The 115,343-nt window shown below is 39.1% G+C and carries 93 protein-coding genes, 2 rRNA genes and 4 pseudogenes (2 of these 99 cut by a window edge); 11 read left to right on the top strand and 88 right to left on the bottom strand.

The genetic code is table 11. The annotated features are described in order from the left end of the window. From AC0VX1_RS10655 to AC0VX1_RS10610, 10 genes are all read right to left on the bottom strand, one after another. Positions 1-841: the 5' portion of an ABC transporter permease gene (locus AC0VX1_RS10655; RefSeq protein ID WP_475471152.1), read on the bottom strand. Its footprint begins 134 nt before the window's first position; 841 of the gene's 975 nt are visible here — the first part of the coding sequence; its start codon is at positions 839-841; its stop codon lies beyond the left edge, outside the window. A gap of 15 nt (positions 842-856) precedes the next feature. Further along, positions 857-1,840, bottom strand: a complete 984-nt coding sequence (locus AC0VX1_RS10650) for an ABC transporter permease (RefSeq protein WP_475471150.1) — start codon at positions 1,838-1,840, stop codon at positions 857-859. Then, a complete protein-coding gene (locus AC0VX1_RS10645; protein WP_101221775.1) occupies positions 1,837-3,384 on the bottom strand; it encodes a sugar ABC transporter ATP-binding protein in 1,548 nt (515 codons plus the stop codon). Before AC0VX1_RS10645 ends, AC0VX1_RS10650 begins: the two co-directional genes overlap by 4 nt. A 23-nt stretch (positions 3,385-3,407) precedes the next feature. Next, positions 3,408-4,379 carry a ribokinase gene (gene rbsK / locus AC0VX1_RS10640; RefSeq protein WP_475471148.1) on the bottom strand — a complete coding sequence of 324 codons (972 nt, stop codon included), beginning with the start codon at positions 4,377-4,379 and terminating at the stop codon, positions 3,408-3,410. Continuing rightward, positions 4,376-5,065 (bottom strand): ribulose-phosphate 3-epimerase, encoded by a 690-nt coding sequence (gene rpe / locus AC0VX1_RS10635; protein ID WP_048677821.1) that lies wholly within the window; start codon positions 5,063-5,065, stop codon positions 4,376-4,378. The genes rbsK (AC0VX1_RS10640) and rpe overlap by 4 nt, the downstream gene beginning before the upstream one ends. 191 nt (positions 5,066-5,256) lie before the next feature. Further along, positions 5,257-6,870 carry a response regulator gene (locus AC0VX1_RS10630; RefSeq protein ID WP_475471146.1) on the bottom strand — a complete coding sequence of 538 codons (1,614 nt, stop codon included), beginning with the start codon at positions 6,868-6,870 and terminating at the stop codon, positions 5,257-5,259. Beyond that, a complete protein-coding gene (locus AC0VX1_RS10625; RefSeq protein WP_475471145.1) occupies positions 6,836-8,707 on the bottom strand; it encodes a cache domain-containing sensor histidine kinase in 1,872 nt (623 codons plus the stop codon). Before AC0VX1_RS10625 ends, AC0VX1_RS10630 begins: the two co-directional genes overlap by 35 nt. Beyond that, a complete protein-coding gene (locus AC0VX1_RS10620) occupies positions 8,697-9,734 on the bottom strand; it encodes an autoinducer 2 ABC transporter substrate-binding protein (protein WP_475471143.1) in 1,038 nt (345 codons plus the stop codon). Before AC0VX1_RS10620 ends, AC0VX1_RS10625 begins: the two co-directional genes overlap by 11 nt. 1,021 nt (positions 9,735-10,755) lie before the next feature. Next, complete coding sequence (rhaA, locus tag AC0VX1_RS10615) at positions 10,756-12,009, bottom strand: L-rhamnose isomerase (protein WP_475471141.1); 1,254 nt, start codon at positions 12,007-12,009, stop codon at positions 10,756-10,758. A 183-nt stretch (positions 12,010-12,192) separates the two neighbouring features. Next, on the bottom strand, positions 12,193-14,262 hold the full coding sequence (locus AC0VX1_RS10610) for a bifunctional aldolase/short-chain dehydrogenase (RefSeq protein WP_475471139.1): 2,070 nt from the start codon (positions 14,260-14,262) through the stop codon (positions 12,193-12,195). Between the two features lie 691 nt (positions 14,263-14,953). Here AC0VX1_RS10610 and AC0VX1_RS10605 point away from each other — a divergent pair. Both AC0VX1_RS10605 and AC0VX1_RS10600 read left to right on the top strand, forming a co-directional pair. Further along, positions 14,954-15,712, top strand: a complete 759-nt coding sequence (locus AC0VX1_RS10605; RefSeq protein ID WP_427525200.1) for a GTP cyclohydrolase II — start codon at positions 14,954-14,956, stop codon at positions 15,710-15,712. A 1,005-nt stretch (positions 15,713-16,717) separates the two neighbouring features. Continuing rightward, positions 16,718-16,984, top strand: coding sequence for a hypothetical protein (locus AC0VX1_RS10600; protein WP_475471136.1), 267 nt, complete (start codon positions 16,718-16,720; stop codon positions 16,982-16,984). A 217-nt stretch (positions 16,985-17,201) separates the two neighbouring features. On the opposite strand, the pseudogene AC0VX1_RS10595 reads toward AC0VX1_RS10600, so the two are convergent. The 7 genes and pseudogenes from AC0VX1_RS10595 to AC0VX1_RS10565 form a co-directional block, all read right to left on the bottom strand. Next, positions 17,202-18,649, bottom strand: a pseudogene (locus AC0VX1_RS10595) (6-phospho-beta-glucosidase). 98 nt (positions 18,650-18,747) lie between these two features. Further along, complete coding sequence (locus tag AC0VX1_RS10590) at positions 18,748-20,622, bottom strand: beta-glucoside-specific PTS transporter subunit IIABC (protein WP_475471135.1); 1,875 nt, start codon at positions 20,620-20,622, stop codon at positions 18,748-18,750. Positions 20,623-20,739: 117 nt separating this feature from the next. Continuing rightward, on the bottom strand, positions 20,740-21,582 hold the full coding sequence (licT, locus tag AC0VX1_RS10585) for a BglG family transcription antiterminator LicT (RefSeq protein ID WP_475471133.1): 843 nt from the start codon (positions 21,580-21,582) through the stop codon (positions 20,740-20,742). A 290-nt stretch (positions 21,583-21,872) separates the two neighbouring features. Further along, entirely contained in the window at positions 21,873-22,880 is a 1,008-nt protein-coding gene (locus tag AC0VX1_RS10580) for a zinc-dependent alcohol dehydrogenase (protein WP_475471131.1), read from the bottom strand. A gap of 20 nt (positions 22,881-22,900) precedes the next feature. Further along, positions 22,901-23,641: an SDR family NAD(P)-dependent oxidoreductase gene (locus AC0VX1_RS10575; RefSeq protein ID WP_475471129.1), complete on the bottom strand. Its 741-nt coding sequence runs from the start codon at positions 23,639-23,641 to the stop codon at positions 22,901-22,903. A 213-nt stretch (positions 23,642-23,854) separates the two neighbouring features. Next, the gene (locus AC0VX1_RS10570; protein ID WP_475471127.1) at positions 23,855-25,159 is read right to left on the bottom strand and encodes an MFS transporter; all 1,305 of its coding nucleotides are present in this window, start codon (positions 25,157-25,159) and stop codon (positions 23,855-23,857) included. 632 nt (positions 25,160-25,791) lie between these two features. Continuing rightward, positions 25,792-26,283 carry a 2,4'-dihydroxyacetophenone dioxygenase family protein gene (locus AC0VX1_RS10565; protein WP_340876089.1) on the bottom strand — a complete coding sequence of 164 codons (492 nt, stop codon included), beginning with the start codon at positions 26,281-26,283 and terminating at the stop codon, positions 25,792-25,794. A 130-nt stretch (positions 26,284-26,413) separates the two neighbouring features. Between AC0VX1_RS10565 and AC0VX1_RS10560 the strand changes: the two genes are divergently transcribed. After that, on the top strand, positions 26,414-27,325 hold the full coding sequence (locus AC0VX1_RS10560) for a LysR substrate-binding domain-containing protein (protein WP_475471124.1): 912 nt from the start codon (positions 26,414-26,416) through the stop codon (positions 27,323-27,325). 338 nt (positions 27,326-27,663) lie between these two features. On the opposite strand, the gene AC0VX1_RS10555 is transcribed toward AC0VX1_RS10560, so the two are convergent. From AC0VX1_RS10555 to AC0VX1_RS10545, 3 genes are read right to left on the bottom strand one after another with little or no spacing between them, the layout of a single operon-like run. Further along, positions 27,664-28,680, bottom strand: a complete 1,017-nt coding sequence (locus AC0VX1_RS10555; RefSeq protein WP_475471123.1) for a bifunctional metallophosphatase/5'-nucleotidase — start codon at positions 28,678-28,680, stop codon at positions 27,664-27,666. Between the two features lie 43 nt (positions 28,681-28,723). After that, a complete protein-coding gene (tatA, locus tag AC0VX1_RS10550) occupies positions 28,724-28,954 on the bottom strand; it encodes a twin-arginine translocase TatA/TatE family subunit (RefSeq protein WP_278089990.1) in 231 nt (76 codons plus the stop codon). Positions 28,955-29,011: 57 nt separating this feature from the next. Continuing rightward, positions 29,012-30,457, bottom strand: a complete 1,446-nt coding sequence (locus AC0VX1_RS10545; RefSeq protein ID WP_475471120.1) for an alkaline phosphatase PhoX — start codon at positions 30,455-30,457, stop codon at positions 29,012-29,014. An 836-nt stretch (positions 30,458-31,293) separates the two neighbouring features. Here AC0VX1_RS10545 and AC0VX1_RS10540 point away from each other — a divergent pair. Beyond that, positions 31,294-31,497: a hypothetical protein gene (locus tag AC0VX1_RS10540; protein WP_034312777.1), complete on the top strand. Its 204-nt coding sequence runs from the start codon at positions 31,294-31,296 to the stop codon at positions 31,495-31,497. A gap of 102 nt (positions 31,498-31,599) precedes the next feature. Here the strand turns inward: AC0VX1_RS10540 and AC0VX1_RS10535 are convergent, their stop codons facing one another. From AC0VX1_RS10535 to AC0VX1_RS10500, 8 genes and pseudogenes are all read right to left on the bottom strand, one after another. Then, entirely contained in the window at positions 31,600-31,854 is a 255-nt protein-coding gene (locus AC0VX1_RS10535) for a hypothetical protein (protein WP_475471118.1), read from the bottom strand. Then, on the bottom strand, positions 31,844-32,260 hold the full coding sequence (locus AC0VX1_RS10530) for a hypothetical protein (protein ID WP_413022857.1): 417 nt from the start codon (positions 32,258-32,260) through the stop codon (positions 31,844-31,846). The genes AC0VX1_RS10535 and AC0VX1_RS10530 overlap by 11 nt, the downstream gene beginning before the upstream one ends. A gap of 332 nt (positions 32,261-32,592) precedes the next feature. Beyond that, positions 32,593-33,321 carry an RNA polymerase sporulation sigma factor SigH gene (gene sigH, locus AC0VX1_RS10525; RefSeq protein ID WP_082854653.1) on the bottom strand — a complete coding sequence of 243 codons (729 nt, stop codon included), beginning with the start codon at positions 33,319-33,321 and terminating at the stop codon, positions 32,593-32,595. A 290-nt stretch (positions 33,322-33,611) separates the two neighbouring features. Further along, positions 33,612-33,815, bottom strand: a complete 204-nt coding sequence (locus AC0VX1_RS10520; protein ID WP_240660879.1) for a hypothetical protein — start codon at positions 33,813-33,815, stop codon at positions 33,612-33,614. Positions 33,816-34,572: 757 nt separating this feature from the next. Next, a complete protein-coding gene (locus AC0VX1_RS10515) occupies positions 34,573-35,820 on the bottom strand; it encodes a helix-turn-helix domain-containing protein (RefSeq protein ID WP_413011486.1) in 1,248 nt (415 codons plus the stop codon). Between the two features lie 284 nt (positions 35,821-36,104). Continuing rightward, positions 36,105-40,187: a S8 family serine peptidase gene (locus AC0VX1_RS10510; protein WP_475471114.1), complete on the bottom strand. Its 4,083-nt coding sequence runs from the start codon at positions 40,185-40,187 to the stop codon at positions 36,105-36,107. Positions 40,188-40,564: 377 nt separating this feature from the next. Beyond that, a pseudogene (locus AC0VX1_RS10505) lies at positions 40,565-40,852 on the bottom strand (DUF6584 family protein); the annotation flags it as partial. Between the two features lie 265 nt (positions 40,853-41,117). Continuing rightward, a pseudogene (locus AC0VX1_RS10500) lies at positions 41,118-41,948 on the bottom strand (transposase); the annotation flags it as partial. 432 nt (positions 41,949-42,380) lie between these two features. On the opposite strand from AC0VX1_RS10500, the gene AC0VX1_RS10495 reads away from it, so the two are divergent. Further along, entirely contained in the window at positions 42,381-42,863 is a 483-nt protein-coding gene (locus AC0VX1_RS10495; protein ID WP_063576594.1) for a DUF456 domain-containing protein, read from the top strand. A 176-nt stretch (positions 42,864-43,039) separates the two neighbouring features. On the opposite strand, the gene AC0VX1_RS10490 is transcribed toward AC0VX1_RS10495, so the two are convergent. The 11 genes from AC0VX1_RS10490 to AC0VX1_RS10440 all read right to left on the bottom strand — a co-directional run bounded on the left by AC0VX1_RS10490 (position 43,040) and on the right by AC0VX1_RS10440 (position 49,956). After that, a complete protein-coding gene (locus tag AC0VX1_RS10490) occupies positions 43,040-43,819 on the bottom strand; it encodes a sulfite exporter TauE/SafE family protein (protein ID WP_475471112.1) in 780 nt (259 codons plus the stop codon). Positions 43,820-43,870: 51 nt separating this feature from the next. Then, positions 43,871-44,098, bottom strand: a complete 228-nt coding sequence (locus AC0VX1_RS10485; RefSeq protein WP_430144251.1) for a sulfurtransferase TusA family protein — start codon at positions 44,096-44,098, stop codon at positions 43,871-43,873. A gap of 42 nt (positions 44,099-44,140) precedes the next feature. Next, positions 44,141-45,268, bottom strand: coding sequence for an MBL fold metallo-hydrolase (locus tag AC0VX1_RS10480; protein WP_475471110.1), 1,128 nt, complete (start codon positions 45,266-45,268; stop codon positions 44,141-44,143). 48 nt (positions 45,269-45,316) lie between these two features. Next, complete coding sequence (locus AC0VX1_RS10475; protein ID WP_475471108.1) at positions 45,317-45,712, bottom strand: DsrE/DsrF/DrsH-like family protein; 396 nt, start codon at positions 45,710-45,712, stop codon at positions 45,317-45,319. A gap of 25 nt (positions 45,713-45,737) precedes the next feature. Beyond that, a complete protein-coding gene (locus AC0VX1_RS10470; protein ID WP_413011308.1) occupies positions 45,738-46,310 on the bottom strand; it encodes a sulfurtransferase TusA family protein in 573 nt (190 codons plus the stop codon). 43 nt (positions 46,311-46,353) lie between these two features. Further along, complete coding sequence (locus tag AC0VX1_RS10465; RefSeq protein ID WP_475471105.1) at positions 46,354-46,656, bottom strand: rhodanese-like domain-containing protein; 303 nt, start codon at positions 46,654-46,656, stop codon at positions 46,354-46,356. Positions 46,657-46,674: 18 nt separating this feature from the next. Then, positions 46,675-47,043, bottom strand: a complete 369-nt coding sequence (locus AC0VX1_RS10460) for a rhodanese-like domain-containing protein (protein ID WP_475471104.1) — start codon at positions 47,041-47,043, stop codon at positions 46,675-46,677. A gap of 14 nt (positions 47,044-47,057) precedes the next feature. Then, positions 47,058-47,537, bottom strand: a complete 480-nt coding sequence (locus AC0VX1_RS10455) for a DsrE/DsrF/DrsH-like family protein (protein ID WP_475471102.1) — start codon at positions 47,535-47,537, stop codon at positions 47,058-47,060. 111 nt (positions 47,538-47,648) lie between these two features. Then, positions 47,649-47,954 (bottom strand): monooxygenase, encoded by a 306-nt coding sequence (locus tag AC0VX1_RS10450; protein ID WP_475471100.1) that lies wholly within the window; start codon positions 47,952-47,954, stop codon positions 47,649-47,651. A 38-nt stretch (positions 47,955-47,992) separates the two neighbouring features. Beyond that, entirely contained in the window at positions 47,993-48,253 is a 261-nt protein-coding gene (locus tag AC0VX1_RS10445) for a metal-sensitive transcriptional regulator (RefSeq protein WP_034312817.1), read from the bottom strand. A gap of 719 nt (positions 48,254-48,972) precedes the next feature. Next, on the bottom strand, positions 48,973-49,956 hold the full coding sequence (locus tag AC0VX1_RS10440; protein ID WP_106028673.1) for a tRNA dihydrouridine synthase: 984 nt from the start codon (positions 49,954-49,956) through the stop codon (positions 48,973-48,975). A 286-nt stretch (positions 49,957-50,242) separates the two neighbouring features. Here AC0VX1_RS10440 and AC0VX1_RS10435 point away from each other — a divergent pair, with 286 nt between their 5' ends. From AC0VX1_RS10435 to AC0VX1_RS10425, 3 genes and pseudogenes are all read left to right on the top strand, one after another. After that, positions 50,243-51,877, top strand: a complete 1,635-nt coding sequence (locus AC0VX1_RS10435; protein WP_475471098.1) for an acetolactate synthase large subunit — start codon at positions 50,243-50,245, stop codon at positions 51,875-51,877. Positions 51,878-51,904: 27 nt separating this feature from the next. Further along, the gene (locus tag AC0VX1_RS10430) at positions 51,905-53,338 is read left to right on the top strand and encodes an aldehyde dehydrogenase family protein (protein WP_413011296.1); all 1,434 of its coding nucleotides are present in this window, start codon (positions 51,905-51,907) and stop codon (positions 53,336-53,338) included. A gap of 262 nt (positions 53,339-53,600) precedes the next feature. Further along, a pseudogene (locus AC0VX1_RS10425) lies at positions 53,601-54,589 on the top strand (CobW family GTP-binding protein). A gap of 115 nt (positions 54,590-54,704) precedes the next feature. Here the strand turns inward: AC0VX1_RS10425 and AC0VX1_RS10420 are convergent. The 33 genes from AC0VX1_RS10420 to AC0VX1_RS10260 all read right to left on the bottom strand — a co-directional run bounded on the left by AC0VX1_RS10420 (position 54,705) and on the right by AC0VX1_RS10260 (position 92,468). Then, on the bottom strand, positions 54,705-55,499 hold the full coding sequence (locus AC0VX1_RS10420; RefSeq protein WP_475471096.1) for an amidohydrolase family protein: 795 nt from the start codon (positions 55,497-55,499) through the stop codon (positions 54,705-54,707). Positions 55,500-56,023: 524 nt separating this feature from the next. Then, positions 56,024-56,182, bottom strand: coding sequence for a hypothetical protein (locus AC0VX1_RS10415; RefSeq protein WP_156324934.1), 159 nt, complete (start codon positions 56,180-56,182; stop codon positions 56,024-56,026). 741 nt (positions 56,183-56,923) lie between these two features. Then, positions 56,924-58,243, bottom strand: a complete 1,320-nt coding sequence (locus AC0VX1_RS10410) for an MFS transporter (protein ID WP_413004173.1) — start codon at positions 58,241-58,243, stop codon at positions 56,924-56,926. A 663-nt stretch (positions 58,244-58,906) separates the two neighbouring features. Next, positions 58,907-59,713 (bottom strand): sugar phosphate isomerase/epimerase family protein, encoded by an 807-nt coding sequence (locus AC0VX1_RS10405; protein ID WP_413024118.1) that lies wholly within the window; start codon positions 59,711-59,713, stop codon positions 58,907-58,909. Between the two features lie 21 nt (positions 59,714-59,734). After that, positions 59,735-61,081 (bottom strand): MFS transporter, encoded by a 1,347-nt coding sequence (locus AC0VX1_RS10400; RefSeq protein ID WP_413024117.1) that lies wholly within the window; start codon positions 61,079-61,081, stop codon positions 59,735-59,737. Between the two features lie 209 nt (positions 61,082-61,290). Continuing rightward, the gene (locus tag AC0VX1_RS10395; protein ID WP_475471093.1) at positions 61,291-62,658 is read right to left on the bottom strand and encodes an MFS transporter; all 1,368 of its coding nucleotides are present in this window, start codon (positions 62,656-62,658) and stop codon (positions 61,291-61,293) included. Positions 62,659-62,887: 229 nt separating this feature from the next. Then, a complete protein-coding gene (locus AC0VX1_RS10390) occupies positions 62,888-63,700 on the bottom strand; it encodes a dioxygenase family protein (protein ID WP_048687696.1) in 813 nt (270 codons plus the stop codon). A gap of 28 nt (positions 63,701-63,728) precedes the next feature. Further along, entirely contained in the window at positions 63,729-64,922 is a 1,194-nt protein-coding gene (locus tag AC0VX1_RS10385) for a thiolase family protein (RefSeq protein WP_475471091.1), read from the bottom strand. Between the two features lie 4 nt (positions 64,923-64,926). Then, positions 64,927-65,265 (bottom strand): DUF3870 domain-containing protein, encoded by a 339-nt coding sequence (locus tag AC0VX1_RS10380; RefSeq protein WP_048687694.1) that lies wholly within the window; start codon positions 65,263-65,265, stop codon positions 64,927-64,929. A 75-nt stretch (positions 65,266-65,340) separates the two neighbouring features. Then, the gene (locus AC0VX1_RS10375; protein ID WP_377420765.1) at positions 65,341-66,456 is read right to left on the bottom strand and encodes a muconate cycloisomerase family protein; all 1,116 of its coding nucleotides are present in this window, start codon (positions 66,454-66,456) and stop codon (positions 65,341-65,343) included. Between the two features lie 20 nt (positions 66,457-66,476). Further along, a complete protein-coding gene (locus AC0VX1_RS10370; protein ID WP_098865449.1) occupies positions 66,477-67,109 on the bottom strand; it encodes a 3-oxoacid CoA-transferase subunit B in 633 nt (210 codons plus the stop codon). Then, complete coding sequence (locus tag AC0VX1_RS10365) at positions 67,102-67,791, bottom strand: CoA transferase subunit A (protein WP_413004140.1); 690 nt, start codon at positions 67,789-67,791, stop codon at positions 67,102-67,104. Before AC0VX1_RS10365 ends, AC0VX1_RS10370 begins: the two co-directional genes overlap by 8 nt. A 21-nt stretch (positions 67,792-67,812) precedes the next feature. Next, positions 67,813-68,532 carry a carboxymuconolactone decarboxylase family protein gene (locus AC0VX1_RS10360; protein ID WP_475471088.1) on the bottom strand — a complete coding sequence of 240 codons (720 nt, stop codon included), beginning with the start codon at positions 68,530-68,532 and terminating at the stop codon, positions 67,813-67,815. 14 nt (positions 68,533-68,546) lie between these two features. Further along, the gene (locus tag AC0VX1_RS10355) at positions 68,547-69,233 is read right to left on the bottom strand and encodes a cyclase family protein (protein ID WP_475471086.1); all 687 of its coding nucleotides are present in this window, start codon (positions 69,231-69,233) and stop codon (positions 68,547-68,549) included. Between the two features lie 241 nt (positions 69,234-69,474). Further along, the gene (locus AC0VX1_RS10350; protein ID WP_475471084.1) at positions 69,475-70,308 is read right to left on the bottom strand and encodes an alpha/beta fold hydrolase; all 834 of its coding nucleotides are present in this window, start codon (positions 70,306-70,308) and stop codon (positions 69,475-69,477) included. A 276-nt stretch (positions 70,309-70,584) separates the two neighbouring features. Further along, positions 70,585-71,046 (bottom strand): pyridoxamine 5'-phosphate oxidase family protein, encoded by a 462-nt coding sequence (locus tag AC0VX1_RS10345; RefSeq protein WP_098936086.1) that lies wholly within the window; start codon positions 71,044-71,046, stop codon positions 70,585-70,587. A 34-nt stretch (positions 71,047-71,080) separates the two neighbouring features. Further along, the gene (locus AC0VX1_RS10340; protein ID WP_230136163.1) at positions 71,081-71,656 is read right to left on the bottom strand and encodes a non-oxidative hydroxyarylic acid decarboxylases subunit B; all 576 of its coding nucleotides are present in this window, start codon (positions 71,654-71,656) and stop codon (positions 71,081-71,083) included. A 36-nt stretch (positions 71,657-71,692) separates the two neighbouring features. Further along, positions 71,693-73,180 (bottom strand): UbiD family decarboxylase domain-containing protein, encoded by a 1,488-nt coding sequence (locus tag AC0VX1_RS10335; RefSeq protein ID WP_475471082.1) that lies wholly within the window; start codon positions 73,178-73,180, stop codon positions 71,693-71,695. Between the two features lie 130 nt (positions 73,181-73,310). Beyond that, complete coding sequence (locus tag AC0VX1_RS10330) at positions 73,311-74,138, bottom strand: MerR family transcriptional regulator (protein ID WP_475471080.1); 828 nt, start codon at positions 74,136-74,138, stop codon at positions 73,311-73,313. Positions 74,139-74,619: 481 nt separating this feature from the next. Continuing rightward, positions 74,620-75,105, bottom strand: coding sequence for a peptidoglycan-binding domain-containing protein (locus AC0VX1_RS10325; protein WP_057277169.1), 486 nt, complete (start codon positions 75,103-75,105; stop codon positions 74,620-74,622). 366 nt (positions 75,106-75,471) lie between these two features. After that, positions 75,472-76,647: a M20 family metallopeptidase gene (locus AC0VX1_RS10320; protein WP_475471078.1), complete on the bottom strand. Its 1,176-nt coding sequence runs from the start codon at positions 76,645-76,647 to the stop codon at positions 75,472-75,474. Positions 76,648-76,649: 2 nt separating this feature from the next. Continuing rightward, positions 76,650-77,876, bottom strand: a complete 1,227-nt coding sequence (locus AC0VX1_RS10315) for an allantoate amidohydrolase (RefSeq protein WP_475471077.1) — start codon at positions 77,874-77,876, stop codon at positions 76,650-76,652. 17 nt (positions 77,877-77,893) lie between these two features. Next, entirely contained in the window at positions 77,894-79,081 is a 1,188-nt protein-coding gene (locus AC0VX1_RS10310) for a hypothetical protein (RefSeq protein ID WP_475471075.1), read from the bottom strand. A 592-nt stretch (positions 79,082-79,673) separates the two neighbouring features. Further along, positions 79,674-80,288: a HutD/Ves family protein gene (locus AC0VX1_RS10305; RefSeq protein ID WP_475471073.1), complete on the bottom strand. Its 615-nt coding sequence runs from the start codon at positions 80,286-80,288 to the stop codon at positions 79,674-79,676. Between the two features lie 305 nt (positions 80,289-80,593). Next, on the bottom strand, positions 80,594-81,787 hold the full coding sequence (gltS, locus tag AC0VX1_RS10300) for a sodium/glutamate symporter (protein ID WP_475471071.1): 1,194 nt from the start codon (positions 81,785-81,787) through the stop codon (positions 80,594-80,596). Positions 81,788-81,792: 5 nt separating this feature from the next. Then, positions 81,793-82,737, bottom strand: coding sequence for a formimidoylglutamase (hutG, locus tag AC0VX1_RS10295; RefSeq protein ID WP_475471069.1), 945 nt, complete (start codon positions 82,735-82,737; stop codon positions 81,793-81,795). 363 nt (positions 82,738-83,100) lie between these two features. Further along, complete coding sequence (locus tag AC0VX1_RS10290; RefSeq protein WP_475471067.1) at positions 83,101-84,456, bottom strand: sigma-54-dependent transcriptional regulator; 1,356 nt, start codon at positions 84,454-84,456, stop codon at positions 83,101-83,103. Positions 84,457-84,475: 19 nt separating this feature from the next. Beyond that, the gene (locus tag AC0VX1_RS10285; RefSeq protein ID WP_475471065.1) at positions 84,476-86,449 is read right to left on the bottom strand and encodes a transporter substrate-binding domain-containing protein; all 1,974 of its coding nucleotides are present in this window, start codon (positions 86,447-86,449) and stop codon (positions 84,476-84,478) included. A 260-nt stretch (positions 86,450-86,709) separates the two neighbouring features. Next, complete coding sequence (gene menC / locus AC0VX1_RS10280; protein WP_475471064.1) at positions 86,710-87,825, bottom strand: o-succinylbenzoate synthase; 1,116 nt, start codon at positions 87,823-87,825, stop codon at positions 86,710-86,712. 111 nt (positions 87,826-87,936) lie between these two features. Then, positions 87,937-88,767, bottom strand: a complete 831-nt coding sequence (locus AC0VX1_RS10275; RefSeq protein WP_475471062.1) for a GNAT family N-acetyltransferase — start codon at positions 88,765-88,767, stop codon at positions 87,937-87,939. Positions 88,768-88,912: 145 nt separating this feature from the next. After that, positions 88,913-90,397 (bottom strand): amino acid permease, encoded by a 1,485-nt coding sequence (locus tag AC0VX1_RS10270; RefSeq protein ID WP_475471060.1) that lies wholly within the window; start codon positions 90,395-90,397, stop codon positions 88,913-88,915. A gap of 36 nt (positions 90,398-90,433) precedes the next feature. Then, positions 90,434-91,564, bottom strand: coding sequence for an amidohydrolase (locus AC0VX1_RS10265; protein ID WP_475471057.1), 1,131 nt, complete (start codon positions 91,562-91,564; stop codon positions 90,434-90,436). 46 nt (positions 91,565-91,610) lie between these two features. Continuing rightward, positions 91,611-92,468, bottom strand: a complete 858-nt coding sequence (locus AC0VX1_RS10260) for a MurR/RpiR family transcriptional regulator (protein ID WP_413011248.1) — start codon at positions 92,466-92,468, stop codon at positions 91,611-91,613. Positions 92,469-93,730: 1,262 nt separating this feature from the next. On the opposite strand from AC0VX1_RS10260, the gene AC0VX1_RS10255 reads away from it, so the two are divergent. Next, the gene (locus tag AC0VX1_RS10255) at positions 93,731-94,147 is read left to right on the top strand and encodes a PaaI family thioesterase (RefSeq protein WP_034312878.1); all 417 of its coding nucleotides are present in this window, start codon (positions 93,731-93,733) and stop codon (positions 94,145-94,147) included. A 153-nt stretch (positions 94,148-94,300) separates the two neighbouring features. On the opposite strand, the gene AC0VX1_RS10250 is transcribed toward AC0VX1_RS10255, so the two are convergent. The 6 genes from AC0VX1_RS10250 to AC0VX1_RS10225 form a co-directional block, all read right to left on the bottom strand. Beyond that, positions 94,301-94,876 carry a hypothetical protein gene (locus AC0VX1_RS10250; RefSeq protein WP_475471054.1) on the bottom strand — a complete coding sequence of 192 codons (576 nt, stop codon included), beginning with the start codon at positions 94,874-94,876 and terminating at the stop codon, positions 94,301-94,303. Between the two features lie 561 nt (positions 94,877-95,437). Next, positions 95,438-96,352 carry a ribokinase gene (rbsK, locus tag AC0VX1_RS10245; protein ID WP_440438342.1) on the bottom strand — a complete coding sequence of 305 codons (915 nt, stop codon included), beginning with the start codon at positions 96,350-96,352 and terminating at the stop codon, positions 95,438-95,440. A gap of 13 nt (positions 96,353-96,365) precedes the next feature. Beyond that, positions 96,366-97,379, bottom strand: coding sequence for an aldose 1-epimerase family protein (locus AC0VX1_RS10240; protein WP_440438343.1), 1,014 nt, complete (start codon positions 97,377-97,379; stop codon positions 96,366-96,368). 78 nt (positions 97,380-97,457) lie between these two features. After that, positions 97,458-98,804: an L-fucose:H+ symporter permease gene (gene fucP, locus AC0VX1_RS10235; RefSeq protein WP_475471052.1), complete on the bottom strand. Its 1,347-nt coding sequence runs from the start codon at positions 98,802-98,804 to the stop codon at positions 97,458-97,460. Positions 98,805-98,864: 60 nt separating this feature from the next. Beyond that, a complete protein-coding gene (gene deoC / locus AC0VX1_RS10230; protein ID WP_475471051.1) occupies positions 98,865-99,530 on the bottom strand; it encodes a deoxyribose-phosphate aldolase in 666 nt (221 codons plus the stop codon). Positions 99,531-99,632: 102 nt separating this feature from the next. After that, positions 99,633-100,655, bottom strand: a complete 1,023-nt coding sequence (locus tag AC0VX1_RS10225) for a LacI family DNA-binding transcriptional regulator (RefSeq protein ID WP_475471050.1) — start codon at positions 100,653-100,655, stop codon at positions 99,633-99,635. A 422-nt stretch (positions 100,656-101,077) separates the two neighbouring features. Here AC0VX1_RS10225 and AC0VX1_RS10220 point away from each other — a divergent pair, with 422 nt between their 5' ends. Then, positions 101,078-101,842, top strand: a complete 765-nt coding sequence (locus AC0VX1_RS10220) for a hypothetical protein (RefSeq protein WP_475471048.1) — start codon at positions 101,078-101,080, stop codon at positions 101,840-101,842. A gap of 79 nt (positions 101,843-101,921) precedes the next feature. On the opposite strand, the gene AC0VX1_RS10215 is transcribed toward AC0VX1_RS10220, so the two are convergent. The 7 genes from AC0VX1_RS10215 to AC0VX1_RS10185 form a co-directional block, all read right to left on the bottom strand. After that, positions 101,922-103,526: a long-chain-fatty-acid--CoA ligase gene (locus AC0VX1_RS10215; RefSeq protein WP_475471046.1), complete on the bottom strand. Its 1,605-nt coding sequence runs from the start codon at positions 103,524-103,526 to the stop codon at positions 101,922-101,924. A 63-nt stretch (positions 103,527-103,589) separates the two neighbouring features. Next, positions 103,590-103,994, bottom strand: a complete 405-nt coding sequence (locus AC0VX1_RS10210) for a PaaI family thioesterase (protein ID WP_413011927.1) — start codon at positions 103,992-103,994, stop codon at positions 103,590-103,592. An 86-nt stretch (positions 103,995-104,080) separates the two neighbouring features. Next, the gene (locus AC0VX1_RS10205; RefSeq protein ID WP_413024085.1) at positions 104,081-105,265 is read right to left on the bottom strand and encodes a thiolase family protein; all 1,185 of its coding nucleotides are present in this window, start codon (positions 105,263-105,265) and stop codon (positions 104,081-104,083) included. A gap of 70 nt (positions 105,266-105,335) precedes the next feature. After that, entirely contained in the window at positions 105,336-106,484 is a 1,149-nt protein-coding gene (locus AC0VX1_RS10200; protein ID WP_063576639.1) for an acyl-CoA dehydrogenase family protein, read from the bottom strand. Positions 106,485-106,595: 111 nt separating this feature from the next. Next, entirely contained in the window at positions 106,596-107,771 is a 1,176-nt protein-coding gene (locus AC0VX1_RS10195) for a thiolase family protein (RefSeq protein ID WP_475471044.1), read from the bottom strand. 94 nt (positions 107,772-107,865) lie between these two features. Continuing rightward, entirely contained in the window at positions 107,866-109,134 is a 1,269-nt protein-coding gene (locus AC0VX1_RS10190) for an MFS transporter (protein ID WP_413011919.1), read from the bottom strand. A gap of 94 nt (positions 109,135-109,228) precedes the next feature. Further along, on the bottom strand, positions 109,229-110,827 hold the full coding sequence (locus AC0VX1_RS10185; protein ID WP_475471042.1) for a long-chain-fatty-acid--CoA ligase: 1,599 nt from the start codon (positions 110,825-110,827) through the stop codon (positions 109,229-109,231). A gap of 1,158 nt (positions 110,828-111,985) precedes the next feature. Here AC0VX1_RS10185 and AC0VX1_RS10180 point away from each other — a divergent pair. After that, a complete protein-coding gene (locus AC0VX1_RS10180; RefSeq protein ID WP_096338764.1) occupies positions 111,986-112,225 on the top strand; it encodes a hypothetical protein in 240 nt (79 codons plus the stop codon). A gap of 275 nt (positions 112,226-112,500) precedes the next feature. Here AC0VX1_RS10180 and AC0VX1_RS10175 read toward each other — a convergent pair whose 3' ends face one another. The 3 genes from AC0VX1_RS10175 to AC0VX1_RS10165 all read right to left on the bottom strand — a co-directional run. Beyond that, the gene (locus AC0VX1_RS10175) at positions 112,501-113,352 is read right to left on the bottom strand and encodes a tyrosine-type recombinase/integrase (protein ID WP_413011915.1); all 852 of its coding nucleotides are present in this window, start codon (positions 113,350-113,352) and stop codon (positions 112,501-112,503) included. A 161-nt stretch (positions 113,353-113,513) separates the two neighbouring features. Further along, positions 113,514-113,629 (bottom strand): 5S ribosomal RNA (gene rrf / locus AC0VX1_RS10170). A gap of 64 nt (positions 113,630-113,693) precedes the next feature. Next, positions 113,694-115,343 (bottom strand): 23S ribosomal RNA (locus tag AC0VX1_RS10165) (it continues 1,283 nt past the right edge of the window).

Raw genomic sequence — 115,343 nt, 5'->3', positions numbered from 1 at the left:
AGTTCAATCCACTTGATAACATTTGGAAAATGACCACTGCGTAAACAGTGCCGATAACTTTGCCATAACCACCTTGAATTTCAGTTCCGCCAAGTACGGCTGCCGCTACACTTTGTAATAAATAAGAAGATCCCAGATCCACTTTTGCAGTATTATAACGGGATGTCATAATAATGGAAGCAATTGTGGCAAGAAGTGCCGCATATAAGTAAACCCTCATTAATACCTTGCTATTATTTATACCTGAAAATAATGTGGCGATTGGATTGCTACCCACCATATAAACACTTCTGCCCCATTTGGTTTTTGACAGCAATATAGCTGTTATTATTGCAAATAATACAAAAATAATGATGGAAAGAGGAACGATCCCCATATAGTAGCCGTTTCCAATTAAGCTATAGCCCTCACTGAATCCTGAAATTGAATTTCCTTTCGTAATGCTTAAGATCAAACCTTCAAAAAGCACCATCGTTCCGAGTGTTACCAGTATTGGCGAAACACCGATTTTTGAGATGAGTACGCCGTTAATCAATCCGCAGCTCAGCCCGACTAAAACACCGATTAAGATTGCGCCTAGCATTGGATATCCGCTGCTTGCCATAAGTGCGATTGTCACGCCAGACAAGGCAGCTGTATACGTAATCGATAGGTCAATCCCTCCAGTTACAATCACCACCATCATTGCTAATGCGATTAAACCAAACTCCGGGAGCTGGAACATCATATTGGTTAAATTATTTGAAGAAAAGAATCCAGGTATTGAAAAACTCATTAACACAAACAAGCCTGCTGTAATTACACCTAAAGTATTTTCTTTTGATATTGAAAGCCGTTTCATTTTTTCACCTCTTTCTTACGCTTCCACTTCAATTTTCGCTAACTTATCTTTTGAGCGTTTATATTGAATGTGGTCGTATGACACAGCCAGTAATATAATCAATCCAGTGAATACTTTTTGCCAGAAGGTATCAATTTTTGCCAAGATAAGTCCATTTTGTACAATGCCTAGCAGAAGAACGCCCAAAACCGTTCCCAAAATGGTACCGCGCCCCCCCATGATGTTCGCACCGCCCAAAACAACGGCTGCTATGACCATCAGCTCCAGACCAAGCATTCCATTAGGATCCACAGCCTTTGTATATGCTGTTTGAGCAATGGCTGCTATCCCTGCAAGAAACCCCATATAGGAGAAAACAAATATTTGAACTTTGTCAAAATTTATCCCAACCCGAATGGCTGAATCTTTATTACCGCCAATCGCCAATACTTCGCGACCGATTAATGTGTATTTCAAAATATACCAAGTAAACAGTGCTACGGCGATAAAAATTAGAATGATGATAGATATACCAAACATCTCAAAACTGGCAAACTTGATGAATACGGTTGGAAAACTGCTGCTGTTCAAATACTGTCCATTCGTAATGTACAACACGAGCCCATTAATGATACTCATCATTCCAAGTGTCACGACAATAGCTGGAATTTGAACCTTTGCAACAAGCAGTCCATTCAGTGCACCTAAACAAACCCCAAGAAATGGCCCAATCAAAAAGAGTAATAGTATAGAGATGGGATGGTCAGGCATGAGCATCATTACTTTTCCAACGATGACACAGACAGCGCTTGTAACAGCGGCCACCGATACGTCAATCCCGCCAGTGATGATTACAAGTGTCATACCCACCGCCAGAATTCCAAGTACAGCATTCCCTTTTAGTACATCCAGCAAATTGTCTACAGTAAAAAAATACGGGCTTAAGAATGTCAATGTAATACATAGAAGCAAAACAATCATTGCGATGCTGATTTCCTTCGACTTCAAAATGGCGTTCATGCACGTACCTCCTCTTTTAGCGGAAGCCCTTTTTTGGAAGGAGATTGAGAACCAAGCAGAGCATAATTCATGATATTTTCCTGTGTCGCTTCTTCTATACCAAGCTCTCCGGCTATTCTTCCATGTCTCATGACCAAAATCCGATCACTGACAGCAAGTACTTCTGGAAGCTCTGAAGAAATCACAATAATGCCCATTCCTTCAGCAGCCAGTTCCCTCATTAACTTATGAATTTCTGACTTCGCCCCAATATCAATCCCATTCGTCGGTTCGTCAATAATTAGGATTTGTGGTTTAGTAGAAAGCCACTTGCCGATCACGACTTTCTGTTGATTTCCGCCTGATAGGTCACCAGCTGCCCTTTTAGGCAAAGCGGGTCTAACATCTAGCGTTTTCATATAATGATCAGCCAGCTTAACTTCTTCCTTTCGCTTAATCAATTTGAATTTATTTCTCAATTGTTTCAAAACAGGTAATGAAATATTATTTATTATGGACTGGCGAAGGATGAGTCCTTGCGTTTTTCTGCTTTCTGGAATATATGCAATCCCTTGCTTTACAGCATGTTCAGAAGAGTTGATTTTAGTAGAAACCCCATTTATTTTCATACTTCCATCGTAGGGCCTGTTGACCCCGAATATCGCTTGTGCAAGCTCTGTTCTTCCTGATCCGACAAGTCCTGTAATCCCAAGGACTTCTCCAGCTTTCAATTCAAAGGAAATATCTTTAAAGTTACCTTCTTTTGATAAACCATTCAGTTCCAAAAGAGTTTTTCCTGTTTTTCCTTTTACCATATTCTTGTTATATAAAATCTGACGTCCCACCATTAGTGTGATTAATTTATCTTCATCAAGTTCTTCAGTTTCATAAGTGCCTACATATTTCCCATCTCGCAATATTGTAAATCGATCGGAAACAGTAAATAACTCTTTTAACTTGTGGCTGACAAAGATTATGGAAATTCCGCGATCCTTTAATTTTTGTATAACTTTATAAAGCTTTTCAACTTCCCCTGCGGATAGGGATGAAGTCGGTTCGTCCATTACAATCAACTTGGAATCAAAAGCGAGGGCTCTGGCGATTTCAATCAGCTGCTGTTGAGCAATGCTTAATTTTTCAACGGGTGTATGAACATCAATCTCAAATTCTAGTTCTTTAAGTGCCCGTTTTGCTGTATCCTCCATCTCCTTCCATCTAATCTTTTTCCATGGTTTTTTGTCACTATCCCGGCCAATATAGATATTTTCAGCTACAGATAGGTTTGAAAATAAACTTAAATCCTGATAAATGATTGAAATGCCTTTTAGCGTAGCATCAATCGGTTTTTGAATTTCGGCTTCTTTTCCTTCAAAGTAAAACTTGGCGCCTGGGTCCGGTCGATAAATGCCAGCTAATATTTTAATGAGCGTTGATTTCCCGGCACCATTCTCACCTATTAACGCATGAACTTCTCCTTTTTTCACTTCAAGCTGAACGCTATCCAGTGCTTTTACACCTGGGAAGGTTTTACTGACATTCGTCATTTGCAATAAGAAATCAGACATGTTTCTCTCCTTTCCAACCTTAATCAGTCATAAATTTGATTCAACTTTTGTTTTTTACCATAATAATTAATGTTATTGGTTTCACAAAAATGTTCCACTTCTGCTAGCCTCGGCACACCATCTTGGGCCCCCATTTTCGTTACCTTCATCGCCGCTACAATTGAAGCAAACTCGGCTGCTGATTCGATCGTCTCCCCATCTGCAATGGCACAAGCAAGGGCTCCTGCGAACGAGTCTCCTGCCCCCACTGTATCAACAGCTTTTACAGCAATGGGCTCGATAAAGTTTGTTTCACCGTTTTGATAAACCAATGCTCCTTTATGGCCCAACTTAATAATGCTATTCGCCACGCCAAAATGATTCTCAAAGAAAACACCCGCTTTGCATGCACTTTCCTTCGAGTTGACGTCGATCCCAGTCAACACTTTTGTTTCCTGCCAATTCGGCGTAATCAAATTGGCATACGTCAGTGCTTCAGTCGTTACCCCTTCTGCCGGAGCAGGGTCCAGGATAATAAACATATTTTTTTCTTTAGCCCTTTTCATGGCTTGTAGAACAGCCTCATTAGGAATTTCCATCTGTACAAGTAAAACAGCATAGTCATCACTGATGGTAGAAAAACAAATGTCAATATCACTTCTTGTCAAATGTTCATTGGCCCCTTTAATGACAAGCATGGTGTTTTCTGCTGTAGCATCTACTGTAATGACTGCGCATCCAGTTGGATGTTCTGCAACATGTTTCAAGGAGGATATGTTCACGTTATTTTGAAGAAGAGAACGTTCTATTTCATGCCCGAATGCGTCGTCGCCAACCGCACCGATCAGTTTTACTGGTTTTCCAAGTTTAGCGCACGTCGTTGCTTGATTTGCGCCTTTTCCACCACTTAATAGTTTCATATTTTCTCCAAAAATCGTTTCCCCATGCGCTGGATACTGATTAGTGACTGCGACAATATCCATATTAATACTCCCTACCACTACAACCCCTTTCATGCACAACCCTCGTTTTTCATTTTCATTTGCTCTAAGAATGCCCGGAGTTGGCCAACGGCATCTTCCAGTAATACATCGTTTTTAAATAAACAGGACGTCCCGCAAACCAACATGTCGGCTCCATTTTTCAATACACCCGGAATGGTTTCGAACCCAATGTTTCCATCTACCTGAATATCAATTTGGTAGCCTTCCGATTGAATTAATTCTTTTATCTTTTTTATTTTCTTATACATAAGCGGTACAAAGGACTGTCCGGCAAAACCAGGATTTACCGTCATCACCGTTACATAATCGACTACATCCAATACATGTTCAAGCTCTGTGATGGGGGTTGATGGATTTAAGGCTACCCCTGCCTTAATCCCATCATTCTTCAGCTTTTGTAGTGATCTCTGTAAATGGGCAGTTGCCTCTGCATGAATGGAAATCATATCTGCCCCCGACTGAATGAAAAGATCTAAATGGTCTTCCGGTCTTTCAACCATTAAGTGAACATCAAATGGTTTATCCGAGAATTGCCTAATGCGTTTAATTAGATCCGGGCCCATTGTAAAATTAGGAACAAACGATCCATCCATTATATCTAGATGAAAGAAATCAACACCTGCACGGTCTAATCTCATTACTGATTCTTGTAAATTCCCCATATCTGCACACATAAGTGAGGGTCCAATTAAGGTCATATAAACACTCCCGTTCCATTTCGTCTTTTATCAAGAAAGCGTTTTCCTCATAAAGGAAGCGCTTTCTTTTCTGATACTTTCACTATAAAGGGAATTGGCATAAGCTGGTAGGTGATAAAATTCGGGTAGGGGGGATTTTCTTCGGGACATTTTCAATGTAGACATAAAAAAAAGCTCCGGAATGGAAGCTTCTACTTTTTCACAAAAAACTCATGAGTATCTCGATATTGAGACGGAAGTTGTCCTGTCCATTGCTTAAACAGCCGACTAAAATATTTGGTATCTTGATAGCCTACTTTTGAAGCGATATCGTAAATCTTTAAATCTGTATGACTTAATAATTCCTTCGCCACTTTTAACCGTTCATTAGTTACATAGTCAAGCACGGTTTCACCTGTCTGATTTTTAAAATACTCACAAAAATAGGTTGAATTTAAATGGACATGATTGGCGATTTTTTTTATTGTGATGTTATCGCCTATATGTTTTAGAATCCATTCTTTTGCCTGGCGTATGGGATCTGTTTGGTCATTTTGAAATGCTGCTTGCTTTTTTAACATATTCATGACCCAGCGCTCCGTCTCCTTTTTTAAATGATTAAAATGAGAAGAATCCTCGGCAATGCTAAATGCTTCCTCAAGTAAAAGCGGAAGGTCTTTAAAACCATCACTTTTAATCCATTTATTAATAATTCTAATAGACAAATAGCGAACCGATTCTTGTATTATGAAAGGGGAAGTGACATCTTTCAGTTCGTTAAAAAATTGCCTGAGAGAACGAATGGCAGTTTCTTCACCATGCTCCATCGCCTCCACTGTCTCTTCTGCCCATTTATAGATGGATGGCGGCACTTCAATCACTTTATTATATGATACATGTTTAAGCATTTCAGTTCTGAAAATTTTATTGCCTCCTTGTATCATTCGATATTGCAAGGTAGATCGTAATTCATCTTTAATATTTACTAAAAGGGTAAGGTCATTAAACTCATTCCCAAGGGCAATGGAAACCGTAAAAGGGGTTTGCCGTTGGACACTTGTTTTTAATGTTATACACAATTGCTCCAAAGCTGTAGGGGTAGTATCCTTAATCAATAACCAACTGGCATGTAGACTATCTTTCCACATCCAATGCGTTGAATGATCATCTAGTAAGTCTGTTATAAGTTTTTTTATTACATCATTCCATCCACCCCAATCTTCTGGTGAAAAACTTTGGGTTTTGGCAGATGTATGATCGATTCCAATATGGATCAGGGAATAGGTTCCTTCTGGAAATTGCCGCGTCCATTCAAGTAATGATAAGTCCATTGCATCTTTCCACGTAATTTCCATCAGCAATTGAAGCTGCTTTTCATGGGTTAATATCAAGGCTCTTTCTTCTATTTCTCCTATCTTTTCCCTTTCCTTTCGTGCCTCAATTACTTTTTCCTGCACAGTCTTCAGCTGCAGTTTAAACTTTTCTCGATCAATCGGTTTCAATATATAATCGACAGCTCCTTCCCTTAGGGCAGTCTGTACATAGAGAAAATCATCATACCCGCTTATAATGAATGGAAATAGCCTTGGTTTAGTTTTTTTCAAATGTTGAATTAACGTTAACCCGTCCATGACAGGCATTTGTACATCTGTTATTAATACATCAACTTCTTCTACTTGATTGATAATTGCATCGTATGCCTCTTGACCATCGGAGTAAACACCTACAACATGCCACTCTTCCCCACAAGATTGTACTAGTCTTTCTATGCCTCTTCTTATCCTTGGTTCATCATCTACAATGACCGTCCTGACCCTTTGTATCATCTCTGTTCTTCTCCTCTCCTTGAACATACATGCTTACTTGTTGGGCATTTATTTTGGGAAGTCGGATAATCACACTAGTTCCCTTTCCGTATTCGCTATTAATTTGAAGATTATATTGTTCCCCGAACATCATGCCAATTCTTGCATTTACATTGATAATCCCAAAGCCAGAGTCCCGTTTCATCATTGGATCCAAACGTAACTTTTCATTTAGTTCAATTAATTTGCTTTCTGTCATCCCTGGTCCGTTATCACTGACTATCAGTAAAAGATATTCCTCACCTGTCTGAGTTTCCTCTTCAGAAATATGTATTTGAATGTCTATTTCCTTTCTTTTTTCCAATCCATATTTAATGGAATTTTCAACGATTGGCTGTAAAACAAACTTGGGTATATAATAATTAACTACATCTGCTCCTTTTTCTATCATAAAATGCAAACGATCTTCAAAACGGAATTGTTGGATGCTTAAATAATCTTCAATGTGCTGAACCTCACTGTTTATAAGAACCAAGCTTTCTTTATTACTGATTGAAAAGCGCATCATTCTACCAAGCAGAGTCACCATCTTCACGACTTCATCGCTCTCTCCTTCTTCCACAGCCATGCCTATGGTTTCCAGCGTATTATACATAAAGTGAGGATTTATTTGAGATTGAAGGGCGTATAATTCAGCTGTTTTTTTTCGCAGTTCAATGTGGTAGTTTTTATGAATCAGCTCTCTTATCTCTGCAAGCATTGATCGAAAACTGTTCGCGAGCATCCCGACTTCATCCTCGGAATGTATAGGTATATCTACTAATAAATCACCTTTTTCCACCCGCTTCATTATATCTCCTAATTCGTTTAGTGGACGTGTAACAGTCCAGGCAAAAAAGATAGAGATCAATGTAGTAATGAGTGTAAAAAGGATAAAAACTAAAATTGTCACATTTCGGATAACATCCGTTTTTTCTGTCATGTTTTTGATAGGCATGCTATGAACGAGTACCCATGGCAGCTCATTTGATTCACTTATACTGATTAAATTCCGTTTTCCATCGATTTCTGTACGAAAACTACCATTCAGTAATGGGTAATCATGTATCCCTTTTTCCACTGTACCAATTTTCGAATGATCCTTATGATAAATTATCTTCCCCTGCTTATTCATGATCCACATCGTAACATTCTCTTCCTTTTGCAAATCCTGAAGTGATTGCTCAAAAAAGGCTACATCGATGGCTATATAGAGCGTTCCTAAATTTTTTCTATTATCGAAATCAGTAATTGTTTTGACCAGCATAAAATAGGAGGGATCCCCTTCAAACGTTAAATTAGTCTGATTAGGAAGGAGCAACTGCATCTCGCCTAGCAATCCTAGGTCATCTGCATATGGCAAGGAACCATCTTCAAAACCAAAACTGTCATAATGCAGACTTGTACTTGCAAATGTACGATTCTTGGAAACAAGAAACGCCCCCAAAATATGAGATGAATTGTTATTTAAATAGGTTCTTGTCAAATAACTCTTCATGATATACTCATCGTGTAGCAAAACCGATTTTTTTTTTGATTGGCTGTCTCTTAAAATAGCCATAACATCACCGGAATTATAAATTAAATCAGGTAAGGTCTCTAGTTTTTGAATGTCATTTTCAATGTTGCCATTAACCTGTTTGACAAGACGAGGAATATATTCGCCTACTTCTTCTTCTATTGATTTTGTGTATTGCCAGTATGCAATGAACCCAAGGAAGGCCATAGGTAGAACCGTTAATAATGTATAGGTTGTAACTAGTTTTGTCGTTAAACGCAGGTTTTTTATCTGGATAGGCTTTTTTCCTTTAAAAATCATACTGGTTCACATTTCCCTTTGTAAAATCGATGGGCTCTCCCATAATGACCATGTCACCGTTGAATTTAATCCTACCTATGTTCTTAATGTTCTGTCCTTCATACGGAAATTCATCATTCAATAAGTTTTTTGCTAGACTAACAGTCAAGTAACCTAATTTTTGTGGACTCCATAACGTAATGGTCTGGGCAGCCCCTTCCTGTAAATACTCATTCATTAAATTAGGAGTCGATGTACCGACTACGGCAACCTTGCCGATTTTCCCTGCATCTTTCACAGCCTGAGCCGCAGCAGGAGGATTAACCGTTGAAATACCAATAATTCCTTTTAGGTCCGGGTATTTTTTAAATAAATTTTGTGTTACCTTATACGCTTTATGAATATCTTCGTTTGTATATTCCACTTCAACTAGTTTCATAGTTGGATAATATTCTTTTTGTTGGATTTGAATCCAATCAATCCATGTATTAAGATTGGCAGCGGTAGGAGATCCCGTCATAATCGCAAACTCCCCTTTTTCTTCCATTTCAATAGCGAGGGTATCCATTACATGCCTGCCAATTATCTCAGGATCTATCATGTTCACAAAAAAGCTTCTGTATGATGCATTAGTATCAGAATCCCAGGTGATCACCTTGATTCCTTTACGCTTTGCTTTTTTCAGCACCCTGCCTAATTTATATGGATCATTTGCAGATACCGCAATTACGTCCACTTTTTTTTCAATTAATTTTGTTATAATCTCTTCCTGCTTTTCAGAGCTGGGGGTAGGTGGGCCTGTATATATGACCTTAACACCTAAGTCTTTTCCCGCCTCCAACGCCCCCTCCTCTACCGCTTTAAAATAAGGTATTCCGTCAATTTTAGGTATAACAGCTATCGTATACGAATCTTTTTTATTCTCGACAGGTTTTGTATTGACGTCGATACTTTCTTCATCATTGTAAATAATCTCGTATTCTGCAGAATGATCACAGCCGCTTATTATAAATAAAAACAAAATAAAAAAGATGGGCATCCTTAACATGATTAGCTACCTTCTTTCTTAAATTCTAAACATTAGCACGTATCATGGATATTGTAATAAGGAATGACTTAAGAAGTGCTTTTCTCATCCGGTTATATTCACCGCTGCTTCTTTCTAAGAAAACGGTTTCATAAATGATGGATTTTACCGGGAGTATAACCTTAATTTCTTTACTAAAATAGGAAACCTTTATATACTTTCAGGTTTCCCTATAATTTATTGTCCAGCCATGTCCTTCTCTGTTATGTTCAACTACTAACTTACACAAAAAGCGAGATGGAAACTGGAAAAAATCGTATTTTAGCTACAAGAGTGAGCGCCTTTCTCATTCTCTTCTATATGTATTAAAAATATCTCTATTGTATATTTGAACCCCATCATTTTTTTCTTTTTATTATTGATTTTTACTGTTTTTGAAAGGTTTGTCAATTTAAATTTCACAAACATTTTTAAAATTCAAATAATATTTTTATATAGTTTCACTTGCTCATAGTGTTTCATTTTTAGTTGTATTGGAAAATTACAAAGCAGTCTACGTCATTACATTTTCTATATCCTTTTTTCATAGTGCTTTTATTATCTTAAACTGTAGATTGATACCTTCAATCCAAATCCTCCCCTTTTAGAAAAAGTTACTTTAACGATTCCTCCTCAATCCTCAGTCTAATTTTCAACTGGTTAAATCAATTTGTTGCACGAGACTCTCATTCCGGATTTAACACAAATTGACTAGCTTTCATGTCTATTTATTAACGTGCAATCAAAAAAAATATACCCATAGAAAGACCTGTGTCATAGATCGTTATAGGTATATTTTATAAAGGAATTACCTTTCTAATAAGTTTTCCTTTTTAACTATATTAATTTTCTAATTTAAACAAAAACTTTTTTACTTTTTCTCCACTTCTTCGTTATATTTCGGTAATTCCAGACCATTCACTCGGGACGAATCGATAGACCCCATATTAATTCAGCGGAATTAGTCACACATCGGTTTGCGGATTCAGGACAACCTGTTATTTTAACGCTTTGCTAAAACATCATGTTCATATTCTTTCACTTGCGTCAGCCATCTTTCCTTTACCGGCACATTCATTTTTTCACAATAATAATCCCAAATTGCACCAAATGGATAGGTTTTAAATTCCTCCATTAATGCCAGCCGCTCAGTAAAATCGCCTTTTTCTTGCAGTTCTTTCAAATGATCGTTCGGTACAAGTAAGGCATATAAGAGGGCCTTAATCATATTACGCGTACCAATCGTCCAGGCAGCAACACGGTTGATGCTGGCATCAAAGAAATCAAGGCCAATGATCACCTGGTTTAATGCATCATTGCGAACAATTTCAAGCGCAATTTCACGAAGCTCATCGTCTAAAATTACGACGTGGTCACTGTCCCATCGAACCGGGCGCGAAACATGAAGTGCTAGTTTATCACTGTATAATAGCATCGAAGAAATTTTGTTCGATACAGTTTCAGTCGGATGATAATGACCTGTATCCACTAAGCAAATCTTGTTATTTTTCAGTGCGTAGCCAAGGTAGAATTCATGCGATCCTACGACATATGACTCGGAGCCAATACCGAATACTTTACTTTCCACAGCATCCCAATTACATGTTTCATCCACTTCTGCTGTAAAAATTCGATCAAGGGATTCTTTTAATCTCTTTCTCGGTGTCAAACGGTCGCTTGGAATATCTTTGTAGCCGTCTGGAATCCATATATTTGTTAAGCAGGGATTGCCTAGTTCACGGCCAAAGTACTCTCCGATTTTTCGGCTGGCGATGCAATGATTAATCCAGAATTCACGAATTTCTTCATTTGGATGAGAAAGTGTCAAGCCGTCTGCTGCTTTTTCATGGGAAAATAGTGTCGGGTTAAAATCCACACCAAGACCGTTTTCTTTAGCCCAATTCAACCAGTTTTCGAAGTGCTTTGGCTCAAGCTGATCGCGTTCGACTGCTTCTCCATTTGTTTCCGCATAAATGGCATGCAAATTGACCCGATGTTTCCCCGGAATAAGAGATAGCGCTTTTTCAAGATCCATGCGCAGCTCTTCCGGCGTAGTGGCTTTTCCTGGATAATTTCCCGTTATATCAATACCGCCAGATAATTCACTTTTGTTCACTTCAAATCCACCAATATCATCACCCTGCCAGCAATGAATCGAAATGGGCACTTTTTTCAGTGTTTCGAGTGCCGCATCAACATCAATTCCCCAATTCGCATACGCTTGTTTCGCTGTTTCGTACTGTTCTTTAATTGTCATATCGTCCCATCCTTTTAACGGATTGAATTGATTACTCCATGATTCCTACTACCTTTTCACATATTCTTCACTTACCATAATGGGAAGTGCATACTTAATCTATTATTTTTGGATAGATTGATTCCACCTATGACAAACCCTCCACTTAAAGCAACAAAATCCAAGAAAACAGGCAAAACCTATTCAGCGATTAAAAGCTCCAGGTACACCGCCGTCTACAGTGACCATGCAACCCGTTGTTTTGTCTGCTTTTGATGAAGCGAAAAACGCTATGGACTCAGCAATGTCTTCCGGGAATATGTTTACTAGCAATGTCGTACGTTTTTTGTAATGATCTTCAAGCTGGTCTGGTTCTATTCCGTATGCAGCGGCACGCTCTTGACGCCAACCCGATCCCCAAATGGAAGATCCTTGTAATACGGCGTCTGGCAAAACAGAATTAACACGGATTCCGAAATCCCCGCCTTCCACTGCAATGCATCGTGCTAGATGTGTTTCAAGTGCTTTGACTGAACTGTAAGCAGAAGCATTTTTTCCAGCGTAAACAGAGTTTTTCGATCCCACAAATACCATATTTCCTCCTATATCCTGTTGTTTCATTTGCTTAAAAGCTTCACGTGCTACAAGGAAATAGCCTGTACCCAGTACATTCATGTTTAGGTTCCATTCTTTTAAGGTTGTTTCATCAAACGGGCTGGATGTGGCAAGGCCGGCATTGTTGACGATAATATCAATTCCCCCAAATGTAAGAGCTGATTTCTCAAAGGCATCCTGTACCTGCTCTTCACTAGTAACATCCATTTTAAAAGCTGCAGCACGTATTTCCCCGTATTCTTTATTGATTTCATCCGCAACTTTTTCAGCACCTTCAATATTTAAATCAGCTAGAACTACATGGGCACCTTCAGAAACTAAACGCCGTGCTGTTGCGCTGCCAATACCGCCCGCACCGCCTGTAATGAAGGCTACTTTGCGTGAGAACTCCGCTTCTGCCGGCGAAAGAGACAATTTATAAAGCTCAAGTGGCCAGTATTCAACGTTATATGACTCATTTTCACTGAGAGATACGAACTCGCCAAGTGCTGTTGCCCCTTTCATAACCGCAATCGCTCGATGGTAAAGTGCTCCGCTCACGTTAGCCATGGCTACGTTTCTGCCTGTGTTGACCATTCCGACACCTGGAATCAAAATAACTCGTGGTGCCGCCTCAAACATCACATCGCCTCCGTTTTTATTGCGCTCGAAGTATTGCTTATATTCTTCCTTATATTGTTGAATACCCGTTTTAACTTTTTCCACCAAGGATTCAGTCCGTTCATTTTGAGGATCCCAGTTAATGAAAAGCGGCTTCATTTTTGTATGTACAAGGTGATCCGGGCAAGCGGCACCGACTTGTGATAAGGCTGCCGCATTTTTGCTGTTCAAAAATTGCAGGACATCATCTGCATCGTCAAAGGTTAAAAGCATTTTTTTCTCCTCGCCCACAGCACCGCGGATAACCGGCATAATCGAAGCAAGTACCTTTTTGCGCTCTGCTTCAGGTAAAGAGTCAAATGCCTGTCCACCAAATGCATCTTCTTCATGCTGGCGGCTTTTAATAAACTCTTCTGCTTCCGTTATGATCGATATGGTTTTTTCATAGGCTTCTTTCGATGTTTCACCCCAAGTAACCAATCCGTGTTTTTCCATTAAAACAAGCTCGGCTTGCGGGTTATTTTTCACACCTTTTGCGATCATTTTAGACAAAGTGAAGCCAGGGCGCTCATATGGTACCCAGACAAAACGATCACCGAAAATTTCATTGGCGACTTCTTTTCCATTGTCTGCACAGCAAAGACTAATAATTGCATCTGGATGTGTGTGGTCAACATGTTTAAAGGGAAGGAAGGCATGAAGTAAAGTTTCAATCGACATACGTGGATGCTTACTGTCGATCATGCAGTGTGACAAATATTCAACCATATCTGCATCAGGCATGTCATCACGCTCGATTAAAGGGTGAATATCCGCTAGATTCAAACCTGTGAAATTGCCCGCTTTCATTGTTGCAAGGTCGGAACCGCTTCCTTTAACCCACATGACTTCAATTTCCCGGCCACGAAAATCCTTTTCCAATGTTTTCATGGATGTATTGCCGCCTCCCCAGTTGCAGACGGCTCGATCTGTACCGATTAAATTAGACCGATATACCAGTTCTTCTACTCCAGATGTCACTTTTGACGCTTCTTTATCATTCCATAAATTATTAACCATTTTGTTTTACCCCCGTTTATCTTTATTTGTGTTTGTTTTATTGTATAACACTTTTGTTTTCATTTGAAGAAGTTTTTTTAATTGTTTCCAATTTTACGAAAACAAGGAAAATCGTAGAGCGTGAAAGACAATGGATGTATCCGCATTTTCAACAATCCAAATCATTCTGCAAGGTAAATATCATCTAAAAAATCACCATTTTCCTTAGATGAAGTCTGTAAAATAAACGTAAATACAACAAATGACCAGGACTGTAAACATAATGTCCCTTCCATCTTAGAAAAAGAAAGATGCAAAACTTCCCAAAGACTTCGCAGGACATTTCCTACGGAAAGACATAATTTTCACGGGTAAACAGTCAGCTAGACAAACTTCTTTCTAATCCAAATACCATTGATGCAATAATGCTTCTCAATCCTTTTTACTGAAATTAAGAGATACAGTGTTTTTAATCGAATTCCATTTGAAAAATCCGTGCTGTGGCTTTATTGAGGTTATATGAGTTACTGTTCAAATAAGAAATGGTCTTGGGCTTTCACACCAAAGATGGGGTTAACCTTTTGCTATTGTCTTTCGTTTTAGTACATTTGGAGCTTTTTTTCTATTTAAAATCAAAGATTCACAAAAGAGTGGATTGGGTACAATATGAAATGAATCGTAGTATTAGAATTATTTTCGGGAGGAAGTTTATATGATTAATGAAAAAGTGGCTTTGATATTAGAAGATAAAATTAACGTTATTAAAAGTGATGAAACATCCATTTATTTAGTCGGCCCAATCAAATTACCCGTTAACTTAGAGGGCGAAACAATTATATTCCAGTGGTATTGCTGGTTAAGATGTGAGAATATGGCGGGTCATTTTTGTGGTGACGGCACTTATAATATAGATAAGATCATTGAAACTTTAGCTTCTTCCAACTTAGCGGAAATGCAGCAATCCAGTGTGTTACTGTATGGAGATTTTCAACATTCAGCTGATGCACTTATCCGGATGCATAGTATTTGTCATACTGGCGATATATTCGGAAGCAAACGCTGTGATTGTGGCTTTCAATTAAAGCAGGCTATGAAGATGATTGCAACTCAAGGATCCGGAGCTTTATTTTATTTAGCGAATCACGAAGGAAGAGGCATCGGATTATTTAGTAAAGCCATGGCTTATGTTCTGCAAGAAAAAGGATTGGATACGGTGGAAGCGAATTTGGAGCTTGGATTTGTGGATGACGCACGTAACTATGATGACGCCATTCGGGTGTTAAAAAAACTGCGCTCTAATCCAGTGACCCTTATCACCAACAATCCGAGAAAATTAGAGGCTCTCCAAAACTCAGGTGCCAATGTTGCAGGCAGAGTTCCGTTATGGGGAGACATTTCCGAGTTTAATGAAAAATATTTAAAAACTAAAGTCGTACGTTCCGGTCATTTAAAAGATAGTAAAAATGAATGACTGATCGTTTTTTATGAAATTGTTTTTACCCATGAATAGGTTTGAAATGGAATTTGATTTATAACACACAGGTTACCGTAAAATGAAAACATATACGAGTATAAGGGAATAATAAAATTGCTCACGTCTGGATAATAAGTAAATACATAAAAACAGGATGCAACGGAACGTTGCACCCTGCATGAAAAAGGGGTTTGCTTCATTTCGAATCAGCATAAATTCTCTGCGATAAACACCTCATCTACATTAGAGTAAGAACTGGTATCTGACTAGAGTTTACCATCCAAAGCAATCATCCCCTATATCTTAAAAGTTTCATCAACTTTCAAAGCATAAATGACAATTATTGAATGAGTTTTCTGCTTTTACGTGCAAGAGAACCATCTCCTTGCTCGAATCGATTTTTTAATGAAGCTATCAGTAGTAGTTAAGTTAAACGTCTTTAACTAACACCTCATTTACTATATGATGCGAATCATACGTAATCAGTAGCCCCTTCTTCTTTATTTATAATGACCATCAGCGGTTAAAAAAATAACTGGTTGTTTATGGATATCAAGAATTCTTTCAAACGATTTCCAGCAAACACAAAGGCATTTAATGGAATCCCAAGCGAAAATCTTCGCAATCTCAATTGCATAACAAATGCTTTGTTCCCTAACGATCCTTTTTAGCACATTAATTAGTGGAATTAAGCTAAACTAAACAGATAAACTCTACACTAAGTTCAACTCTCGTCAGTAGAAAAGACGGGTGAGCAAAAATAAAAAAGGCACCAGTCAGTTAGTTTGCAACGACTTGTATACCCCCTTCCAGTATTTACTTTATTATTAATTGAGAAAGGACAAAGCGAATAACCTCTCTTTGTCCCTCCCTCATAGCACTATGAAGATGATTATTGCGCTATGATTATTACCATATTATTGCCAAACCATGAAAGATAACCTTGCCCATCCCTGATAATTCAATGTTACCAATACAGGAGTAGAAGAAGAGTTTGGTTCTTTGTTTGGCTGGGACTTACCTGAAGACACAATCTTTTATGATGAAATTTTCTATACGGAAACGATAACTAGACTTGCAACAGAAATGTTGAAGAATAATGAAGAAAAAATTATGAAAGCAGCTTTAGTCGGGAATCCAGATATGTTAGATGAAAATATAAGTGAATATTACATTGCTGATAGTGTCATTTACGATGATGAATCTTATTTCGTCGGTAAATTGTTTGATTTTTCCATTCAACAAAACATCCTATCTAGCAAAACCTGATTTCTCCGCATATCTAGATCTTAACACGCTAGCTAAGAAGGTTCGACCTAAAAAACAAGGCTTTAAATACGCAGCTACATTAGCTGCTAGAAGAGCGATGTTCATCTGCGCATAAATTACCTAACAACAGTAAAAAAAGCATTGCCATCAGCAACGCTTTTTTTACTACTTGATATTAAAGCCAGCTTTAAATTAGACCCTGTACTTTCTAAATCCCCTATAAAATTCCTCCATTGCTTGCAATTACATTTTTATACCAGTCAAAAGATTTCTTCTTGCTTCTCTTTAATGTTCCATTACCATCATTATCTTTATCTACATAGATAAAACCATAACGTTTTTTCATTTCACCAGTTGTAAAGGAAACCAAGTCAATGCATCCCCAGGGCAGGGAGTATACCCCATTAAGTCTACACCGTCTAAATCTATTGCCTTTTTCATTTCTTTAATATGAGATGCAAGATATTCAATTCGATAATCATCATTACAACTTCCATCTGCTTCTTTTACATCGATAGCACCAAAACCGTTTTCTACGATAAACAATGGCAATTCATATCTCTCATAGAGAGTAGCTAAAGCATACCTTAATCCAACTGGATCGATCTGCCATCCCCAGTCACTTGCCTTAACATATGGGTTTGGTACTGAATATTGATTTCCACCGTCTACTAGCTTACTAGTATCTGTATTTGTTTCTGCTTTAACCACTCTTGACATGTAATAACTAAACCCAATATAATCAACCGTTCCTTCTGCCAAGATTTTGCTATCTTCCGGTTCCATTTTTATATCATATCCTTTTCTCTTCCATTCACTTAATGTATAGCTAGGATAATGACCTCTTACATGCACATCTGCAAATAAGAACCGGTCATGCATACTTTCCAACGCAAGAATCATATCATTTGGATTACATGAGTAAGGATACAGTGGCACAAAGGCACACATACAACCAATTTTCAAATTAGGGTTGATCTCATGTCCTTTCTTCACCACTAAGGCACTAGCCACTAATTCATGATGAACAGCTTGATACATGCTTTCCTCAGGGTTCTTGCATTCAGAATACTTCACTCCTGAACAGGTCCATCCAAAAATATCATTAGAGATATTTTTTTGATTATTAATTTCATTAAAAGTCATCCAGTATTTCACCTTATCTTTGTAGCGTTCCATTACAGTAGTAGAAAAACGTACGAAAAAATCAATGACCTTTCTGTTTCTCCAACCGCCATATTCTTTTGCCAAATGATAAGGCATTTCAAAATGGCTCAATGTAATAACTGGTTCAATCCCATGTTTCAACAATTCATCAAACATGTCATCATAAAATTGCAATCCCTGTTCATTCGGTTCGCTTTCATCTCCATTAGGGAAAATACGTGTCCATGCGATGCTGGTTCTAAAACATTTAAAGCCCATTTCCGCAAATAAAGCGATATCTTCTTTATATTGGCTGTAAAAATCAATAGCTTCAAGATTAGGATAATTTTCCCCCTCAATAATACCGTCTGTAATTTCCCTTGGTACCCCGTTGGCACCAGCAGTCATGACATCGGCAACACTTAATCCTTTTCCACCTTTATACCAGCCACCTTCCAATTGATGGGCGGATACTGCTCCACCCCATAAGAAACCATCTGGAAATGTTAGTTTAGTCATTTTCATTCTCCTTTTTAATTATTTATTAATAACTCTTGTAAGCATCTTCTAAACGGAGTTGTCAGTTTGAAACTACATCTCTAACTTTTCAACAAAATTTAACTGATGTGTCTCTGATCCTGCTTTTTAATTAGTGTTAATACTTCTTGAGCATTAGAAAGAGTATGCGGAATAACATCGAGATAATGATCTGTATTTGTGACAATAATTGGTGTTGTTAAGTCAAAACCTGCCTCTCTAATTTTCTCTATATCAAATTCAACTAATTTATCTCCCACTTGGACGAAATCACCTGTTTTTATAATTGGATTAAAGTATTTTCCTTGAAGGTTCACTGTGTTTAAACCGACATGAATTAATACTTCAGCACCGCTGGCAGATGTAATGCCAATAGCATGCCCTGTCGGGAATACAGTTGTAACAACACCGTTAACTGGTGAAGTGACAATCCCTTCAATTGGTTCAATAGCAATTCCTTTCCCTATAGCACCTGAAGAAAAAACTTCATCATTGACATCCGTTAAAGGTACTCTTTTACCTTGAACAGGCAAATAAATTGTTTCATTTGAATTATCGTTGACCTCATTTTTCAATTCAGAAACATTTTCTGTTGTTTGATGTTTATTTACAGTAGCTTTACTTTCATATCCAAAGAAATAAGTAAGAGCAAGCGCAATAATGAAACTGGCCGAGACACTCAGTACATGCATACTAATCGGTGCAAAAGCCGGGATACTTAACATGCTATAGAACGAATACGTTTTTAGTTCAACACCTAAAGACGCACCTAAAGCACCGCCAATAGCACCGGAAATTACAATATAAGGAATCGTTCTTCTGTATTTCAAAACGATACCATATAGAATTGGTTCGGTAACACCGGCCATCATCCCTGTAATAGCTGCTGGGCCGGCAATTGCCTTTAATTTTTTGTCTTTTGTTTTTAGAAAGACCCCTGCTGCAACGCCCATTTGAGCAAATGTAGGTCCTGCTTTCATCGGACCAAGCGGGTCGCCTCCATTTTGTAAATTTTGTAATGTAATCGGTACAATCCCCCAGTGAAGTCCAAAGATTACTAAGAACATATACCCACTACCAAGTACAGCACCTGTTAATATGGGACTGAAGCTTAATAATACTTCTATTCCATTTGCAATACCTGCGCCCAAATAAGTTCCGAATGGACCAAATGCCAGAAAGCTTAAAGGTACGATAACAACTAATGAAACTAATGGAACTAAAAGGAATTGCAAATCTTTCAAAATAATTTTCTTTAATAACTTTTCTAAAAATGAGAAAGCTATGACTGCAATAAAAATAGGAAAGACAGAATTTGCATAGCTGACAGGAATAACTGGAATGCCAAAAATATCAACTACCGCGGCTCCTTTTACCAAAAGGTTTGTATAGTTCGGCTCAAGTAGGGCAGCGCCAATTACAGCACCAATATATCCATTTGCATTTAATTTATTAGCAAGCGTGAATCCTACAAAAACCGGCAAGAAATAGAATATAGCATTACCGGTTGCCGAAAGTGAGATATAAAGACCACTTTCTTTCACCATCCATCCAAATGTAATACATAATGTTAATAAAGCTTTAAGCAATCCGCACCCCGCTAATAATGGAATCAGCGGGCTGAATGTTCCGGAGATGACATCAAAGACTTTGGATATTACCCCAACCTTTTCCTGGCTTTTGTCCGCTGATGCCGATGCCACTTGTGATAAGTTTGTTTGCCTCATTATTTCCTGATACACATCCGCAACTTTTCCACCAATGACCACTTGAAATTGTCCACCGCTTTCAACGACAGCTAAAACATCATCATTGCTTTGCAGCGCTTCTTTGTTTACTTCAGAACGATCTTTCAACGTAAATCTCAAACGAGTGGCACAATGGACTACTTTAATGACATTTTCTTCCGAGCCGACATTCTCTATTACAAATATCGCTAACTCTTTTGTGTTCATTTTTTTATTCTCCTTTTCTTCTTTTTTATTAGAAAAAATAAAAACCTGATAAAAAAGACTCTTTTGTCTCTTTTACCAGGTTTTGCCTACCGAAAGTCACAATCCTTTTAATTTAACTTATCTTGAAGTAACTCGCTGAATATGAATCATAAAATAAGTGAGTTCTTCTTTAGATAATTCCGTATGATATTTAATTTTTAAATACTCGTTTATTTTGAGACCACATTGATATGCAAGTGGATAGTTTTCTTTCACTTGCATAAATAACTTCTCACCTTCCTGAGAAACTGGGTCACGGTTTTGGATGCGATAGGATAAATATCGCAAGTGAGTGACAAATCGATGATAATTCATGGAATCTTCGTCTAAAGTTGTTTTATAAAACAATTGAACGATATTAATAATTGCTTGAATCATTTTCGTGAATTCAACGGTTCGGCTCATATTTAGACTATCCTGTTGGGCGTTTAAGAAATGCAATGCAATAAATCCAGCTTCGTCTTCAGGTAAATTTATTCCTAATTTTTCATTGATAACTAATATCCCGTAAAGTCCTACTTTATATTCCTTCGGGTACAATTTTTTTATTTCAAATATCAATGTGTTTTTTATATCTTGTCCTTTTTTATGTCTATCAATGGCGAAATTTAAATGATCCATTAAACCAATATATATCGATTTACTTAACTCGGCATTGATTTCTTTTTTACCATAATGAATAATATCATCAGCGATCTCAAGGTATGTCGGCGGAATACCGCTTAATAACTCAGTCATTTTATGAACATTTTCTTCTGATTCCAATAAAAAACGTTTATCAATCAAACTTTCATTAATAAGATCACTAACCTTTTTTTGGAAGGAAATTCCTTTCCCCATAGCAATCATTTCTTTTTGATTTTCATCTTCAGTTAACACCACATTATTATTAAAAATCTTTTTTATGATCAATTTGCTCACCTACCTCTCATCGACCTTCAAACAAAAAAACCTAGATAAGCACGTCTCTTGCATAAACAAGAAACTTTACCTATTTAGGTTTTGCCTGTTTTTACCAGTCGCAATCCCAAATAATTTATTCGATAGATACTTATTTATAAAGCATCAATAACACGCTTGCAATATTTTATATATATGGCTGTCACACCTCTTTTAATATATTTTGTGTAATCAAACAATCTAATTTCTCCATAAATTGTTGTCAACAAATTCATTGTAATTTTCTCCAAATTTGCATCAGAACATTTTTTCTATATTTCCTGATTATAAATTATAGCCTTTAAAACATTTTGATTTAAACTTTCTGTAAACGCTTGTTCAGCTTCAACCATAGGAAAAAATGAAACTATTTCTCTTAATTGATCTTTATATTCAATTAAAAGTTTACTAGCGCCATTATAATCTACTGGATCACTCCCATAACTTGTTAGTAAGGACCACTCATTACGAACTAAGTCCGTTAAAAACAAACGGGTTTCTTGTTCATAAAGAGCTACCACAACAATTTCTCCCCCTTTCTTTAAAGTATTAAAGCCTGTTTTTAGTGCCGCAGAGGATCCAGAACATTCAAATATATAGTCAATAGGCACTTCTAGTTTTTGTTTATCAGCGATTAATGCAGTCATACCAAAGTTATTAACTTTTGATAGTCTGTATTCATAGTCTTTTTCTAATCCAGATAGAATGACATTTGCCTTTTTATGTGCACATATTAGACCAATAAAGAATCCTATAATGCCAGGACCTTGTACTAAAATAGTATCTTCAGCATCTATATTTTTAATTTTTTTAACAGCATGAACTGCGATTGACATAGGCTCTATAAGTGCTGCGATATCTAATGGCAAATTTTTATCGGTTTCTTTAACGAAACTCACATTTATTTTTACAAATTGAGCCATACCACCGTCAAAATGAAGACCAATGACTTGGTTGTTATAGCATATAGAATACCTTCCCCGTTTACAGTTTTCACATTCATTGCAATAATACATAGACTCAACTATCACATTTTTATTAATTAAGTGCCTATTCTCTTCATTAAATACTTCTACGACTTTACCGGATATTTCATGACCGAGAGTCGTATTTATTTTCACAAATTCGTATCCCCTAGAATGATTAAAAGTATGGAGATCGCTTCCACAAACTCCACAATAAGCAACTTCAACAAGTATTTCACCGTCATTTAAAAGGGGTAAAGATCTTTCTTGTAAATCTATTTTTTGTGGTGAATTTGATTTAACAACGGCTTTCATGATACCTCTCCCTTATTGATTTATGATGCAGTCCAACCACCATCTACATATATTGTCTGTCCTGTAATATAGTCAGAAGCAGAGGAAACAAGCAAAACAGCCAATCCATTTAAATCTTCAGGTTTTCCTGTTCTTCCGGTTGGTATTTTTGAAAGAATACTATCAGCCCACTCCTTATCTTGGAATAAAGGAGCAGTCAATTCTGTATGAAAATATCCAGGAGCGATGGCATTCACTTGAATATATGGAGCCCATTCTATGGCCATAGCTTTAGTTAATTGATTAATACCGCCTTTCGATGCACAATATGGTCCCATGTTTGGCAACCCTATGTGACTGCTTAATGAAGCTAAGTTAATAATCTTTCCCCTTTTTCTTTCTAACATTTTCTTTGCTACTATTTTTGAAGTGAAAAATGCTCCCTTCAAGTTGACATCTATTACATTGTCCCAATCTTGTTCACTTATATTGAGTATTGGTTTACGAGCATTGATTCCAGCAGAGTTAATTAATATATCGATAGTAGAATATTTATTGACCACTTCTTCTATATTTTTGATCATTGTAATGTCAAGGTGTTCATAAATTATATTTATATTCTCTTTTGAAAACTCTTCTTTGATAGAAACCACTTTTTGCTCGTTTTCTATTCCAGTAATGACCACTTTCGCTCCAGCACGACCAAGAGCTTTCGCTATACTTTTCCCTAGAGCACCTGTACCCCCAGTAATTAAAGCAGTCTTATCAGATAAATTGAACATTTACACTACTCCTTAATATAAGCATTTGAATAACAATTAACTTACAATTTAGAAATTAAGACGACTTCACCCCATTTCACTAAAAAACAGCTTCAAAAAGAAAAAGAATCATTGTATACGATATACAGATAATAATTTTCTTTTTTGTGAAGAATTTTCGTTGCCAGCGACTTTTTCAGTATCCTTTTTCACTTCGGGTTACTTTTTACATACTCAATCTTCTTTACGTAATTTAACAAACAAAACTAAAATAGAACCAATAAGATAACAGACTGATAAGAAACCTACCCCTGTTAATTTGTTGCCTCCTGCCATTAGCACACCAACAACAAATGGTCCGACGAATCCACCTACATTCCCGATCGAATTCCAAAGACCTGTCATTCCACCAAGTATATTTTTCGGGAATACGTCCGCAATTAATGTCAAAAATACAGAAGAAGAAGCCATCCCACCAACAATGGTAATACTAATCAAGGAAATAGCTAACCATATGTTAGACTCAAGAACAAGAATCGCGGAAAGTAAAGAAATCCCCGCAATGACATTTAATAAAAACAATAATACTCGTTTATTTCTAAATTTATCATTAATAACCCCTACCGAAACCATCCCAACGGTACCAATCAACCACGGAATTGCCGAAATGAACCCAACTGCGGTATAGCCAAAATTCGAAAACTCTTTAAGAATTACTGGTAACCAAATAATAATTCCATAGTTTCCAATTCCCCCGGCCATAAAGTAAGCAAGTGATACAAAGATAAAATTACGATTCAATGCCGCCTTCCAATAGGATTTTTCCTGAATCGCTTTAGGCTTACTTGCTTCAATCTCTTGTTGTTTTAGCAAAAAATTACGTTCTTGAGCACTGATTCTCGATGATTTGGACGGATGATCTGGAACTAAATAGTAGAACAGTAAAGAGAAAAGTAACACCGGAATCCCTTGTGTAATAAACACCCATCGCCAACTATCTAACCCAAACCAATGAATATTCGAAATAATGTATCCTGAAACCGGCGACATAATCAAAGGAGCAACTGTAATATATAAGTAGAAAGAACTTGTAGCTCGCCCACGTTCATTTTGAGGAAACCAATTCGCTATTAACACACCCATTGCTGGATAAATTCCGCCTTCAACGAGCCCTAACAAGAAACGAATAAAAATGAGCATTTCAACACTATTAACCAAGCCCTGTAGACTCGAAAAAACACCTGTTAATAACCCTAAAATTAAAACAATGTTGCGCGCACTTTTTCGGCTCGCAAAATGACCCATTGGTGCCATTAATAAGATATATCCACAAAAAAATACCCCTGCGATAAACCCACTTACCGTTGATGTAATAGCAAATGTTTTTTGCATCTCAGTCAACGCAAACGAAATATTGGTTCGGTCGATATATGCCATTAAATACATGACAAATATCATTGGAATGATCACTTTCCAGCGATAACTGCCCTTTATTGTAGGATCTAATTCTTCTTGCTTTAAAATCGCCTTTGCTTCCATCCTTTCACCTCTGTCCTATTATTTATCAAATTTAAACCTTTCGAAAAACTTATTAGTGCAGCATTTCCTTTCTTACTACTGGAAAATATTTCTCAAGTAATTTCCTCCATTTAGCCCATCACATTTGAAAACCCTTTCATAATAATGAATAAAGCCCAATATCCTGTATTTAAATAAAGATGTCCTAAACATTTTTTGATTTAGGAGATATTCATACTTATTGGTAGAAACCCGCACTTTCTCCAGGTATCTCCCTCGGCCTTTATATGTGTATGGAAAAACTATCTGCCTGTATGACAACGTTTTCTTTCTTTGCAATGAATTTGTAGATATAAACTTCATCAGTATAAAAGAATCCTTAAAAGGTTTGTACAAAAAAGACAAAACCAACATAGTGTTTGATTTTGTCTAATTTCATACTTAATACAGAAAATGTTATCTGTTAGTATAGTAGACATTCCTTAAAGATTACTAATTACTAAATATATTTATAATTATTAATAAATTTCTTTTTCTTGTTCTACTACTGTTAAATTAAGATTATTCTGTGATTTTAGCAGGAAAGTTTTTTATCATTTAAAATCTAGATACCTACCAGTATCTTTAATTAACAAAAATTTCAAAAAGCTTTTTTAAAACGTTAAATCTTTCACAGGGATATTGTATTTTTCACAGTAGTCTAAATACTTTTTCATTCTATAAAAAACATCATCCTGTTTTACAACATTTCCTTCCTCATCGAAATATTCAATGACTCCGCTTAAATAAAACAGTGTAATCATATCTTCTTCTCCATCAACCACTAAAGTATGTACATCGCCCGGTGGTTCGTAGATAAATGTACCTGGTTTTGCTACCCAATCTCGCTCCAAATATCTCCATGACCCTTGAAGTGTATAAGCTAAAACTGTACCCCCAGTATGTCTATGTCTAGCATTTCCTTTTTTAGCTTCAAATTTTGAAATGTGTATCCAACTTCCTGATGTTAAATCAAATCGAATTGGCTTAAACCACACTCCATCGTCTTCCCCATGAGTTGGAATCCAAGGTATATCATTCACATCGATAGCTTGGTCTGGTAAATTATACTTTTCTGTAAATCGTAGTAAGTCTAGTTCTGGCATTTTATCTCCCCCTCTTATTGGTAAGCGATTCATCATCACAAATTCATTTTATAATAAGCCTGTTGATATATCTAATATACATTTATATAATGACTAATATATAATAAATATTAATTGTGAGGTGAACAAATTGGAGTTACGCCATCTTAGATATTTCAAAACTGTTGCCGAGGAGTTACATTTCGGTAAGGCTGCTGCCCGTTTAAATATGGAACAGCCACCATTAAGTATTCAAATTCGTCAATTAGAAGAAGAAATTGGTGTTCAGCTTTTCCACCGAACGAAAAGAAGTGTAAATTTAACTCAAGAAGGAGAAGTATTTTTGGATAGAGTTTATCAATTATTTGATAATTTAGAGGATTCCATTAATACAATCCAAATGATTAATCGTGGGGAGATTGGCAAAATTATTATTGGTTTCATTGCTACAGCTTCCTTTGATATTCTTCCTACCATAATTAAACAATATAGAAAAGAGTATCCAGCTGTTCAAGTAATTTTGAAGCAACTCACATCTGCAGAACAAATTGAAGCATTACAAAAAGGAAACATCCATGTAGGTATTGTAAGTGAACCCCTTGAGAATGATGAATTTTCTTTTCAAATATTAAGGCAAGAACCATTAATTATTGCCTTGCCGAAGGAACATCCTTTAGCCAATGAAACCTCTTCAATCGACTTAATCAATTTCGCCAATGATTCTTTTATTATGACGAGCAGAATGGCTAATCAAGTTCATTACGATGGATTAATTAACTGTTGTTTCCAAGCAGGATTTAGCCCCAAAATAGTACAAGAAACAGATGAGGTGTCTACCGTTATATCATTAGTTTCTGCGGGCATAGGTGTAGCTTTAGTAGCATCTTCTATAAAATTTCTTTTGCAAAATGAAGTTGTATATCGTGAAGTGAAAAATCCCCCTTTTTCTACCGTCACAGCTCTAATTTGGAAAAGTGAAATAAAAAATTCAATAAACAAAGCGTTTATTGAATTTGTTAAAGGTTCATACTTTCCAAAAAGCCATAAGATCAGTTCTAATTAGAACTGATCTTATGGCTTACTTTTACTATTCTACTTGTGATAACCATTGATAGATCCTCTCATTATTTTATGGTTAATTCACAATAACCCTCCAAAAAGTTATCATGATTTGTGTTAGGGGGAGTACCAGCGAAGGTGTTACCACCAGTAATAAGAAAGCTTAATCTGCGTATTTAGTGTCATACTTTAATTAAGACAACTACGAAATATCGGTCTTATAAAGAAATTTGCCTAACAAAAGAAAATAAGCCTGAACCAGAATAAATGGTTCAGGCTTATTTTTATACCAAAATATTTTTGGTAGCATATCGTTGCCAAACAGCAATTATATGGTAATAGTCATAATTGCCCTTTCAAATCTGCACGATAATCGTCTATAATCGCTTGTATCTCCGGATCAGCCGGAACATTTGTGACGTCGTAGAGAAATCCATCGGATTCGACCAAAGTCATTTTGGCGTCAACGACTTCAAAAGTCAAATTAAGACGGCCCAAATAATGTTCTTGTTCTCCGCCAGCTTGAGTAATTGGCACCATCACCTCTCCGTTGAATTCATATTCGGGAGTTTCGATGACCTTGTGTGTATCTGCCCCGATTACCGCCGAAACTCCGGGAACCTGAGCCAGCCTGTGGTCTTCGGGATTTCCAGCATGCGAAAGGACAATGTTTACGTCTGACTTCTCACTCACTTCAGGAAGCAACGCATTCAACGCTTCAACCGGTTCGATGAAATCGAGGTCTGCAACATCATCCCAACCGCGAATTTCCGGCTTCATCGAAGTAAGGCCGATCATCCCGACTTTAACGCCTGAGAAAGTAAAACTCTTCCAAGGCTTGACATTCTGTATGTACTTTCCTGTTTCCCTATCAATGACATTTCCAGTAAGGATGGGGAAATTCACGTTGCGATGGTAATCCTTTAACTGTTCATAACGGCTGTCCGGTGTGCCCTCCCCGGCAGGGTATACGCGGAAGTCGTTGTTTCCGAGAGCCATTGCATCATAGTCCAAAGCTTTCAACAGGGACGTCTCCAACTCTCCTTGACCCGCTTGAAACTCGCCGCGCAGGAAGACATCCCCGCCATCGACGAGAAGCACATTCTCCTCTTCATTGCGCACACTTTGAATGATGGTGGCAAACTTCGCAACAGAATTGTGATGAACGGTTCCATCATCCAGCGTGACGATGTCATCCAAATGACCATGAAAGTCATTTGTCTGGAGAATGGTGAGTTCCAACCTCTCTCCCTCATTGAGCTTTTCCTCCGCATCTGCCGTAACGGGAATTGCGGCAAAAGCGGCAGCCATCGCCAGCGAAAAGCAGCCCTTCAAATAAATCTTCCTTATTATATTCATACTATTTCCTCCATGCATTTACTCTATTAAATGATAAAAATAGTTATTTAGATTCCAGTCTTTTCGATTTCTCAAGAGCTATTCGATTGTTTTTTTCTTCAAAGTTAGTTTTTTCTTCTTTTTCATTGCTGATCAAATCATTTGTCGATTTTTTAAATTCTTTTAATGTGTTTCCAAATGCCCTTCCAATTTCGGGTAATTTAGAAGGGCCAAAAATGATTAACGCTATGACTAGAATGAGAATTAAACCAGGGATGCCGATACTGGATAACAAACGTCTCACCCCCTATTCCATGATGGTTTGTTAGTACTCAAAAAATGAGATCATCACTTATAAAATTGGCATGCCATGACGCTCTAAAGCTGCTGCTTCTAATATAGACATGCCTTGTTCTTCTGCGAATGCAGTAAGTTTATCCGAAACAACAGGAGCAAGACTTGCTGGCGGCAAAGCCTGGTTCATAGCTCGTCTACGGGTAGAATTTCTGCGTGCAAATGGTCCCCAAATCGCAAAGGTGATACCTGGTGTTTGCATATTCACAAAGAAAGTATTTCCATCTGGAGAAAATGTAGGGCCAGCAAATTCAGAACCGTTCATCATATTCTCAGCGAAAGTATAAATATTTCCTTCAGGAGTTAATCCGACGATACGGTCATTGCCGCCGCCATCTTCGGCGATCCAAAGATCTCCCCAAGGAGTGATCGTAATGTTATCCGGTGCTTCTAAATCATTTTTATCAGTAGACTCATAGAATAGTTCTAAGTTGTTTGTCGCTGGCGTGTAGCGATAAACACGGCCAAGGCGTGATGAACCTGCACTTGTATCATCGAACCATAAAGTACCTTCAGAAAAATAAGCCCCTTCTAAGCGGCTAAACTGAATACAGCTTTTATCCTTAGCATCTTGCTGTGCAATTTCAGGATTTAATTTTTTCCAAACAACCCCGAATTTTTGTCCAGTATTAAATTGACTTGCAGCTGCAGCTGGCAATTCATCAATCGCTGCTGCTTCAAGGATACCTCCCTTTTGCAGAGAACCTAGCTTTTGACTACGGTCATGTGGTGTAAAACGGTATAAGAAGCTTGGACTTGCGTCTTCGGTTAAATACCAAATTCCTGTTGAAGGGTCAACATGCCCAGCTTCATGGGAGAAATAACCCATATCACGGATCGGTGTTCTTGACATTTCGTTTTCAGGATCAAGCGGATTTACTTCAAATACAAAGCCATGCCCCATATCACGGGTTTCTTCCATTGTTAACCAAGTGCCCCAAGTCGTAGCTCCACCCGCACAGTTACGGATCGTACCTGAACTTGATACATACTGATCAATGACCTTGTTATTTTGTCCAACGATTATTGTGGTTGTGCCGCCGGCAGCACCAGCGCTCCAAGGTTTTTTCCCGTTTACAGGGTAATCTGAATTTGTCCCATTTTCATGGTTTCTTACAAGAATGGTTGTACCCTTTTCCCCTTTATAGGCAGCCATTCCATCGTGAGCAGATGGGACAAGGTCACCATTAGGCATGATATCACCAGTTTTTGAAAGCATTTTGTAATGAAATCCCCTTGGCAGATCAAGAACTCCATTTGGATCTTTTACTAATGGGCCATAGCCACCAAATCCACTTGTTGGATTTCTGAAATCCGCTGCAAATCCTTTTGTAGCTCCCGCAAGAGAAAATACCCCAGTTGAACCAAGTGTTAATGCTAATGTACTCATTCCGCCAACTTTTAAAAAATTACGTCTGTTTAAATCACTATTGCCAGATTTCATCAACATTACCTCCAAAAAATCTTTTTTGAGGGATGCTATATTCCTTATAGCAAACCCTACCCTCAAAATTAACAGACCATTTTAAATGCTCTGTTAAACTCATGTGATTTTATTCCTTCGCATGAAAGATAAACCAAAAGTCACGGTTAAGACGAAAATAAAGGAGGTTATTACGGCATTTATAACATGTAAAGGGCGGAAATTGATGGTATTAGTCAAAAATGGAGAAAAAACTAAGGATTTTGTCATAAAAAGACCGATGCAGAATATTAAAGCTTATTAATCGTTTGTAAATATAAGAGATACACTATGACAAACTAGTTACCCCGATTGATTCCACCAAAATCTACTGAATTTTTGGAAGAGGAAAGGCAAAGACTTGATATAGTGGAATCACGCTTTATATCTATTCGCACACAGTGAAGCATGCAGAAAAAATCAGCCGATGAGTTTGATGATTGTAGGACGGACAAAAATGCACATAACAACCAAAAATAAAATCCATACATTTGTAAGACAAAGCGACAGTCTTGTGCAGCATTTGAGTAATGGAAATAGCGAGACAACACCCCAAATATATATTCTCTTTTCCTATCGCTTAATGAAGCAATATCAGTATAGTCACCACAGTCATATCAGATTAACCCTTTTATTTTGATGCAATCAGGATACCAAAATTGACTACAGGACTACTCAAAAACAATCAATAGCTTTTACATAGCCAATTATTAAGTAAATGGTGTCGATTTATTTTTCGACATATTCTTTTCTTAAAATGAATTAACACTTGGATAATCGAATATAGGTATTTAAGTTTATTAGAAGGGGTGATTCAAGTGAGTATTAACATGGCTGAACATAGACTTGTCAAAGAAATAGCGATTTCAATCATCTCTACCCGTTTAGAAAAAAGCTTGGATGAAATAGAAAACTTATTTGGTGTTATTCTCGATACAGAACCGGCAGATGTATTGGCTACAAAAGCAAAACAGCTAGCCTCTGCAACAACTGTAGAACAATGCATTGATATTTTTATATAGAAGATTAAAACATAAAAGGCATTACAAAAAAAGGTACTCACCATTGTTGTGAGTACCTTTTTGCCTAAAATTTCTGCTTCAAAAAAATGAATATGAAAATGATTATTTCACTTCCATAATCCATTTTGCTTTGCTACCCGTAGTATAATCTGTGAAAAAGATTTCATAAGGTGCATTACCGGTTACTCCGAAAGCAGCAGGTCCGTTAAGGTGCTTACCAGCTTGAACACTCTCGGTTAATGTATTGAGAGCATATACCTCCATCTTTTCACCTTTGCTGTCATACACTTCAAAATCTCCTGCGCTAACTACTTGTTCTTCTTTTGTACCATTTGGGTATTCAATATCAAACCCCAATACTTCTTTGAGCTGTGTTTCTTCCTGTTAATATTATGATATGACCTTCTACATTTACCTTTTCACCTAGTTTAAAGGTTCCAACCTCTTTAGGTTTTTGTTCGGAATCTTCATCGAATTCAATAGGCTTCTTGTTTTCCGCAATAACTGTGTGGCTCAAATCAACGGTACGGATAGTAGGTTCTTTTTTATCATCATAAAGTTCAGAGTGTTTATATAGTTCTCGTATGTAGGCATCCATAATAGCTGCTTGCATACTGTTCTCAAAGCTTCCACCATCTGAGTTGTTCACTTTCATTTCTATCGTTTTAGAGTCTTTTAATTCAATGCTTTTATAAGTGATAGTTTCTTCATCATCAGGACCAGCCATCTGTTTTAAAATTGTTTTGAAATCTTTTTTAGGCATATAAATTTTAGCCCATGCATCTTTATCTCGGCTATATTTCTAAATAATAGATGGGTACCCATAAAAAATAAGTTCTCCATATAGGTGAGCTAGAGAAATTAAGTAGCCCAATTACAGTATTGGTGCTAGCAGAATGGCATAGTCTATTCCACCTGCTTGTTGAGAGAATAATCTTTTTAATCTTTCTGTTAACATCAGTGCCCTTCCTTCCATACCGGTGTTTGTTGTATTTTTAATTTCACTATTAAATATAACTAAGGTTTTCAAACACATAAAGCCAAAGGGTTAAAAACCCTTTGGCCAAAAGATCAACTTAATAGTAAACGGCTCTTTTATCTATTGAATGTGCCTTCTATTGCGTGTCTATTTCTAAGTTCCAATAAACTCTCCAATTTTCTCTTCACTCTCTGCAACGCATTATCTATAGACTTGGCGTGAGTATTTAATTTATCAGACATTTCTATATAAGTAAGGTCCTCTAAGTAATAAGCCAAAACCTTCTTTTCTAACGGACTTAGAACCTCAGATAATTTTAATTCCAAGTCATCAGCAGATTCTTTATCTATCAATATCGCAACGGGATCAGAAATAACGGTGTCTGTCATTACTTCCATAAGAGTATGATCCGGATTTTCTTCATATATAGGCATATCAAGCGAAATAGAAGAATTTAACGGAGTATGTTTTTGACGAGTAGCTGCCTTGATGGCTGTAATAATCTGCCTCGTGATACATAGTTCTGCAAACGCTTTAAAATAAGATTGTTTCTCGCCATTAAAATCCCTGATGGCTTTGAACAATCCTATCATCCCCTCTTGGATAATATCTTCTCTATCTGCCCCAATTAAAAAGTATCTGTTAGCCTTAATCTTTACAAAAGATTGATATTTTTTCATCAGAACTTCTAGTGCCTCCATATTTCCTTGCCGGACCTTTTCTATTAATACTCCATCTTCAAAATTAGCACATAGGAATGACGGTTTTTCTTCGATAGCTATACCCACAAAAATCCCTCCACTGGCTGCATTCAATTGAGCCTTGTTGTTTAAACGGACGCCCATTTTATATGCGGTAAATTACCATATTATTTAATATTAACCTATAACAACCACCAATGATATTAGATTATTTCGACAATTAAATACATTCCTATACACCTTTTTTTAGTTAGAAGGATCCGGGTACACCCTCTTTTTAGGCTGTTTTCCAAAAGATTGTTGCCCTTAGGATAAAAAAATTAAAAACTTGAATTTTATGGCAAAATACAAGGTGGTTCTTATTCAAAAAACAGGCAGTTTAATGGAGTTGCATTTTAAACGCTTGTACTAGGAGTTGTTTCCTATTATACCATTTATAAACAATGAAGGATGAGGGATTTCATTCTTTTTTCAACTCTATTATTCACTACAAAATCTGCTTGTTTTAATTCATCTCCTTGAGCAAAGTCAAAGTTCACACCAACGGCAATAAGTTCATTATCCTTAGCAGCGGATATATCTGAAGACCGGTGTCCGACAACGTAACCTTTTCCAATTTGATTTTTATTTTTCACCATTTGCACTAAATCTTATTTATGTCCAGATCTAATTAGTTGGTTACTATATGTATTTTGAATAAATCTATCCAAATTATGAGTTTCTACAATTGCTTGTAAATATTCTATCTGTCTGTCCATTACTGACAATAAATAAGGGATACTTTTTACTTAACTCATTGGTGCCTTTGAGCCCACCCGTTTGTCTGACTCCGACGCCCACGGTGTACCACGACTTTCGCGCCCTTTATAGGTAAGCACCCATGGGAGATTAATCCTTTTTTGGTCGTCGCGCTAACATCTACTTAATTTGCTTTTATTGGAGGTTTTTGTTTAACGATTTATTAAACTCAATCAGATCACTCATAAGGCTCAGCCCTTTTTTAAAAAGCGTTTTTATGGGTCTATCTTGTATGGTCTTTTCTAGATTTTGTGCTTTTTTAATTTTCATGGGAGTTCAAGAAACGCGCTCTTTTATTGAATATCACTATTTATCTTTTAATTATCTAATACAAAGTATCTATGTAATAAAATGGAATTCAGTTGTTTGACTAAATATCACTAGGCAAGGTAGCCGAATTGTTGATAGTTCATCATACTTTAAGTTGATGGACTTATCAGCTTTACATATTTTCTTTTCGATATTTTTCAATTAAACTTTTAATTGCTTTCCAATTTTAATTCTTCTTTGATTGACTATTTTTTCACGCTGACTTTCAGCTTCAATCCAATCTATGCAGCATTAACATCTGCATAGAGTATCTTTTTTTATTAAGCCTTATTCATGATCATAGTAGCTCTTTCTGCCTTGTATGTAAGAATTGGCAAGGTCCAATGCTTTTTGGAGGGCACCAATTCGGTTATAGAAGTGGAAGAGTTTTTTTTCGTAGTGTTCAATTAACATGGTGAAGCCCATATTTTTAAAAAAAGGAAGGGCTGTAGTCTCAATAAAATGATAGTAATCGTCTTCTTCATGATTAAGCTGATAAAGGTGTAATTCAAAAAAAATCCAGTTATACGATTTTGTCGATTTTGCTATTCTAAGGCCTTTATGTGCTAATTCCAATAAAATCTCTTTTGAAAGTAGTTTTCCTTTATAACAAGTATTTATATAACCATCTAATGCAGTTAAATAATGAGGAACCTTTTCATCCATTAGTTTCATAGCTTCTTTGTATAGTTCGGATGCTTCTTTGTATTTTTTTCTTCTATAAAGTTCAAATGCAAGATTATTAAGGAGCTTTGATTTACGGTCTATTTCATTAATGGTATCACAGGTACGTATTAATTGTTCGTAACGTTCTTTCGTCTCTTCAAAATCATGAAGCTCCTTTGCATTTAATTGTAATAACATGATCGTCTCTGTATCAATTATTCGGATGACATTTAACGTTTTTTGAAAATAGTCAAGAACTTTCTCTGCATAATAATACGATATTATATTAAAATGAATAAGGTGATAGGCTAGTGCCAAATGGTAATAATATTCAAATTGATTATATTGACTTTGATCGATCGATGTTAAAATTTGAATACAATCCCGATACTGTCCGTTGTGAAAGTAATACATACCTAGAACATGTTTTAACATATTGCGGTCTTGCGGAGAAAAAGATGATTCATTTTTTTGCAGGTTTTGAATAATTAATAATGCTGTTTCTAACTGATAATTAGATAAATAATACCTTGCAGAGAGTAATTGATAGAAGACTTGAAAATCTGGCAATTGAATCAGTGTTTCTTTTTCGATTTCTTCTTTTAAAATTTCTGATTCTTTGCTTTGTTGCATAACGAACGTGTTGTGCCATAGCTTTAGTTTCTGTTGAAGATTATGATACCGCACAAATTCATCATCAAGACAGATATTCAATCTTTGGGATAATAAGTGGGTAATTTCCCCTGAGTATTCTGTTATCTCTCGTTCTATCTTACTAAGATGTGTAGCAGAACAAATTCCTTCACAAAGCTGCCCCTGAGTCAACCCCGCTTTTTCACGATAAAACTTGATAAGTTTCCCCTCAATCATAGCTTCACCTCTAGGTTGTAATTTTATCTAGTATATATAGAAAAAAATAAATATATAATCTATATATTCTAGTAAAATTAAGAAAAGCGCAAGACTACTTTAATACCATCCCTCTATTATTAGCTTTTTCAATATTCACTCTTGTTTCCCTTTTTTACGAATTCCCAATCTACCTCAATATTTTATTCTGAAGAAAATCCAAATAACGCAACCTTATTGGAATTCTCTCTTTCATTAAAAGTTAAAACACGATGAAGCTAAGCTTTCATCGTGTTTTTTAATATTTATGGCTGTATTCCCAACTCAACTAAAATCGATTCTAATGTCTTACCTTTATACTTCTTCATTGGTTTTGGAGCATTATCAACATGCTCATTTTGCTTGAGATAGTTTGTTTGAACATATTTCATATCTTTGGCATCAACTATTCCATCAAAGGTGATATCCGCTGCACGCTTCTTTGTTTTCCATGCATTTTGAATTTCAATCGCATCTAGAACATCAATGACATGGTCTTGGTTTACATCACCTGCTGTAATATCAAGGGCAGGTATCCAGCGGTTTTGACCGTATAACTCACCATTGTGCTCAAAACCAATACCAGAATTCAGTTTTTCTTTCGTGACAAAGTGGCCTGGCGCTTTCATTTCAATCGTGAAGGCATTTGTGCTTAACGGCAGCTTGTTGAATACATATTGTCCATCATCTTCTACCGTTGATGTCGCATCGAACTCATTTCCTTCTGAATCAAAGATTTTCACTGTACCGCCAACCTTGCTCCAATCCCTTTTCTCTGTAACAGTACCATCTTCATTTTTAAATCCTTGCGGAGAGACATAACCTCTGGCCATTGAGAATTGCGGATTAACCTTCCAAATATAACCAGCATCTAACACACTGCTTGTCTGATTATTAGCATTCATTACGCTCACAGTCGGATTAATCGCTGCTCCAAGGGTATATTGATCATCCTGAACCTTTAACGTAACCTCAACGACTTTTGCATGGTCTAATGCTTTACTCTCTTCATTAAATTGGACAGTAACGACCTTGTCTTTAATCGTTAAAGAGGCTTTGTCCGAGAATTCGCTGTGAAGCTTGGCATCAACTAACTCTACGCTATCTAAACCTCTGTCATAGCCTCCGTCACCATTAAAGTTCCATTCCGCCTTTGACACTGCGTTTAGGTTATCTAATGAAAGTGTTGCTTTTACCGTATCGCCTGTTTTCACCTCATACTTTTCGCCAATGGCATATGCGACAGGTGTACCTTCTTTTACAAAGTAATATTGCTTTGTAGCAGGTTTGTTTCCTGCCATATCATATCCATTCATGCGAAATTGAAGTGCTGGGATGGATTCATCCAGGGCGATTTCTTCGACAAACTTTCCTTCTTTATCCATTGGAATTGGCGAAGAAGGGAAACCACCTTGACCCCAGTAATACACCATCGAGTTCGATGATTGATCGATATTTACGCCCAATTTCTTTAGTTCGTCAATGGTTGGATCTGTGATTTGTATGTCGAATGGATATGTTTCTTGACCTGGCTTATATTCAATAAATGGAGACTTTCCATCAAGTGAACTTTTGAAGCTCGGTGCATCGAGATCGATGAGCAAATGCTGCGTTTCAGTTGTAACCTTCCCGGAAGTACCTGTACCAATGAATTTCAACTTGTAATGTCCCGTTTTTTTCACATAACTTGCTTCTTCCGAAATGGGCTGTTTTGAGTTTCCTGTAAACTCATAATAAGCTCCATTAAATGCATATAATCCATAATCTACATTGTCATAAGCGTAATCTAAATTTATTGTTCCGACCACCCCGAGGTCCTTTCCTGTTTTGCCATCTTGAAGAACGACATCCATTTTTTCCATTGGTGCACGAAGGTTAAAATCAGCAACTACAAATGGAGTACGCATAGGATCCCATGCCACTTGGTTTAAATGACCTGGGGAAAAGGCAGGATTTAGTAGCCCGACCTTATTAAACCCATCGTCCATTGTACGGAAGCTGAAAGGAATCCGATACTGCTCTGATGAAATCGCATTGTTTGTTAGTGTAATATATCCTTCGTAAATTCCATCCTTTGCTTTCTTAGGAATAAGCAAACGTGGTGTTACTTTTTTAAAGTCTTCACTTTTTACAGAGATTTTGCTTGGAATATCCAGCTCCACTCCATTTTCCTTCAAGCTGTTTGAACCATTCGATTCAGTTACAGATACACTGAAAGTTTTGTTTACTTTATCATGGTTTTCAATAGTGATTGATTTTTTCAGATTTAGTTTTTTATCTGCATAGTGAACATCAAAGCTGAGTCCGCCCGTCAATTCTTTTACCTTGATTAATTCCTCAGCACCTGGAACAAATGTTTTATCGTTAATTTTGAAGCTGGTTCCACTATACACAGCTTGGTATGGATCAACTCTACCTGCTCCGACTTCAAATACACTATAGTCTCCGTTGAGAGGATCTGCCGTATTCATTAGAACGGCTTTAATATCTTCCGGCTCTAGTTGCGGATTCGCTTGAAGCATGAGTGCTGCAATCCCCGCTGTATGAGGAGTAGCCATAGATGTTCCAGAATATCTTGAATATGCATATTGATAGTTTTCTTGATGTTCAGCGTCCACCATATAAGAAGGGACTGTTGAAAGAACACTTACTCCCGGTGCCGTCACTTCTGGCTTCATATCGTATGTTTCTCTTGCCGGGCCTCTTGAGCTAAAGTCCGCTAAGTGGTCACCTTCTGTCTGTTTATCCGCGTATTTGGAGAAAGTAAAATCCGCTTCACCTGCTTGAATCTGTGCTTTAATGCTTTCTCCCGCTTCTTTTGTTAAAGAAAATGCAGGCACAAAGTCAACGGACTCTCCAAGATTGGCATTAATTTGCCCTTCCACATTGTTATAAAGAAGAACGGCGGCTGCTCCATTTTGTTTTGCATTGCTGACTTTTTCCGCTAAGGCGAATTCTCCGCGTTCCACAAGTGCAATTTTCCCTTTTACATCCTTGCCGGAATAATCAGAGCCATTTCCTAAACCGACATTCACTACCTCATAGGATTTCCCTTCCCATTCCTTTAATTGGTCTGAATAGTGGCGTCCCAAACTAACAAGTTCGATCGAATCTTTATTTCCGATTTTCCCATTGAAAGTAGAAACCGCCATCGGTACATCACTCGCCCCGACTGTCAAAGCAAGTGCTGCTGAGCCAGGTGAACCTAATGTATAATCATCTGATCCTGCATTTCCAGCTGCTACAACTGCTGTTACATCATTAAGGACAGCATAGTTAATGGCAGTACTGGTTGGATCATAAGGATCATTGATGTCCGATCCGAGGGAAAGGTTGATAACATCCATGCCATCGTTTACAGCTTTTTCTATACCTGCAATGACCCCTTCAGATGATCCTGATCCATATGGTCCAAGAACACGATAGGCATATAAATCCACATCAGGAGCCACACCTTTTACAGAAACCTCTGCATTCGTTCCTTGGCCAGCAATGGTACCTGCAACATGTGTTCCATGGGAAGTATAATAGGAAGAACCGGACCAGCTAAATTCTGGTTGCCCCGACGCTTGCCAATCCTTGTACGTTGCCTCCATTGGATCATTATCTTGATCAACTAAGTCGTAACCGCCCTTATAGGCATCTTTCAAATCAGGGTGGTTGTAATCAATCCCTGTATCAAGAACCCCAACTTTGATTCCTTTTCCTGTAATACCTTCATTGTGCAGCTGGTCAATTTTTAAATATGGAATACTTTCAACGGATGTACCAGGGGCTGATTTCTCTCCCATGGCGATCGGATCGACCTTAAATTCTACATTTTTATATACTGCTTTTACGACTTTGGATTGCAAGAGCTGCTCTACCTGATTAGCTGGCAGCTTCATAGCTACCCCGTTATAAACGGTCTTAAAGGTAGAAGTGATTTTATGACCTGTTTTCTTGCTTCTAAGATTAGTAGATGGAAGAATCGATTGAATGTCTTTATTAAACTGAGCATGTTCCTTTTCTACTTGATCATCCGCTTGTTTTTTTGAAAGCTTCTTTCCTTTTACATTCGCATCCAAGACTGCAACTTTTCCCGGCTTTGATTTAAACTGGACGATGACCGTGATTTCTTTATCCTTTTTTAACTCTTCCATTTTAAATCCTTGCAATCCGACATTATCTGTCATTTCAAGTTTATTTAACGCTTTTCGTTGTTCACTTGTCAACGAGGCCAAGACGTCTTCTGCCTTTATGTTCGCTGCATTTGCATAAGGAATGAAAGGCGTGTTTGCTGATGATAGCAGCAGGCCAGCTGACAGCGTAATCGCTGCTGTTCGTTTAATGAATGAATGAATTTTCATATCTTCCCTACTTTCTTAGTTAAATAGAATTCCCCGAAAAAATACTCCTTTCTAAAAATTTATAATATTCATACAATAATATTAATTGCCTTTCTATCGTATTGCTATTGGGTTAATTTTACAGAACTTTCTACCTACTTTCTCTTTTATATGTTCTGAAAAATCATTATTTTTGCGAAAATTAGTGAAAAAGACTTAAATTCATTTTTATAAATTGGGGTTTTCTTTAGTAAAATCAGAAAATATGAATTCCATTGAAAGAGTTGAGGAGGGGAAGATCTATACTTAAGTTGCAGCAAAAAGGTTTATTCACGAAAATATCCAAATTAACTTCCAAGTGTTATTCTATTATCTGGCCCAATTGTTGAACAAAGATCAAACAACACTGTTGTACTAATAGAATAGGTTCGTTTCCCAAAGATTTTTTCGAACAGAATACACGCTTTTACCATCTCTGATGCCTTATTCTTTTCTAAATACCAGTAACGACCTGCCATTGAAGGATATTTTAATGCAAATTAGATGTCCCCTAACTTTTTACGGAGTTCTAACTCATTAGGATAGGTTGAAATTAACCCTATTAGTCTATCCCTTGCTTTCCCTAAATCATTTTTTCCAATGTCCTTTTCTATCTTCTTAATCGTTTTAACAGGTACCTTTTCTATACAAACACCTCCTTATCTTTTTTCTATATAGTATTTATTTCTAGGTAGTTCAAAATATTTCTTTTTTCAACTAACCCGCCCCGTTAGTGGCATAAGAAAAAGCTGCCTTAAAGACAACTCCGATCTTCAGCTAAACCAGCTAATAGGATGTCACTTTCTTTCTCTAAAATTTTCATTTCCCTTATGATATACTATTTTTGGCCATGACAAATAACCCTCCAAACCCCTTTTGGAAGGATGTTTCTCTGTTTCACAAAACCGTTAATCAGGCTAAATCTAGGTACATTTCTTTTCTCTTTAATAGAAGAGCGTAAATCCTATGAACCCAACTTATTCATACAGGCAACGATTGACACTTTGATAGGTTTTCCTTCTTTTTTTTAAGCTTTTTGTTCCTTGGACTTCTTAAGTCACATAGTACGGCAAGATACAGAGAATTACGTAGTCTGCTCGAACCTCTTTTCGTAATACGATTAATGGTTGGCGTAAACTTAACCGATGAGTGAACACTTGAATCTACTCCAGCGAAGGCAACTAGTTTTTTCGGGTGATTAAATCGATCGATTTCACCAATTTCAGAGATAATCGTGGCTGCGATTTTTTCTCCGATACCGGGAATCGATTGGATGATCTTATATTCTTCCAGTTCATTTGCCAGGGCAACTATTCGATCTTCCAAATCAGAGAGGTGTCTCTGGTAATGAAAAAGCAACTCAATATACATACGAAGATTGATTACGTGACTTTGATACACGTTTTTTTGGAATGGATTTCGAGATGCGGAGTCCATTATTTTTTTTGCTTTTTCCCATGCCCATTGACCCGATCGGCTAGGACAGAACTCTATAACACTCTCTGCTAGTTTACTTTCCCCGGCTGTTAATACCGCCTCTGAAGTGGGATATTCCTTTAATATCAATAAAGAAACCCTTGAATATAGATCACCAAAAACCTTCCGGTATTCAGGAAACACTTGATCTAAAATGGTGTGAAACTGAAGTTTAGCTTCCACATACATATTCGTTACGATTTCCTGTTGCCTGGACAAATTCCGAAGGTCTAATAGCTGAATTCCTCTAATTTTATGAGGTTCTAAAATTACTTAGTGAGTGCTGTTTAACTGCACACCATTATTTCTATAGAAAAACCACGCTTCCTGATTTTATTGAACATACCGTTCGGATAAAAGCCAAAAAGATGGTCTTATTTTTAACCTCATCGTTAGCTGAATAATCAAAAGGCTTTATCCACAGTTTCTTGAAATATTAATTATTACAAATAGTTGTCCTGTAATACGTTTTAATCCTTCTCTATCCTCCACCAATTGAGTAAATAAAACAAAACTGGCTATAAATTATATAAACAAAAAAAGGCTCAAACCCCTGTGATATCAAGATTTTATCACTTGGTAGTTGATGACCTGTGCGGGATTCGAATATACAAAAAAAGAATAAATGGTGTTTGTCCCTAAATAGAAATATAATTTAATAGATATATGAAAAAGTAAGTATGAAAAGGTGGAGTTTCATTGGATATTTTATGGTGGGGGTTAACGATCGTCTTATTTGCTTTAAGTTTTGTAGGAATTATCTATCCTATTATTCCTTCGGTAGTTGCCATTTGGGGAGGATTTGCAGTTTATCAATTCCTGGTTAATCCTGATGAGTTATCGTTATGGTTCTGGATCAGTATGGTTGTGTTGAGCGGTGTATTAATCGCGGCAGACATTATCGCAAATAGTTATTTTGTTAAAAAGTATGGTGGGTCAAAAACATCCGAGACAATAGCAGCTATTGCCACGATTGTTGGTTCATTTGTCTTTCCTCCTTTTGGAATAATTCTCGTACCATTTTTAGCAGTCCTCATTTCGGAATTAATCATTCAAAAAGATATAATGAAGGCTACTAAAGTTGGGTTTGCAACTATCATCGGTTTTTTAGGCGGCAGCTTAGCCAAAGTATTACTTCAATTATTGATGATTGTTTGGTTTATTTTAGCGGTAATCTTTTAATTTTATAAACGGCCGCATAAGGAAAAGCTGACTTTCAACAGTCAGCTTTTTCTATTAACAAAGTCCGTACAGGAAAAAAAAGTGATGGAGGAAAAGGAACCATTAGTGTGGCCTATTGTGAACAATTCTTTAACGATAGAAGAACTTTTCACAACTGCTCCCTTCCGTGTCAAAACTCAAGACATGATCCCCGCCCAAGTTTTTACAGCCGTCGCTAAAATCAATAGAGCCAGTATGACTTGCAGCACTTTTACATTCATTTTTTTACCGGCCATTGCCCCAAGCGGAGAGGCTATTAAGCTAGCTACAACCATGATCAACGCCGGATAGAAGTCAACTTGACCCGTTGATATTTTCCCTGCTGTTGCACCAATGGATGAAATGAATGTGATTGCTAATGAAGACGCAATCGTGACCCTTGTTGGAATTCTTAAAACGATAAGCATGATGGGAACTAATAGAAAGCCCCCTCCGGCACCGACTATCCCTGCGCCTAAACCAATGATTAATGCCAGGATGGCCGCAAGCCATTTATTAAATGTAACTTGATCCACAGGAATATCATCTATCCCTTTCTTCGGAATGAACATCATGATAGCCGCTATCAACGCCAAGATGCCATAGACGATATTCACTCCGTTTTCCGACATCGTTTGTGATCCAAAACTTCCAACCACGCTTCCGATCAACACACTGATCCCCATATAGAGAATAAGCGTTTTATTTAAATGTCCGCTATTACGGTAGCTCCATATACCTCCGATGGAGGCGAATAAGACTTGTACAGCGCTTATGCCTGTCACATCATGGGCACTAAATGCCGCTAAACCAAAGATTGGGGGAATAAACAGTAGCATTGGATAATTTATTATCGAACCGCCGATGCCGAGCATCCCTGAAACGTAGGAACCTATAAAACCAATCAAAAAGATGGTAATGATAAAGGTTATATCCATTGTAAGTGCCTCCCTTAAAAGAAGGGAAACCAAATGGTTCCCCTCTCTTTATCAACCTTTTCTGATCCAAAATTTCAGTATATCATTTTCTTCTGCTGTTTCCATCAGCTCATGGCCACCGGATTTTGACCAAGCGGCTAAGTCTGCTTTAGCTCCTTTATCGGTTACATGTATTTCCAGCACTTGCCCTTTTTGCAAATCATTCATCGCTTTTCTCGTTTTGACGATTGGCATTGGACATGCCAGTCCCTTAGCATCTAGCACTTTATCTGCATTCATATTTTATCTCTCCTATTTTCTTGGTTTCTATTTTTATCGGTATTAGCGAACCGCACAGCGATTTGGTCCAATTTCCATTTCGTGCTGTTTTTCATTATCGGGTTCGATTTTCCCCATATTGGTTTCACGAATTTCTTGATAGGCGTTTGGCTGAGGCGGTAAATTACCTGTTACCAGCTCTCTGAATTCCGTTTCATCCGCTATGTTCAATCCGTGATTTTCAGCAAATAGCGAACCCAACTTTTTAGCGACACTTCCATCTTCATTCAATTCATCAATGATCATGAAATGTGATGGCAATACAATTAACTCTTCTGATAATTCTTTATAACGTGTATACAGTGTTTCTCTCAAGTCCCCTACCCAATCCTCAGCCAAACCAGCTAAGTCCGGTCTGCCAATGGAATCGATGAATAAGATATCCCCGCTTAGCAAGTATTTTTGATCCACCACAAATGAAGTTGATCCAATGGTATGTCCCGGGGAGTATAATGCTTGGATATCAATCGCTGTATGACCGATCGTTATCACGTTCCCGCTTTCTACTGGCTGATATTCAAAAGTTACTTCAGCCGCATCTTTTGACGGCAGCCAGTAAGCTGCATTTGTTGCTTCCGCGATTCGTCTTCCACCTGAAATGTGATCGGCATGTAAGTGAGTATCCAGAACATGTGTAATCTTAACCCCGATATCATCTGCGAAATCAAGATAGGCATCTATCATTCTTGTGGAATCAATAACGGCTGCTTCCCCATTGGAAACGACCATGTAAGATAAACAGCCTTTACCAAGTCGAACAAATTGATAAATTTCGGCGCCATTTGTCAATTCGCCTATCCTCACTGGTTCCAAGTGTTCACTCCATGCTTTCATGCCGCCCATTAAATAAAAAACATCCAATCCAGCTTCAGATAACATTTCAGCTACCATGACGGATGAGCCTTCCTTTGCACATACTACCAGGATTTCTTTATTGGCCGGGATTTGATCGAGAATTTCTTCCACGCCATCCAGTAGATCAAAGTAAGGGATATTAAGGAATTCGAAATTCTGCCCTTCAATTTTCCAATCATTAAAGTCACTTTCATTTCGAACATCCAAAATAAATAAGTCGGTTTTATTGATCACTTTCTTTGAAACTTCAGCAGCTGTCATTTGCTTAAAAGCCATACCATATACCCCCTGCAGTATTTATGTTTTCAAAAAATTTTTCCTTCATTAAAAGGTTAATGTAACATCAGCATCTTTCGCGAACTCCAAAAATGTGACCGCTCCACCTACTTCGATACCATCAACGAAAGCTTCTTTTTCCATGCCCAATACGTCCATGGTCATTTGACACCCAATAAACTTGACGTCCATTTCCTGTGCCATAGTAACTAACTCAGGAATGGAAGGAACATTGGCCTTTTTAAACCCTTCGGCAAAATGCTCCTTACCTTCAGGCAGAGGAAGTTTTCCAATCGCGTCTTTATGAATTAAGTTCAAACCTTCGAAAGTAAAGAAAATGGCCACTTCTTGATCTGTTGCTGCCGCTGCCGTTGCGATGTTAAACACTTTATATGCATCAAATAAACCACCATTACTTGCGAATATGGCTACTTTGTTAGTCATGATCTAATCCTCCATTTTATAGTTTTCATTCATTCATGGATTTTTGGGAAGGACCGTTCCATTGGCTCATGCCGGGTACAACATTGAATACCTGTTCAAATCCAGCACCGGTCAGTTTTTGTGCAGCAAGATCACTCCGGCTGCCTGTACGGCAAATCACGAAAATCTCTGACTCTATATCCAGTTCACCCATACGTTGTTCCAATTCACCCATTGGAAGGGATCTTGCTGCTGGAATGTGATTAAAAGCATATTCTGCGGATTCTCGTACATCCAGGATGACCATATTTCTATTTTCTTCCATCACTTGTAGAAGTTCTTCATTGGAAATGATTTTTTCATGCTTCTTCACTTCTGTTTCTTCTCCGCTTGCTTTCCGAAGATAATGTTTTAGTGTCGTTCCTTCTTCAACCGTACCCAAGTATTGGTGACCTGAACTTTCCGCCCAGGCTTTCATATCGGCGGTTGACCCTTTATCAGTTGCTTGAACTTCCAGTACTTCCCCCGCTTCCAGCTTATTCATGGCTTTTTTCGTTTTTACGATTGGCATTGGACAGGCTAAACCTTTTGCATCCAAAACGGAATTTGTTTTTATCATTTTATTTCCTCCTTCTATTATAGGTATGGGGGTATATTTGAATTTAAAATTTTTCTGTGGGACCTTCCCATTCATTCATACCACCCATCATGTTCAATACTTTATATCCATGATCCTCAAGTAATTGTGCTGCCCTTGAACTTCTGCCCCCTGACCGGCAAACCATGATATACTCTTTTGATTTATCCAAATCCTGCATTCTAAATTCCACCAGACCCAACGGGATGTTCAAAGCATGTGGTATTTTCCCTGCTTTTACTTCATCTACCTGCCTCACATCAATAATGTGGACTGGCGAGTTACCCTTCAATAATGCGTTCACTTCATTCGGTAAAATTTCTTTCATCTTTATAAGAACCTCCTTTTATTCGCGCCAAGAACTCATGCCGCCTTTTACATTGATGACTTCTTTAAATCCAAGTTTTTTCAATGTTTTACTAGCATTACTGCTCCTCATCCCGCTTTGGCAGATTACAATCACTTCTTTATCTTTTGACAGTTCTTGCACCCTTTTGCCAAGTTCGTTTAAAGGAATGTTTTTAAAGTCCTTTATGTGATTGCCCCTATATTCATTAGGAGTACGGACATCAATCAATTGCTTATTTCCCTTATTATTCAACACAGCTTTTAGCTCAGCCGCATTTATATTTTTTATCCCCTTTACAGGGACAAAGCGCTGATATAAAAACCAAACAATGAAACCTAATATGATGAGGTTAAATATAGTTCCCATGTGCCCCCCCCCATTTATATAAATAAGTTTACATTTCCATCCTCTGCTTCAGCTAAATACGCCGCAACACCTGCATACTCAATTCCATCCAATAATTCCTCTTGCTGCAAGCCCAATAAATCCATTGTCATCGTACAGGCTATCAGTTTAATTTCCTGTTCTTGGGCCAACTCAATTAAATTTGGGAGTGACATGGCGTTATGCTTTTTCATCACGTGTTTAATCATTTTGGGACCCATCCCAGCAAAGTTCATGTTTGATAGACCCATTTTATCAGAACCACGCGGCATCATTTTCGCAAACATTCTTTCAAGAAATCCTTTTTTTAATGAAATCGGCTCATCCTTCCTTAAAGCATTCAATCCCCAGAACGTATGGAAGATGGTCACTTCATGATCGTAAGCCGCAGCCCCATTTGCAATGATATAAGCGGCCATTGCCTTATCATAATCACCACTAAATAAAATGATCGTCGTTCTTTTCTTTTCAGTCATTATGCTTCCCCCTGAATGAAATTTCATTTTTTACACTTATACCCAGCGGGGTATATATTATGCTAAAAAATATAGTGCGTCAACCCACTTCGCTAAAATAAATGGTTATCTTTATTTGCTTGGTCCATGATTGATTGAAGTCAGCCCTTCATTTACTTCAAAAATTTTTCCATTAACCTTCTCTATACCAAACCCATGTAACCGAGCTGTATGCATCGTCAAGTACTTACATGCGGACTCCTTCGTTTCAAACAGATAAATGCCGCCTGCTTCCTTTGCCTCACTGTCTTCGGTCCAAATCTTCCAGATCAAGCCTTCTTCACTATTAATGCTTTTTGCTAAATCTGTAAATTCTTTTACCATTTCGTTGCCGAAAGGTCCCTCCATTTTAAAATCCACTTGTAAAATATAAGACATGAATAACACTCCTTTTTCAACAGTTCAGGTCAATTCTTTTACCTGCTTTTTATCAGTAAATTAACCGCTTCCTTGACTAGATGATCAGTGCCCTCTCCATTCTCGACGTTTTCCCGAACGCATTGCTCAAGATTGGCACTTACGATAACACCCATGGTCCTATCGATGGCACTTCGCGCAGCCGACAACTGAGTGACGATTTCCCTGCAATCTTTTCCCTGCTCCATCATTCCAAGAACACCCTTGATTTGTCCTTCAATCCGCTTCAACCGATTAATGACACTTTTATCATACTCCATACTCCGCCCCCCATCTATTTACAATCGTTAATATCATAACCGATTACATTAGTTCCATTTCCGATTAAGAAGCTCAGTCCCAAGGTCACTTCTTCCGAAGCAATTATTGAGAATTTATTCATTTTCTCGTGAGTTTGGGTATTTTACTCGTGAGTTTGAACATTTTACTCGTGAGTTTATTCATTGATAACTCGTGAGTTCATAATATACCTATAGGGGTATATTGTCAAGCCGTTTTATTCACACTTTAATAAACGCCACCTAATACTAAAAACACATTATGGATTAAACTGACCTCTTGGAGGGAGAGCATTACGCCCATATGATGATGAAGTGGCTGATATTTTCTACAACCGCCCTAAGAAGTCCCCGCAAAAATGTGAGCAAATCACTAATGTTGAACAAAACGGCATCTAGTTGGACAAAATAAAAAAGCCCAAACCCCTGTTATTACAAGGATTTGAGCCTTAGGTTCATCTTTGTTTTTTGCTTGTATGTCTAAAAATATTGAAGAAATAATGATTTTCCCCGGTAACTTGCTTTTATTTGTCATAACCCAATATAGATTACTATAATAACAAACATAGAAAGCAAGAATTGGCGGGATTGAGTGCGGTTCAATACCGCCTTCACATTATTCAATTAACAGCTTAGTAAAAAGCTTTTGGGGCAAAACAGTTAAACGTCCTACTTCACTTTTACCATGAATGGGGACATTTCTACAGTTCCCCCACTCCATCGAGATTATTTGACCCAAAGTTTTCGAGCAAAGCACGCGCTTCATCTGTTGACTTAGTGTTCATTAATTGATTTCTTAATTCACTTGCCCCTCGAAACCCACGGACATATATCTTAAAAAAGCGATGAAGAGCCTTAAACGAACGTAGCTCCAATTTTGAATATTTATCATGGAGATCCAGATGCAACCTTAAGAGATCAAGCAATTCCTTACTGCTATGATCTTTCGTCTCCTTTTCAAAGGCAAATGGATTATTGAAAATACCACGCCCAATCATAACCCCATCAATACCGTATTGATGAGCGAGCTTTAAGCCAGTTTGACGGTCAGGGATATCCCCATTGATCGTCAAGAGCGTATCTGGTGCCACTTGGTCACGAAGTTTCTTAATCTCCGGGATTAGTTCCCAATGAGCATCTACTTTACTCATTTCATTTCTTGTACGCAAATGAATGGAAAGATTAACAATGTCCTGTTTCAGTATGTGTGTTAGCCAGTCGTGCCATTCGTCTATATCCGTGTAACCAAGCCTTGTCTTTACACTTACAGGCAATCCTCCAGCTTTTGCTGCTTGTATTAATTCTGCTGCAACTTCTGGACGACGGATAAGGCCACTTCCCTTCCCATTCTGTGTCACATTAGGTACAGGACAGCCCATATTGATATCCACACCCCTAAAGCCCAGTTCCGCCATACCTATGCTCATTTGCCGAAAGTATTCAGGCTTATCCCCCCATATATGGGCTACAATTGGTTGTTCGTCCTCAGTAAAAGTCAAACGCCCACGCACACTGCGGATGCCCTCTGGGTGACAATAACTCTCCGTGTTTGTAAACTCTGTAAAAAACACATCAGGTCTGGCTGCTTCACTCACTACATGGCGAAAAACTACATCCGTCACATCTTCCATTGGTGCCAGTATAAAAAAAGGTCGTGGTAGATCACGCCAAAAATTATCTATCATATTAAAATTCCAATCCTTTCATTATGGGTTACCAGGCTAACCCCTTATCCCAAAATTAAAAAGCAGAATGTCCCTGCTTCCTTTACACTTATACCATGCTTAAGCACTTTTTATCAAACTGCAGAAATGTTTTTTTTTCACGAAACCATTCCTACTTCCATATTCCCCCTCCTAGTTTAGAGACGCAAATGCTCGAAATGGTTTTTAATACACGCAAGTACATAATTTCTTGGGGGCAAAGCCAACATATAAGGAAAGAAATTGAAATGGTCGAGGAGGGAATAATTTGAAGGCATCTGATTTGTTTGTAAGATGTTTAGAGAATGAAGGGGTACAATATATTTTTGGGATACCTGGTGAGGAAAATACGGATCTTATTGATTCTCTAATAAGCTCTGATATTGAATTTATCTTGGTTCATCATGAACAAGCTGCAGCTTTTATGGCAGACATCTATGGCCGGCTAACTGGGAAGCCAGGCGTCTGCTTGGGCACATTGGGACCGGGTGCAACCAATTTATTGACAGGGATAGGAAGTGCTTATCTGGATTATTCCCCTGTTGTCGCGATTACAGGTCAGGCGGGCCTTGATCGCATTCATAAAGAGTCGCATCAGTATGTGGACATTATTGGCGTTTTCGAGGAAGTAACGAAATGGAATCAACAAATTAAGGTGCCGCATACGATTCCGGAAATTATCCGTAAAGCATTTAAAACGGCTGTCATTGAAAAGCCGGGAGCTGTTCATATAGAACTTCCGGAAGATGTGGCGATGATGGATACAGAAGGGGAACCTCTTCCGGTTACACCGATGCCTAGATCCCGCCCAGCCGAGGAAGAAATCAAAAAAGCCTTCGAATTAATAAATCGCGCTAAAAAGCCTATCATTCTAGCTGGTAATGGCGTGATCCGCGATGGAGCTTCTGAGGTTTTGCGGAAATTTGCAGAAGAGAAGCAAATTCCCGTTGTGAATTCATTCATGGCTAAAGGAGTTTTACCTTCCGACCATCCATTGTCCCTTTTTACAGTAGGGATGCAAGCAAGGGATTATGTTCTATGCGGATTTGATTTGGCCGATCTTATTATCACCGTCGGGTATGATTTCGTCGAGTATTTGCCAAAGTATTGGAACGATGAGGCAATGAATCCGATTGTTCATATTGATGCTCGACCTGCCGAGATTGATGCTTATTACCCCGTTCAAGCAGAATTGGTCGGGAACGTTACGGAGGCACTTGAAGCCTTGACGACTGGTGTAGCAAAAAAAGAACTTTGGCCAGAGGTGAAAAGGTTAAGGTCCCAAATCATTGAAAAATTTCATTCTTCGGATGATGTATCAGGAAGCCCTATCATCCCTCAGCGAATCATTGCCGATTTGAAAAGGGCGGAAAAGGGTAATGCCATTGTCATTTCAGATGTGGGTGCCCATAAATTATGGATTGCCCGGATGTATCAGCCGGAAATCCCAAACCACACGATCATTTCTAATGGCTTTGCATCGATGGGAATTGCCATTCCCGGTGCGATTGCAGCCAAATTGGCAAAGCCTGATAAACCTGTCATTGCGGTTACAGGGGATGGTGGCTTCCTGATGAATGGAGTTGAATTGGCAACGGCAAAACGTCTAGGTCTTACCTTCGTGATAGTCATTTTCCATGATTCTAAATACGGCCTAATTGAGTGGAAACAATTGAATAAATTTGATCGTACGAATGCGATTGAATTTACAGATCCAGACTTTTTAGGGTTCGCAAAAAGTTTTGGGGTTAAAGGTGTGAAAGTAACCCACTCCGATGAATTGCTACCTGCATTAGAAGAAGCGCTTTCGAGTCAGGAAATTGTCTTGATTGATGTGGATGTCGATTATTCGGAAAATGTAAAGCTCTCGAAAACACTAGGTGATTATATTTGTAAATTATAAAGGCAGATATTATTGGAGGGATTTCAGATGAAGAAAAAGTGGCAATTGTGGATCGGTGGTAAATGGCGGGAGGCTAAATCATATGAGCCATTATATAATCCCCATTCAAACGAAGAAATTGCACAAATCGGACAGGCTGAGCCAGCGGATGCCATTGAAGCGATTGTTGAGGCAAATGCTGCTTTTCAGAAATACCGATCCTACCCGGCTCATGCACGAGCAGAAATTTTATTTAAAGCTGCAGCAATCATGGAAGAACGCAGTGAAGAACTTGCAAGAATCATTTCTCTGGAGGCGGCGAAAACGATTCGAAATGCTCGTGAAGAAATGAATCGTACGGTTCAGACCTATCGTTTCGCTGCAGAAGCTTCAAAGAACAATTATGGAGAACAAATCCCGATGGATGCGGCAGTTGGTGGGGTAAACCGTTTTGGCTTCACGGTTCGCACCCCGATTGGCGTCGTCACCGCGATTACCCCATTTAATTTTCCCTTTAATCTGGTTGCCCATAAAGTGGGTCCAGCTATTGCCGCTGGTAATTCGATTGTGTTAAAACCTGCCGAACAAACCCCATTGAGTTCACTGGTTCTTGCCGATATTTTTAAAGAAGCCGGGTTGCCAGATGGAGTATTGAACATCATACCTGGCAAAGGCGATGTTTTAAGTGAAGCCTTGACGACCCATCCACATGTAAAAAAAGTGACGTTCACAGGCAGTGTTGAGGTCGGACACCTTATCCAGCAGCAGGCAGGCTTCCGTAAGCTTACACTTGAACTCGGGTCCAATTCCCCTTTCATCATTGATGAAGGAGTCGACATCGATCAAATTATTCAAAGAAGTGTAATGGGTTCATTTACGAATAATGGGCAGGTGTGCATCTCGATTCAACGGATTTATGTCCACAAATCACTATACCAACAATTTTTAGAACGTTTCGTCAGTGCCACAAAACAGCTTGTCATCGGTTCACCTCTCGAGGAAAATACAAATATTACAGCGGTGATTTCAAAAAAATCATTGGAGCGGTTACAAAGTTGGATTGATGAGGCAGTACAGGAAGGAGCAAAAATTGAGTGCGGCGGTACAGTAGAAGGCAATGTACTATTGCCTACCGTTTTAACCAATGTAAATCGTGACTCAAAGGTATTTCGTTTCGAAGTATTTGGTCCGATTGTCTGCATTTTCCCTTTCGATACGCTGGATGATGCCATCAATGATGCAAATGATTCGCGTTACGGCTTGAACTCAGGAGTGATGACTCCGAGTATAGAACGAGCTTTTTATGCGGCGGAACGCTTGGAAACAGGTGGAGTCGTAATCAATGATATCCCAACTTACCGAATTGATAATATGCCTTATGGCGGCTGGAAGGACAGCGGTGTTGGCCGGGAAGGCGTCAAATATGCGATGCAGGAAATGATGGAGCAGAAGTTTATCAGCTTTAAAATAAGCGACCATTGAGGAATATTAACCCGTGGTAAATGATGAGAGGGCGATATCTTAAGGATATCGTCTTCTTGTTTTGTCGTACATTAATGTTTTTAATGTGGATGCCTCTCCTTTCGTCGATTCACTCCTTGCTAATGAGGATTATACAGAAAAAGTAAGCCACTCATTCCTTGGGGATAGTTTTGTACGCGCAGAAGGAGTCGTTGCCGGGGTAACAAAAGACAAGGAAAAAGTAATTAGAGTATCAAAAATAAAATAAATGGAGAGAAAAAATATGACTTTGATAGAAACAAACAAAATCCCGGTCACCATTCTGACTGGCTATTTAGGTGCAGGTAAAACAACGCTTTTAAATCGGATCCTAACAGAAAAGCACAATCAAAAGATCGCGGTTATCGTTAATGATTATGGAGAAGTTGGAATAGACAACCAGTTAGTAGTTGATGCTGATGAGGAAATCTTGGAAATGAACAATGGTTGCATCTGTTGTACGGTTCGTGGGATTTAATTCGCATCCTACGAACTCTGGTTTTTTCAAGTGAACAGGGGCAGACAAAATTCAATCGTGTTTTGATTGAGACAACGGGGTTAGCTGATCCGGCACCTGTTGCCCAGACCTTTTTTATGGATGAATTACTATCCGAAAAATTCGAAGTGGACAGTATTGTCACTGTCGTGGAGAGCAAGCATGTTACAAAGCATTTGGATAGTCATGATGAGGTACAAGAGCAAATTGCTTTCGCTGATGTGATTATTCTAAATAAAACGGATTTAGTATCTGGTGACGACCTGAATACGTTGGAGCGAAGACTTATCAACATGAATCCTGCAGCTAAGAGAATGCATGCTCAAAATTGCAATATTAATTTAAGAGATATTTTAGGAATTAATACGTTCGATGTGAATCGCAAGCTAGAAATTGACCCTCATTTCTTAGAAGATCATCACCATCACCATCATGATGATAAGGTATCATCGATTGCCTTTCGTGAAGAAAAGCCACTCGATTTCGATAAGATAAATGAATGGATGAGTTACCTCGTTCAAGAAAAAGGGGAAGATTTATTACGGTATAAGGGAATTCTTCATATACAAGGAATCCAACAACGAATAGTATTCCAGGGACTTCATATGATATTTTCAGGAAGACCAGATCGGAAATGGAAAGACAGTGAAACAAGACTAAGTGAACTTGTTTTTATTGGAAAGGACCTAAATAAAGATGAGTTAGAACAGCAATTTAAAAATTGCATAGCAAACTAACAGAAAGAACCCGATGTAGAGATTAACTGATAATTTTCAGTTAATCTCTACATTCACAATGAAAAGGGAACTTCCTTACCCCACTTGCTAACTGATCTATTGATAGAGTTTTGAATTAATCAATCAATGCTAAAAAGTTTTTTCCAAGTATATATTCCTTTTGGTTATCAGGAATTTGAAGTGAATCAACCCAACTTTTCTTTGTCAAATAGTCATATTCATTAAATTTTTTCATTCCATATGGTCCGTCGCAGCCATAAAGAACTTTACGATACCCTAAAGATTCCACTGCCTTCTTTACAATAAATGGATTAAGGTAATCACTTGAGGTATCAACAAATACATTAGGTTGATTCTTGACGTAGTTCCATAGTTTTTTCCAAAAAGGAAGGCCTGCGTGAGCATAAATTAATTTAAGTTTAGGGTAATTTTCAGGTAAGTATTTATAGGAGTCTGGTTCGGAAGATAGATGAATAATCATGGGAATGCCTTTTGTTTCACACATTGCTGCAACTGGATCAAGTGCCTTAATACTATATTCATGCATGAATGGGTGGGCTTTCACCCCAATAAAACCAGGTTTATTAAGATATAATTCTACTTCTTCCACTGATACATGAATCAAAGGGTTAACTGCTACCCAGCCTAGAAACCGGTCTGGAAATCGATAAATTGCAGTAGCAACAATATCATTGTCCGGCTTGGTGAAAATCTTGTATGAATTTCCATAAAGTTTCAAATATCCATCCTTTACTAGACCATCATAAATTCCGAGCCCAATTTGAGGTACATTTAGAATTAGAAAACGGAATAAGTGTTGTAAACCTTGTTGAAAAATGCTATCCAATTCAAACATTGTTCCGTTCATGGGGGCAATTAGCGCTGTTTTGGTTACATCATTTTTATCCATACCCTCTATCATTTTTTCTAGAGTCAACATTGTTTCATCCACATGAAAATGGCAATCAATAATCATTTTAATCCTCCCCTTCGAATTACTATCTTAATTGTATGATCAAACCACTTAACAGTATCACCATCCATACCCCGAACTAACCTGCCTCTTTAGTACCTATAGAAAAAAAGTTGCCCATGCAACTCCCTACTAATTTAAGAAAAAACCCTTAGATTAAGTCATGAAGTTGGTTTTTATCTTAAATGGTTTTGTATAAAAATATTCTACTAATGCCTTAATCTCACGGCTTTCGGCTCGTTCGATATAGCGGCAGTAGCTATAAATGGTAGAGGAACCTACCGAATTCAAGCGAAGCATGAGTCATACAGGTAGTCGTTAGCGCATCATTTAATACCGAAGCGAAGCGACACGACATGTAAGGAAGCGGTTCATTCCTTTCTGTACAGTCTATAGAGCTACTGCACGTAATGTTCAATAAGAAAAAACGTCCATACTTTATTCTTAAAACAAGAAAATATTTATTCCATCATCTTCCTCATATTCTGAATCTCTATATTAATCTTCCGTATTTGCTTGTCAATTTCATCAATTTGAAGGTCAGTGGCTCCTTGTTTTCTTTTTTCCAACAGTTCATCCCGTAATCTTTTTAAAAAAACCACTCTACCTAACAAGCCCATCCCAACCCCACCTTTGTTTATAAATTCCTTTAACTAAAGAGGACTAGCATAATTTTTTTACCTTTCTGGACCATTGCCTCACATTCTTTTTCCCCATTCATTTTTCCTTTATAACTAATCACTTCAATTAAAAACTCTTTTCTGAGATTTAGACAGACTTAATGGAAGGTATTTTTATAAAAATATAATTGGTAATGAAAAAAAAAGCAATTAGCATGTCAGGTTTAATAACATAGTTTCATTGACCATATTAATCAACTAATATATTTTGTGGTTTAACTAGTACAATCAAGCCTTTTTAGTATCCAGCAAATCATATCGACGGTGGGATAATTCTTATTTTTAAATGCACTTTATCCCTAACTGAAAATGGAAATATGCTTACTTTTAACACTCAAAAGTGGAAATTATAAAGCATCGCAGAAAGAACAAGGTGATACCCCGAAATTTTAAAAAAGCATTTTAATTCCTGCCTAATGCTTATAAAAAAATGAGCTGTTCGTAAATATGTACTTTTACGAACAGTAGCAACAATGCTATACTTCCCATCTCGGAAATTCCTTTTCCGCATAATAGCCAAGATATAAGGAATTGTAGAACAACCTCCAAAATAAATCTTTCTTTCTATGTAAATATTGAATATTAAAAAGACTCATAACAATTTCCGATGAAGTATAATTTACCACCCATGGAGATCTGTCATGAGCTTTCAACATCTCTTTTTCACTGTAAAAATGGCATTTATTCATTATCCGATATTTCAATCCTTTTAACATCGCCTACAATGAAGATGTATGATAAAGCTCCAATTAAGGCAACTACACCTACGAAAACAATGGCCCCATTGAATGAATTAGTTGCGCTCAAAATTATTCCAATGACGATAGGCGTAACAATTGCTGATAAGTTTCCTGCAAAATTAAATATCCCGCCCGCTAAGCCGACTAGCTCTTTTGGAGCCATATCTGAAACTAGAGTCCATGTTATGGCTGACATTCCTTGGGAAAAGAATGCGAACGACATAACCGCGATAACCAAAGCAATAGACGTTGTATAGTTGGCCAGTATTATTGTACAAGCACCCAACAATCCAAGGATAATGGGGGTTTTACGTGCAACACCAACGGACACTCCACGTTTTACCATTTTATCTGACCAAAAACCACCTACAAGCACACCAATCCCTGCAGCAATGTATGGAATAGAACCAATAAAGCCAGCTTTTAGCAAAGTAATCCCTTTTTCTTGAACAAGATAGCTGGGAAACCACGTGAGAAAGAAGTAAAGAGTTGATGCAACGGCAAACTGTCCAATATAGATTCCCCAGAATTGACGATGCTTAAAAAGATGCCGTGCCTTTGACCAATTAATTTTTTGACCTTGACCAGCGCTATCGGCTAGTCCACCTCCTTCACGTATATAATCCATTTCTTCCTTGTTAATATACTTACTGTCCTTCGGATCCTTGTAAAACTTGTACCAAACTAAAGCAAAAATCAATCCAATTATACCTGTCACGATAAAGATTGAATGCCAGCCGAAAGAGGACAATAGCCAAAATAGAAAAGGAGTTGCGATTGCTAACCCTACATATTCACCTGCTGTGTAAACACCAGTAGCTAGTGCGCGTTCACTTTGTGGAAACCAAGAGGCGACAACACGGCTGTTTGCAGGAAAGGCAGGTGATTCTGCAAATCCAAGGCCAAGGCGCAGTCCGAATAAGGTCCCGAAGTTTTTGGCAAACCCTTGTAGAAGAGTAAAAAGTGAAAACAATAAAAGAGATATGCCATATACCACCCGAGGGCCAAAACGATCGGTTAGCCATCCACCGGGAACTTGCATGAACGCGTATGTCCAACCAAAGGCAGAAAGAATTAGCCCTAACATAGCTGGATCTAATCCCAGATCATCTTGAATAGCAGAAGCGGCTACTGCCATGTTTGTACGATCAAGATAGTTTATTGCAGTTCCAAAAAACAAAAGGGAAAGAATCATAAATCTAGCACGAGATGGTTTTCTATGTTTAATGGATATAGAAACATTTTCATTTTCTACCTTCAATGGATTACTCATAGTTAATCCTCCTTAAGATTTTCCTTTTTAAAAACCTGAAGTCTTCCCTTCTGCTGGATGATCCTATATACTCATTTTTGGGTCATAACGCTCTTGAACTAAACCTAATCAATTAATTGAGTAAGTATCTTATTATAATGGATCAAATTTACCGGTGATTTTATTAATTTATGGAGTTCAAATAAAACGCTTACATCCCTAGATAGGAAACAGTTTATTATTCTTTTTTACAACCTTGAGCCTTGCTAATAAGGGCACCATACATAAATTTTAAATTGATTACAGAAGAGGCTACTGCCATGTTGAAGTTAGCCCTAATTCTTGCTGAAGAGTGGTACCTGACACACCAGGTTCTCTCGGTCCATATAGTTGATAGTGCCGCACACAACCATTTTACAATACCCCAGAGATTTGATTAAAACACAATTATAATGAAAAGCCACCAAATACGGCAGCTTTCACTAAATACTTCAATTGTTCAATTATTTTAGCATCATAAGAGCTGTCAATTATGCAGCTCCCATGTACCGGTGGAATCCTTTTTAAATCCATTTGTCGCGGTTCTTTCCATAGAGAATTCGGAATCGTCCAAAATCATTTAAATAAAAATTGAAATGCCCTAATAATCTTCATGTAAAATACGAGAAGTAATCAATATGTCAGTTGTTGTTTCCATTGTTCTATTGAGGCAAGCAAGTTTGGCATTCCTTCCTGGCCGAAATACTCGAGAGAAACAAAGCCAGTATAATTTCGCTTTCTCAATTCTTCAAGTAAACGAAGATTGTCAACGTCCCCACTAAAAATGGGTGCTGGTTTGTTTTTATAACGCTCTTTATGATTGTAGTGATAATTTTTTAAATGTACATGGCTGACATGGGGGAAGGTGGATTCCAATACCTCCTTCGGATTCAATTGATCAACGTATAAGTTAGCACCATCGAAAATCAGTTTTATCCGTGGATGGTTGATATCTTCTAAAAGCTTATGAATGGCTTCGAGGTTATCGGCAAAAGAGTCATAGTGAATTTCTATTGCTACATCCACTCCATATAGATCAGCCATTTGCCCTAATTTATTTAATTCGGTAGCCGTTTCCGACCATTGCTCTGGTGAGGCATTCCTTGATGCAATATGGCCTGCGAATGTCCGTATTAATGGGCAGTTTAATTGATGAGCCATATCTAACAATTTTCTTGCTTGATTGATTTCGTTTTGATGTTCTTTTTGGTTCCATAGTTTCGAAAAAGTCGTATATCCACTTATGGAAGGTATTTGTAGATCATTGGTTTCAAGTAATTTGGCTAATTTGTCCAGTGGTCCGTGCTTCTCCTGAAATCGCTCTATATGCTTATTCCATAATTCAAGTCCTTTAACATCCGCTTGCAAAGGAAGCAGCCAATTTATTATTTCCTCTATGTCCCATTCTTTAAATCCTGTCGTGCATAAACTCAGTTTCAATGTAATTCCGCCTTTCTCCATTTATTTTTTCATTGTGATTTCTATCCGCTGGACTTTTCCGATAAGAAAGATATAAGCAAAAGCGCCAATTAGGGCCACTACGGATATGAAGGTTAGCGCCGCTGCATAAGAATGTGTCGCACTAATGATTAAACCGACGATTAACGGCGATAAAGCCCCGCCAATGTTAGCTACGAAATATAGTGAGGAGCCCGTTAGGCCCACCATTCCTTTCGGCGCAATATCAGCTAAAAGGGCACCGGTAACTGTTGATGCCATCCCCTGTCCAAAAAATGCTATCGCCATAAAGGTGATGACTATGTTTGGTGAATCCGTATAATTTCCCCCAAGAATCAAACAAGACAATAACAATCCGACTATAATGGGAAGTTTACGTGCCAATCCTGTTGATATACCGCGAGTCAGCATCCAATCGGAACATCGGCCGCCAATGAGAGTTCCTAATATGGCTACAATGTATGGGATACTCGCATAAATTCCAGTTTTTAACATCGTCATTCCCTTTTCATCAATCAAATAGGATGGAAACCAAGTCATAAAGAAAAACAAAGTGGTTTGAATGGAAAATTGCCCGATGAACATTCCCCAAATTTGACGGTGTTTAAGCAGTTGGCCTATTCGTTTCCAGGAGAAAGGATGCTTCTCTTCAGTACCGATCATTCCTCCGCCTTCTTTGATATAATTTAGCTCTTCCTGAGAAATCCGCTTATGTTCCCTAGGGTTCCTATAGAATCCATACCAAACAAATCCAATAAGGACCCCAATAATTCCGGCGATATAAAACAGGTAATTCCAGCCAAAAGTTATGATGATCCAAGTAAAAACTGGAGTCAGGAAGGCTAACCCAATATATTGGGTACCCGTATAAATCCCTACAGCAGTGGCACGTTCTTTTTTAGGAAACCACTCGGATACACACCAGGCATTAGTAGGTATGGAGGGAGATTCAAAGGCACCAAGCCCTATGCGATATGTTATCAGTGACGATATATTTTTCGCGGTTCCTACCATGAATGTAAATACAGACCATAAAATCAGGGAAACCGTGTAAACCTTCCTAGGACCGAATTTATCAAGAAAATAGCCGCTGAATAGCATCGAAAAGGTATAGCTCCAGCCAAATACGGAAAATATGATTCCCATCAAAGCCGGATCAATATGTAAATCGGATTGAATATTCGGAGCTGCAAGCGAAATGATGGCACGGTCAATGTAATTAATACAAGTGACTAAAGCAATGAGAGATAAGATGAACCATCGAACAGTTCTCGGTTTTCCTTTTTTTGATCCGTCCGTTACCGGTTCCGATGTGCGATCGTCTATTATTGCCTTTAATTCTGAGCTCAATATTTTTCCCCCTAACCTAATGCCCAATATTAGTACATCGTTCTACTAATTCTATTGAAATTTCATAAATACTTGTATGTTTCCTGCAATTACTTATCAATCTGAGTTTAATATTTTCAAGAGCAGCCCCTAGGAACATTGACAACAGATCCCCTTGTTGCAAAGATAAACAACCAAGGGGATTATTTTTTGAATTGTGAATCATTTCTTCAGATAGTTTCAGTCTTCTCTGATTCTACCTCTTCAGTGTCCTCCTTGACTACCCTGTCAAAAGATCCATGTTTTTCTTGGACCAGAATATAACCGACCGCAGCGATGATACTTGGCAGGGCAAATGTAGCAAAAGCCACCTTCGGATCCATGCCTGTTGATAGAAGAAAGGCAATTAAAGTAGGAGCGAGAATGGAACCAATCCTGCCTATAGCTTGCGAATAGCCCATTCCCGTCGTACGGATTTCACGGGGGTAATATTCTGTGATATACGGATTGGCTAAGTTCATGGCACCAACAGTACATGCACCCCCCATAAAAATAAGTAAATATACTCCGATGGTATTAGTCGTAGCGCTCAATGCGACAAAGGTAACGGCCCCTAAAAAGAATAGTGTAACAAGAATTTTACGATGCCCAATTTTCCCCGCATAATAACCGCCGATTAATGAGCCTCCTATTTGACCAAGGCATAAAACCAGGTTAAATGATAGGCTTGAGGTGATACTGAATCCGGAATCCTGCATCATTTTTGGAAGCCATGTATTTAATCCGTAAGCCATCATCAATGTACAGAACACAGCCATCCATATGGAAATCGTGCTGAATGCCCGTTTATTCGTGAATAATTTTTTTACTGGAGATCCTTTCCCCCTCTGTTCAGCTTCACTATACCTGAAATCGTCAGTTTCTTTAAAATCCCCTTCTGGTTTGACCTTATTAAGGATTTCAACAACCTTACCAAATTCCTTTTTTGCTAGATAGTAGGAAAGGGATTCAGGAAACTGCTTCATGAATATTGGAAGTGTAAGTAATGGCAAAATCCCAATAAAGTATAATACACGCCAATCCGTATAAGGAATGATATACATTCCCACTAACGATGCTATGATTCCGCCGATTGAATAGCCACAATACATCGCAGCTACAATGATGGCCCGATTTTGTTTTGGGGAATATTCAGTCATTAGCGATATAACATTCGGCATCAAAGCTCCCATGCCTATTGCCGCTATGAAACGCATGACGGTAAACCATGTAAGGTTGGGTGCAATCCCTGCCCCCAAGGTAAATACGCTGAACAAAATCATGCAAATGACGAGAACATTCTTCCGGCCAAATTTATCTGCGATCGGTGCTAAAATCAGGGCCCCCATCATCATGCCGAATAAGGAATAACTGCCGACTGCCCCTGCCTGAATGGAAGTTAGATCCCACTCTTCCATCATCCAAGGCAAACCCACACCATACATCGCAATATCATACCCGTCGAAAGCTATGGCATAAAAACACCAAAGAAAAACAAGTAAATGAAAGCGGTTAAATTTACTGACAGCAATGATATCCGAAGCAATTACACTACGCATTTTCCGCCTCCCATCATTTTAAAAATATCCGTTACGAATTTATTTTTCCGAGTTCCAAAATAGGAACTCGGAAAGTTTTCAAAAAATCAGATAATGAAGATTGGAATTGTTCAACAAACCATCTTTTTTATTTTTATTACCCACTTAGACACTTTCGTTTAAAAGATATATTTACTAAGGAAACTACCCTTTTTTTCTAGATTCTTTGCTTTCATATTCTTAGCGAAGATTAGTTTTTTACAACAGCTTTATTGAAAACAGGTTTATCTTGCAATCTTAGTTCAAAATCTAAATGAGCCGTATAATAATCATTTTTCAATCCTTTTTCTGCACCTGAATGTTTTTCTAACTTCGTAATTAAGCTTCCGCGAACACCTTGTGCAACATCATTTTCTAAATATTCATCGCCCTCGAAATATATTTGCGTTACTAATCTATCGCCATTTTCCGGTTGGAACAGGAGGTGTAAATGTGCTGGACGAAATGCATGATGATCGATCCACTTTAAGAATTGTCCGGAAGGTCCATCTGTTGGAATTGAATAATTACCCGGTACAACTGTTTTTATTTCAAAATTACCATTCGCATCCGTATAAAAAACACCACGTAAATTATCATTTGGAATACCTTCAGCGAAATAGGAGTATTCACCATTTGCATCAGCCTGCCACATATCGATTTTGGTATTTGCCAACGGATTTCCATTAACATCTTTAACAGATCCTGAAAAGTAAAGGGCGTCACCTGGTTCATTTTCTCGTTGTGGCAGCATTCCGGGATTTTGAACGACTGGCGTATTTTCAATGTAATATGGTCCTAGAATAGTAGGTTCCGTTCCTTTTACGCTTTTATACATTTCCTGAAGTGCATGCGTTTCAAAGAAAACATCCATAAATAACGGAATTTCCCCAGCCCTGCCTAATTGATCCATCCAATCAACAAGAGCTTGATAGTCATTATGATCTATTTCATATTCACTAACTAATTCCTTGAATTTAACTACCAATCCGTTATAAACGTCGATTACTTTTTGATTCTTCATAATACTTCCTCCAATTTTTATAAAGTTTTTATATTTGTTGATTTTCAATGATGGTACTGATTCCTAATCCACCTGCTATACATAGTGTGACTAGCCCATATCTTTTTCCGGTTCTTTCTAACTCATGTATTAATTTGGTTGCTAAAATTGCACCAGTGGCACCAATTGGATGTCCCATGGCAATGGCACCGCCGTTAGGATTCACCTTATTCATATCAAGTTTCAATTCTTTGATAACTGCCAAAGCTTGCGCAGAAAAGGCTTCGTTCAGTTCTATTAAATCAATATCATCCAGTTTCAGCCCTGACATTTGAAGCGCTTTCAAGGTAGAGTTGACAGGCCCCAGCCCCATGAAATTCGGTGATACGCCTGCTGCCGCTTGAGCGATCACTCTTGCTTTCGGCTTTTTACCATGCCTTTTTGCCGCTTCTTCCGACATTAGTATCAGAGCGGATGCACCATCATTTCTTCCACTGCTATTTCCAGCGGTCACCGTTCCATTTTTCTTGAAAACCGGTTTTAAATCAGCCAACTTTTCCAGACTGGTTTCTCTTGGGTGCTCATCCACATTAAATTCCATTAACCCTTTTTTCGTTTTGATTTGATAGGGAACGATCTCTTTCGTGAATATTTCAGTGGAAATTGCGCGTCTTGCATTTTCTTGGCTCCTTAAAGCGAATTCATCTTGTTCAGTCCTTGAAATGGAATATTTTTCAGCCAGATTTTCTGCTGTCAATCCCATCGTTAACATTCCGTAATCTTCAACAGGCTGTGAACCGGGCTGGCTTTCCGTATTCGGGTCCAATAACTGTCCATTCCCTGATTTCAATCCAAAACGGATATTTCTCATATAGTATGGGGCCGTGCTCATTGATTCCGCTCCGCCTGCAATGATTACATCTCCTAATCCGCTTTGTATTTGTTGACTGGCAGAATTGATTGCCTGGATGCCGGATCCGCATTGTCTGTGTACGGTATAACCTGGTACTTCCACAGGAAATCCTGCCCGGAGTGATGCAACTCTTGCCAAATTCGACGCGTCTGAACTTTGTTTGGCTTGTCCCATGATCACTTCATCAATACTCTCTTTAGGAATATCCGCTCTCTTGATCACTTCATCAAGGACAGCAGCTGCCAGGAAATCGGCAGGAACATTTTCCAATGCTCCCCCTAATTTCCCTATAGCGGTGCGAACCGAGTCTATAATAACTGCATTGCTCAATTTTCTACCTCCTGCTATTTTTATTTCTTTCTTCTAAACTATCCTTATATCTCTGGTGAGCTATTTTCAGGGCAACAATCACCGACTGCTGCGATGGAGCTAAAAAGTCCGTTTTAATATTCTCTATTAAAGAATCAATATCCTTACTAAAATCAAAACCAACTATCATTCGCTTAAAAAAATCCTGGGCCAATGTTGTTAAAAACGTAAATTCTGCATTAATGATGATGTGACTTTCCTTGTGAATTTCCAATACCATCCCAGCGTATTTATAATTTTCATACATGCTCGTATTTTGTGGCGCCTTCGCATAGGCGGTGATTAATAATGTTGGCTGTCCCATATAAAACTACATCCTCTCAAGATTACTTGCATAAACTAGTGGGTTTTCCATAATCCCCTTTCCAGTTTATATTAATTAAAGACCTCTTGAAAAATGTTTTACTTTTTCCATATCTATCTCCATGCCAAATCCTGGACCATCCGGGATGATTATTTCATAATTCTCATATTTTATTTCGTTTAGCGTAATATTTTCTTTAAAAAGTAACGGACCAAATAATTCAGTACCGAATTCAAATTTGGGAATGGTTGAATAAAGTTGGGCACAAATGGCCGTGCCTAGTGATGATTCAATCATCGTTCCTCCATACAAACCAAAACCTACACCTTCAGCAATTGCAGCCACCTTTTTCGTTTGGGTCATCCCGCCATGTTTACATATTTTCAAGGCGAATGAATTACCTGCTCTATGTTTAGCTATTTGAAATGAATCTTGTAAAGAATTCAATGACTCATCGGCCATGATCGGGACCTTAAAACGATCGGTCAATCTTGACATCCCTTCATTATCCCAAGCTGGCAGCGGCTGTTCGACCATGGAAACCCCGCCTTCCTGTAAGGCTTCAATGCAATACGTAGCCGTTGTTTCATCCCATGCCTGATTAACATCAACCGTAATGCGTGCTTGATCTCCCACGGCTTCAATAATTTTCAATACATGCTCCACATTCTTATATGGATTCCCTTTGCCAATTTTCAATTTAAAGATATTATGACGTTTTTTGTGTAAGGATTCTTTCGCTTCTTCGATATCTTTATTCGTATCCCCACTTGCCAAAGTCCATGCCACCGGCAATGATTTATGAATTTGTCCACCGAATAATTCATAAGCAGGGATGTTTCTCCTTCTGGCTACCAAATCCACCATGGCTGATTCAACGACAGCCTTCGCAAAATTATTTCCTCTAACATTGAGTGAAACTTCATGCATGATTTTGTCATAATGGACGGGGTTTTTACCAATGATAAGCGGGGCGATATATGTATCAATATTCACTTTTATCGCCTCTGGCGTCCCCTCACCATATGAAGCCCCGCCTATTGTCGCCACCTCTGCCCAACCTTCCGCGCCTTCTTCATCCATGACACGGGCAAGAATGATCGTTTGTTCCACGATCGTATGCATGGCAAGCTGATGAGGACGAATTGTGGGTAAATCAATAATGTATACTTCTACTGAACGTATTTTCATTTAATCCACCTTTTTAACATTTAATAGATAAAATCCGCTTCTGTTTTTGCTCTTACTTCTTCGATCGTTACACCGGGCATCAATTCAATCAATTTCAACTGTTTGTCAATAACTTCAAAGACAGCCAACTCGGTGATGATCATGTCAACGCTTCTAGTGGAAGTAATCGGGTAGGTGCATTTCTTTAAAACTTTACTTTTACCTTCCTTACTTGTATGTGTCATGGTCACGATCACTTTTTTGGCGCCAACCAACAGGTCCATCGCTCCTCCAACACCCATGATATTCTTGCCTGGTACCGCCCAATTTGCAATTTCACCGGTTTGACCTACCTGCAAAACACCTAAGATGGCAACATCAATGTGACCTCCACGGATCATTGCAAACGATTCTGCACTATTAAAGAATGATGCCCCAATTGATTGCGCTACTGGTAACTTGCCCGCATTGACTAAATTGGGATCGATTTCATCTTCCTCTACATCAGCAACTCCCAATAATCCATTTTCCGTATGGAAAAAAACATTTTCATCATCAATGTACTTTGCAACCAAGGTCGGAATCCCGATTCCAAGGTTCACTATACAAGGACCCGTCAATTCTTTTGCCGCGCGTCTTGCTATCATATTTTGCATGAATTCTTTGTCACCCATAATCTTTCACACCTTCCTTCGTCAGGATTTTCTTTGCCTTAATGATTCCATCGACGAATAGATGCGGTGTTACAATCTCTTCTGGCGAAAGTTCTCCAGGTTCAACTATCTCATCCACTTCTGCAATTACGACATCTGCAGCCGTTGCCATAGCAGGATTAAAGTTTCGAGCCGTTTTATAATAAACAAGATTACCAAGTGTATCTGCCTTCCACGCCCTGATTAAAGCTACATTTGCTCTTATGGCAGGTTCAAAAATATATGTAGCCCCATTTATTTCCCTTTCTTCTTTTCCTTTAGCTAAATCGGTCCCTACACCCGTTTTCGTATAGTAACCGCCTATGCCTGCACCGCCAGCACGAATGGATTCAGCTAATGTTCCCTGTGGTAGTAGTTCTAACTCTATTTCGCCACGTTGGTAAAACTCCCCAATTTCACGATTGCTTGTAAAATAAGAACCGATCGCTTTGTTTATTTTCTTCTGGCTTAGGAGAGCTCCCAGACCTTTCCCTTTCTCGCCTAAATTGTTGCTGATTACGGTTAAGCCTGCTACATCCTTTTTGGCCAATCCATCTATTAACGTAAGAGGGGCCCCGATCAAGCCAAATCCACCTACCATTAATGTATGACCATTCTTCACACAAGATAAAGCTGCCTCTATATCTTGATGTACTTTCGTCATGTTTTCCCCACCAATCTCACGTTACTTATTTTCAATCAATGAATCGCTTGCCTCAAACCAAGCAGGTATTCCAGCAGTCAATAAGCAAATGAGGCCCACTTCCGCTAATTGTACTTCCGAAGCTCCATTTACCCTTGCCGCCTCCATCCATTCCCCAACCTGTTTCCCTTTTAATTCTGTAATGAATATTCCTGTCATAAGGATATGTTTTAGCCTTTTTGATACAGCTGAGTCACTTAATATATAATCTTTAAGGGAGTTTTGGTCTTCCGATTTAACCAGTTTCAAAACATTCGAGACGAATCCCGTTTCCTCATCACCTAATAACTCAATCATATACAACAGGATTTCTTCTGTTGTTTCTTTATGGCCACTTCCTTCAGGATATCGAATCCCTTTAAGTTCAAGGGCATATTCCAATGACTTTATCCCAGTTTTTAATGCCTTAGTTCCGTTATATAAGTATGAAACTATTAGGTATTCCGCCAGTTCCGGTAATGTTGCTCCACCATCCATTGCCCCTTTTGTATGGTAAACCATACTCCGTTCATACAACCTTGCAGCATTCATACCGACCAGTAATATATCTTTCTCCTTCTTCGTCAAGGCTCCCTCTTGCATGATGTTACTGCGCAAGTTGGTATAGTGATCAAGTGCATTAGGGCTATAATCGTGCATTTTTTGTACCCAGCCTGGTACAACATCATATACTTCCTTGAAATACAATAATCCTTCGCTCATTCGTTTGCACCTCTTTAAATTAATTGAGAGTCAAGTATCGATAGTGCTCTAATAGGTGAAGCTGTTGAATTTTTTAGTTTTAAAGGGATCCCGAAGAAAAGAAAACGGGAATGCTTGGGTAATTTTTCGAGATTCACTAGATTTTCAACGATATATATATCATTCTTCAGTAATTTTTGATGAATTCCGCTTTCTGAATCCTGGTTCAAATCGGCATTGGGCAAATCCAACCCGACAATATGTATTTGCTTCTCAATTAACCATTGGGCCACACTATCATCTAATGCCTGTGCTTCAAAAAAGCCTTCTTCCCCCCAGGACTTCCCCCATGTCCTGATGAGGACGATATCGTCTTTTTCAACATATACTCCCTGCCGGCGTTCCGCTTCTTCAAGTAAATCTTTCGTAACAGGTTCATGTGCCGCTTTTAACAAGCTTACATCCAGTATGAGGGCATCCCCAAACATATTCTTCAGATTGATGTTTTCAACCGACTCCCCGTTTTCTGAGTAACGTGGAGCCACACCGACATGTGTCCCACTATGGTCAGAAAAAGAAATCAACTTGGAACGGCAGCCTTTAGGATGTGAATCAGATTTCCCCTCATGTTCAAGAGGTTCATCTTTAATGCCTATTGCAGGTAAATCTTTATCCGTAACTAGACCATCATAAAGTTCCAATGTTAAATCAATGATTTTCAACGGTAAAACCCCCAAATTCATTAAGCGTTTACATTATCACGACAAAAATGGCTACCCTAAACATTACTATCAATAATTGACAGCAGGTGTTTAAGGTAGCCAGTTGTTCACTAGTTGTTATTAAAAAAGGTTATTTTTTAATAGCTAATGAATAGGCAATAATCAAGTTTATTATATATTCATAATATTACACTATTTTCTGTTAATTTCAATATTTTTTTAAAAAATATCTTCAAAAAAATCAAATTCTTTTTAAGAAAGACTTTATCTCTTTGTTGATCTCCGCCCTATTTTCAAACACCATTGTATAGTGGTTACAAGTTGAAACGCTCGTTTCAATATCAGGTGTATATTTCTTCGTATCATCATAGGCTTCTTCATAAAATAAAGGGGGAAAATCCCCTATTTCCCCACTGGCATACACTAATAACGTTTTACAGGAAATTAGTCGACAAACCTCTTTAGGGACAAAAGAATAAAAACTATCGAAATCTCTAAGAACGCTGTCTTCTGTTGATTTATTCTCCCAATGACCATCCACTTCATGTACCTCATACTCCGCTACACTTTGCAGATGATCCGTCCATTTGATACCCAAACGGCTATAGATTTCCTTAATTTCTGCAATATAGCTTTCTTGAGATTCATATTCTTTACTTAATCGGCCTAGAGAAGGTTGTACGATGTCCCTTTGTTGTTGAGAGCAATTGGCCGCACCATCCAATAATATCAGGGCCTTTACCGAGGTTAATTTGCTGGCTACAACGCTTGAGATGAAGGCTCCCATTGAATACCCGATCAAGATCGGGTTATTAATCTTTAATTCTTGAATTAACTCAATTACATCTTCTGCATGTTTAAAAAGAGAAGACTGTACATCTGCCCTCGAACTATTTCCCCTCCCTCTCAAGTCAATCGAGATGACTCTGTACTCGCCCTTTAACATTTCTGCATAATAATGCATTTGCTTATGATTACCCGTTAAACCATGTATGGCGATGATTGGCCCTTTCTCTCCAGGATAATCTGCAATTTGAATTCTTTTGTTCCCCAATTCCTTTACATACATTTCCATAGTGACATTCCCCATTTCATGATTATTAACATAAACCAGCCAGCATATTTAATAAAAAAAGCTATCTTAACTTCACCATCAAGGTAACTTGATCGAGAAATTAAGATAGCCAGTCAGTTCATTAATTTTCATTAAAAAAGGGCTTTTTTTAATGGTTAATGAATAGGCAAGTTATAAATACATGTAATGATTCCATTTTACATGAAGTTCGGATTTTTACAATTATTATTTGATAATTTAGATTTCCCAGTAACTTAAAGTCGATGTCTGGGGTTTTTATTGAAGGAGGTCCTCTACGGTCTCACTCCAACGTTCAACAACTTCTTTAGGGTTTTTCAAGTCGATTTTAATTCCAGAGGTTATTTCAGCGTACTTAGCCATATCCTCCCGTGCCTCTATTATTTTGGCGTGGAATCTTTCTCTTTTGTATTGGGCATTTGGCAGCTCTTTTAATCTCTCTAATGAGAGTCTGATATATTGTGCTTTACCTTTCCAAAACAAAACCAGTGTAGCTTTATGGGTACGAATGACATTGGCAGTAGTCGAAGTATCCGGCCATAGGCCAATCCTTAATTCCTTCCTGCTTATCGCTACGATCTCACCTACGCTTATCATTGCAGTATGCGGCCATCCTTCTTCACTTACCGTCAACAGCATCATGGCTTCATGCTGCTTGTCGACAAGCTCTTTACCATTTAACAAGTCAAAAACTTCTACTGACATTTCCATACCATTCATTTCCCACCTTTTTCCCTACTTCACTAGCAATCCGTTATATTTTGGTGCGATATTTCATTCCGTCCCACCGTTTCGCACCGTGAGTATCGATTTCAAATTGATCTAACGCCCTATAAGCAAGGTGGTCAATGATATCGTTAACATTCTCAGGATGATTATAGAACGCTGGCATCGGAGGGAATATAATAGTCCCCATTTTGGAAAGCGCCGTCATATTCTCTAAATGAATCGTATTCAGAGGGGTTTCTCTAGTCATTAGTAATAATTTTTTTCTTTCCTTCAACATGACGTCAGCAGATCGCGTTAATAAATTATCCGCTAGTCCCATGCGAATGGAAGCTAGCGTTTTCATACTGCAAGGTGCTACGATCATGCCATCAATCCGGTAAGATCCACTTGATATTCTTGCTGCTTGATCTTTGTAGGAATAGGTATGATCAGCTAATCCCTCCACGTCTTTAACAGAATAAGATGTTTCATGTTGAATGGTCGCATGTGCCCAAGGGGACATGATTAAATGGGTCTCCACTTCACTGCTTTTTAGCATTTGAAGAATCCTAATTCCAAAAATGGCTCCAGTCGCTCCTGTTATCCCAACAATGATTTTCATTAACTCCCCTCCTTACATTAGTCATTGAATCGAAACTTATGAATTGGAAAATCCAGGAACAAACCGACTTAGATCCACCTCTTTAAATTCAGACCTTTTAAATTCATCTTTTAAATGAAATGGTACTGTACAGTCAAATATGGTTTTACAGGAAATACCCTTTTCATGAATGGTAGGGCTGTATGCGGGATCTTGTGAAGGATCTAACGGGTGACAGCGCACCCCAGGAATGAAGACCGTATCAACATCACCTTGGTAACGAGTATTTAACGCCCATAAAACATCATTGCTATCGAAGGGATCCACATCTTCATCCACGATAAATACATGCTTCAGTTCAGAAAAGGCAGAGAACGCCAATAGTGCAGCTTGTCTTTGGCGCCCTTCATCACTTGGCTGACTTTTCTTGAATTGAAGAACAGCCATGTATTTACCTCCCCCTGAAGTATGGGCATAAACGTTCAATAATTTTCCTGGCATGGCCTTTTCCACCATTTGCAGAATGCTTGCTTCAGTTGGAATGCCAGCCATATTCACATGTTCTTCACTTGGTCCAATAACTGTTTGCATGATTGGATTGACACGATGCGTAACAGCTTTCACCTTGATTAGAGGCAGTTCCGCAACAGCGGAACCTGTATAACCAGGGAATTCTGGCATTGCTTTTCCCGTATTGGTGTTTTGATCTTCCCGAACACGTACCCCGGGAACCAATTCCCCTTCTATTACATATTCAGCATTCGCGATAGCCTTTTCATCTATCGTCAAGCATTGGACCAATTCTACCGCCTCTTTCCTGATCGCCCCTGCAACACTCAACTCATTAAAGCCAAGGGGAGTCGTTGGCGCTTCAAAACAAGCAGCGACTTCAATTGCAGGGTCAACACCGATACTAATGGAAATGGGTAACGGTTTTCCTGCTTTTTCAGCCTTTTCACGAAAAACTTCCAAATGACGTCCAGGAACAAAATACATGGTCATCTCATCTTTACTTTGTAAACATAAACGATGTATCGTTATATCAGATTCACCCGTTTCTGAATCGGAGGCATAGCACATGCCTATCGTGATATACGGGCCTGCATCTTCCTCTGTATTCGTAGGCGCAGGTATTAATTTTCTAATATCGAAATCCGGATCTTCTGCATAGTGAACCACTTCTTGAGCTTTCGCTTTATCATTTGAAATGGTGATTGGATCAATTGGATTTTTTACAGCTTCATTTAAAAGGAATCCCAGTCGCTCCGGTTTTGTATCCAGCATGAGGCCGACTCTTTCCCTGCTGGCTAAAAGTCCGATCACCACGCTTGAATCTTCATGTCCCAATACATGATTGAAAACCATTGCAGGTCCGATTTTTGTTGGACGCATTACTGTTCCGCCAGCACCGACATGACGATAAACCCCAGATAATTCAGCATGAGGATTGACTGGTTCATCCGTTTCAATCAATTGTCCTGGAATGGATTTCAGGAGTTCCAATGCAGAACGTAAATCTGTCACTTTGTTCATTTTTTCAGACATAAAAAATCCCCCTATCACTTCATGATCTGTATCTTATGTATCATTTAAATTCAAATAACCTATATGGTATCGGTTACAAATGATATTGTAAAGTGTATTTCTACTATACAGTCAATGGATATTTGAAAATTCAAGTAATTTTCTCCACAGGGATTTGCAGCTGACAAAAATCAACACTATTATCATTCTCGTAAAAGGTCGTATCCAATAAGCAAGCGTCCACGACGTCCCCTACAATTCTATACTGATTCTCACGGATCCATTGAACCAATTCATTTAAAAACTCAATATTATATGGCATTCCATATTTATACACACATGCATATTGCCCAGCAGGCAACGTCATCATATTATCCATATCAGGATGGAGAAAAGGTAATGAAGTATATATGCCAGCACCCTCGAAAACATCATCCGTTCCAAGGTTATCCTTTAAAATAATCGTGCCAAATCCCTCCGACGGAAGCATCTCATGTTTACTTATTACATTCCAAGCTTTCATCAGCGTTAAATGTAATTCTTCTCGGCACAATTCATTTTCAAATGGTATAAATAAGACATGCCTTTCAGGAAATTCTTCTATAATGGGTTTATCCAATTCACTTTTAATATTTTTGGCTTCTGAATATTTCATTAATCTTTGTTGAATGAATGTACGTGTATTCATCAAGGCCTTTATTTCTTTATCAATGAATTCTTGATGAAATTCCAAAAGTGACATGGCAGTCGTTAAATTCCGATTTCCTATATGGTCCTTAATATCATTCAGTTTGATGCCAATCGACTTCAAAAAGCAAATTTCCCTTAGAAACGGAATCTGAACGGCACTATAATATCGATAACCATGTTCATCTATATGTACGGGTTTAAATAAACCGATCTTATCGTAATAAATGAGTGTTTGCCTTGAGATACTGTGAATGGTAGCCATTTCACTGATTGATAAGTAATTGCCCATATGAGTTCCCCCTCCGCAAAGCCTTTTTATAAAGTCCCTCTACTTCTTATTATTACTTCTACAGCCATGATTTAATTTAATAATCTTTTGATTTCCCTCCTTCCATTCGGCAGCTACAGCCGATTGGAGAGGATCCTCCACTAACTTTACCATTTTTCCATTTAAAATGAATGGAATTTCAACGGCCCTTTCTATCGAAATGGAGCATATCAACATCTTCATTAGTAGGCATTAAGAGAGATAGTGAAATTCAATAATATTAATTTTTTATGAATCAAAAGGATTATGGACTTTTTCACTATCGTCAGCAGTAACTTCTTTACAAGCTTTTATGTTTTTGGACTTAAACTTATTCTTGGTAGGAATAGCATTTATTTAGAAGGAAAAAGGAGTTTACAAATACAATCAACTTGGGAAAGCAAAAAATAAAAACGTGCCTATTTGTGGACACGTTTTTCATATGAAAGGAATTTCCTATATCTTAATTTGCATACAATCGGTATTGGTCGCTTAATGTATCTCCATTACCATAAATATAGGCTTTAGAGCCCGATGTATAGGAAGGATTGTCGTACTTCCATTTAATTCTGAGTCCCATGTATCCGCCTGCTCCATATGTTTCATTGCCATTCTTCTTAATATATTGCGAGAAGCTATCCCACGTCCGGGGGCCAACCACACCATCCACTTTCAAGTTGTTTTCTTTTTGATATTTCTTTACTCCCGCTTCGGTTTTTGGTCCAAAGATACCATCAACGTCAACCACTGCAGAATCTGTATAAAAACCCATGACATTCAGGATATACTGCATATTTCTGACCTCCACTCCATGAGTGTCCTTCCGCAAAATGGAATTCTTATCCCAGCTTTCGGGGTGGTGAAAACCTCCAGCAGATGCTGAAGCGGTGGAAAAAGATACCCCAAGGGCCATTGCCAATACTACCAAACTAGTAAATAATTTCTTCATAGCTCCATCTCCCTCTTTTTTTGTACATCCGAACTACCTTACAATTTCCCTTCAGATTTTATTTTTCCCTTCCGACCGATGTCCTGTTTTGTCCTTGCCAAACAAACAGTGTCCCAGAAAGATCGAATAAGTAGGATAAATTCGTAACTGGGACTAATGGTTTTTACGCATGAAAGATTTTATAATGAACTAGTCAAAAAAATTGAGGAATTTCTATTTACACATTATCCTTCTCTTTTCCTCTAATTTCCCTTGATATCCATAAAAGGAAGTTTAACCATTTACGCCAGAAGGCCGCCAATTGGCGGCCTTCTGACATTGAAAGACTTTTTGTAATTGCCCAAGTTCCTTCTTCTTTTCAGTCCGTTATTCGTTCAAATACGCCCATGCATATTGGGCATAAAGTTCTGAACCGGTAGCAAGCGCTTCTTCGTCGATGTTGAATTTCCCGTGATGGTGGGCCCATTCCGTATCTTTTTCAGGATTTCCTGATCCAACTAAAGCGAAGCTTCCAGGTACTTCATCTAAATAGAAGCTAAAGTCTTCGCCACCCATTGTTGGCTTTTCATTATATATTGCGTCATCGCCAAACGCATTTGAGGCAACTTTTTGCACTAATTTGGCACTATATTCATCATTAATGACAGCTTGCGTGCCACGGTAGTAATCAACCTTTGCGGTCGCACCGTAAATGTTCGCAACATTTTCAGCATAAATCTGGAGCTGCTTTTCAATATGGTCACGTGTTTTAGAATCAAAACAACGGACAGTCCCTTCAATGACGGCATTTTCTGCAATGACATTAAAACGTGTGCCAACGACCATTTTTCCAACTGTCAAAACAGCGGGATTTTGGGGGTCGACCGTTCTTGATACGACGGACTGTACATTCATGACGAATGAAGAGGCGACAATGGTTGCATCGATACAGTCCTGCGGCATTGCACCATGTCCCCCTCTTCCTTTAAAGGTTACGGTAAAGATATCTGCTGAAGCGAATGAAGGTCCTTGAGTGCAAGCGACTTTGTTTGTTGGCATTTGCGACCAAATATGTATGCCAAAAACATTATCAACACCTTCAACGGCCCCCTGTTTAACCATTTCCCTTGCACCTGTTGCCACTTCTTCGGCTGGTTGAAATATTAAGCGCACATTCCCAGGTAATTCTTCTTTTATTTCGTTTAGTGCCTTCGCTGCAATTAATAGCATGGATGTGTGTGCATCATGACCACATGCATGCATTTTCCCTTCTTCCTTTGAAGCATACGGCAAGTCTTTATTTAGTTCTTCTACAGAAAGGGCGTCCATATCTGCTCTTAATGCGACCGTCTTTCCAGCCTTACCGCCTTTAATTTCTGCAATGACACCTGTTGGTTCTGCTTTTCGATAAGTAATTCCTAATTTTTCAAGGTAGTCACAAACAAACGCAGTTGTATTTTCTTCTTCCCATGATAACTCAGGTTCGCTATGAAGTTTTCTACGTATTTCTGTTAATTCATCACTATAATTTTGAATCGCTTCTTTTATCGTTTGATTAATCATTCTTATTCTACCTCCGTTAAACATTTAGCCACTTCGTAAAATATTTGCACTCCATTTGCCAAATGACGTGCATCAGACCATTCCTCTGGACAATGACTTAGTCCTGCTTTACTTGGAACAAAAAGCATGCCAACATCAGTCACATCGGAAAAAACCATCGCATCATGACCTGCACCACTATCAATGGAACAGTATGAAATTTCCAAATCAGAACTTTTATCTTTTAATAAATCCTTAATCTCATTACTCAATATCTTTGGCGGCATATACAACAGCTGTTCCGCCGTTGTATGGATCCCCTGTACCTGATAGGATTCGATTAATTCTTTCATCCGCCTGATGACATTGTTAATATGTTCTTCCTTGCTTGATCGAACATCTACCGAAAATACCACTTTATTCGGTATGACGTTTGCTCCATTTGGTAAAACATCTAGTCGCCCTGTCGTTATAACCGTTCCTTCTCCTTCCTCAATTGCAAAGCTCGGTAATTGAGAAATAATTTGAGCGGCAGCAACCAATGCGTCCGTACGGCGATCCATTGGGGTTGTGCCTGCATGTCCTGCCTTTCCTTCAATGGTTACTTCAAATTGGGTTAAACCAACAATAGCTTCTACAACACCAATGGGGATATTCTTCTCTTCAAGGATTGGACCTTGTTCTATATGCAATTCGAGAAATGCTTTAATGCTATTGGGATTTCTTCTTTTCGGAAGAGAGAAATCCAGTCCAATTTTTGACATCGCTTCAATTGTGGTGATACCATCTTTATCCTTTAAATTTTTAAAACTTTCCTCACTTAGCGTTCCCACTATTCCTCTCGACCCCATTAGTCCTCCGCCAAAACGAGCTCCTTCTTCTTCAATCAGGGCAACGATTTCCAATGGGTATTTAGGTGTTAATTGATTTTCTGCAAATAGGCCAGCCACTTCAAGAGCGACAATTACACCGGCTGGTCCGTCATACGCACCGCCATTTGGTACGGAATCAAAATGTGAACCTAACAGAACGCTTGGTGCATCTTTTAAAGTACCATCAAGCTTTCCAAAAATATTTCCAAATCCATCTTCCTGTACTGTCAGGCCGTATTCCTTCATTTTATTTTTTATATAATTACGTGTAAGCAAGTCTTCCTTGCTATACGTAAGCCGGGTAGTCCCTTCTCCGGACGTTGATGTAAATTCGCTCAAATCATTTATTTGCTTTTCTATACGTTCGCTAAGACTCACTTAGAATCCCTCCTATTTTACAAGAATTGTACGAATATTCCTGCCAAAATAACCGATACGATTGTTACCGATATAAATCCGCCAACAAGCATCGGCGGCAGCATATGGCTTAGCAATGCTTCTTTTTCATTTTCATCTTTTGTTAATGAATTGACGACTTCATTGGTGATAATGTAATCAGCTGGAAATCCGTATAGTGCAGTTAAAGATACAGCAAAGGCCATTTCTTTGCTGACTTTTAACAATTTCCCTGCTATGAATGAGAATATATACATACCAATCACAGCTAAGATAATGCAAACAACAAGTGGGTAAAGAATCTCCATCATCATACTTGGTGTTGCATTTTTCAATCCATCAAAGACGAAAAGCATAAGGGCCATGATGGCAAATCCAAATCCATTTGCTTTTTGCAGTGTCTGTCTTTCCAAGAAACCGATACTTTTTCCGATAACCCCGAATAGTAAGCAAAGAACAAATGCATTTATAGATATAATCGGCTCTAATCCACTCGAAACAAGGTAAGCGAGTAAAGCAACAACTGCAAGTCTTAAAAATTTGAAATACTCCGTATTATATTTTTCAGGAAGTTTCTTAAACAGCCTAAGTTCCGTCATGCCTTTTGCAGCGGCTGCAGTTTCATCCTTTTTTACCGTTAATTTTCCATTGCGATATTGCCCCAAAAGCTTCTTCCCTTCTTTCTTCAAGACAATTGAAGTTAAAGGATATCCGGCGAAGCCTTGCATGACATAAATAACAATGGCAAAAACGGACAAGCTCGTAAGTCCTGCATCTGCCGCTCCTTCTGACATGATTATTGAAGAAACCATACCTCCCACTAATGGTGGAACCGCTACAAGGACAGTTTGCAGATCAAAAATAAAGATGCCAATTCCGAATAATAGTGCAACAATGCCAAGAATACCAGATAAGGAGATGACAATCGTCTTCCACTGATTCACCAATTCCCTTATTGAAAGCAATGTCCCCATATTCGTGATCAATAAGTACATCATCATGGTTGCCACTACTGGTGGAACACCTGCTATTGAAACGATGTCTTGCGGGAAGAATGTCCAATAACCACATAGAAATAGGATCGCTGAAATGAAAACGGAAGGTACCCAGGCTTTTGTTCGAACCGCCACTATGTCTCCTACAAATAAAATCAGAATTACGATAACCAAAGCCAACATCTGTGACATATGAGTTCCCTCACCTTCTCGTTTAATAGTTTGAATATTCTTATAAAATAATAACACTGAATCATTTGAATTAAAAGATAATTTCATATTTTCAGGTAATTATACACAGATAATAGGAAATGTAAGTGTTTTAATTTCAATTTCACATACCAAATATTCTCAAATAATTAAGGGATTGGATATATCAAAATAATTTTAATCTTAAAATAGACACTTTATCTCCTTTAAATATCAAAAAGAAAAAGCCGTCTATTGACAGCTCAAACTGTAGACAAACTCGATGAAAATCGAGTTTGTCTACAGTTTTTTTTTGGCTTTTAACAAATTTGGACGTTGATTGGAACGTAGGGCAGTCCGCCCTCGGCGCACTTGCGCCTGTGGGGTCTCCCTTGGACTCGCTATTCCCGCAGGAGTCTCGCACACCCGCTCCAATCAACTATGTTTAAAGCTTCAGACGGAACCCTTTTTGATACAACTTAGCCGACAAAGGACATTTCTGTTAATTAATAAAAAATATCATTAAGTATATTGCTTCGCAATGAACTCGGATTTATATAGGAGAAGGATGCCTTTGCAACCCAGAATTTCTCTATCAATAAAAAATACTTACCTTAATAATTGTTGCAGTAGAGTCGTCATCGTGATTTGATAACTTTATATTTAAATTGTTGGAGGTATGATCTCTGTTTAAGGTTATTAAGTCACCTTGCTCTAAAACAATTGTCTCTTTTTCATCGATATTCATTCTACTCCTGCCTTTGAAACAATAGAAGGCGTCGGTTCTTTTCGAAGAATCCCGATTATGCAACACTTCCGCATGGGTTCCATCATTCATATGAATCGTGCGGATGTCACCTTCGCAGCCTTCCGCTAACATCAAATTAAAGTCAGTGACCTTCCCAATACTGCGGGTTGTCCAGCCTCCATCAAACCGATCCTGTTGAAATGGGCTTAAATGCACACTGGGCTTTCCCTGATGTTGCAGCGACATTTTACCATCAAGAATCATAATGATTCTCTGAATGCCTGGAAGGTGAGTAAATAAGGATTCGTCCACCTCGACTTCTGCTGTGCTTATCCGCCATTTGAAATCACGCTTCGAGTAATCAGCTTCTTCAGGATAAATGGCTAGTTGAGTTGTTTTACCACCTGACCAAAGACTGGTTATTTGTTCACTTTTCTTTATTATTTTTAGTGAAAATGACAATGATTTTCTCCCCCTTTAATTATTACATTTTTTCAGTACAATTCAATTTAGGCCAGGATGGATATCATTAACAGAGATTAATAACAGAGCTTAATTCCACGACCTCTGATCTTGGCAGCAGCATTCTTACTAAATCAGGCTGTGAAACGATACGATACATACATGTAGATGTTGCGAAATTGATAGGGTTCCGGTGCATTAATAATCATACAGAAAAACCATTGTGAATTACCTACTATATGGGCAATTTCGGAATAAAAAAATCAATACCGAATGTTTTTGATTCCTTATTTAATAACAAATTATCATTTAAATAGATTAATACTTATAATGATGATTGGCATGGCAAATACATCAATAAGAAATGCACCGACTATTGGAACGATTAAATATGCTTTACTTGAAGGTCCATATTTCGCAGTGATTGTTGACATATTTGCCATAGCATTCGGTGTAGCCCCTATTCCATGTCCGATGAATCCTCCAACCATAACTGCCGCATCGTAGTTTTTGCCAAGAAAGCGAAACATGATGAATATACTTAAAAGGATAATGAAAATTACTTGTATCACCACAATTAAAATAATTGGTAAAGCAAGGTCAGCAACTTCCCATAATTTTATACTCATTAATGCCATAGATAAGAAAATACCTAAAGTGATATCTCCAATAAAATTAATACTAGGCATTTCGATAATTTTCCCGTTTATTTTATCTAAAATATTCCGAACTATTACAGCCACTATCATTGCTCCAACATAGTTCGGTAAAACATAACCTGTCTTTGCCGAAAATAACTCTCCTAGATATGAACCTAAAGCCATACAAAATGTCAGTATTAACACTTGTTTCATAAATGAAGCTACATTTAATTCTATTTTGTCTTCCATTTCTTTCTTTTCTTGAATTTCAATATCCTCTTTACTTGGTGTTAATTTGTGTTTATTAATTAAATACTTTACAGTGGGACCTCCAACTAATCCACCAAACACTAATCCTAATGTAGCTGCTGCTATTCCAATTGCTTGGGCAGATTGAATGCCCAGCGATTCAATCGTACCGCCAAATGCTGTAGCTGCACCTATGCCGCCTTCCATGGAAATTGCTCCTGCCATCATGCCAATCAATGGATCAATCCCAAAAACGGTTGCTAAAGAAATTCCGATTAAATTTTGAGCAAATGCCAGAAACCCGCATAATAACCAATATATTAATAATAATTTACCGCCGACTTTCACTAATTGGAAACTGGCACCCAATCCAACGGACGTAAAAAATGTTAACATGAATAATCCCTGGAGTGTCGTATCCAATGAAATGGTTATGTTTAAAAAGGTTTTAAGACTTGTAACGACGATTGCAAAAAGTAATCCCCCCACAACGGGTGCAGGGATACAAAAGTGTCTAAATAATTTGACATTCTTAACGATAATCCCGCCTAGTGCTAAAAGCAGTATCGCTAAAAAAATAGTGATCGTTTGATTAATCTCGATGTTCATATTGCTTATCTCCTCTCCACACACATGAATACTTCATTTATTAGGTTTGCAGCTAGTTTTACAGTCCGATTATCACAATCTAATGATGGATTCACTTCACAGATATCAAATGAAATAGTTTTCGTATGTGAAGTAATCTTACGAATTAATTGTCTAACCATTTTTCCTGAAAGACCAAATGAGGAAGGGGCACTAACACCCGGTGCTTCAGAAGCGTTTATAACATCCATACAAAGTGTTAATATAATATAATCATGTTGATTTATAAAATTCAGAATTTTATTTTCGTTTTCTTCAGAATTTTCATCTACTAATTCTTCTTCCAATATCCAAGAGCAACCAAGTGTAGTTGCAGTGTCAAATAATTTTTTAGTATTTCCATAACGTTGAATGCCAATTGGCAAATAACTAGCTTGATGATCATTATCTAATATTTGTTTAAACATCGTTCCAGAAGAAGTTATTTCTTCATAAGAGCGTAAATCAAAATGAGCATCAATGTTAAGAATGCCTATTTTGGCATTGGGTCCAACACTCGACCTAATTCCTAGATAATGACCATAAAAGGTTTCATGTCCGCCCCCCAAAATAACAGGAAACATATTTTCAGATAATATTTTCTCTACGTGGCTTCCCAATTCAGCTTGAGCTGCTTCTAACTGTTGATTTTCACAAATGATATTTCCGAAATCAACTAGGCTATCTGCTGATTGGCCGTGCCAAGATAGAGATGATAAGGATTTACGTATTTCATTGGGAGCTTCTTTGCTTCCAAGTCTTCCTTTATTCCTGCGTACGCCTTCTTCACAAGAGAACCCTATTATTCCACATGTATTATTTGATGATGTTGTTTGATTATCTTTAACTATTTGATGAATTCTAAATTCATCTTTATCTATTAGACTATCTGTTCTGCCTTTCCATAAATCCATATTTGGTAACGCATACATTTATTTTTCCTCCCCATAAATAAAAATACTTCATATTTGCAATCGCCAATAAATTTCGGGATGTACTGTTATAAAAGCTCTGGTTCAATGGCTTGTCCTTTTGTTTTCGTTAAATTTGGATAGGCCATTGACTTATCCTGCCTGATGCATTTTGCACATCCCCGCTTTCGCCGCACTGTAACTTCCAGTCCAGCTCTGTAGACCATTATGTTGTATATCTATGTTCCCTCCATTCTGCTTAATGGTTTTACTACAATTTTATTAAGCAAGTTTCATGCCAGGTCCATTTCCATAAAAACAGTGGGAAATTCAGATATATTCAAAATAAAAAGTAGGCGAAAATTGCCGCTCGGCAATTTCCGCCTACTTTTCTTCCCGATATTTCTTCAACTTGTCCCGCAATGTCCTCTCCCCGATGCCAATTGTTTGCGCTGTCTTCCTTTGATGACCGTTAAATGCGGCAAGGTTATGAAGAATCACTCTTTTTTCGATTTCTTCAAGCGGTTCGCCGACATATACGGGGATTAGGGTATTGCCGAAAAATGGGCGCGAGCTTTTTTGGATGTCGGAAGGTAAATCGGCTTTCTGTATGTAAGAATCATTCGTAAGCGCTATTGCTCTTTCAATCACGTTCTGCAGTTCACGAATATTTCCTGGAAAGTCATATTGCTGTATAAGCTGCAGCGCTTCATGGGAAATTCCTTCTACAGGTTTTCCCATTCGATCACCGATTTTTGCAATGAAAAATTCCAACAGCAAAGGAATATCCTCTTTTCGTTCACGTAAAGCCGGAAGGTGAATCGGAATCACATTTAATCTGTAAAATAAATCTTCACGAAATCGATTCTCTTTTACTTCTTTAACCAAGTCTCTGTTTGTCGCTGCAATGATCCGGACATCGATGCTGACTTCTTCTATCCCGCCAACAGGCATTACCTTTCTCTCTTGTAGAACGCGCAAAATTTTGCCCTGCAGTGCCAAATCCATCTCACCGATTTCGTCAAGAAAGATTGTTCCTCCTTCCGCCAGCACAAAAAGTCCATATTTTCGCTGTATCGCCCCTGTAAATGCGCCCTTTTCGTATCCAAATAATTCTGATTCCAACAAGTGAGTCGGAATGGCGGCACAATTAATAGCCTGAAACTTTTTGTTTCTGCGCTTGCTTTGATTATGGATGGTTCTGGCGACGACTTCTTTACCGGTTCCACTTTCCCCTTCTATGAGAATGTTGGAATCGATATCCTTCACTTTTTCGATGAGGGAGAATATTTTACGCATGGCCAAGCTTTCACCAATGAGGCCGTTCACACCTGCCACCTTATCCAATTCTTCACTCAGCCATTTCACTTTGGACTGAAGGGTGTACACTTCTTCTGCCTTTTGCATCAGCACTTCCAATTCATCAATATGAAGCGGCTTTGTCGCATATGAAAACGCCCCCTTACGCATTGCTTCCACGGAAGAAGGAATGGTGCCGTAGGCCGTCATCATAATGACAACAGTCGAGGGGGAGAGGCGTTTGATTTCTTCTAACACTTCCATCCCATTATATCCCCCGATTTTTAAATCCAGCAAAACGATGGCGATTTCTGCCCTTTCGAAAAGCGGAAGCGCTTCACGTGGGTCTGTAAACGAATAGACGTGATACTGGTCTTCCAATGCAAACGTAAGTGACTGACATATGGTTGGCTCATCATCAATAATCATGATATCTTGCATCGTTTTCACCCTTTCTGTATTAATGCTGTAAACAAATGGTCACTACTGTTCCCTTTCCTACTTCACTTCTTGTCTCGATAATGCCATCGTTTTCTTTGACAAGCTGATACGTAATAGAAAGCCCTAGCCCGACCCCGTTGGGTTTCCTGGTGTAAAACGGTTCAAAGATCTTATCAATGTCTTCTTCCGAAATCCCAATTCCTTCATCCTCGATTTCAACGACAGTGAACACATCCCGATAGTATGCCCGAAAAATAAGTGTTCCCCCTGTATTGGACGCCTGTATGGCATTGAGAATGACGTTCACCAGTACTTGTTTGATCTGCTGTGTATCTGCAGTTGCCTGAATGTCTCCAGCGAACTCTCGAACAATACTCAGGTTTTTTTCTTTGATTTTCGGCTTTAGCAATAGCTCAATCCCTGCCATGGCCTCATTCAGCGAAAATGTGACAGGCTCTGATTTTTTAGGACGGGCATAATCGAGCAAATCGTTAATCAATGTATTAAGTCGGGTAATTTCACTGGTGACCTGTTCGGAAAAGAACGATCGGAAATCTGCGCTTGCAAATTTTTTCGGCAGCAATTGCGTATAGGTAAGGATGGATGTTAACGGATTTCTTATTTCATGAGCGATACCCGCCACGAGTTGACCCAATGAACGCAATCGGTCATCCTGAGCCACTTTTCTCTCTAGTTGTTTTTGTTCCGTACTATCGAAAAAATTCAACACCGCACCTACACTTTCTCCCCCAATAGTCTGAATTGGATACATGCTGTAAGTTATATGCCTTTTTTTGCCCGCATAATGAGACCATACCGTTTCCTTTTGCAAGAAAACTCTCTTTTTCTCTAATGCAGCCATAATCTCCTTTTCCGGGATGAAACGGGCAGTTGGCAGATCCTGAAAACGTTTTCCAACAACATTACCGTCCACCCCCAAATATTCCATGGCCCTAACATTAATCATCGATACAAGACCTTGCTGATTCAGTGTAATAAGCGAACTGTAGGCACTGTTTAATACTTGCTGCTGAAAGTTGATGTTTTCCTCAAGAAGGAGCATCTTCTCTTCCAAGTCTTTATTCACGTGCTCAATTTGCTCGGTTCGCTTAGCCACTTCTCGTTTAAGGCTGAGATTCCACCATAAGATGAGAGAAATCACAATGAAGGTAAGAATAAGACCAATTTCCAAATACAACAGCGTTTTACGGAGCCGTTGAGTATTTGGCAGGATATATTCGCCGAACCACTTTTTCTCTATCTTTTCATACGTTCCATCTTTCTTGATTTGAGAAATGGCCTGATTGAATAGTGTCAGCAACTCTTTGTTTTTCGGCATAACGGCTACAGCATAATTTGTGGTGTCAAGTGGCTCACCGACAATCTTAATGAGTGATTGCTGCTCATTTTTCTGTAAAAAATATTGACCCGTAATCCGATTTCCAATGAAAGCATCCACTTTACCGTCGATAAGCGACTGAACGGCTTCTTGTTGATTATTAGTTTCCACCAATTGCAAACGATCGACTTTACTTAATAGATCGCTTGCAACATCTCCTTTTTGTACAGCTACTTTCCGGCCTTTAAGATCTTCGATTTTTCGGATATACATATTATCTTTCAACACAAAAATTCCTTGTGAACTTGTGAAATACGGAGCTGAAAAATCATAAAACTCTTCACGTTCTTGATTGTACTTCATGCCTTGAATCGCATCCACTTTTCCAGAGCGCATAGCTTGTACTGCCTCGTTCCATGGCATGGGATAGTATTCGAACCTAATGCCAGTCTCGATAGAAATGGCGTTCATTATATCCACATTAAAACCGGTATAAACACCCGAATCGCTCAAGTATTCAAAAGGTGGAAAGTTATTATCCCCTGCAACCCGGATCACTTTTTGGGCTTCCGAATGGGCTGCTGAAGGAAAGAAACAGCAAAAAAAGAAAAGGTAGACGGTTATTACGGCACAGATAGTATGTAAATTTCGCATCGCCTCACCCCTTTTTCTATACATGCAGTTTTGTATCATAAATGTGTATATATACAATGTACAAAGACTCTATTATGATAACTTTTTAAAGGATATAAGAAAAGCTAATCTGCATTTCATAACACCATACATGGCAGATAGTCGAATTACAATATATTTTGATTGGAAAATGGATTATATATAAAAAAGGCATGCTCCCCTTTTTCGGGAATCATGCCTTTATGCAATGTTGTAGCACCCTAGGCGTTTCTAGCAACATTCTAACTTAAATGATAGGTTTGACTGTGTATGGTATACTTATTTATTTTTTCCATGCTTGGTTCATAGCCGATTCCAGGCAATTCTGGAACACTGATCATTCCGTTTTCCACTGTAACTTCAGGGTCAGTGATATCCTCTGCCCAATAGAGGGAGGAAGCTGCGGTATCGCCGGGAAGAGTGAAGTTTGGCAGTGATGTGATTGCAATATTATGAGCTCTTCCAATGCCTGATTCCAGCATACCTCCACACCATAGCGGAATTTCATGTTCAAGACATAAATCATGGATTTTCCTGGATTCAGTCAAACCTCCGACACGGCCAATCTTGATATTAATAATTTTACAGCTGCCCAATTTAATAGCTTTCCTGGCATCCTCCAATGAGTGTATGCTTTCATCCAGGCAAATAGGTGTTTTTAACCTCGACTGTAAATCTGCATGGTCAATGATATCATTATAGGCAAGCGGCTGCTCAATCATCATTAAATTAAAATCATCCAAGGCGGATAACCGGTCTATATCTTTTAAGGTATAAGCTGAATTTGCATCGGCCATGAGCGGGATTTCAGGATATACTTTTCGTACCTTGTCTATTAATTCAACATCCCAGCCCGGTTTGATTTTTAGTTTAAAACGTTTATAGCCTTCACCGAGACGAGCTTCAATTATATCCAGGGTCGAATCGATCGAATCCTTTATTCCGATGCTTACCCCCACTTCAATTTTCTTTTTTGTTCCACCTAACACATTTGAAAGAGAAGCACCTTGCTTTTTAGCATACAAATCCCAAACGGCACCCTCTAAAGCTGCTTTTGCCATATAATTTCCGCGAATATGGGTGAAATATTTTTCGGAAATTTCATCAGGATGCTTGATTTCATTTTTTAGGATTATTGGAATTAGATAGTCTTCTAGTATATGCCAGTTTGTTTTTAAGGTCTCTTCATTATACAGGGGGTCGAGCATCGCAACCGATTCAGCCCAACCGGAAATGCCATCATCGCTTATGGCTTCGACAAGGATAAAATCCCTATCGTATTCCGTCCCAAAGCTAGTTGTAAAAGGTTCAAGCAAGTCTAGCTTAAGATGCCTTAGAATAACTTGTTTAATTTTCACTTAGAAATTCTCCTTCTGTGATAAAACTGTTAAAGAACACAGTCTTACAAATTTTTTATTAATAGGCTTACACAGCCTGAAATTACTAAACATTATATATACTCTTCTAGTTCATTTCCTTGATAGCATATAAAACTGAACGGGAATTTCCGTCATGGAATTCTTCATAAAACCTGTTACCCGCCATCCTTGCTGAAATAATCCGGTAAATATGTCCCTGGTTTTCATCCGCCACTCATTGGCCGCTTGAATATTTGTGACTCTTATTGTTCGGAAGTCCTTTGGAAGGGCAACAAAAGCTGTTTCACATTCTTGTTCAGGCAGCGGGCGAGTGAACGATGGAACTGGCAATCCCTTTTCAATGGTATCCCATTGAATAAGCGAGTTTTCCATCACAAAGTCCAGCGGCATTTCCTGTCCGCTAGAATCCGTTGTCTCTTTTTTATCAATATGCCATTCGACAAGAAAGCGGTCAGAAGGAATTCCGCTGTTTAAAAGATCTTCCATTTCACCATAGCAGTTTGCGATATATGTGGAGCATACCCCACCGAGCTTGGCTATATTTAAATACCCATTAACACTTTCCAAAGGATCGTACGTCCAGGTAATAAGGGAATAGCCGAGCTTTAGCGCTTCCTCACGTTGTGCTAACTTTAACTTCTCGCCTATACCTTTGTTGCGAAATTGCTCATCTATGCCTAGTATATGTGAACAAAGATAGGCTGATTGCCCATTGAATCCCGGAAAACTGTATTGAAATCCAATCAGCTTTCCTTCCCAATAAGCTCCTATAACCAAACCGCCATTTTTCACGGCTGTTAAGGTTTGGTGTGCAGGGATTGAGTCGGTTTCTCCCCAAATGCTGGACTCTAGCTTTCTTACTTCCTCTAGCTCTTCAATTCGATGAAGAGAACGTATTACAATTTCATGTGTATTCGTCATGGTAAACCTCCCTGGTATAGCACAAGTGCCCTTATTGACAACATAAGATGACAAGGCAATCCACATCTGACTGCATGTCTAACGAGGCACTGGAGCTATCATGTAAATGGTCTTTCTAATACTTTCCTGCTTTTTACAAAAGAGGTTATTCCGCTTTACTGAAATCGGCCTCTTGCAATGGAGTCATTTTTGTTCTCTTTACGATTTTATAACCTAGAAAAGCCAGGAAAAATAAAGGAAGCCCGATATAGGAAATCAAAATTCCATACCAATCAATATCAGGACCGAAAAATGCAGAGTAATTTTGTCCCAGGATTGCCGTAACACATAAAAGTGTGGCTAATATCGGACCGAATGGATACCATTTTGATACATAAGGCAAATCTTTCAAATCTCTACCTTGTGCAATATATGCCTTCCGGAAACGATAATGTGTAATCGAAATTCCTAACCAGGATAAAAAACCGGATAATCCTGCAGCATTCAATAACCAATTGTAAATCGTGCCTTCACCGAAAAGAGAGGTCAGGAAAGCTGCCATCCCAACGATGGTAGAAAAGTACACAGCGTTCACTGGAATGCCGCCTGAATTCACTTTTTTTAGAAACGAAGGGGCTTTTCCTTCTTTCGCCAGCACCCAAAGCACGCGAGAAGCTCCGTACATGGCCGAATTGCCTGCAGAAAGAACGGAAGTAAGAATGACCGCATTCATAACGGAGGCAGCGATGGCAAGCCCAGCGTTTTGAAAAACTAGAGTGAAGGGACTTACCGCAATATCTTCAATATCCGAGCTTAACAAACGCGGATCATTATAGCTTATTAAAAATCCAATCACAATTATCGCCAATACATAAAACAAGAGAAGTCTCCAGAAGATTTGCTTAATGGCCTTTGGTATATTTTTTCTCGGGTTTTCACTCTCGCCAGCCGCAATTCCTACTAACTCGGTACCTTGAAAGGCAAATCCTACCACCATAAAGACACTTATAATAGATAAAAAGCCTCCTTTAAACGGTGCCTCTCCTTTGGTGATATTTTCAAAACCTACGGCATCCCCTCCAATGATTCCTACAATCATTAATAAACCTACTGCTATAAAAATGATAATCGTCAAAACCTTGATAATGGCAAACCAGAATTCTGATTCACCATATCCTTTTACCGATAAAATATTAAGGCCAAATATGACTGCAAGAAATAATGCGCTCCAAATGATGCCCGGAACAGAAGGAAGCCAATATTTCATTATCAGGGAGGAAGCTGCTAATTCCAGTGCGACTACGATTGCATTGTTATACCAATAGTTCCACCCAATCGCAAATCCCAATGCAGGATCGACAAACCTTGATGTATAGGTACTAAAAGAGCCTGTAATAGGAATAAGGGCAGCCATTTCGGCTAAGCTTGTCATCAGAAAGTAAACCATGATCCCGGCAATAATATAGGCAGCCACAGCTCCTCCAGGACCCGCAGTATGAATAATGGAACCGCTTGCTAAAAATAGCCCCGTTCCAATGGTGCCGCCGATTGCAATCATCGAAAGATGCCTTGGTTTGAGTTTTCGCTCCAGTTGTTTTTCATCAGCAGCTGTATGGTCCCCGGTTTGTGATGTTTGTGCGGTATTTTCCATAAAACACCCCTTCATTAATTTTTTAAGTGAAAAATTTTACTCTTCTGCCGCCATCATGACTGTGTTAATTAAAATTTTCGTTCCATAAATAAGTGCTTGTAAATTAAACTTGATATCCGGATGGTGCAGACCAGGCGTTAGATCGCAGCCTAACCCTATCATAGTTGCAGTTATATCAGGATTTTCGGCTGTATAAAAATGAAAATCCTCTCCTCCTTGAGAAACACAGACCGGAACAACATTTTCCGCCCCAAGGATATCTACAATTGCGGCCTCAGCCAGCTTTATCGCCTTTTCATTCAAGGTCGCAGCTGGGACAAATTCTTCCGCAGACCAGGAGATCGATGTTTCAGTTTGTTCCATTGTCTGTTCAAAAGCTTCCTTTGTTAAGCGATTCAGTTCATTCATTACATCATTTGACTGTGCTCTGGCATCAATAGCAAAGACAGCTGTTTCCGGGATAACGTTTGATGCTTTATTGTTTGTTTCAAATTGAGTCATTTTGATGGAATAAGGAATTTCGGTTTCCAGATTAATCTGCTGTAATTTTTGGACAAGCAAAGCTGCTGCCTCGATTACATTTATTCCATCTTGCGGACGGGATGCATGAGCCTGAAGGCCTTTGATTGTACCCCTTATTGTTTCGGCCGATCCATGGACAATGACGGGGGAAGCCTTCATATAAGGAACCTCCGTACTTGGTCTTACATGTACCCCGAATAAATATGTAACATTCTCCATCGCGCCATCATTGATCATTTGAAGAGCGCCTTCCCCTTTCTCTTCTGCAGGCTGAAATATAAATCGGAGAGTGTGCTTAGGCCGGATTCCGCTGGAGGCGATGGCCAATGCTGTATATAAAACCATTGTGCTATGTGCGTCGTGTCCACATGAATGATTTGCCTTTACAACTCCATCTACTTCCTGAACAAGCGCATCCATATCAGCCCTTAATGCCACAACCTTTTTTGAAATGCCTGGAATCTCGGCAATGATTCCATAATGGCCCTGAAATGTTTTTACGGTGATGCCCGCTTCCCTAATACATTTTAAAATATAGCAAGACGTTCTTTCTTCCTGCCAACTTGGCTCAGCTAAAGAATGCAAATCATGGTAGGACTTTATCAATGATTCTTGATGCAAATCAATATATTGAATCGGGTTCATAATGTTGCATCTCCTCCTTTACATGAATTCTAACTTTATTAAAAACTCATTCATTAAACACTTCATAACTTGAATATAGCCTTTCTAATTTTTGCTGATGGGTATAAATCCGTTTTGCGTCTTTTTGATGTATGCCTGCAATAACCAAGTCCAACAAGCTAATAACGGAAGCGATTGAATTGGTTCCGGTTTCTGCGTTTTCTTCAGTTGTCAGAGAAATATCAGAGATGCGTCCAACAGGTGACAGAAGGCGGTCTGTAACTGAAATTAAACAAACTCCTTGTTCTTTGGCACACTCAGCAACTTTTAATGTTTCATTCGCATATCTGGGAAAGGAAAAAACAACTAATGCAGACTTGTTAGTGAGATTACAAAACTTTTCATAGAAGTCACCTGTAGGTGAACATAAACTTACATTTTCCCTTAATGAACTTAGCGTATAGGAGAACCAATAGGCGGCAGCATGGGAAATCCGATGCCCTGCAATCAATATTTGATCAGCCTGGATCAGAACATCGACTGCTTTCCATATGTCCTGAACGTTCGTATGATCTAATAGATGTCTTAAAATATGAACTTCGTTTTCTATCACTTTTGTAAAGGGATCTTGCTTGTCATCAATGTGGAGAATGGAATCAGTATTCGATAAGTCTATTTGATTTTGGTGCAGCAGCTGTTTTTGAATCCTCGACTGCATTTTACTAAACCCTTCAAATCCCAATGAATAGGAAAACCGAATGACCGTTGTTTCACTAACCTCCGCTTCCCTACCAATTTGAAATGCCGTTTTAAAGGCGGCTTCATCCAAATTTTCAATCAGATAAGCGGCAACTTTTTTTTGACCTGCCGATAGATGGTCAAATTTTTCTTTTACTAATAATTTAAATGGAAGATGTTCCACCATATCACTCCTTTCTGATGAATTAAATACTTCTTTTTAAAATTATGACGAAGGAAATACTTCTTTGTTTTATACACTATCACAATTTAATTAGAAAAAGAAGAAGTTTTTGATTTTTTTGACAATTATCAACTTCGAACTTTCCTACAGTTTTTTATAAAATAATATTCCAGTTGATTTCAGAAATCCGCGCCCTTTCCGCCGACTGCCTGCCAAGCCTCCTCGACGCAAGCGTCTGTGGGGTCTAGGCTAGACAGTATTTCGGCAGGAGTGCCGCAATTTTCTTCCATCCAATGAGGATTACTCTGAAAAACTTAAAGTATAAACTAGTCTAAAACTTGGTTCCGAATAGAGCAGCCTACAGTTTTTTCTTTTAAAACACAAAGTTGATTGGAGCGGGTGTACGAGACTCCTGCGGGAAAAGCGTGGCATGGGAGACCCCGCAGGCGCGCCGAGGAGGCTCCCGCCCGCCCGCGGAAAGCGAGTGCCTGAAGTGGAAATCAACGTTCCCATTTTATAAACCCACAAAAAAAGACTGTCGGTAAACAAAAATTTTCTAGTTTGTAGGCAAAAGGATTCTGTCTAAATAAAACAAAGTTGATTGGAACGGGTGTGCGAGACTACTGCGGGAAAAACGTGTCTAGGGGAGACCCCGCGGGCGGCAGCCGAGGAAGCTCCCCAGACCGCCCGCGGAAAGTGAGTGCCTGGGGTGGAAATCAAGTCCACCACCAAATTACATTTCTTGGTTCAGGGTGTGACCATTCCGAGCTACTTTTTATACAAAAGGGTTTCACATCTGAATTTTTAATAAAAGTTGATTGGAACGGAGGGTACGAGACTCCTGCGGGAAAAACGTGTCTAGGGGAGACCCCGCAGGCGGAAGCCGAGGAGGCTCACCAGACCGCCTGCGGAAAGCGAGTCCCTGGAGTGGAAATCTAATCCACCACCAAATTACATTTCTCGGTTCGGGGTGTGACCATTCCGAGCTACTTTTTATACAAAAGGGTTCATCTGAATTTTAATAAAAGGTGATTGAAACGAAAGGTACGAGACTCCTGCGGGAAAAACGTGTCCAAGGGAGACCCCGCAGGCGGAAGCCGAGGAGGCTCTCCAGACCGCCCGCGGAAAGCGAGTGCCCGGAGTGGAAATCTAATCCACCACTTCGGGTCTCTAATTACTTTATTTGTAAAATCAATAACTTCATTGACACTAAGATATATGTTAGAATATTCTGTAGTTTCAACTTATTCAAGGGGGGCATTTTAATGGGGGAACCATCTAAAGGAAACGAGCTTTTACAAGTTATTACAGAGGGGAAACAACCTCCGAATTGTGATCTAACGTTACAGATTGAAGCAAATTATGCCCAGGATGGAATTGCGAGAGGTGTATGGAAAGTAGATGAAAAGTTTATTAACGGAATTGGTGTAGCAATGGGTGGATTTGTCACTTCTGCAGCAGATATTATGATGGCTTATGCGATATCATCTAAATTAAGCATCGGACAATCCTTCGCATCCATTGATTTACATACTACCTTTCATCGACCAGTAAGATTAGGAGACGTACAAGTTGAAGCAAAAGTAGACCGAATCGGAAAAAAAACAGCTTATGTACTTGCAGATTTATTTCAAAATGATAAAAAAGTGGCTAGCGTTGTGTCATCAGTTATGATCCTTTAAACCATAAAAAAAGCATGTTGCACAAAAAAACCCTTCGTAACATGCTTCTTTCATTTAGACTATTCGATAAAATCAAGAGAGCACAAGATTCACCGCTTCGCCTAATCACCTCATTGTAAATCAATTTTATATTTTCTTTGGATAGACACCTCATCAAACAAGCCATCGCAGCACGGGGCTTTTGAGATCCATGGTGAATAGACCGTAATCAATGACGACCATCTCATCATTCTCGTTATATCCGACATTATCTAAACGCAAATCTATTGGGATAATACCGTGCCTCAGGAATTTTAATTCCAACTTGAACAGTTTCGTATATTCCTTGATTGCAAATGGCACTTTCGTGTCCACCTTCTTCATGATTATCCAGCCCGTCCCATACTCCTTAACTGGACATAAATACTTTTTGACTTTCTCATTACAGTTATTGTATATATAGGCTTCATTTGCATTGCTTATTAGTCCTACTTGTGACAATGCAATTTTTAAAATATAGCCATTATTTAAATCATAGACCACCCGGTTAAAACCATGCCCGATTATTTTATACTTGAACTTGAGCGTTTTTCTGGCGGTAGATACTAATTGTCCAGCGGTTATATATATTTGGAATATCCCTATTTGAGATATCCAGGACTCAATGGCTTTTATCTCTTGCATGGACAGCATTGCACTTTTATTTGGCTGATGTAACCTTTCCTTACCATTGTTAATTGGCCACAACATTCCCTAAACGTCTCCTTTTTTTAAAATTTGTTACTAGAGAGATGGGTTTCCAGTGAGCTGTTATAATAAATACTTAGAAGATACGATAATAAGTAAAAGATAGTGTTTTGAATTTTTTCTGAAAACAAACCAATATTACACATTTATCATTCATAATAAAGGATCTAACCAGTTTCTTACGAATCTCTCTTCGTAACAAGATATGATATTTATGAAAAATGGCTTGTACAATTACTGAGAAATTAACATTCAACAAGAATGCCCTGGTATCCCAATGTGTCCAACTCTTCCCATCCGTTGATTCACCTTCCTATACCTTAAGAAAGAGCAGCTGAATTATAGTAAAGTCCGTTTTCCTTTAACAAAAGATATGAAAAGACAGATGACAAATAGTTTGCCATCTGTCCAGCTATACTTTACTAATTTTTTTAAAAGTGCGTATGAAGATCAACTAAAAAACTTAACCATCCTCTTTATACTTCAATCCTAAAGCTGTGAGTTCACACAAGGGTTATGTTCGGCTTACAAAAGCGCATTTTTGATCACATACATTAATTTATCTCACTTATTCAAAAACTCTTCTAATTCTTCAGAAGTTGGATAAGAAGACTGTGTACCACGTTTAGTGACACTTAAAGCAGCATATGCTGTAGCCATTTTTATAGCATGAAGTACTTCGCCATTTTTTACAAAGAAATGTGCAAAGCATCCTATAAATGCATCTCCAGCTCCACTAGTATCCTTCGCAGTTACTTTAGGTGAATCGACAGTTTGAGTTTTTTCATTTGTTACCCACATGACGCCCTTGCTTCCCATTGTCACAATGACATTTTTTACCCCTTTTTTAATTAACCCGGACGCCGCTTCTCTAATTTGGGCCTCAGAGGCCACAGGCATTCCTGTTAAAATCTCCAATTCGCTCTCATTCGGAATAAAAAAGTCGCTTTTGCACACATAATCAAAATCAAGTTCTTTTGATGCCGGTGCAGGATTCAAAATGACCGGAATGCCATGCTCATAACCAAATTCAATTGCACGGTAAACGGTTGGAAGCGGGATTTCCAGCTGAAGGACAATTAACGAGGCTGTCTTAAGTTTATCAGTTGCTCGCTCCACGTCTGCCGGCTTCAGGTGTTGGTTTGCTCCCTTAATAATCAGGATGCGATTTTTTGATTCTTGATCGACAAAAATCGGTGCAACACCGCTTGATATGCCGCTGACTTTATTGGTAAACTCAGTATCTATTCCGTGGCTTTCGAGGTTTTGAATGGTGTTATCGGCAAAGAGATCATCGCCAACCTTTGTTACCAACATAACTTTTGAGCCCATTTTGGCAGCTGCCACTGCCTGATTTGCTCCTTTCCCCCCACATCCAATCTTAAAGTCAGGCGCCTCAAGTGTTTCTCCTTCTTTCGGCATCTTATCAATGTATGAGATCAAATCAACCATGTTAGATCCAATTACTGCTATATCCATTTCCTTTTCCCCCTTATTTCTTCCCGGTTATAATCGTGAAAGACCTCTCTTCTCCTACTCCGAGCTTAATCAATGTTCCAGCTTTTTCTGCAGCGTTGAAGCCTTCTGGACGGCATGTTGCAGGCAGCACGAATGATGCAACTTGCTGATTTGCATTATGTAATACCCACCTTGTGGCATAATTCAATTCCGCTGTTGAAAAACTTGTAAAGAAAGTAACTCCATCGGGAGAAGCCATTTCAAACTCAACTTCTTCCTGATATAAATTCAGCTCATCCCCAAAAAATACGATCTCTGGATCATACATTTCCGGATTGTTTAATACTGTGAGCGATTCTTCGCCATTTAGCAGCTTCTTATTATAAACCAACCATTTTTCTGTCGGCTTTACATGGCCTGGAATCGATTCTCTAAGCTTGAAAACACCGTCTGGAATGTTCTGCTTCATAACGGCATTTTCTAAATATGAATAGTTAGTGTGGCACATATACTGAAGTGGCATTTCTGCCCCCGATAAATTTTTTACATTCATGCTCATTTTAATAAAACCTTTTTCTTTGAACATTTCAACACTCGGAGTGGCAAGATAATGGTGACCGAACCCTTTGACATACTCTGTCTGACCAATTACTTTTATACCAATATCCGTAACTTCAATCCAAGCTCTATCCATCTCGGCACATGGCATTTCTCCATGCATTTCATGGTCATCATTCGATCCCGGACAGCCATTGCTGATTAATCCAGAATGAAAGGCAAAACATCCATATGTATCTAAGATCCTCTCAACCTTTTTAGGTTGAGAGAACATGCTCTTCATTTTAAGATCTACACCGTCAAATTCCAAATCCCAAATCATCTGACCCATATATGGGAGGACAACCATTCTTCCTCGTGAATTTGTTAGCTCAATCGCTTCAATACCTGATGGATAGCGGAATAAGTTTACACCGAATTCATTGTTTGTAAAAAAGACTGTTTTGTTCTCCTTAAAATAGTCCCGTTGCAGTTCAATTGTTCCCATCATGCTTTCCATCCCTTTCCTAGTTATATCCAAAAAGGACAGCAAAGTTTAACTGTCCTGGTCAGATGACAATTTTCTAAATTAGACTGATTCCACTGGCTTTTCTGAAGGCTGGACCGATGCACTTTGCTTTTTCATTTCACCGAAGAAATAGCAACCGACGTAGATAAAGCATGCCATCGATACAAGAAATGCTAATTGCATGGAACCGAAGAAATCAGATACAAACCCTTGAACTGCAGGGATGACCGCTCCGCCTACAATAGCCATGACAAGGATTGCTCCTGCCGTTTCTGTATATTTCTTCTCTTTTATAACTTCAAGTGTTTCAGCATAAATCGTCGCCCAGCATGGTCCAAACAGCATGCTGACAGCAACTGCAGCGTACACTGCCGTCATGTTTGGAACAAAAGCCACATACGCAAGAAGAGCAGAACCAATGATGGAGTAGCTAATCAATACCTTAGATGGAGAAAAACGGGTCATCAAGAAATTGGCTATGAACTTACCTACAAAGAAAGCACTAAAGCTATATACCATAAAGGTTGAAGCTGTACGCTCGTTGATGTCAGGATTTAAATCGAGCGCAAGCCGAATGGTAAATGACCAAACCGTTACTTGCATACCGACGTATAAAAATTGTGCAGCAATTCCGTTCCGGAAGCGTTTGTTTCCACCTAAGTATTTCAGTGTTTCTATGATTCCAGGTGTTTTCCCTGTAACTTTGCTGCTATTCACTTCCGGCTTACAGGACGGGAACTTAGTGAAAATAAACAGTACAAGTATACCGATAAGGACAAAAATCATATATCTGTAGGGTTCTAGAGTATTTTCAAGCATTTTCAATCCAAAAGCCTGTGCCTCCGCAGGAGACATAGTCGCCAATTGCGCCTCAAGACTTGCTCCTTTCTGGAAAACAAGGTATTTCCCAAGTAAAATTCCTGAAATCGCACCAATTGGATAAAATGTTTGGCTAATATTCAATCGAAGAATAGCATACTTGCGCGGGCCAATCATGGAACTATATGTATTTGCAGCTGTCTCAAGAAAACCTAAGCCAATTGCGATGGAAAAAATAGCAAATAAAAACATTGTATAGGTAGCCATATGCGAAGCTGGGTAAAACAATGAGCATCCCACAATATAGAAAAGCAAGCCTGTAATTATAGCAAGCTTATAATTAGTTTTCTTTATTACCATTGAAGCAGGTATAGCTATCAGAAAATATCCTCCATAAAAAGCACTCTGTACTAAAGCACTCGCAAAATCACTTAACTCAAACACATGTTTGAACTGTGCAATCAAAATATCGTTCAAACTGGCAGCTACCGCCCATAAAGGAAAAAGCAAAGACAACAGGATAAACTGAAAAAAAGGTGTACGATTCAAATAACCATCTGGTAGCTGAATTATGTTTTGTTTTTTCATTATCTAACATCCCCTTGTGTCTATAGTTTTTTTAAGCGCTTATGCAATTCTTAATCAGAATCAGTATCCATCCAATACTGCTTCACCTTTCATAATCCTCACGCCCGAGCTTGCACCGACACGAGTAGCGCCAGCCTCAGCCATCGACTTCAAATCTTTTAAATCACGAATTCCCCCGGATGCCTTTACACCAGCCTTATCCTTAACAATACTATGCATTAATGCAACATCCTCTACCGTTGCTCCCCCTGTTGAGAATCCAGTAGATGTTTTCACAAAATCGGCGCCTGCACGAAGTGAAATTTCGCAAGCAAGAACCTTCTCTTCTTCAGTAAGCAATGATGTTTCGATGATCACTTTGACAAGTGCCCTTGTTTTAACAGCATCAACCACTGCACGAATGTCAGCTTCAACCTCCTCATATTCGCCTGATTTCAATAAACCAATCGCTATGACCATATCCACTTCTTCGGCGCCATTTTGAATAGCATTCTCTGATTCAATCACTTTTACTGCAGTCGTTGACGCTCCTAGAGGAAAACCAATGACTGTACATACCTTCACATCGCTTCCTTTTAGCTTCTCTGCTGCCGTTTTCACCCAGACTGGGTTTACACAAACGGAAGCAAAGCCATATTCTCTAGCTTCTTCACAAAGATTCACTATCTGTTCTTTTGTTGCCTCAGCCTTTAAAAAGGTATGGTCAATCATTTTTGCAGTACTCATTTTAATCTCTCCTCTTTCTCTAGTTAAAATAAAACGCTTTCAATATATAAAAAGGTATCGGGCAACCAGATGGGTTAAACTCCTAGTCCCCTTTTCATATAATCAGAATGTATGATCCACTGACCGGCAAGAATCCCTGATTTTAAGCTCTGGAGACAATAGATACTCCCGCTTCGGAAGCTCTCCTTTGAAACAAATCCGCTCATGCAAAAGCATAAAGGCAATCTCTCCTATAGCATTCATTGGCCTTGCAACTACACTAAGTTTCGGGCTCAAAAATGTCGCTATATCCACATCATCAAAACCTATAAATGACACCTCGCGGCCAAGCCTCCAGTTTAAATCGGCCAGCGCTTTCATACAGCCGATAGTCATCATATTGTTGGAAGAAAAAATAGCAGTTGGCCTATCATCAAGCTCAAACAGCTTTTCAGTACACTGATAGCCACTTTGCTCTCCGAAATCTCCATTAATGACATATCGTTCATCCAATTCAATGTTGTAGTCATCTAGGGCATGTTTATAGCCCAAGAACCGTTCTAGCCCAGGGGTCGTGTTCTGTGGACCGCATATAATCGCTATCTTTTCATGCCCCTGAAGAATCAATTGCTGGACAGCCTGATAGGCCCCCTTCTTGTTATCAACAAGAACAGTATCCACTTCAAATTTTTTGATGCTTCGATCAACTGCTACTACAGGAATTTCCTGTTCTTCAAGCAGTTTTAGGTGCTCACCATCTTCATTGGCCGTAGTGATAATCACACCATCCACACCTCGCTCAATAAAATTTCTCACAATCTCTTCCTCGATTTTTGGGGATTCATTTGTACTGCTTAAAATAGTAAAGTATTCTTTTTCACGAGCTTTTTGTTCAATCCCTGCCATAACAAGCGGAAAGAACGGGTTCATAATATCAGGTACAATGACCCCGATTGTATTCGTTTCTTTTCGCTTCATTATCCTTGCTGCAGCACTGCGAATATAGCCCAGTTCCTCAATGGCCTTTAGAATACGCTCTTCCGTTACTTTCCGAACGCCTCCTTGGTTATTAATGACCCGGGATACAGTTGCAATAGAAACGTTTGCAAGGTTTGCAACATCCTGAATATTTGGCTTTGACTCCATCCTTTAACACCTCAAAATGTAAACGTTTAGATTTTTTTTAAAAAAATGTGTATAAAACAAGTAAAAATCATAAAATTAATTATATTTAAAATGTAAACGTTTAGATTATTCTTGAAATTAGATTACCAGGTTGTTTGTGTAATAGCAAGTTTTTTTGTATGCGGTTACATGGAATTTTAGTCACTTGGATGATTTACTTTCACGTCTTTTTTACCTTTTCTAGGTTACTTCCTTTTTCCGCTTAGCCCCTTAACTTTCATTCTTTTTTTATTGTTATAATGGGTTAAGTTAATCCGCACAAGATGGACCTTAGGGCACTCCCCTTTCCTTCTTTTGCAAAAAAAATGGTATATTATTCTTTGACATCAATGGTTTAAGACAAGGAGTGATGAAGTATTCGTAAAAGTTGGATCATTTCAGCAATGGTTGGATTATTGCTTATTTGTTTAAGTGTGATTGCCTTAAATTATTTCAAGAGCGAAAAAACTGAAAATGGGGAAAATGCGGAAGCCAAGGAATCCAAAATTCCTGAGGTTGATGAATATGGCGGGATCCATCTTGAAAAAGTCGGGGATAAGGTTCGCCAAAAAAATTGGGGAACCTTCAGATTACTAGAAACGAAGTCTATTAATGAGGCTTTTGAATTGGCACCGATGGTCATCACAGTCAAGGATATCCGCAGGATTCAATTATCTTCACTCACAGATGAAGCAAAAGAGGAACTCAAGTCCTATACGGGATTGAGTTTTGAAGAGGCCTATTCGATATATTATAAAGAGAATTTATCCATGGAGGAAATCGATCAACGGGCGGCGTTGTCTAAAACGGATATCGATGAAGAGGTTTCTTATCTAGAGATAACTTATTCTGTTGAAAATAAAGATTCGAAGGAACTTCAGTTCTTCAGCATGGAAAATGTTACTTTCAATGATGATCTTACATATGATGTGCCTTCTAAAAATTTCATCCATTCCGGGGATACTTTTATGGGGACAAAAAAAGTAAGTCGATCAGATTACCAACCAGGAGAATTGAGAAAAGGCACAATTGGTTTATTGGTTGATCCAGAGGTAAAATTAGATCGGCTCGATTCCTTTTCATTCACTACCGATGATATAGCGGATGGTGAGTCCCATGAATTATTGGTGGATGGGACTTCATTTGAAATTCCCCTAAAAGGAAAGTAGATTTATCGTCTATAAACCCTAAATAAAGGTTTCCCTTATTTAGGGTTTCATCTGAGCTCCCTTACGATAACTGATATGCTTATCTCCCTCCGGCAGTAGGGCTCTGTGCTTCCTCCATTAATATTCTGCGCAATATTTTCCCGACAGCTGATTTGGGCAATTGCTCCCTGAACTCAAAACTTCGCGGCACTTTATATCTGGCAAGTCGCTGCACGCAAAACTCCCTGATTTCCTGCTCCGTGACTGACTTGCCTTTCTTTAAAACTATGGCCGCTTTTACCGTTTCCCCACGGTATGAATCCAGTACTCCATATACACATGTCTCTTTCACGGCTGGATGCTGATAAATAATATCTTCTACTTCGATTGGATATACATTATAACCGCTTGCAATGATCATATCTTTCTTCCTGCCTACGATATAGAAATATCCCTCTTCATCCATCGTCGCGATATCCCCAGTGTAAAGCCATCCATCCCGCAAAGCTGTTGCGGTTTCCTCTGGATTTTCCCAATATCCCTTCATTACTTGCGGACCTTTAATGATCAGTTCGCCTCTTTCTCCTGCTTGCAATTCATCAACGCCTGTTTTCAAATCGACGATTTTAGCATCGGTATTTGGATATGGAATTCCGATACTTCCTTGTTTTTGTTGTCCTATGACTGGATTACGGTGTGTAGTGGGGGAAGTTTCCGACATCCCGAATCCTTCTAATATTGTAACCCGTAATTTTTTTTCGAACTGTTGAATGATTTCTATCGGGAGCGGCGCAGAACCACAGCTGCAGTACTTAAAGCAGCATAAATCGTCCGCCGTCAAATCCGGGTGATTCAATAAAGCAATATACATGGTCGGGACACCAGGAAAAATGGTTGGCCGATGTGTTCGAATCAAATCTACCACCTTATCTATTTCAAATTTCTCTAATGTGATATAAGTAGATCCGGCATATATGGCACTATTCAATCGTCCATTACCAAAGACATGGAATAATGGGGTCAATCCAAGCATCCGTTCGCCAGGACTTTGGAGTTGAAGGGCATGAGCCGTGAAAGCAAAATCTTGAAATACATTCGAGATCAAATTAAAATGCGTGAGCATGACCCCTTTTGATTTCCCTGTAGTTCCCCCTGTATATTGAAGAACAGCCACAGCTTCCTTTGGGTCGATGTCCAGAACAGGAAGTTCCTTATCTTTCCTTGATATACCCGTTCCAGTTTCCATTAATTGCTCGGCAGATATGAACGTTAACCTTTCAGAAAAACTTGTTAGCGCTAATATTTCCCGTTGTACCTCCCGCCCAATGAACCAATTGGCTCCGGAATCCCGTAATATATAGTCCAATTCACTCGACTTATACAGTGGGTTCACTTGAACGACCATACCTCCCAAACGATGGGTGGCATAATAGGCAATGATATATTCTAGACAATTTGGCAGCATGATTGCTATACGGTCGTCTTTTTGAAATCCACGGTTGTCTAAATTCACAGCAAAACGATCTGCGGCATCCTTTAATTCCATATATGTCATTTCCCGATCCCCATCTATTACGGCCTTGCAGGTTGGGTAAAGTCGGGCTGAACGTTCAAGGAGACCATATAAGGACAATACTGGAATGTCAATTTCTGCTGGGGTTTCTTTCGGATAAAATCGATGCCAAGTTCTAGTCAATTTTTTCACACCTCATTTTTTACTATTAAAATGGAGCATAGTCACTTGTCAGCCAATTTGATCATCCTTGCCTCATTTATCGCGAATGATTTTAAAAATTCCTGTGCCCTTAGCAATGATGTTGCCTTCAGCATCTTTTATTTCTCCTTCCGTAAAGGCAATTTTGTATCCTTTTTGCAGGACTTTTGCTTCCGCAAAGAGTTTCCCGCTTGATATGCTGGCTAAATAATGTACTGTTAAACTTGTCGTCACGACTTTAGATTTGGTAACGGAACGAGTCACCATTCCTAGGATGGTATCCAGCATGGTGGCGTGAATGCCCCCGTGCAGTGTTCCATTGACATTAAGTAAATGTTCTTCAATGTTTAGCTTTATCGTTACATTTCCTTCTTCAAACCGAATGATTTCAAACCCAATATGCGAAAAGAATGCACTACTTTCGAATTGATTCCGAATATCCTCCACTTCAACAGGCAATCTTCCTCCCCCTCACTTTTGCGCGATTCAAATTATATACGGAAAGGAGCAGAAACGTATGGGGTTTCCGCTCCTTTATCGTTGGACTATATCGTTTCAATCATGATCGCCATTCCCTGGCCGCCGCCTACACAAAGTGTAGCAACTCCATATTTTTCTTTCCTGCGAATCAGTTCATGTATTAGCGTTGTCACGATCCTTGCGCCCGTCGATCCGACTGGGTGCCCAAGTGCAATGGCGCCTCCGTTTACATTCACCTTGTTTTCATCTAGCGATAAATCCCTGATAACTGCCAATGCTTGTGAAGCGAACGCTTCATTTAATTCGAAAAGCCCAATTTCTTCAACTTTTTTCCCGGTGCGCTCCATAAGTTTTCCAACGGCTGGTACTGGACCAATTCCCATCACTTCAGGAGAAACTCCGGCAGTCGCCCAATCGACGATCTTTGCGATCGGCTGTACTTGCAACCGTTCCGCTTCACTGGCCTTCATTAACACCAATGCAGTCGCCCCGTCATTACGACCACAAGCATTACCGGCAGTGACGGTTCCGTTTTCCCTGAATGCCGGTTTTAAGCTTGCAAGCTTTTCCATTGTGGTATTCGGGCGTGGATATTCATCCGTTTCAATGATAACCGTACTCTTCCTGTCAGAGACCTGGACAGGAACGATTTCATCTTTGAACCTACCTTCTTCCATAGCTTGCGCCGCTTTTCGTTGACTTTCCACTGAAAAGGCATCCTGTTCTTCCCTGGAAATGTTGTATCGCTGCGCGACATTTTCAGCGGTGATTCCCATCCCCAAACTTTTCCCATAAATTTCTTGAGGCTGCTGCCCAGCTTCAGTATTAGAATCAACTAGTTGGGTCCTGTCTCCCCCAAAACGGGCACTTCTTAAATAAAGCGGTGCCCGGCTCATGCTTTCCGTACCCCCGGCAACGACTATATTTGCTTGACCTGAGCTTATCTGCTGTGCTGCTGAGGTGATGGCTTGCATTCCAGATGCACATAACCGGTTTACCGTAAAAGCCGGTGCAGAATCGGGAATCCCTGATCGCAATGCTGCCACCCTCGCGACATTCGAGGATTCAGTCGTTTGCCTTACCTCCCCGAAAATGACTTCATCCACTTGTTCCGCTGCAATATTTGCCCGCTTGATCGCTTCTTTAATGGCAATGCTAGCCAAATGACCGGAACTAATCTCTTTAAATGCTCCACCGTACCTACCAATTGGTGTTCGTACAGCACTCACGATCACGATATCTTCTCCCATTTCGTTCCTCCCCCTTGAAATTCCGGATACTTGGGCAAAAGACTACCTGCCCGAATAAAACAGTAAACATTCAGCACTCTTCCAAGACATTTCTTGCAATGATTAAACGTTGGATTTCATTCGTTCCTTCATAGATCTTTGTTATGCGGGCATCCCGATAAAAACGTTCTACTGGATATTCAGCCATATATCCCATCCCGCCATGAATTTGTACCGCTTTATCCGCCACCCGATTAAAAACGTCAGAAGCGAACAGTTTGGCCATTGATGCTTCCTTGATCACTTTTTTTCCTTCATCAATCTTTTGTGCCGCCATCATCGTCAATGCTCTTGCGGCTTCCGTTTCGGTTGCCATATCAGCAAGCATCCATTGAATCGCTTGGTTGTCAGCGATCGGTTTACCGAATTGGATACGCTCTTTGGCATATTTGGCTGATAATTCAATTAATTTCCCACTTGAACCCACTGCTCTTGCAGCCAATCCTACTCGCCCTTCACCTAAAATTTTAAGTGCAGAAATATATCCCATTCCAACTTCGCCGATTACATTTTCTTCAGGTATGATACAATCTTCAAAAATGACCTGTGAGGTATATGATCCTCTTAATCCCATTTTTTTGTCCTTTTTGCCGACAGTCAAACCAGGAAAGTCTCTTTCCACTAAAAAAGCGGTAATCCCTCCCTTTGCCCCTTTATCTTTATCCGTTAAAGCGAATACGGTATAAACATCAGCTATCGGCCCATTCGTGATGAAATGTTTCGTCCCGTTCATCACCCAGTAATCACCCTTCTTTTCTGCACTCGTTGCCAAATTGGTTGCATCCGATCCCGCTCCGGGTTCAGATAAAGCAAAGGCGCCAATTTTCGTGCCTGCTGCCATTTCAGGCAAGTATTTATTTTTCAAATGTTCGGATGCCAGCTTAACCAGACCTGTACTGCCAATCCCGGTGTGAGCGCTTATTAATGAAACGAAACCATTATGGGTCCTTCCTAACTGCTCTAAAACGGTAGCCTTTCCCACCGCATTTAAGCCAATTCCACCGTATTGTTCGGGAATGCTTATCCCGAATAAGCCAAGGTCTTTCGCTTTTTCCACCAAATGCTCTGGGATGGCATCTTCTTCTTCAATTTGTATGGCGAAGGGCTCCACTTCCCTTTCAACAAAATTACGGATCATTTCCTTCATTTGCTGCATTTCCTTGGTTAAAGTGATTGTCATGAGTTTATTCCTCCTTAGTTCTGTTCATGTATAGTAGCCATCGACAAGTAGGGCATATAGGTCTGAAAGCTGTGCTAAATTGATTGTTTTTTTGTAAACACACATATAAAATCAGCCTTCACGTTCAATTATCGTAGCAATTCCCTGTCCGCCTCCAATGCAAGCTGTAATAAGGGCGAACCTTCCGGCAGAACGCTTCAATTCATGAACCGCTTTCGTAATGAGGATGGCACCCGTCGCACCAAGTGGGTGTCCATGTGCAATGGCTCCCCCGTTCACATTCACTTTTGCTAGATTCATATCAAGCTCCCGATTACAAGCAATGACTTGAGCGGCGAATGCTTCATTAAACTCAATGATGTCCATTTCATTTAAGGAAAGTCCTGATTTCTCCATTACCTTTCTTATAGCGGGAACAGGTCCTATTCCCATATAATTTGGATCTACCCCTGCAACTGCCTGTGCCCTGATCGTCGCTAAAGGCTTAATCCCCAATTCCACCGCTTTTTCCCTCGACATGATGACCAATGCTGATGCGGCATCATTCAATCCCGAACTATTGCCTGCAGTCACGGACCCGCCTTCCAGAAATGCAGGCGATAATTTGGCTAGCCCTTCTTTCGTTATTTGCGGTCGTGGATGTTCATCCAATTTAAATTCGATATCGTCACCTTTTCTGATGGGAATGTGGATAGGCACAATTTGTTGTTCATTGAACCGGCCCTCTTCCACGGCTCTGGCCATATTTTTTTGGCTTTGTAGAGCAAAGGCATCTTGTTCTTCCCTGCTGACCTCATATTTTCCCGCTAAGTTTTCAGCCGTGATTCCCATCGGGGGATCGCCAATCTCTTTAGGGGACAACCTGGACTTTCTGAACTGCGGCGGCTTTGCACTGTATGGTTTTTCCGGTCGGTCCATCAAGTATGGCGCCCTGCTCATGCTCTCGACCCCACCGGCGATATAGACATCGCCTTCGCCAGCCCGGATCGCTTGTGCAGCCAAGTTGACAGCGTTTATTCCCGAGCCGCATTGACGGTCGACAGTAAGACCCGGAAGATGAATCGAGAGGCCCGTTTCCAGTGCAGTTAACCTGGCAATGTTTCCACCCCCGCTTAACACATTCCCCATGATTACATCATCTACCATACGAGGTTCTACATTCGCTCGTTTCAAGGCTTCTTTCATCACTTCTGCTCCAAATACGTGGGCAGGAACAGATGCAAGTGCACCTCCCTGTTTTCCAATTGCTGTTCGAACTGCAGAAACTATGACGGCTTCTCTATTCATGTCCAATCCGCTCCTTTTCCTTTTATTCACGCCATTATTTGAAGGCATTCCTTCTCTCACTAGTTTCATTGAATGTAAGCAGGTTCGACCCTGCTTATGAGGACTTAAGGTCAAAGTTATCCGAACTTTTATTTTTAAGTTTCCCGGCCGGTTTAACGAATATCGCAAACAGGATGCCAAAAGCCAGGACAAGGATGGCCATGAACAATATCGATAGGTTATAACCCAATAGTTGATTTCCTCCAGCTATACTTATGATATAGCCAGTTAATAGAGGTGCAACAATTCCCGCTAGATTTCCTGATGATGTTAAGATGCTTGTCATCAATCCCCCCCGCTCCTGCATTTCATTGATCATGATCGTTGGTCCAATTGGTAAAATGGCGTATGTAAGACCCTTCGCTAAACACATGGCGACTATCACCCAGATTGGATTTTGAAATATCATGATTGAGGAAAAGAATAATGCACCAAGAATCATGGCGCCCGCAACGACGAATACCCTTGATGATCGCCAATTCTGATTCTTCTTAAATAAATGATCGGACGCCATCGAAACACCCATATAAATACATACGGAAACGACTCCGATTATCGCAACGCTGGTTCCCATTTGACCTGGAGTCATTTTTACGGCTTCCACTAAATAAATCGGGAGCCAAACGGAAAACCAAACAACTAAAATATACGTTGAAAAATAAGCGAGCGTAGTAAACAAAGCAGTTGGTGAGGCCAGTAGCAGCAAAAAGTCTTTCACTTTTATTTTTTCCAGTTTTTGTTTCTTTTTCTTTTGGACGTTTTCGTATACTTCAACTGGATTTTCCTTTGTTAAAAATTGAAAGAGGAAGAACCAAACAAGGCTTGCTGCGCCAAGGGCGGCAAAGGCAACCTTCCAGCCGAATATCGTAATTAAGGATACGAGGATCGGTGCCACGATCATCGCACCAACGGTCCCTCCGCCAACAACAACCGAATTGGCAAAACCTTTCAGCTTCGGCGGAAACCACTTATCGGCATGACTGTAAGCAATTGGGCTATAAGGCCCTTCGAATGCGCCAAGTAAAATCCTGTATAGAATTAATAATGGAAGAGCGGTAATGGCTAAAACGCCGAATTGCAAAACAGTCCATGTCAGCATGATGAACCCCAGCACTTTTTTAGCCCCCAGCCGATCAGCCCATGCTGCCCCAAAAATCCCTGTTACTGGGTAGAGCCAATAATAACTGCTTCCAACAAGTCCCCACTCTGCATAGGTAAGATTGAATTCCTTCATGATGGGAACAGCTGCGAGGCCCACGATCGATTTATCTGCAAAATTGATGACGGCTCCAAAGAATAATAGAATGAGAACAACCCAACGCATATGAATCCCTCCTCTTCTTTATTTTTGTTTACAAATTGGCATACCATCCAACGTAAGGTTCAACTTAGATGGTTGAAATCACACTCCCCCACTTTCAACCTTTTTCTAATTCCTCCTTAACTAACAATCTTTTTAATAGTTTACCCACTGTATTACGCGGAAGTTCTTTTCTTAATTCAAATACTTTTGGTACTTTATAAGGCGTCAATTGGGAATAGCAATATCCTTCTATTTCATCAAGATCCACGGAAGCGCTTTCTTTAGGTACGATGAATGCTTTCACTATTTCTCCTTTTTCTTTATGTGGGATGCCGACCACAGCTGCCTCTTTAATGGCCGGATGTTCATACAGAACCCCTTCTACCTCCTGCGGGTAAATATTGAATCCGCCGACGATGATCATTTCTTTTTTCCTGCCGACGATATAGAAATATCCTTCGTCATCCATCACAGCAAGATCGCCAGTATATAGCCAATCATTCTGTAAGGCTTTTTTGGTTTCGGCTTCGTTATTCCAATAACCCTTCATGATTTGCGGGCCTTTTATGAGCAACTCCCCGACGCATGTGTTAGGCACTTCATTATTTTCATCGTCAATGATCATACAGTCCGTGCCTGGAAAAGGGATGCCAATGCTTCCTATTTTCCTTTTTCCGAAAGGCGGATTACGATGGGTGGAGGGTGAAGCCTCAGACAAACCGAAACCCTCTCCGATTTTGGCACCGGTCAGCCCCTCAAATCGCTTTATTACTTCAACCGGCAGGGGCGCCGATCCACAAGAACAACTTTTTAAACAATTCAGTCCATAGTTTTCAATTCCTGGATGATTAACGAAAGCGTTATACATCTTTGGAACTCCTGGAAAGAAAGTCGGACGGTACTTTTTTATTTTTGCAAGTACATCTTCAAGTTCGAATTTAGGAAATAAGAGGATGGCAGCTCCAATATAGATACCTAGATTCATTGCGCTTGTCATGGCATAAACATGGTAAAGAGGCGTAGCTGCCAAAACGATTTCTTCGCCAGGTTTCAGTGAATCACCATACATTTCAAAGCTCTGCACGACATTGGAGGTTAAATTATGGTGAGTAAGCATGACACCCTTCATCTTCCCAGTGGTGCCGCCAGTATATTGGATGACTGCCGTATCTTCATGCGGGATTATTACTACGGGCTTCTTAATCGCATCCCCTGTTTCAATCATCGTTTTAATGGAATAGGTGCCATTTTGATCATTTTCCGTATCAATGCATACATCAAATTCATATATCGCCTTCGTTTCTTCAATTGTATTTGCGGCCGTTTGGTCAAATACAATATTCTTGGTATCCGAGTCTATTAATATTTGCAATAGTTCCCGCGGTTTATACATAGGATTAATTTGTACAACCAACAGACCCAGTGCCTGGGCAGCATAATAACTGATTATGAAATAAGGGTGGTTGGCCAACATCAGTCCAATCCGTTCACCTTTAACAAAGCCCATTTCTCTCCATTTACCTGCAAGTTTGTCTACCTGCATTTTTAGATTCTTATAATCCATGGACTGGTCTTCATAAATGATGGCTGTATGGTGTGGAAACTTACTTGCTGTTATATCAAGCAGTGAATAGACGGATATTTCCGGTAGCTTCATAGATTTCATTCTTTCAACATACCATTGCTCCCATGGTTTATTTATCGTTTTTCGCACCATTTATCCCTCCGCACATAAACGAATTTCATATCGTGCATGTTTGATTTATAACTATTATTATGCAACTAGCATGCCAAGACCCATTTTAATGTAAAATCGCTTATTATTAACATCAGTCAATTCATTAATGAATTTTATTCGCAAATAATGCCTTTCTATAGGGGATTCATCGAAATGCCCATAATTCATTTTTGAATTTATATAAACTCAGCTCTTTACTAACGATATTGAAAAGTTGACTTTTACCATATTATAGATTATACCTACTCACAAATCGTGTTATAGACTTTGGTGATTATAAAATTGAAAAGCCCATCCAGCTGAGGAAGGGCTTTTCGAATTTTATTGACCTACGGTTAAATAAAAAATCTATAGCTCCCTTTCCATTCCTGGATTTTTAGATTTTGCGCGTTCGTAGACTGATTTTGCCACCGCTGAATCCAAGAATCATCAAAGCCACACTACTGGTTCAATCGATCGGACCATCCTGTAAAGACCTAGATATCACGTTCTTTAAGAACATTATCCAACATGGCCTCCTACATTTTGATCTTTGCTACTCACTCTTATGTATCCAAATTTACGGACATCCATTTTTTTACTCCTTCATCTACTTTTCTCTCTCTTATTCTATCAAAAGCGTTCGTAAATGTTTTTCTAACTTTTACGAACGGGTGTAACAATTCTATACAGACCATTTCGGAAATTTTTTAGCTTTAAACGGCGCTCAACCATTTTTGTGAAATACAACATTTTCTTTTTTGGATATTATTAAAATAATAAATCTGCTGATTTTGTTAATTTTAGCCCCTTCATCCTATCAGCCTGTCATCCTTTTATCATACCATGAGGTTTTTGCTCGAATTTCCAAATGAAATTCTTGACAATGTAAGCGCTTTCTTTTATGATGATAATAGGTTGGATGGCATGCGTGGCCGTCATAGTATCTGGCGTAGGTGGGGCCAATACCCGGAGTAAAAGAATAGCTTCTTCCGAATAGGAAACAGTGATTCATCAATCATATTATTCAAATACAAAAAAAACTCTGTATTCGGTCAAATTCAGGGTTTCCCTAGCTTAAAAGCTTCCCTTAAAATCCCTTATTTTTATTACAAATATGTATGCTAGTTTTATTTTAGAATGAGGAGGTACTTTATGAAGATCAAAAAAAGTTCCCTTTACGATGAATTACCATTAGAATTATTGGCAGGATTTTATTATGAAATAAATAAGAACATTGAAAATGGAATCTTGTCTGGTGCTATGCAGCATGAAATTAGATTAATTGAACAAACAGCATTAAAAAGGAGTATCTCACTTGAATACCTACATGACAAGGGTGCTTGTATAATTGAAGCCGAGAAACTACTAAGAGAAACTACTCTGCAACCCTAAATTGTAGAATAAGAAGTCCAATGATGTTTTCTAGTCTACCCTAGGTAAAGAATAAATTCCTTTTAATTAACCCTCTTGGCTACCAAAGGGTTGTTTTGGGTGGCATTCACCAAAAGAGATCTTCGCCTTAAAAATTCCTAGTCATTTTAATCTGTCCTTTAAAAGGCCTACAACTATAAAAGAAATGCTATTTTTAAATCATCAGCATTAAATTCCCCGTGCTATTGGAACTTATATAAGGAAAACTTCTTGTATATCGTTAAGTATTCCCAATCCTAAAAATTATCAAAAGTATTTTCAATGGCTGATTCCAATTCTTCTTTTCCTTCTCCTATATAACGTTTGGTCATGTTCAAATCTTTATGCCCCATCAATTTTGAAACGGTTTGAAGGTCTATCCCCTTATCGATTAATGTTTGGCAAAACGTATTCCGCAGCCTATGGGGAGTCGTATTATATTTAGTCAACATATATTGCACGGACCTTGGCGTTATGCGTTGATTCACACTGGATATGAAGATGGCTTCCGTTTCCATATTTAAAAATTCCTTGTATGCCTTGATCTTTTCACTAGCAGTCATGGAGAGTGGAATCTTCCTGTCTATATCACCTTTTGAATCCCGAATGAGGATATATTGCCTTTCTCCCTCTTTTTGAATGTCACTATGGTTCAAATCACAAAGTTCGGACACCCGGATACCCGTATGAATCATTGTGTAGACAATAGCAATATTCCTGAAATGCCCAGAGGCCTCGATTTCTTTTAGGAGAGCAGCTTGCTCAAGCATGTTCAGGGCTTTTGGCGGATCTTCTTTCTTTTCCTTTGCTTTACGATCGATGTTGAGGACGATTTCGGGTTTATCAAGGAACCTGGAAAACATGGTAATGGCTGAATAATGTTTTTCAATCGTTCCTCCACTCTTGTTTGACTGTTCCATATCGTCTAAATAGGTTTGGACGTGGAATTTTTCAATCTCTTCCGCCTCATCTTTAAACCATTGAAGAAACTGGGAGATGACTCCCACATAGGTTTTAATCGTACCATCGGATTTATTTTGACCCATTAACCATTTCGCAAAAGAATGAAGAATTTGTTTATTGTCCAGGATTTCTTCTTTACTGGTCATTCGAGAAGCCCCCTACCAAAATCATGCTATTAATAAGCCTTTCCAACGAATTGTGGAATTTATACAAAAAAACCTTAGGATAATCCTAAGGTTTAGATGCGTAGATAGGATTTGAACCTGTTTATACGGGTTTATGAATCCTAATTGATGTGATAAACATTGCTTGGCGGCGTCCTACTCTCACAGGGGGAAACCCCCAACTACCATCGGCGCTGAAGAGCTTAACTGCCGTGTTCGGAATGGGAACGGGTGTGACCTCTTCGCTATCGCCACCAAACATAAAAGGAACGTTGTTCCTTCAAAACTAGATAATAAGAAGGTATTTCATTTTTAAAAAAGCGTTGGTTAAGTCCTCGATCTATTAGTATCAGTCAGCTCCACATGTCACCATGCTTCCACCTCTGACCTATCAACCTGATCATCTTTCAGGGATCTTACTAGCTTGCGCCATGGGAAATCTCATCTTGAGGGGGGCTTCATGCTTAGATGCTTTCAGCACTTATCCCGTCCGCACGTAGCTACCCAGCTATGCCTTTGGCAAGACAACTGGTACACCAGCGGTGCGTCCATCCCGGTCCTCTCGTACTAAGGACAGCTCCTCTCAAATTTCCTGCGCCCGCGACGGATAGGGACCGAACTGTCTCACGACGTTCTGAACCCAGCTCGCGTACCGCTTTAATGGGCGAACAGCCCAACCCTTGGGACCGACTACAGCCCCAGGATGCGATGAGCCGACATCGAGGTGCCAAACCTCCCCGTCGATGTGGACTCTTGGGGGAGATAAGCCTGTTATCCCCGGGGTAGCTTTTATCCGTTGAGCGATGGCCCTTCCATGCGGAACCACCGGATCACTAAGCCCGACTTTCGTCCCTGCTCGACTTGTAGGTCTCGCAGTCAAGCTCCCTTGTGCCTTTACACTCTACGAATGATTTCCAACCATTCTGAGGGAACCTTTGGGCGCCTCCGTTACTCTTTAGGAGGCGACCGCCCCAGTCAAACTGCCCACCTGACACTGTCTCCCACCCCGATAAGGGGCGCGGGTTAGAATTTCAATACAGCCAGGGTAGTATCCCACCAACGCCTCCACCGAAGCTGGCGCTCCGGCTTCTCAGGCTCCTACCTATCCTGTACAAGCTGTACCAAAATTCAATATCAGGCTGCAGTAAAGCTCCACGGGGTCTTTCCGTCCTGTCGCGGGTAACCTGCATCTTCACAGGTACTATAATTTCACCGAGTCTCTCGTTGAGACAGTGCCCAGATCGTTACACCTTTCGTGCGGGTCGGAACTTACCCGACAAGGAATTTCGCTACCTTAGGACCGTTATAGTTACGGCCGCCGTTTACTGGGGCTTCGGTTCAAAGCTTCGCTTGCGCTAACCTCTCCCCTTAACCTTCCAGCACCGGGCAGGTGTCAGCCCCTATACTTCGCCTTGCGGCTTCGCAGAGACCTGTGTTTTTGCTAAACAGTTGCCTGGGCCTATTCACTGCGGCTTTTCTGGGCTATTCACCCTAAAAAGCACCCCTTCTCCCGAAGTTACGGGGTCATTTTGCCGAGTTCCTTAACGAGAGTTCTCTCGCACACCTTAGGATTCTCTCCTCGCCTACCTGTGTCGGTTTGCGGTACGGGCACCTTACATCTCACTAGAGGCTTTTCTTGGCAGCGTGGAATCAGGAACTTCGGTACTATATTTCCCTCGCCATCACAGCTCCGCCTTAATGGAAACGGGATTTGCCTCGTTTCCGGCCTAACTGCTTGGACGCGCATATCCAACAGCGCGCTTACCCTATCCTTCTGCGTCCCCCCATCGTTCAAACGATGTATAGGTGGTACAGGAATATCAACCTGTTGTCCATCGCCTACGCCTTTCGGCCTCGGCTTAGGTCCCGACTAACCCTGAGCGGACGAGCCTTCCTCAGGAAACCTTAGGCATTCGGTGGAAGGGATTCTCACCCTTCTTTCGCTACTCATACCGGCATTCTCACTTCTAAGC

This window comes from Peribacillus sp. QJM3NY_7 (assembly GCF_056173225.1).
This window is presented reverse-complemented; position numbering and strand designations above follow the sequence as displayed.

Bases quoted from the DNA above. Each gene is read 5' to 3' on its own strand.
- AC0VX1_RS10650 (WP_475471150.1), bottom strand. From the start codon at position 1,840: ATGAACGCCATTTTGAAGTCGAAGGAAATCAGCATCGCAATGATTGTT.
- AC0VX1_RS10645 (WP_101221775.1), bottom strand. From the start codon at position 3,384: ATGTCTGATTTCTTATTGCAAATGACGAATGTCAGTAAAACCTTCCCA.
- rbsK (WP_475471148.1), bottom strand. From the start codon at position 4,379: ATGAAAGGGGTTGTAGTGGTAGGGAGTATTAATATGGATATTGTCGCA.
- rpe (WP_048677821.1), bottom strand. From the start codon at position 5,065: ATGACCTTAATTGGACCCTCACTTATGTGTGCAGATATGGGGAATTTA.
- AC0VX1_RS10630 (WP_475471146.1), bottom strand. From the start codon at position 6,870: ATGATACAAAGGGTCAGGACGGTCATTGTAGATGATGAACCAAGGATA.
- AC0VX1_RS10625 (WP_475471145.1), bottom strand. From the start codon at position 8,707: ATGATTTTTAAAGGAAAAAAGCCTATCCAGATAAAAAACCTGCGTTTA.
- AC0VX1_RS10620 (WP_475471143.1), bottom strand. From the start codon at position 9,734: ATGTTAAGGATGCCCATCTTTTTTATTTTGTTTTTATTTATAATAAGC.
- rhaA (WP_475471141.1), bottom strand. From the start codon at position 12,009: ATGACAATTAAAGAACAGTACGAAACAGCGAAACAAGCGTATGCGAAT.
- AC0VX1_RS10610 (WP_475471139.1), bottom strand. From the start codon at position 14,262: ATGGTTAATAATTTATGGAATGATAAAGAAGCGTCAAAAGTGACATCT.
- AC0VX1_RS10605 (WP_427525200.1), top strand. From the start codon at position 14,954: ATGATTAATGAAAAAGTGGCTTTGATATTAGAAGATAAAATTAACGTT.
- AC0VX1_RS10590 (WP_475471135.1), bottom strand. From the start codon at position 20,622: ATGAACACAAAAGAGTTAGCGATATTTGTAATAGAGAATGTCGGCTCG.
- AC0VX1_RS10580 (WP_475471131.1), bottom strand. From the start codon at position 22,880: ATGAAAGCCGTTGTTAAATCAAATTCACCACAAAAAATAGATTTACAA.
- AC0VX1_RS10575 (WP_475471129.1), bottom strand. From the start codon at position 23,641: ATGTTCAATTTATCTGATAAGACTGCTTTAATTACTGGGGGTACAGGT.
- AC0VX1_RS10570 (WP_475471127.1), bottom strand. From the start codon at position 25,159: ATGGAAGCAAAGGCGATTTTAAAGCAAGAAGAATTAGATCCTACAATA.
- AC0VX1_RS10565 (WP_340876089.1), bottom strand. From the start codon at position 26,283: ATGCCAGAACTAGACTTACTACGATTTACAGAAAAGTATAATTTACCA.
- AC0VX1_RS10555 (WP_475471123.1), bottom strand. From the start codon at position 28,680: ATGAATATAATAAGGAAGATTTATTTGAAGGGCTGCTTTTCGCTGGCG.
- AC0VX1_RS10545 (WP_475471120.1), bottom strand. From the start codon at position 30,457: ATGAAATCTGGCAATAGTGATTTAAACAGACGTAATTTTTTAAAAGTT.
- AC0VX1_RS10530 (WP_413022857.1), bottom strand. From the start codon at position 32,260: ATGCCTAAAAAAGATTTCAAAACAATTTTAAAACAGATGGCTGGTCCT.
- sigH (WP_082854653.1), bottom strand. From the start codon at position 33,321: ATGGGCGTCCGTTTAAACAACAAGGCTCAATTGAATGCAGCCAGTGGA.
- AC0VX1_RS10520 (WP_240660879.1), bottom strand. From the start codon at position 33,815: ATGGTGAAAAATAAAAATCAAATTGGAAAAGGTTACGTTGTCGGACAC.
- AC0VX1_RS10515 (WP_413011486.1), bottom strand. From the start codon at position 35,820: ATGATTGAGGGGAAACTTATCAAGTTTTATCGTGAAAAAGCGGGGTTG.
- AC0VX1_RS10510 (WP_475471114.1), bottom strand. From the start codon at position 40,187: ATGAAAATTCATTCATTCATTAAACGAACAGCAGCGATTACGCTGTCA.
- AC0VX1_RS10490 (WP_475471112.1), bottom strand. From the start codon at position 43,819: ATGGATATAACCTTTATCATTACCATCTTTTTGATTGGTTTTATAGGT.
- AC0VX1_RS10485 (WP_430144251.1), bottom strand. From the start codon at position 44,098: ATGAATGCAGATAAAGTGCTAGATGCTAAGGGACTGGCATGTCCAATG.
- AC0VX1_RS10480 (WP_475471110.1), bottom strand. From the start codon at position 45,268: ATGGCTTTTAAGCAAATGACAGCTGCTGAAGTTTCAAAGAAAGTGATC.
- AC0VX1_RS10475 (WP_475471108.1), bottom strand. From the start codon at position 45,712: ATGACTAACAAAGTAGCCATATTCGCAAGTAATGGTGGTTTATTTGAT.
- AC0VX1_RS10470 (WP_413011308.1), bottom strand. From the start codon at position 46,310: ATGATAAAAACAAATTCCGTTTTGGATGCAAAAGGTTTAGCCTGTCCA.
- AC0VX1_RS10465 (WP_475471105.1), bottom strand. From the start codon at position 46,656: ATGAAAGAAATTTTACCGAATGAAGTGAACGCATTATTGAAGGGTAAC.
- AC0VX1_RS10460 (WP_475471104.1), bottom strand. From the start codon at position 47,043: ATGGGAACTATATTTAACCTCATCATATTAGGTTTCATTGTTTGGTTT.
- AC0VX1_RS10455 (WP_475471102.1), bottom strand. From the start codon at position 47,537: ATGACTGAAAAGAAAAGAACGACGATCATTTTATTTAGTGGTGATTAT.
- AC0VX1_RS10450 (WP_475471100.1), bottom strand. From the start codon at position 47,954: ATGTCTTATATTTTACAAGTGGATTTTAAAATGGAGGGACCTTTCGGC.
- AC0VX1_RS10445 (WP_034312817.1), bottom strand. From the start codon at position 48,253: ATGGAGTATGATAAAAGTGTCATTAATCGGTTGAAGCGGATTGAAGGA.
- AC0VX1_RS10440 (WP_106028673.1), bottom strand. From the start codon at position 49,956: ATGATAGATAATTTTTGGCGTGATCTACCACGACCTTTTTTTATACTG.
- AC0VX1_RS10430 (WP_413011296.1), top strand. From the start codon at position 51,905: ATGAAGAAAAAGTGGCAATTGTGGATCGGTGGTAAATGGCGGGAGGCT.
- AC0VX1_RS10420 (WP_475471096.1), bottom strand. From the start codon at position 55,499: ATGGATAAAAATGATGTAACCAAAACAGCGCTAATTGCCCCCATGAAC.
- AC0VX1_RS10415 (WP_156324934.1), bottom strand. From the start codon at position 56,182: ATGGGCTTGTTAGGTAGAGTGGTTTTTTTAAAAAGATTACGGGATGAA.
- AC0VX1_RS10395 (WP_475471093.1), bottom strand. From the start codon at position 62,658: ATGCGTAGTGTAATTGCTTCGGATATCATTGCTGTCAGTAAATTTAAC.
- AC0VX1_RS10390 (WP_048687696.1), bottom strand. From the start codon at position 63,700: ATGAAGAATCAAAAAGTAATCGACGTTTATAACGGATTGGTAGTTAAA.
- AC0VX1_RS10380 (WP_048687694.1), bottom strand. From the start codon at position 65,265: ATGGGACAGCCAACATTATTAATCACCGCCTATGCGAAGGCGCCACAA.
- AC0VX1_RS10375 (WP_377420765.1), bottom strand. From the start codon at position 66,456: ATGAAAATACGTTCAGTAGAAGTATACATTATTGATTTACCCACAATT.
- AC0VX1_RS10370 (WP_098865449.1), bottom strand. From the start codon at position 67,109: ATGGGTGACAAAGAATTCATGCAAAATATGATAGCAAGACGCGCGGCA.
- AC0VX1_RS10365 (WP_413004140.1), bottom strand. From the start codon at position 67,791: ATGACGAAAGTACATCAAGATATAGAGGCAGCTTTATCTTGTGTGAAG.
- AC0VX1_RS10360 (WP_475471088.1), bottom strand. From the start codon at position 68,532: ATGAGCGAAGGATTATTGTATTTCAAGGAAGTATATGATGTTGTACCA.
- AC0VX1_RS10350 (WP_475471084.1), bottom strand. From the start codon at position 70,308: ATGGAAATGTATGTAAAGGAATTGGGGAACAAAAGAATTCAAATTGCA.
- AC0VX1_RS10345 (WP_098936086.1), bottom strand. From the start codon at position 71,046: ATGAATGGTATGGAAATGTCAGTAGAAGTTTTTGACTTGTTAAATGGT.
- AC0VX1_RS10340 (WP_230136163.1), bottom strand. From the start codon at position 71,656: ATGAAAATCATTGTTGGGATAACAGGAGCGACTGGAGCCATTTTTGGA.
- AC0VX1_RS10335 (WP_475471082.1), bottom strand. From the start codon at position 73,180: ATGTCTGAAAAAATGAACAAAGTGACAGATTTACGTTCTGCATTGGAA.
- AC0VX1_RS10330 (WP_475471080.1), bottom strand. From the start codon at position 74,138: ATGGGCAATTACTTATCAATCAGTGAAATGGCTACCATTCACAGTATC.
- AC0VX1_RS10325 (WP_057277169.1), bottom strand. From the start codon at position 75,105: ATGAAGAAATTATTTACTAGTTTGGTAGTATTGGCAATGGCCCTTGGG.
- AC0VX1_RS10320 (WP_475471078.1), bottom strand. From the start codon at position 76,647: ATGATTAATCAAACGATAAAAGAAGCGATTCAAAATTATAGTGATGAA.
- AC0VX1_RS10310 (WP_475471075.1), bottom strand. From the start codon at position 79,081: ATGTCACAGATGTTGGCTTTGGTTATCGTAATTCTGATTTTATTTGTA.
- gltS (WP_475471071.1), bottom strand. From the start codon at position 81,787: ATGAACATCGAGATTAATCAAACGATCACTATTTTTTTAGCGATACTG.
- hutG (WP_475471069.1), bottom strand. From the start codon at position 82,737: ATGTATGCGTTACCAAATATGGATTTATGGAAAGGCAGAACAGATAGT.
- AC0VX1_RS10290 (WP_475471067.1), bottom strand. From the start codon at position 84,456: ATGCAAGATATCATGATTATTGATGATGAGCCAACCATATGTCAGTCA.
- AC0VX1_RS10285 (WP_475471065.1), bottom strand. From the start codon at position 86,449: ATGCGAAATTTACATACTATCTGTGCCGTAATAACCGTCTACCTTTTC.
- AC0VX1_RS10275 (WP_475471062.1), bottom strand. From the start codon at position 88,767: ATGACGAATACACATGAAATTGTAATACGTTCTCTTCATCGAATTGAA.
- AC0VX1_RS10270 (WP_475471060.1), bottom strand. From the start codon at position 90,397: ATGGAAAATACCGCACAAACATCACAAACCGGGGACCATACAGCTGCT.
- AC0VX1_RS10265 (WP_475471057.1), bottom strand. From the start codon at position 91,564: ATGAACCCGATTCAATATATTGATTTGCATCAAGAATCATTGATAAAG.
- AC0VX1_RS10260 (WP_413011248.1), bottom strand. From the start codon at position 92,468: ATGGTGGAACATCTTCCATTTAAATTATTAGTAAAAGAAAAATTTGAC.
- AC0VX1_RS10255 (WP_034312878.1), top strand. From the start codon at position 93,731: ATGGGGGAACCATCTAAAGGAAACGAGCTTTTACAAGTTATTACAGAG.
- AC0VX1_RS10250 (WP_475471054.1), bottom strand. From the start codon at position 94,876: ATGTTGTGGCCAATTAACAATGGTAAGGAAAGGTTACATCAGCCAAAT.
- rbsK (WP_440438342.1), bottom strand. From the start codon at position 96,352: ATGGATATAGCAGTAATTGGATCTAACATGGTTGATTTGATCTCATAC.
- AC0VX1_RS10240 (WP_440438343.1), bottom strand. From the start codon at position 97,379: ATGATGGGAACAATTGAACTGCAACGGGACTATTTTAAGGAGAACAAA.
- fucP (WP_475471052.1), bottom strand. From the start codon at position 98,804: ATGAAAAAACAAAACATAATTCAGCTACCAGATGGTTATTTGAATCGT.
- deoC (WP_475471051.1), bottom strand. From the start codon at position 99,530: ATGAGTACTGCAAAAATGATTGACCATACCTTTTTAAAGGCTGAGGCA.
- AC0VX1_RS10225 (WP_475471050.1), bottom strand. From the start codon at position 100,655: ATGGAGTCAAAGCCAAATATTCAGGATGTTGCAAACCTTGCAAACGTT.
- AC0VX1_RS10220 (WP_475471048.1), top strand. From the start codon at position 101,078: ATGGTTGGATTATTGCTTATTTGTTTAAGTGTGATTGCCTTAAATTAT.
- AC0VX1_RS10205 (WP_413024085.1), bottom strand. From the start codon at position 105,265: ATGGGAGAAGATATCGTGATCGTGAGTGCTGTACGAACACCAATTGGT.
- AC0VX1_RS10200 (WP_063576639.1), bottom strand. From the start codon at position 106,484: ATGACAATCACTTTAACCAAGGAAATGCAGCAAATGAAGGAAATGATC.
- AC0VX1_RS10195 (WP_475471044.1), bottom strand. From the start codon at position 107,771: ATGAATAGAGAAGCCGTCATAGTTTCTGCAGTTCGAACAGCAATTGGA.
- AC0VX1_RS10190 (WP_413011919.1), bottom strand. From the start codon at position 109,134: ATGCGTTGGGTTGTTCTCATTCTATTATTCTTTGGAGCCGTCATCAAT.
- AC0VX1_RS10180 (WP_096338764.1), top strand. From the start codon at position 111,986: ATGAAGATCAAAAAAAGTTCCCTTTACGATGAATTACCATTAGAATTA.
- AC0VX1_RS10175 (WP_413011915.1), bottom strand. From the start codon at position 113,352: ATGACCAGTAAAGAAGAAATCCTGGACAATAAACAAATTCTTCATTCT.